Origin of the sequence: Brenneria uluponensis (genome assembly GCF_032395385.1) — a bacterium.
Taxonomy (GTDB): domain Bacteria; phylum Pseudomonadota; class Gammaproteobacteria; order Enterobacterales; family Enterobacteriaceae; genus Prodigiosinella; species Prodigiosinella aquatilis.
In genome coordinates, this window is sequence record NZ_CP135917.1 from 1,323,122 (window position 1) to 1,438,464 (window position 115,343).

A 115,343-nucleotide genomic window follows, 5' to 3' on the forward strand; every position below is an offset into this window, starting at 1 on the left:
TCTAACGCAACTTGCAGACATTCGTTGCCAAAACGGCGGCCCAGAGTCGACCGCATCGGCTTTGCTGGAAACATTTTCCCACACCAATGCACAAATGGTTCAGGCCACCAGAGACGTCGTCTTTTCCCGTGGTCAGCAGTTACAGCAGGCGATTGCGGAACGTGGCCGATTTTTTGGCTGGCAGTCGCTGTTGCTGTTCCTGGTCAGTCTGCTGCTGGTGATGTTGTTTACCCGTATGATCATTGGGCCAGTAAAAGGTGTTGAACGGATGATTAACCGGCTGGGCGAAGGGCGTTCACTTGGGAATACCAGTACCTTTAAAGGGCCGCGGGAAATTCGCTCATTGGCGCAGCGGATTATCTGGCTGAGTGAACGACTGTCATGGTTAGAAGCTCAACGACACGAATTTTTGCGCCATATTTCCCATGAGTTAAAAACCCCGCTGGCCAGTTTGCGTGAAGGGACAGAATTGCTGGCAGACGAAGTCGTGGGACCATTGACGGACGATCAAAAAGAAGTCGTGACCATTCTGGACAGCAGCAGTCGGCATTTGCTCGAGCTAATTGAACAATTGTTGGACTATAACCGTAAACTGGCTGATGCTCCGATGGAGTTTGAGTTAGTCGATGTAGACGACATCGTCGACATGGTTGTGTCCGCTCACAGTTTGCCAGCTCGGGCCAAAATGATGCAAACGCAGGTTGCATTGGATGTCACGCATTGCCGAGCTGAAACGACATTACTGATGCGGGTGATTGATAATCTCTATTCCAATGCGGTGCACTATGGGCAGGAATCCGGTAACATTTGGGTTTATAGCCGTCAGGTGGGACAACGTATCCAAATTGATATTGCCAATAGCGGTACGCCGATTCCCTGTGCAGAGCAAAACATGATTTTCGAACCTTTTTATCAGGGCGTCCATCAACGTAAAGGTGCGGTAAAAGGTAGTGGTCTGGGCTTAAGCATTGCTCAGGATTGTATCCGCCGTATGCATGGTGAACTGAATTTGGTCCCGGTTGACTACGCTGACGTCTGTTTCCGTATTGAGTTACCATTAACCGCTGAGAGTTAGCTATGAATGCACGGTCTGTTTATTTTGTGTCCCAACTGCGTCCTGCTGTTTTGTTGTCAGCATCGCCGGGCCATGTATTTAAGCGTCCGATGCTGCTTCTCCTTTTGTTGCTGGTGGGCTGCACCGATAACGTTATTCACCGCACTGACACTCATTATGTGATAGATACTCCCCCTAAAGAGCAGGTAGCAGATTATCACAATGTCCTGTGTGTCCATCTTTGGCGAGTTGACAGCCAGGATGCGATGAATAATGCCTTGTACTGGCTGCGTATGATGGACTGTGCCGGGCAATTAACGCCGGTTCAGGCCCGGGAAGCGTCACTATTGTTGACGGGACAAGACTGGGCCGTGACGTTCAAACAGGGCATTCTGCTGGATAACGCCGACGCTTCTCTAGCGGAACAGCGTCAAATTCTCGAACATATTAATAGTAACCGACAGTACGTGCCGCCAGCAGTACTTCCTTTGCTGCAAATCTGGAGTGATAAACAGAACCTGAGGATTTCGTTGGCGGATGAGCAGTTGCGTGCTCAGCGGATACAGGATGTCAGTGACAAACAGATCAGTGAATTACATGAACAGCAGGCTCAGTTGCAATATCAACTTGAAACAACGACCCGGAAACTGGAAAGCCTGACTGACATTGAGCGCCAGCTTTCGTCACGTAAGCAGACATCTAGTACGCTCTCGGATGGCGATGAACATCAAGTGATTTCCCCTGTGCCGTCAGGAACAGAAAAGGCAGTTAAAAAAGGGGCCGGAGACGAATGACGACACGGAAAGCGGCTAATCTACTGCTGGTAGACGATGATCCCAGTTTATTGAAATTACTTGGCATGCGTCTGACCAGCGAAGGATTTAGTGTAATTACGGCCACCAGTGGGCAGGAAGCACTGAGGTTGTTGGTGCGTGAAAAAATCGATCTGGTTATCAGCGATTTATTGATGGATGAAATGGATGGGCTGGCATTGTTTGCAGAGATCCAGAAAAATCAGCCCAGTATGCCGGTAATCATCTTGACGGCACATGGTTCCATTCCTGATGCCGTTGCTGCAACGCAGCAGGGCGTCTTCAGCTTTTTGACCAAACCCGTTGACCGGGATGCATTATATAAGGCTATTGATGAAGCGCTGGCCTTGTCAGCACCAGTAGGTGATGACAGCTGGCGGAAAACGGTAGTAACGCGCAGTCCATTGATGTTGCGTTTGCTTGAACAAGCCAAAATGGTCGCCCAATCTGATGTCAGTGTGCTGATTAACGGACAGAGCGGGACCGGGAAAGAAGTATTGGCACGAGCCATTCATGCTGCCAGTCCCCGGGCTAAAAAAGCATTTGTTGCTATTAACTGCGGTGCGTTACCTGAGGCTTTACTGGAGTCGGAATTATTTGGTCATGCCAAAGGTGCATTTACCGGTGCGGTGAGTCAGCGCGAAGGGCTTTTTCGCGCGGCGGAAGGTGGTACGTTGTTTCTGGATGAAATTGGCGATATGCCGTTGTCATTACAGGTTAAACTGTTACGCGTTTTGCAGGAGCGTAAGGTTCGTCCGTTGGGCAGTAATCACGACCTGGATATCGATGTACGAATTATTTCGGCTACGCACCGTGATTTACCAAAAGAGATGGAAAAAGGGGAGTTTCGTGAGGATCTCTACTATCGTCTGAATGTGGTGAATATGAAAATCCCGACGCTGAATGAGCGTGCCGAAGATATCCCTTTACTGGCCAATCAGTTATTAAGGGAAACGGCAACCCGGCATAAACCGTTTGTACGCAGTTTTTCTACTGATGCGATGAAACGCCTGATGACGGCTAGTTGGCCGGGTAATGTGCGGCAACTGGTAAACGTGATAGAACAGTGCGTTGCATTGACCAGCGCTCCGGTTATCAGTGAAGTGCTGGTGCAGCAGGCGCTTGAAGGTGAAAATACCGCACTGCCGACGTTTGTAGAGGCCCGCCATCAGTTTGAGCTGAATTACTTGCGTAAACTGCTGCAAATTGCCAAAGGAAATGTTACGCAGGCTGCCAGGATGGCTGGGCGTAACCGGACCGAGTTCTATAAGCTGCTGGCGCGTCATGAGCTGGACGCCAGTGATTTTAAAGAATAATGTTAATTGACTGTAAACTGTTTTAATCGCGTGTGTCGCAGTCTGTCTATTCACTACTGCCTGGCGCTAGCCGCTGTAAAGTTACTATTAAGTAAGGTTTCATCATGAAAAAAATTGACGCAATTATCAAACCATTCAAGCTGGACGATGTACGTGAGGCACTGGCTGAAGTAGGCATTACTGGCATGACGGTAACAGAAATCAAAGGGTTCGGTCGTCAGAAAGGCCATACCGAACTTTATCGTGGGGCTGAATACATGGTTGATTTTTTACCAAAAGTAAAAATAGAGATTGTGGTGGCCGACGATATTGTGGATACCTGCGTGGAAACCATTATGCAGACGGCACAAACCGGCAAGATTGGGGATGGTAAAATTTTTGTCTTTGATGTTGCACGTGTCGTGCGTATTCGCACCGGAGAAGAGGACGAGGAAGCGATCTGAACGCCTGTAGTTCCCCACGTTTGTAAAAGCCAGTCTTCGTGGCTGGCTTTCTGTTTTGAAATGATATGACACTGCGGTTACGGCAGCGTAGGCACCCAACCATCAAGCACTTTCAATTGTGTATATTCAGCCGCTTCCGCATTACTCAGTTGGCGACGCTGATCGCTCTTTTCTGCCCCGGCTCCATAGGATTTATATTCGAAGAAGCGTGAATCCTCCGGATAAAACCAAATGGTATTGCCATTTATGTCTTTACCGGACATTTTATCCCAGCCATAAATATGGTCATCCATGCTGGTGTTAATAAACACGGTTTGCCCGATCGCATTAGGATCAGCGTAGCGACCATCAGAAAACGTAGTCGTGGGGTGCCACGGGCGACCTAGGCCGTAGCTTTGGGTCGGAATGGCATCGCTTTCTTTTATAACCCGGCTATTTGTGAAAATCAGTCCGTATTTCTTGTTAATGTTGGTACTGGGGGCGGTCAGATAACCATAGACATTGCCGCTTTTGACATCCAGACGGTTGCGAGCAACCAGGTCGCAATTATCAAACAAGGCAGTCCCACTGCCAAAAATGAAATCCACCGTACCGCTGATTCGACAATCGGAGAAGAAGCTACGTACACCAGATACGTATAGCGTATCCTGATAGCTTATCAGGCTGACATCTTTGAAATAGGCCCGATCACTATTAGCCGTGACATACAGCGCTACGGCCTGAGTGCTGGTGATTTTCGTGCTATCGCTGTCACTTTTGGCCTGGTTGGCCGGGAAATCAAAATCGTTGCGAATAGTCAGTGATTGCGCGCTGAAATCGTTGGCATTGACTTTCACGGTGCTGCTGCCGGATGTCCCCGATTTAGTCCCATCTGATTTCAGCGTCCCTGCGGCGGTTGTGGCGGCGATAATGGTTCCGTCCCGACTTTGACCTTTTAGATGCAGGTTGGCGCGAGTGATCGTCAGGCGTTCGTGGTAAAGGCCATTTTTAATATAAATCACAAATGAGGTGTTATCTGCCGGGGCGCTGGCAATGGCATCCGCGATGGTCGTAAACGTTTTGCTGTCTCCCGGTGCAGTAGACACTACTGCATTATACGATTGAGCAGCCTCTACAGTGTGCCAGGGGGCTGCAATCAGGAGCGCTAGTGCTAACGTACCATAGGTTGTTTTCAGCATAAAAAATTCCTTATGAGTTAGTGTTTTCAGAATTCAACTGTTCTTCCCCCCGCAGGAAACAACGGGCAGAAACCGCATCATTAACGAACGTTTTGAACAAGCTTTTCTGCCAGTGTGTGCAGTTTCGGCGTATGACGTATGGCATCAGCCACAATGGTGGATACCGCTATCGCACCCTTCTGTTGGAAGTGGGTTGTGTCGGGTTTGCTTAGACTACCGCTTTGATCCTGATAATAGGGGTAGATAACCGGATCAACGGCCAGCCAGTATTGCTGCCACTGCGTACCATCATGCTGATTGGCTAACGCAATGGTTGCTGTTTCTATATCTAATAGCGGGATTTGAGTATCTTTGGCGGTATCTTTGATCGTTTGGCTGTAATCCCCAACGAAGGCATATCCGTCAGCGGCGTTTTGACGAGTAAAATGGCTGTGAACGACTGGCGTACCACTTTTGCCTGCCGCATTTTTTACTCGTGTCGTCGGTGTCAGTAGAACTGGCGTCATGTGATGTTGCTGTGCATAGCGGATATAGCGCTTTAGTGACATCTGGAACGACATATCGGGTTTCCCTGCGGGGTATTGCAGTTTGCCGGCCGCGTTATTGGGATAAGTGCACAAGTTCTCGACATCAGCTATGCCACGAACTGCTTTGCTGCCGTTACAGTTTTGATCGTTATGTCCCATATTGATGAACATGTAATCGCCGCGCCGCATGAACGGTTCCATCTGCCGGAACCAGCCTTCATTATAAAAATCACGAGAGCTACGGCCTGAACGGGCACCATTGACAACCTTAACGTTGCTGGCGGGACGAAATTGTTGTTCAAATACCTGTCCCCATCCCATACGTGGAAAGCGCGCCTTCTCATAAGTGGCCGCAGTGGAGTCACCGACAATAAAGATTCGCACGCTGGCTTTTTTGAGTGCATTGAGCCGCTGGTATGCGAAAGTATAATCCAGTGGTTCATAGCTACCCTGCGCGTTGAGGTCAACAATCGGGCGGAAGGCAATATCGGTTAATACGGTATGTCCGGCTTGTCCGGTATTGTTGTGGTAGTTACGGGCATGATTAATCACTTGCAGAACTCGTTTTACTGCCTGGCGTTGATCTGCTGTGTATTTCAGCGGGTCAAACTGTTCTGGTGCGGTAATACCTGCCTGTTTTAGTGCGTTATCAAATCCGTTATGAAACGCTAAATAGGCACTTTCCCACGCGCTGGTTTTGAGTGCTGGCAAGATGGCATCATCAATAAGTTGCTGTGGCCCGATATACCCCGTAGCGGTAGCGACATCTGAAGCAATGCGATCAGTCAGTGGATTGATATTAATGATATTTTCCTGACCTTCAATGGGAATGGGCACCAGTGCGCTCAGACAGATTGCTCGTGGTTTGTTACTCAGTAAACAATTTTCCCCTCCCGTTTCAATGGCTGACAGTCGTAATGGCGCCAGCATATCAGAAACGTCTGCATGGTAACGCCCGTGGTTATTTGTCCTCACCTGGCGGATTTTTCCTTGCTGATCTTTGATAGTGACGGTAGCCGGATAAATCATGTCGCGATGTGCAACCATTCCACTGAGACGGGTATGCGGCTTTAGCGTTGTCGTAGGGAAAACGGCTTCGGAAGATAACGGGTTCTGCTGACTGGCTGATACTGGAATTGCTGTAGACGAGAGTATGTCTGCCTGAACGTAATGGCTACAGGCCAGGATAAGCAAAAGGAATATTTGTTCACCTGAAACGTATTTCAACATGATTATTGTTTTTCTCTTATGTTGTTCAGGATAAAAACGGCCACTGATGAAAGTGGCCGTCTGTTGTACATGCTTATAATTTACCGTATCCGGCATTATTGTTGATGGTCGTCATCAAACTGGTGGTCATCGTTTTCGCCGTATAGCTGTAAGGGATTGTTGATGAATAGGCAGTGAATCCACAGCTGGACAGATCGACTGAGCTGCCGTTAAAGATAGAACCTTTATCTGAGAAAATGGTGCCATTAAAGTTTTTTACAATCTTGCATTTATCAGTGAGGTTACTGATATTAAATCCATTTTTTTCAGAAAGCAGACTGCCACTGGTACCGATACCGAAGCTATAGAGATAAGGGTAGACGGCGTGTTTTTTGTCCCCTAAATAGACGTTGTTGAATGCATGGATATTCCCGAAGCGAACGCGTGGGGTACGCTCAGTCACACGGTCAAACACGTTGTTAAAGAAGGTAACGTGCAGTTTTCCCTTATCCTGTGAGGAGTTGCTATCGCTGTGGCCAATCAGAATGGTTTTATCGTGTAATTCAAAGCGGCTATTGGATACGGTGATGTAGTCGGCCCCTTTTTTGATATCCAGTGAACCATCGTGCTGCACATAGGTTTCGCCGTTTTTCGTCGTATATTGATCATCTGTAAAGCTGCCATCAGTAATAGTGACATGGTCAACCCATACATGATCGGAGTTATCAATGTTCATGGCATCCCATTCAGCATTCCAGCCATCACCATCTTCATATTTCGGCGCGATATCGATCGGCGTTTGGATGTAGATGTTACGTACGATAACGTTACTGACGCCTTTGATAATTAACGAACCATTGGTGAATTTGCCTTTGCTGCCAATACCGATGATAGTGGTATTGGAGGGGATGCTGAGTTGACTGCGGGATTTCTGATCTGATGAGCTGGTGTAGGCTGTGCCCCCACTGATATCAATTGGGCTGGTAATCTGGATGATTTTGGCCGTACTGCCTTTTGCCAGTGCGGTTTTGAATTCAGAGATATTTTTGGCGGTATAGATATTGGATGAACTGGCTTTGGCACCTCCGGTGGTAGAACCACTCTGAGATGCCCAACCAGCGGAAGGCGCTGTAGTAAGGGCTTCGCTGGTAAGAACGCTGGCTGCGTTTGCGCTTGATACCATTACGGCGGCTGTGATCATGGTAGCCAGCAAATGTTTTGACGTGGTAAGCACGCCACAGGAAAAAGAGGAACATCCTGTAGCTTTCATTTTAGAAACGGAAGTCATACTCGTGTTGTTCATGGTAATTTCCTTATATAGCCACATAATTAAAATTATCTTTTACATAAAATGAAATGATATTTTATTAGTGGAAATAAATTTTTTTGTGATCGAACCCTGTTTTATTGTTTGGCTTATGTTCAGCGTTACTAAACTGTGACTGATACCGGTAACGAGAAGTAACAATGGATGTAATAACATTTTCTTTTTATGAACAATAAAAAAGCCGCATAGCGGCTTATCAAAGGAAGATTCTGATGTGGGTGAAGTTGTTGTTACTTAAAATTACTTTATGTGGCTTAACGCATTCGTGATGGATAAGTGTAACGAGAACATCCATTGCATTAGCCGATGATAAAAGCACGCGGTGGGTGGTTATCTAGCCGGGTGATGCCTCGTTATTGTTACCTCTTTTAACGTATTTTAAATGCGCTTTAATAAACTCGTGCAGCGCGGTAAATGTTCACTGATAAGGTGACCTTATTTCATAAAAGGGGTGACAATATGAAAAAATCACAGGTTGAAAATGAGGAAAACTCGGTTTGAAAGTGAAGCGGGAAAACAGTCGCAAGCCTTGTGCTGTCTGTAGCTAATCGTTTGCGTAAAAACCTCTGTCAAGACCTATCTTCACCAGTCTAAAACGGTTTACACTATAGACCAGTGCCCAAAAGGGTGATTTCGTATAGCAAGTTAGCTGAGTCAGGAGATGCGGATGTTAAAGCGTGAAATGAACATTGCCGATTATGATGCCGAATTGTGGCAAGCAATGCAGCAAGAAGTGGTGCGTCAGGAAGAGCATATTGAACTGATTGCTTCAGAAAACTATACCAGCCCCCGCGTCATGCAGGCTCAAGGGTCTCAGCTGACCAATAAATATGCGGAAGGTTATCCGGGGAAGCGTTATTACGGCGGTTGCGAGTATGTTGATGTAGTAGAACAACTGGCGATTGATCGTGCAAAAGCGTTGTTCGGTGCAGATTATGCTAATGTTCAGCCGCACTCCGGTTCTCAAGCCAACTTCGCTGTTTATACCGCGTTACTACAACCGGGCGATACGATTCTGGGGATGAATCTGGCACATGGCGGTCATCTGACCCATGGTTCGCCGGTCAATCTGTCTGGTAAGTTGTATAACGTGATTCCTTATGGTATCGACGACAATGGCAAAATTGACTACGACGAAATGGCTGAGCTGGCGCGTACTCATCAGCCGAAAATGATCATCGGTGGTTTCTCTGCCTATTCTGGTATTGTTGACTGGGCGAAAATGCGTGAAATCGCTGACAGCATCGGTGCTTATCTGTTTGTTGATATGGCTCATGTGGCTGGTTTGGTGGCAGCTGGCGTTTACCCGAGCCCGGTTCCGCATGCACACATTGTTACCACTACAACGCACAAAACCCTGGCGGGTCCGCGTGGTGGCCTGATTTTGGCTTACGGCGGTAGTGAAGATCTGTATAAAAAGCTGAATTCTGCTGTATTCCCGGGCGGACAAGGTGGCCCGCTGATGCATGTTATCGCTGGTAAAGCGGTAGCACTGAAAGAAGCGATGGAGCCTGAGTTCAAAGTTTATCAGCAGCAGGTGGCCAAGAATGCCAAGGCGATGGTGGAAGTTGTGCTGTCCCGTGGTTATAACGTGGTCTCCGGTGGTACAGATAATCACCTGTTCCTACTGGACCTGGTGAGTAAAAATATCACCGGTAAAGAGGCTGACGCCGCACTAGGTCGCGCTAATATCACCGTGAACAAGAATAGCGTACCTAACGATCCGAAGAGCCCATTTGTGACATCCGGTGTTCGTATCGGTACGCCGGCCGCGACCCGTCGTGGTTTCAAAGAAGCCGAAGTTCGCGAACTGGCTGGCTGGATCTGTGATGTACTGGATAACATCAATGACGAAGCCGTTATTGAACGTACTAAACAGAAAGTTCTGGATATCTGCGCTCGTTTCCCAGTTTACGCATAATATTCTGATACCGGGGGTTTGCCCGGTCGCTATCTGAAAAACGCCAGCTGCGATGCTGGCGTTTTTCGTTCTCTCCTTCGCTTATGTATCACCATTGCACGATAGGGGGCACTCTGCCAGAGTAATCAGCCAAAATGGGAGGAGACATGATTCTGCAATCAACGCGTTGGCTGGCATTAAGTTATTTCACCTACTTTTTTTGTTATGGCATTTTCTTGCCATTCTGGGGAGGCTGGCTGAAAGGCGAAGGATGGTCGGCAGAAACCATTGGCATGCTGTTAGGGGCCGGACTGGTTGCCCGCTTCCTCGGTAGTCTCTTCATTACTCCCAGCGTAAAGGATCCATCACGGTTGGTTAGCGTGTTACGGCGACTCGCATTGCTGACGGGCCTATGTGTCACCGGGTTTTGGCTGGGTAATGACTGGTTGTGGCTGATGTTGGTGATGGTTGGATTTAATCTGTTTTTTGCACCATTAGTACCATTAACGGATGCACTGGCCGCAACCTGGCAAAAACAGATGACGATGGATTATGGTCGGGTTCGTCTTTGGGGTTCGCTTGCGTTTGTCATTGGTTCGGCCGTTACCGGTCAATTGGTCTCCGTATGGGGACATCAAGCCATATTGGTTGTGTTGTGCGCCGGATTGCTGGCAATGCTGTTGGGTATGATGCTACGCCCCAGCATTATGCCGATGGCATCCGTGAAATCGACAATCACGGACACGGTGACGCCCTGGAAAATACTGTTGACCGAACCGCCAGTCTGGCGGTTGCTGATTTGTGTAGCACTGCTGCAAGGGGCTCATGCCGCTTACTATGGATTTAGCGTTATTTACTGGCAAGACGCAGGATATTCAGCTTCGGTTATCGGTTATTTATGGGCATTGGGCGTTGTGGCGGAAATCGTTATTTTTGCTCTGAATAATCAGCTGTTCCGACGTTGGTCATCCCGTCAGCTTCTGTTGCTGTCTGCCATCTGCGGGGTCATTCGCTGGGGGTTGATGGGGGCTACTGTGGCGTTGCCATGGTTGATTGTGATACAAATTTTACATTGTGGTACGTTTACGGTTTGCCATTTGGCGGCAATGCGGTTTATATCTGCTCGTAACGGGGGCGATGTGCTGCGTTTGCAGGCAGTCTATTCAGCGTTGGCGATGGGCGGTGGTATTGCCATCATGACCATGGTTTCTGGTTTTTTGTTTGAACATCTGCACGGCAAAACCTTCTGGGTGATGGCGTTGCTGGCGATTCCACCACTCTTTCTGCGTCCTTCGGTTAGCCAACAAGAGGCATAACGTGGAGGGGAAAATTGATATTGGGCCGTTGTCAGGATAAAGATGTCCTATTGTAATGTGTTTAATTTTACATCTCGCGGGATGACATATGCGCTTATGGCCGTGTTGATGCTGTTGTCCCGGCAGGCTTTGGCACATCCGCACAGCTTTATTGATATGCAAACCACGGTAGAAGGCCAGGATGGGTACATCACAGGATTGCGCATGAACTGGACGATGGATGCCATTACTTCGGCTGATCTGTTGTACGATGCGGGAAATGCCACCAAGGATTCAGTCGTCTGGAAAAAGTTGGCAGCCCAAGTGATGGCGAATGTACTGGGGCAACACTATTTCACCGACGTGTATCGCAATGGTAAACGAGTGAAATATGTTGCGGTGCCGACGGAATACCGTCTTTCCCGCAAAGGCAATCAGGCGGTGCTGGAGTTTGTGTTACCGCTTGCCCATCCGCAGCCGCTAGCCGGTAAACCGTTGCAAATATCAACCTACGATCCTACTTACTTCGTTGATATGTCATATAAAGATGGAAAAGCTATTACTGTGTCGCCATTACTGGCATCACATTGTAAAACCACGTTGTGGACACCCAAACCCAATCTCTCGCTACAAGCCTATGCACTGTCACTGGATAAACGTAGTAAACCGGTGGCTGATGTTTCGCTCGGCAAACAGTTTGCCCAACAGGTAACGCTGCAATGTCAATGAACATGACCGGAACAATTCGTCCAATCTCCCGTTTTAGATGGCTTCTCAATTTATGGCCGCTGGTGCTGTTTTTGTTATTGTTAACGGTAGGATTACGCGAAGCTTTTGTTTATTGGCCCGAGGTCTTGATGAGAAGCGTTGTGTGGCAAAAATCACTGCATCAGCAGATGTCCCAACTGATGGAGCTGGTGAAGGCACAACCACACCGTGCGGGACTGAGCCTGATGGTATTCAGCTTGGTGTATGGTGTGCTGCATGCCGTAGGGCCAGGTCATGGCAAAGTTGTGATTGCAACCTATCTGGCAACGCATCCGTCTAAACTGAAAAACAGCCTGCAACTGACTTTTGCTGCCGCGATGCTGCAAGGCATGGTTGCAATTGTATTAGTGACGCTGGTGCTCACGGTGTTACAGCTTTCCAGTCATGCGTTACATATCAGTACATTCTGGATGGAAAAAGGCAGTTTTATTCTGGTGATCGGATTAGGGTGCGTGCTTTGCCTGCGTGCGGGCAAAAGTCTCATCGGCGTTTTGGTTTCCGCTTATCGGAATCGGCCGGTCTTTCGTATCCAACGCGTGACGTCAATCATGACGGAGCGTACTCCCAAGAATATTCTCCGCCAGCCAGTATCCCCGGTGCATCATCATGATGCACATTGTGGTTGTGGACATCGTCATATGCCTACCCCCGAAGAGCTGGAACGTGATAGCGGTTTGCGTACCCGTTTACTGGTTATTCTGTCCATGGGACTACGTCCCTGTTCCGGGGCAATTATGGTGTTGCTGTTTGCCAAAGTGATCGGGGTGTTCGGCTGGGGGGTTGCCTCTGCGCTGACGATGGCGTTGGGCACCGCATTAACCGTCTCTGTGTTGGCGGTATTGGTATTTTATTGCCGACGGTGGGTTGAAAAGTTGAGTCGTCATAACACACCAGTCATTTGGCAACATATTGTCTGGTATACGCTGTCTCTGGCTGGCGGTGTAGTATTGGTTGGCTCTGGGGTGTTGCTTTATCTTATTACCCAGCCAGCGTTGATGGGCGGGATCCGTCCATTTGCTGGTTAGTTCTCCCCGCCAACAAAAGGTGAAACTGACGGGGTTAACACGGTTTTTAAATCGTGGGGGCTGAAACCAGACCGTCAATCATAACCTGTGGAATGCCTTGTGAGCAGCGTTCAATTCTTCCCCGCACACCATACACTGTGGCCAGACTCTCAGTATTAATGACCTCGTAAGGTTCCCCACTGGCCACCAGTTTACCGTTTTTCAGCATCAGAGCATGGTCGCCATGACGCAATGCGATATTAATGTCATGCACCACGACCACGGTAATGATGTTGCGTCTACGGGTTTCACGACGCACCAGATCCATCACGTGAAATTGATAGTTAAGGTCCAACGCGCTGAGTGGCTCATCCAATAATAGCAGCGACGGCTGGCGGACCAGTGATTGCGCCAGGCCCACCAGTTGTTTCTGCCCACCGGATAGCTGGTCGAGATAACTCAGTGCCAGATGTTCAATACCGAGCTGTTTAAGTAAGGTCATGACTTCATCGTGATTTGAGGGATGATGCAGACCACCGGAAGCTCGCTGTGCAACAATAATCGATTCCAGCACATGCAGGTGAACCCCCGCAGGCAGCGATTGTGGTAGATAGACGACCTTTTCCGCACGTTGGGAAAAAGGCAATTGCATCAGGTCAACATCGTCCAGCCGTAGTTCACCGCTAGCCGGGTTAAGTCCCGCCATTGAGCGCAGTAATGTCGATTTACCACTGCCGTTCGGTCCCAGTAATACAGTGATTTTTCCTCGCGGTAGTAACGGAACTGACAGATCGGTGATAACCGGACGTTTCGGATAACCTGCATGGAAATGTGAAATGGCTAACCCAGTATGTGGCTGACTCATACATTCCCCCGGTGGCGCAGGATAATACTCAGAAAGAAGGGAACCCCTACCAGTGATGTGACGATACCGACGGGGATGATGGCCCCGGGGAACAGATTCTTGGACGCAATAGAAGCAAGGGAGAGCACTAACGCACCGATCAGTGCACTGGCTGGCAAATAAAAACGGTGATCTTCACCGAAAACCATGCGGGCGATATGGGGAGCAACCAACCCAATAAAGCCAATAGGGCCAACAAATGCGACTGACAGTGCTGACAGAAAACTGATACGCAACAGCGCGGAAAGGCGCAGACGTCGGACGTTAATACCAAAACTGATCGCCCGGTCTTCTCCCAGTCGTAATGCGGTCAGTTTCCATGAACTCATCATGGAAAGCGGCATGATAATGGCCAATGCCAGTAGCAAAATACCCAGTTTTTGCCAGGATGATCGGGCCAGACTGCCCATAGTCCAGAACACCAGACCTTGCAGGGTATCTTCGTTGGCGACGAATTGCAGCATGGAAACCAGTGCATTAAAGGTAAACACCAGGGCGATACCGAATAATATTACGCCGGATGTGGCTACCTGTGTCCAGCGAGTAACACCGTCAAGCAGTAGGGCAGCCAACAAGGCAAACAGAAACGCATTCGCGGAGATAAACCATTGCGCCGGAATACCGGGAATACCAATACCTAGCACAATTGCCAGTGCCGCACCAAATGCTGCGGCAGAAGAGACGCCGAGAGTAAATGGACTGGCCAGCGGGTTGTTCAGAATAGTTTGCATTTCCGCACCAGCCAATCCCAGCGCCAAACCAACGGTAACGGCCATTAGTGCATATGGCAGACGGATATCCCAGACAATCACCCGAGTGCTGGCATCAGCGTTAGCCGGATGAGTCAGCGTTTGCCACAGTACGTCAAGCGAGAGCCCTGATGGCCCCATTACAAAATCCAGCAATAGTGATCCGATAATCGCTGCCAGTAGAATCGTCAGCAATATCAGTCGGTGACGGATAATGTGTCGATAGCTATTTATCACGCTGTTGCCAGTATGAATACCGCTGATATTGGGTTCGATAGTTACACTCATGACAAGTTACTCAGCCAGTTTCCATGTAAAGATAAAGTTGCTGTCAGGCAAGTGGGTAAAATGACGCACGATATAGTGGTAGGTATCATCTGGATTCAGTGAAGAAAATTGTTTGGGATAAACATCTTTTGCCAGATATTCCATACCGACAATATTGTATGGATTGTTATAAAACTGATGATAAATACCATAAACGTGTTTGGCCTGAACGGCCGGGATTTGACGAATACCGGTACGGTTTAACAGCATATCGGCCTGAGTTGTAATACTTGCTTGGGTCGCGCCATAACCAAATGGCAGTATTCTGCTGGTACCGTTACCGCGTTTGGAGCCAGTCATGATGTAAGTGTCGGGTTTTTCACTGATCACTTTTTCCAATGAAACGAAGCCGGCTGCACCCGGGAGTATATCGGAACCAATATTGTCGGCACCGATAGCTTCAAGCAATCCGCCCCAGCCATTATGTGCATGGGTAAAACAGCAGGCATCACTGTTACCGGCAATCGGTTCGATAAACACTTTTGGTTTAGGATGAATTGTTGCCGTTTCCCGTTGAATATCAGACAACTGTTGACGGTAGTAGTCGGTATAGGCTTTGGCGTTGGCTTCTTTGTTCAGCACTTTACCTAACAGGTCAATGCTGGGCGCCGTGTTTTGGGCTGGGTTAATTTCGTAGTCAACAAAAACAATTGGGATATGCAGTGAGTGGAGTTTGTTGAGTACGCCATTTTCCATCAGTGCCGGTTTGGCCCGCAGTTGAGCAATCATCAAATCTGGCCGTTTGGACAGAATACTTTCCAGCTCAACGTTACCTTTATCACTAAATCCCATATCCAGGATGGCACTGGATTGCGGCCATTTTCCTTTCAACAATTCCCAGGTGGCTGTGTCCTGTTTTTTTGGCAGGTTATTCCAGGCAACTACGCGGGTAAAGGGGTTATTCCTGTCCAGCAGAGCCAGCGCCATGATATCGCGGCCATCCTGAAGCACAATGCGTTTGGGTTCTTGTTTGATAGTGACTTTTTGTCCGGCAATGTCGGAAATAGTGAGGGGGTATTGTGTGGCGTAACTGGCAAAAGAAGCGGTGAGTGCAGCGACCAACAAGGCATGGCGCAATGATTTTTTTAGCATGGTTATTTCCAACGTCCTACTCTCATAAATGGAATGATTATAATAATTATTATCATATAAAAACAGGCATTCATTCAATAGCGATGAGATGTAAGGAGAAATAACGGGGATACATCATGCCAGCCGTGGCTGGCATGAGAGAGAGGAGATTAGCGCTTTAATGCGTCACTGAGGCTATCACGAATGGTCGACAGTAGTGATTTAACCACTCGTGGATTGCCGGCGACAAGATTGCCGGAAGAGAGATAGTTATGGCCGCCAACAAAATCGGTCACGACACCGCCAGCTTCACGCACCAGCAGTTCACCGCCGGAGAAGTCCCAGGGTTTTAATCCAATTTCAAAGAAACCATCAACACGACCAGCCGCGACATAAGCCAGATCTAGCGCGGCAGAGCCGGTACGGCGGAAATCAGCACATTGACTGAACAGCGTTTCAAGAATACGAAAATAGCTGGCGCTATGCTGTTTGAGTTTAAATGGGAAACCGGTCGCCAGAATAGTGCCGTCCAGATCCCTGGCATTGCTGCTGCGTAAACGGTAGCCGTTCAATTGCGCACCCTGACCACGAGCAGCAGTAAAAAGTTCGTTGCGCATAGGATCATAAACCACAGCGACTTCAGTGCGGCCTTTAATGCGGACAGCGATGGAAACCGCAAAATGCGGCAGACGTTTGATGAAATTGGTGGTGCCATCCAGGGGATCGATAACCCATTGTACATCCTGATCCTCACCGGCCAGTTCCCCACACTCTTCACTAATGATGGTGTGCTGGGGATAGGATTTCTGGATGACGTCGATGATCAGTTTCTCTGCATCGCGATCAACGTTGGTGACAAAATCATTATTGCCTTTCTGACTGGCCTCGATGGCATCGGGTGTTTCGTAATTCTTAGCTATCAGGTTACCGCCTTTACGCGCAGCGCGCACGGCGATGTTAAGCATCGGATGCATGGTATCGTCCACAAGAATGTTAAAGAACAGGAAGCGGCGCGCAGTATAGCAGAGGAAAGGAAGAATATCTAAGTTTGTGTTAATCTAATCCGATTTTCCGTTTTGCACTACTATAGAGTCCGTATGCTACAAAATATTCGTGTTGTTTTGGTTGAAACCTCTCACACTGGCAATATGGGGTCGGCCGCCAGGGCAATGAAAACAATGGGGTTAAGTAACCTCTATCTTGTTAATCCGCTAGTGAAACCAGATTCACAGGCTATAGCACTTTCAGCGGGTGCCAGCGATGTGATTGGTAAGGCGACCCTTGTCGATACACTGGATCAGGCTATAGAAGGCTGTAGTCTGGTGGTGGGAACCAGTGCCCGTTCCCGAACATTGCCCTGGCCAATGCTGGAACCCCGTGAGTGTGGTGTTCGCAGCGTCGCTGAAGCGAAACATGCACCAGTTGCTATTGTCTTTGGTCGGGAGCGCGTTGGTTTAACCAATGACGAGCTGCAAAAATGCCATTACCATGTCGCTATCCCTGCGAACCCTGAATACAGCTCACTGAATCTGGCGATGGCGGTTCAGATTCTGGCGTATGAAATCCGCGTGGCTTATCTGGATAGTCTTCTGGTTGAAGAACCGGTTCATGAAGATAGCCCATATCCGCTAGCGGATGATCTGGAGCGTTTTTATCAGCATCTGGAACAGACGTTGCGTCAAACCGGATTTATCCGGCAGGCGCACCAGGGACAGGTGATGAATAAATTACGCCGTCTGTTTACCCGAGCCAGGCCGGAAAGTCAGGAACTGAATATTCTGCGTGGGATCTTGAGTTCGATTAACAAAACGCGTCCTGAAGAGTAGTTGAGTGGTTTACCCGGACAAATAGTTGACTAAAACACTCGGGAATGTCAAACTCGCGTTATGTTTTGACCATACATGTTTCTATAATACATGTTCATCTACGGGTACCACAAACATGAGACTGACATCCAAAGGCCGTTATGCCGTTACCGCCATGCTCGATGTGACGCTGCACTCAAAAGACGGCCCGGTTCCACTAGCTGATATTTCTGAGCGTCAGGGAATCTCGCTTTCTTACCTGGAGCAGCTGTTTTCCCGTCTGCGTAAGCATGGTCTGGTGGCCAGTGTCCGTGGACCGGGTGGTGGTTATCTGTTGGGTAAAAGCGCCAGCGACATTGCGGTGGGGTCGGTGATTTCTGCCGTGGATGAATCGGTGGATGCCACTCGCTGCCAAGGACGTGAAGGTTGTCAGGGGGGAGATCGCTGTCTGACGCATACCTTGTGGCGTGACTTGAGTGATCGCATTACCGATTTCCTTAACAGCATTACGTTGGATGAGCTGGTCAATAACCAAGATATTCTGGACGTTGCGGATCGTCAGGATGCAGATACGCGTCGTACCTCCAACGGACGCGTACAAGACACCATTAACGTTAATTTGCGCGCCTGAAATAAAACAAGATGCTTTGCACGTTTTGAAGTGATGTACGGAGTTTAAGAGCAATGAAGTTACCTATTTATCTGGACTACTCAGCGACAACGCCAGCCGATCCGCGTGTAGCTGAAAAAATGATGCAGTTTTTGACCCTGGACGGAACTTTTGGCAACCCGGCTTCCCGTTCCCACCGTTTCGGTTGGCAGGCAGAAGAGGCGGTCGATATTGCCCGTAACCAGATTGCCGAGCTGGTTGGCGCGGATCCGCGTGAAATCGTATTTACTTCCGGTGCGACAGAATCCGATAATCTGGCTATCAAAGGTGCTGCCAATTTCTACCAGAAAAAAGGCAAGCATATCATTACTAGCAAAACTGAACATAAAGCGGTGCTGGATACCTGCCGCCAGTTAGAGCGCGAAGGTTTTGATGTGACTTATCTGGCCCCTCAGCGTAACGGAATTATTGACCTGAACGTGCTTGAAGCGGCCATGCGTGATGACACCATTCTGGTTTCCATTATGCATGTTAATAACGAAATCGGCGTGGTACAGGATATTGCGACTATCGGTGAAATGTGCCGTAGCCGTGGTATCGTTTTCCATGTGGATGCTACTCAAAGTGTCGGCAAACTGCCTATCGATCTGAGTCAGTTGAAAGTTGATCTGATGTCTTTTTCCGGTCACAAAATTTATGGCCCGAAAGGGATCGGCGCACTGTATGTTCGTCGTAAACCGCGTATTCGCATTGAAGCGCAGATGCATGGTGGCGGCCACGAGCGCGGCATGCGTTCCGGCACGTTGCCAGTACATCAGATCGTTGGTATGGGTGAAGCTTACCGTATTGCCAAAGAAGAAATGTCGACGGAATCTGCTCGTCTGCGAGCGCTACGCGATCGCCTATGGAATGGCATCAAAGATATGGAAGAAGTTTATCTGAATGGCTCCCTGGAGCAGGGAACACCGAATATCTTGAATGTCAGCTTTAACTATGTGGAAGGTGAGTCCTTGATTATGGCGCTCAAGGATCTGGCGGTTTCTTCCGGTTCCGCCTGTACCTCAGCCAGCCTGGAACCGTCTTATGTATTACGTGCGCTGGGGTTGAGTGATGAACTGGCGCATAGTTCGATCCGCTTCTCGCTGGGTCGTTTCACTACTGAAGAAGAAATCGACTACACCATTAAGCTGGTTCGTAAATCTATTGGTCGTCTGCGCGATCTTTCTCCATTGTGGGAAATGTTCAAGCAGGGTGTAGATATTAGCAGCATCGAATGGGCCGCACATTAATTCGCAGGAATCAGGACTAAATTATGGCTTACAGCGAAAAAGTAATCGATCACTACGAAAACCCGCGCAATGTCGGATCTTTTGACAACGCCGATCCGAACATCGGCAGTGGCATGGTCGGAGCACCAGCTTGTGGTGATGTGATGAAGTTGCAGATTAAAGTCAACAATGACGGTATCATTGAAGACGCCCGCTTTAAAACCTATGGTTGTGGCTCGGCTATTGCTTCCAGTTCGTTAGTAACCGAATGGGTCAAAGGCAAAAGTCTTAGTGAAGCAGAAGCGATTAAAAATACCCAGATCGCTGAAGAACTGGAATTACCACCAGTAAAAATTCACTGCTCTATCCTGGCTGAAGATGCTATTAAAGCGGCTATTGCAGACTATAAAAGCAAACATGACGCTAACTAATTGTAATATAAGTTAAAATTTAGAGGTTGTTGTATGTCGATTACCCTGAGCGACAGTGCTGCGCAGCGTGTTAATGCCTTTATGGTAAACCGGGGCAAGGGTCTGGGCCTGCGTCTGGGTGTGAGAACATCCGGCTGTTCTGGTATGGCGTATGTACTGGAATTTGTTGATGAACTGGACGCTGACGATGTGGTGTTCGAAGACAAAGGCGTTAAGGTCATTATCGATGGCAAAAGTCTGGTCTATCTTGATGGTACCGAACTGGATTTCGTCAAGGAAGGGCTGAACGAAGGCTTTAAATTCAATAATCCCAACGTTTCAAGCGAGTGCGGTTGCGGAGAAAGCTTTAACGTTTAACCGTCATGCGGGTTATTGGTCGATCTCTGGTGGCTTCTCTGCTCTGTGGAGTAGCCACCCAAGCGTTAGTATCTCCAACTCTCAGAGTACGCTATGGATTACTTTACTTTATTCGGGCTGCCGATTCGCTATAACGTGGATGGCAGCCTGCTTGTTTCCCGGTATCAGGAACTGCAGCGTCAGTTCCATCCTGACCGTTTTGCCGCCAGTCCCGAACGGGAACGCATGATGTCGTTACAACAGGCGGCAACGATCAATGATGCCTACCAGACGCTGAAACATCCGCTGAAACGTGCAGAGTATATGTTATCTTTGCACGGTTTCGATTTAATGAATGAACAGCATACGCTCCAGGATACCGAGTTTTTGATGGAACAACTGGAATTACGCGAAGAACTGGATGCTATCGAGCATCAATCAGATATAGACATCGCGTTGTCGGCGTTCTCCGATCGCCTGAATGGTATGATCCATCAACGTAGCGAACAGATGCAACGCGAACTGGATGACGAGTCCTGGGCCGTGGCAGCGGACACCGTACGTAAACTACGGTTCTTTGACAAGCTTCAGCAGACGGTTGAACAACTCGAAGAACATTTGCTGGAGCGATAAGTGTTAATCCCGGTGGGCAATCAATAGGCGACATAAGTTTATCGATCTTCCCACCAGCCAATTGATGGAAGCTCAATATGGCCTTATTACAAATTAGTGAGCCAGGACTCAGTACGGCGCCACATCAGCGTCGTTTGGCTGTTGGTATCGATTTAGGCACTACACATTCTCTGGTTGCGACAGTACGCAGCGGTGAGGCACAAACGTTACCTGATCCTGAAGGTCGGGAACTGCTGCCCTCGGTTGTGTATTACCATACACAAGGACATCAGGTCGGCTGGGATGCTCGTAATCAGGCGGGCAATGATCCGGTTAACACCATCAGTTCGGTCAAACGATTGATGGGGCGTTCACTGGCGGATATTCAGCAACGTTATCCTCATCTTCCTTATCGTTTTATCGCCAGTGATAACGGGTTGCCCGTGATTCAGACGGCGTCGGGCAACCGAAATCCTGTTCAGATATCGGCAGATATTTTATCCGCGCTGGCGCAGCGGGCGGAAGTCGCGCTGGATGGCACGCCAGATGGCGTGGTGATCACCGTGCCGGCTTATTTTGATGACGCGCAGCGTCAGGGCACCAAAGATGCGGCTCGTCTGGCAGGATTGCATGTGCTGCGTCTGCTTAATGAACCTACTGCTGCTGCCATTGCGTATGGTCTGGACTCAGGACAGGAAGGTGTTATCGCGGTTTATGACCTTGGCGGTGGCACGTTTGATATCTCTATTCTGCGCTTAAGCCGCGGTGTGTTCGAAGTCCTGGCGACTGGTGGTGATTCTGCACTAGGCGGTGATGATTTTGACCATTTGCTGGTGGAGTGGCTGCGGGAACAGGCTGGTATAACCAACCGTGACGATCACCATCTGCAGCAATCGCTGATCAATGCGGCGATTAACGCCAAAATTGCGCTTAGCGAGAAGGACGCTGTTCCGGTATCTATTGCTGGCTGGCAGGGTGAAATTACGCGCAAACAGTTTAATCTGCTGATTGCGCCGTGGGTTAAGCGCACGCTGTTGTCTTGCCGCCGTACGCTGAGAGACGCGGGGATCAGCCTTGATGAGGTGCAGGAAGTGGTGATGGTCGGGGGATCGACCCGTGTACCACTGGTACGTGAACAAGTGGGTGAGTTCTTTGGTCGAACACCGCTTACCTCTATCGATCCGGATAAAGTCGTGGCCATCGGCGCAGCTATTCAGGCTGATATCCTGGTGGGTAACAAGCCTGACAGCGAAATGCTGCTGCTGGATGTCATCCCATTATCCCTCGGTCTGGAAACGATGGGGGGGCTGGTGGAAAAAATTATTCCGCGTAACACCACGATCCCCGTTGCTCGTGCTCAGGAATTTACCACGTTTAAGGATGGTCAGAACGCCATGATGATTCACGTTCTGCAAGGTGAACGTGAGTTAGTGCAGGATTGCCGGTCGCTGGGGCGCTTTACGCTGCGGGGGATCCCATCATTGCCCGCGGGGGGCGCCCATATTCGTGTTACATTTCAGGTTGATGCCGACGGGTTGTTGAGTGTAACGGCGATGGAAAAATCAACAGGTGTGGAAGCCTCTATTCAAGTGAAACCATCTTATGGATTGAGTGATGATGAAATCGCCGACATGATTAAAGACTCCATGATGAACGCACAAGACGATATTAGTGCTCGTATGCTGGCAGAGCAAAAAGTAGAGGCAACACGTGTATTGGAAAGCCTGAACAGTGCGTTGGCATCAGATGCCGATTTGCTCACTGAAGATGAAAAAACAGCAATTGATGCCGCAACCCAGCACCTGCAACAGGTTGTAGAGGGAATAGATGCGGCAGCAATTGAGACCGCCATTAAAATATTAGATCAACAAACCCAGGAATTTGCCGCCCGCAGGATGGATATTTCCATTCGTCGTGCGCTGGCCGGGCATTCCGTGGATGAGGTATAAGTATGCCTAAGATTGTTTTTCTGCCACATCAGGACTTATGTCCAGACGGGGCGGTTTTGGAAGCAGAATGTGGTGAAACCATTCTCGACGTTGCATTACGCAATGGTATTGAAATTGAACATGCCTGCGAAAAGTCCTGTGCCTGTACCACTTGTCACTGCATTGTCCGTGAAGGATTTGATTCGTTGCCGGAAAGTACCGAGGATGAAGACGATATGCTGGATAAAGCCTGGGGGCTGGAACCAGAAAGTCGTTTAGGTTGTCAGGCGCGGGTCACCGATGAAGATCTGGTGGTGGAAATTCCACGGTACACGATTAACCACGCACGCGAACATTAACAGGAGAAAAGTATGGGGCTGAAATGGGCGGATAGCCGCGCTATTGGTGAGGCGCTCTATGATTGTTATCCTGATGTTGATCCGAAAACGGTGCGTTTCACCGATATGCACCAATGGATTTGTGAATTAGATGATTTTGATGATCAGCCCGAGTCTTCTAGTGAAAAAATTCTGGAAGCGATTTTGCTGGTCTGGCTGGATGAAGCTGAATAACCCGTATGGCGGGCTGCTATCTGGCGGCCCGTTTTTTTTCTTTTTCATTTTGGCAAAACTGGCCTGATAAAAGAAGAGCCTAATTGGGAGCATTATTATGACAACCGAAACTATGCTGATAACCCTTTCCCACCAACCTGCTGATGCGCGCTGGGGCGAAAAAGCCACGTTAACTGCCAACGAACAGGGCTTTACCATTCATCTGTCAGGTGATGCTCCACTGAATACTGTTCAGCGCGCGGCACGAAAAATTGACGGGCAGGGTATTAAACACGTCAAGCTGGCAGGTGAAGGCTGGGATCTGGAAAGTAGCTGGGCGTTTTGGCAAGGTTACCGCGGGCCGAAAGGGAAATGTATTGTCGATTGGGCCCCGCTGGATGAAACCGCGCAACTGGAACTGGATCGTCGCCTGAAAATTATCGACTGGGTGCGCGATACTATTAACCTGCCGGCAGAGAATCTTGGACCGGAACAATTAGCGACGCGAGCCATCGATCTACTGTGCGCCGTGGACTGTGATTCGGTGTCCTACCGCATTACCAAAGGTGACGATTTGCGCGAGCAAAACTATGCCGGCCTGCACACGGTCGGCCGTGGTTCTGATCGTTCACCAGTATTGCTGGCGTTGGATTACAACCCAACGGGTAACCCGGATGCGCCAGTGTTGGCCTGTCTGGTAGGGAAAGGAATTACTTTTGATTCCGGTGGCTATAGTCTGAAGGGCAGCAGCTTTATGGACTCCATGAAGTCTGATATGGGTGGGGCGGCGTTGGCGACCGGCGCGCTGGCGCTGGCGGCTTCCCGTGGCTTGAAACAACGGGTGAAATTATTCCTGTGCTGTGCGGATAACATGGTCAGCGGTAATGCTTTCAAACTGGGTGATATTATCAGCTATCGTAACGGTAAAACGGTGGAAGTGATGAATACCGATGCGGAAGGTCGTCTGGTACTGGCCGACGGTCTGATTGATGCTTCTGAACAGAATCCACAGTGGATTATCGACTGTGCGACGTTGACTGGTGCAGCAAAAACCGCATTGGGTAATGATTATCACGCGCTATTCAGTTTTGATGATGCGCTGGTAGACTCGCTGATGAGCAGTGCACGTGAAGAGAATGAACCGTTTTGGCGTCTGCCGCTGGCAGAGTTTCACCGTCAGCATTTGCCTTCCAGCTTTGCCGAGCTGAACAACGTGGCTGGGTCGGCACATACTGCTGGTGCCAGCACGGCTGCCGCTTTCCTCTCTTATTTTGTGAAAAACTATCAGCAAGGCTGGCTGCACATCGATTGCTCCGCCACTTATCGTAAAAGTGCCGTAGAACAGTGGTCAGCGGGAGCAACCGGTTTAGGGGTACGCACACTGGCCAACTTCCTGTTGAGTAAAGCGGATTAAATAAAATAGTGCCAGCTATGTGTGGCTGACCTTGATCTTGTTGGCAGAATGACGTCGGAGAACCGTAGTATCATCACAGGTTATCTGGCGTTATTTTTTTATTGAGAAACAGCCTGGTTGCCAACCGATGTTCGACTCGGTGGATAAGGTTGTTATTGTGAGGATTGTTATGGATTTTTCACCGCAGAATAAACTGGAAGAAGTCTTAACGTTGGCAGCAACGGAGCCTGCGCATCGGCCTGAATTTTTCAGTGAGCTTATGGACGCAACGGTTTATGTTCTGGGCAGTAGCGATGAGAATGAGGTATTCGGAGAAAAAGCATCGCAGTCGGACAGTAACATCCAACTTCAGCATTGGGAAAAACCTGATGGTAGCTCAGTGATTCCTTTTTTCTCTTCACTGGAAGCGTTGCAATTGGCTGTGAGTGAAGAACAGGCATTTTTGGCGTTGCCAACCCGTACCCTGTTTGAACTTACGCAGGGAGTGGCCCTATTCTTGAATCCTAAATTACCCTATGGGAAAGAGTTCCTGCCGCAGGAGATTGAGCATCTGCTTTCTGGTGAAGGCAACAGTCTGATTCAGCAGAGCGTGATTGAAGACGACGCTGGAATACTGATTGGTCAACCAGCTGAAATGCCAGTACAGATGATTGACTCGCTGACCCAACTGTTTACCAAATATCCGCAGGTGCATCGGGCGTTTCTGGTACAGATTCAGGAGCCAGATGAGGAACAGCCGCACCTGTTGATTGGTATTGATGCAGATAACGATGTCGAAGACATTATTCATGCGGCGGGTACGGTGGCCAGTGATACGTTACCGGATGATGGTTCGATCGATCTTTGCCTGGTACGGAACAATGAACCCGGTATCAGCCATTATATGACACAGCACACTACACCGTTTTATGAACGCAAATGGGGTAGTTTCCTGCGGGATTTCAAAAAGACGGTTCAGGCCTGAGACGTTGGGCCGACTGAGAATCGCTCGTTTTTGAGTATCTGTCGAACGATAAGGGATCCGTGCTCATGCAGAACACGGATCCTGGACGTTACGTCCGGGTGGTAACCGGCAGATCGTCTCTGGCACCCCATTCGCTCCAGGAACCATCGTAAAGTGATACCTGTCTGGCATTCAGTGCTGTAAGCGCGAGAACGACCACCGCGGCAGTAACACCAGAACCACAGCTGGCGATGACTGGACGCTGAATATCTACGCCATGCTGGTGGAAAATGGCTGTCAATTCTTCTGCCGGCTTTAATGCGCCGTCGGCAACCAGCTCTGTCCAGGGGACGTTAAGGCTACCGGGAATGTGGCCGCAGCGCAGCCCCGCTCGTGGTTCATTCGCTTCGCCGTTAAAGCGGGATGCCGACCGAGCGTCAACAATTTGTTCCGAATGATCGCGGCTGATAGCCAGCACCTCGTCACACTGGCGAATTTTTGTCGCATTAAGATGGGCATGGAACGTCGTTGCCGGACGGTTTATGTCCCCTGTCTCCAGCGGAAACTGACGTTGCTTCCACCCAGCCAGGCCACCGCTAAGAATAGACACCCGGTTTACACCAAATGTACGCAACATCCACCAAGCGCGTGGTGCAGAGAAAAGATTGCCTTCATCATAGACAACAAAATGTTGTTGCTCGCTGAGTCCCAGTTTTCCCATCTCCAGAGAGAATACGTTGGTATCCGGCATCATATGTGGGAAAGGACTTTGATGATCAGAAAACGCTTCAATATCGAAAAAAACGGCGCCAGGCAGATGACCTGCGTTGTATTCATTATGCATATCGCCGGTCGTACTGCCTGCTGTCAGCATGCGGGCGTCAATCAGTGCTATATCAGGATCGTTCAGATGTGTGCTAAGCCAGGATGATGAAATAAAAATATCGGAACAGGATGTAGACATAAAACCTCCCACACTGGGGCTGATCTCGTTGCCCCTGAGTGACACAAGAGGTTAATTATCAGTGATTTTCCCGGGACCGGCAAGTCATGCTGTTATCGCTGGATCAACTCTTGTGTTCATCGTCCGAGATTGTTGTGTCAGTTATTCTTGTGCATTGCTGCGAAATACGGAAAATTTGAGAGGAAGAGGATAATATTTTTTTAAAAAAATGTTATTACGCTGGTAGGCAAGCAGCGCTGGTGCCCCTATAATCGGCGCCACTTTCACTGGCCGGTATTATAACTTTTTCAACCGGCTGTTTCCGTTAGTTATTGAACGAGGTCACTATGACGGTAGAACGTACCTTTTCCATCATAAAGCCCAATGCTGTGGCAAAGAACGCTATCGGCGCGATTTATGCCCGTTTCGAAAGCGCTGGTTTTAAAATTATTGCAGCTAAAATGCTGCATCTGACCCGTGAGCAGGCAGAAGGTTTTTATGCCGAGCATAAAGGTAAACCCTTCTTCGATGGCTTGGTGGATTTCATGACCTCTGGCCCGATTATGGTGCAGGTACTGGAAGGTGAGAATGCTGTCCAGCGTAACCGCGACATTATGGGGGCGACTAATCCGGCTAACGCACTGGCAGGTACGCTGCGTGCAGACTATGCCGATAGTTTCACTGAAAATGCCGTTCACGGTTCCGATGCAGTCGCTTCTGCCGAGCGCGAAATTGCTTATTTCTTCAGTGCTGATGAAATTTGCCCGCGTTCTTGTTAATGGTGGCGGGTCTGGCGTGACGCCTTAATAAAAAGTCGGCCACGGTAGCATCGTTGTTTTAAAGTTTGTACAATGTCACGCCCTGGATGAGCACGAGCTTACTGGGGCGTTTCTTTTGTATATCACACCTTTTCGCGCCATAACGTGTAATAACGAGGCCATGAGTCATTATGTCTGAACAAACTGCATCCCCAATTTCTGTTGTATCTGACGCTATTGTCAAAAAAGACGCTGAAAAAATTAACCTGCTGGATTTTAACCGCCAGCAGATGAGAACTTTCTTTGCCGAGTTGGGGGAAAAACCCTTTCGGGCCGACCAGGTCATGAAGTGGATGTATCATTACTGTTGTGACGATTTCACCCAGATGACCGACATCAATAAGGTCTTACGCGGCAAATTGCAGGAAATTGCAGAAATTCGTGCGCCGGAAGTGGTAGACGAACAGCGCTCTTCCGATGGCACTATCAAGTGGGCGATTCTGGTTGGCGGCCAGCGTGTGGAAACGGTGTATATTCCGGAAGAAGATCGCGCAACATTGTGTGTTTCGTCTCAGGTGGGCTGTGCGCTGGAGTGTAAATTTTGCTCTACCGGGCAGCAAGGGTTCAACCGTAACCTGCGAGTATCGGAAATTATCGGACAGGTATGGCGCGCAGCAAAAATAATCGGTACGGCCAAAGTGACCGGGCAACGTCCTATCACCAATGTGGTAATGATGGGGATGGGGGAGCCATTGTTGAATTTGAACAATGTTGTACCTGCAATGGAAATCATGCTGGATGATTTCGGATTCGGGTTATCCAAACGTCGCGTCACGCTCTCGACATCGGGCGTGGTACCTGCACTGGATAAACTTGGCGACATGATTGATGTGGCACTGGCCATCTCCCTGCATGCGCCAAATGACGAAATTCGTAACGAAATTATGCCGATTAATAAAAAGTATAATATCGAAACGTTCCTGGGGGCAGTACACCGCTATCTGGAGAAGTCCAATGCCAACCAGGGGCGCGTTACGGTGGAGTATGTGTTGTTGGATCACATCAATGATGATACCGAGCATGCCCATCAGCTGGCGGCATGTCTGAAAGATACGCCATGCAAGATCAACCTGATTCCATGGAATCCGTTCCCTGGCGCACCTTATGGACGTAGTTCCAACAGTCGTGTTGACCGTTTTTCCAAAGTATTGATGGAGTATGGCTTCACCACGATCGTACGTAAAACCCGTGGTGATGATATTGATGCCGCCTGCGGACAGTTGGCTGGGGAGGTTGTCGACCGGACTAAACGTACTTTGAAGAAAGCAATGGCTGGGGAACCTATCACCGTCAAAACGGTCTGATTGCTGACAATCTTTATCAGGTATGAAGGTGATAAATACTTTTTTGCGGCTTATCATACTATGCTGTCACTTGTGACAGATTCAGGTAACATACGACATACTGTTGGCCAGGATGGCACAAGGATAGTCAGGGATGAATCAGCAGTGTTGGCAGAGAAGCGCATGGTTACTAGTCTCCATCCTCGTAGCAGGATGTAGTGATTTGTCACATAAGACAAATCCGCGGTTGGCACAAACGCGTTTACAATTGGGATTGGCGTATTTGGCACGTAATAACCTGGATGCCGCCCGCGATAATTTGGAAAAAGCGGTACTGGCTTCACCGGGTGATTATCGTACTCAACTGGGAATGGCGCTTTACGAGCAACGTATCGGCGAAAATGGTGCAGCTGAGCAGCGCTATCGCCAGTTGTTACGGCAGGTACCCGGTAATAGTGACGTGATGAATAATTACGGTGCGTTTCTTTGTGGTTTAGGGCAGTATGTAGCGGCTCAGCAACAGTTTCGTGCGGCTATACAACTCTCTGATTACAGTCAGGTTGCTGATGCTCTGGAAAATGCGGGGTACTGCTTTTTCAAAGCTGGGCAGGATGAAGACGCACGTCAATTGATTAGCCGGGCGCTGAAGTACGACCCCGACAAAGGGGGGCGGTTGTTGTTGGAAGCGGACCATCAGTTCGTGACAGGACATTATGAACAGGCGCAATTGCTCCTGGATATTTATCAGCCGATTCTTCCGGCCAGTGCTGAAAGTTTATGGCTACAGATTCGTTTCGCCGCGCTGGCGGGGCATACTGACGAAGTCAATCGTTATGGTTTGTTGCTGGCGCAAGGTTTTCCACAATCTAAACGGTACCAGCAGTTTTTAGCTAATGAATACTGAAGCCACTCAAGATAACACTGCATCAACGATAGCTACACCGGGCGAACGCCTGCGTCAGGCACGTGAGCGTTTGGAATTTACGCAACAAGTCGTTGCCGAACGCTTATGTCTGAAAGTGTCGACTATTCGTGAGATCGAAGAAGACAATACACCCGCCAGCCTCTCTCCTACTTTTCTGCGTGGCTATATCCGTTCCTATGCCAAATTAGTCCATCTGCCTGAAGATGAGCTGCTGCCGATGCTGGAAAAGCATGTGGTTCCCAGCCGAACCTCCAATGTGGCACTGATGCAGACTTTTTCGTTAGGAAAGAGCCGTAAAAAGCGAGACGGCTGGCTGATGATGCTCACTTGGTTAATTCTGCTGGTCGTTTTAGGATTGACCGTCGCCTGGTGGTGGCAGAACCATCAGGCACAGCAGCAGGAAATCAATTCTATGGTGGATCACACCAGCGCAGCGCAGACGAGTGGTGGGGAGCAGTCTGTTGCTCTCGGCCATAGTGAGCCGGCGCCGGTAGATCCTGATGAAAGTGCCGCTGCCGGAAGCGAAACCACTAATACAGCGACACCTGCCGATAATACCGCCACTGATACAAAAAATCCTCCTGTCGCCGAGGTACAGCCATCGGTTCCGCCAGTAACGGTTCCACCAGTAAGGGTTCCGTCGGCAACGGTTCCATCACAGTCGCCAGCGGTTGTTTCACCCAGTCAGGCACCGGTTCAGTCATTGCTGGGCCAGAGTGCTACTGCTGCTGCCAGCACTTCGCCTGGTAGTGTGACAACAGCGGCGAATACCATTGTTATGCATTTTACAGCGGACTGCTGGCTGGAAGTGGTGGATGCTTCTGGTAAGAAATTATTCAGCGGTGTTCAGCGAAGTGGTGGCTCACTTAACCTAAGTGGTCAAGCGCCTTATCGACTGAAAATTGGTGCACCTGCGGCGGTACAGATTGAATATCAAGGTAAACCAGTTGATTTGAGCCGGTTTGTAAGAAGCCATCAAGTTGCGCGCTTAACGCTTGCCGCACAGTAATACTCTGCAGTCAGCAGTAGTGATTTTGGAGAAGAAGTAATGCATAACGCAGCACCCATTACCCGTCGAAAATCAACCCGGATTTACGTTGGTAAGGTGCCTGTGGGTGATGGGGCACCGATTGCTGTGCAATCGATGACCAATACCCGGACTACCGATGTCGATGCGACAGTTAAACAAATCGCTTCACTGGTGCGTGTCGGGGTTGATATCGTCCGTGTTTCCGTGCCAACGATGGATGCTGCCGAAGCATTCAAGTTGATTAAACAGCAAGTGGATATCCCTCTGGTGGCCGATATACATTTCGACTACCGTATTGCGTTGAAAGTTGCCGAATATGGTGTCGATTGCCTGCGTATTAACCCTGGCAATATCGGTAATGAAGCACGTATCCGTTCCGTAGTGGATTGTGCACGTGACAAAAATATTCCTATCCGTATTGGTGTTAATGCTGGCTCGTTGGAAAAAGATATACAGGAAAGGTATGGCGAGCCGACACCGGAAGCATTGGTGGAATCAGCCATGCGGCACGTGGATATTCTGGATCGCCTTAACTTTGATCAGTTCAAAGTTAGTGTGAAAGCCTCTGATGTTTTCCTGGCGGTGCAATCTTACCGTTTGCTGGCATCCCGTATTGATCAGCCACTGCATTTGGGTATCACGGAAGCAGGTGGTGCCCGTAGTGGTTCGGTCAAGTCGGCGATCGGGCTGGGTATGCTGTTGTCGGAAGGTATCGGCGATACACTTCGTATTTCACTGGCGGCAGATCCCGTAGAAGAGGTCAAGGTCGGTTTTGACATCCTGAAATCCCTGCGCATTCGCTCTCGCGGTATTAATTTTATTGCTTGTCCCACCTGTTCACGTCAGGAGTTTGACGTGATTGGTACGGTGAATGCGTTGGAACAGCGTCTGGAAGATATCATCACCCCAATGGATGTTTCCATTATCGGTTGTGTGGTAAATGGTCCGGGTGAAGCACTGCTTTCAACACTGGGTGTTACCGGCGGTAATAAGAAAAGCGGTTTTTATGAGGATGGCACTCGTCAGAAAGAGCGTTTTGATAATGACCAGATGATCGATCTGCTGGAAGCGAAAATCCGTGCCAAAGCCACAATGCTGGATGAAAAACAGCGTATTGCGATCAACATGGTTGATAAATAATCTTTGCGGCATGATTGGATGCAATTGTGCCTAAATCCTGAATTAATAGACCTGATGATGCCAGCACTACATTGAAGAAGTGGCGCTGTTCCTCCTATAATCGGACCTATTTTTTGAAAAACGCATAGAGAACTGACGTGGCGAAAAATATTCAAGCCATTCGCGGCATGAACGACTACCTGCCAGCCGAAACGGCATTGTGGCAGCGTATTGAGGACAGTCTGAAACAGGTACTCGGCAGTTACGGTTATGGTGAAATCCGTACACCTATTGTTGAGCAGACATCTCTGTTCAAACGAGCTATTGGTGAAGTGACTGATGTCGTAGAAAAAGAGATGTATACCTTTGAGGATCGTAATGGCGATAGCCTGACATTGCGTCCTGAAAATACCGCGGGTTGTGTCCGTGCCGGTATTGAGCACGGTATTCTGTACAATCAGGAACAGCGGCTGTGGTACGTTGGCCCAATGTTTCGCCATGAACGTCCACAGAAAGGCCGTTATCGTCAGTTTCACCAGCTTGGTTGCGAAGTCTTTGGGCTGAAAGGACCCGATATTGATGTCGAACTGATGCTGATGACCGCTCGCTGGTGGCGAGTGTTGGGGATTGCGGAGCACGTAACACTGGAACTGAATTCCATTGGTTCATTGGACGCCCGTGCCCGTTATCGCGAAGCGTTGATCGCGTTTCTTGAACAGCATAAAGATCAGCTGGATGAAGATTGTCTGCGGCGTATGTACACCAACCCGCTGCGAGTCCTTGATTCAAAAAATCCTCAGGTGCAGGCGTTATTGGATGACGCGCCGATACTTACCGCTTATCTGGATGATGAATCCCGCGCGCATTTCAATGAATTGTGTGAACTTTTAACGCAGTCGGGTATCCCATATAAGATTAATCCGCGTCTGGTTCGTGGTCTGGATTATTACAACCGTACCGTTTTTGAATGGGTAACCAACAGTTTGGGCTCCCAGGGAACGGTATGTGCCGGTGGTCGTTATGATGGCATGGTAGAGCAATTGGGGGGACCGGCCAATACACCAGCGGTTGGTTTTGCCATGGGACTTGAGCGTCTGATTCTACTGGTTCAGGCGATTAATCCTGAATTCGCCGCGTTACCCAGTGTTGATGTTTACCTGATTTCTTCCGGTGTAGGCACGCAGAGTGCGGCGATGCAACTGGCCGAAAGACTGCGTGATGATATGCCGCAGCTGAAAGTGATGACTAATTACGGCGGTGGTAATTTTAAAAAGCAATTTACCCGTGCGGATAAAAGTGGCGCACGTGTTGCGCTGGTGTTAGGTGAAAATGAAGTAGCTGCCGGTGAGGTTGTGGTAAAAAACCTGACCAGTGGTGAACAGGAAACACTGATGCAGGCCGACGTTGCCGCACGATTGGCAACGCTACTGGGTTGAGGAGAACGACACCGTGGAAGTCTATACCACAGAGAATGAACAGGTTGAGGTTGTTCGCCGTTTCTTTGCAGAAAACGGCAAGGCGCTTGTTGTCGGTATTGTGCTTGGTATTGGTGCACTGGCTGGCTGGCGTTTCTGGCAAAGCCATCAGGATGGTAATGCGATGGCGACATCAGCTGCTTACCAACATGTCAGCGACATGCTTACTGCTGGCAAATCTGATGCTGTTGCCGCGGTAGAGAAATTTTCTGCTGATAACAGTAATAATTATGGTGCACTGGCATCGCTTGAGCTAGCACACTACTTCGTGGAACAAAAAGATTTTGCTAAAGCTGATCAGCAGTTAAAACAGGCGCAGGGACAGACGAAAGATGATGATCTGAAAGCGTTGGTCAATCTGCGTTTGGCTCGTATTCAGTTGCAGGAAAATAAAGCGGATGAAGCGCTGAAAACACTTGATATGATCAAGCAGACCGGTTGGGAAGCGCTGGCTGCTGACGTTCGCGGTGATGCACTGGCTAGCAAAGGGGATAATAAAGGGGCGCGTGATGCTTACAACAAAGGCATGGCGGCAAATCCTCCCCAGGCATTGCAGTCTTTATTACGCTTGAAATTGAACAATCTGCCCAGCTAAGAGGAATTCCATGCAATTGCATAAAACACTTTTTGTAGGATTGATTTCTGTTGCCCTACTGAGCGGATGTTCCTTGTTCGATCACGAAGAAGATGTTGTCACTATGTCTCCGTTACCCCAGGTTGAGAATCAGTTCACACCAACCAAGGTTTGGAGCCGTTCTGTTGGCGATGGTACTGGCGAGTTTTACTCTAATCTGGGGCCAACCTGGCAGAATAATCAGGTTTATGCCGCTGACCGTCATGGTGTGGTAAAAGCGTTAGACTTAACTAATGGCGAAGAAAAGTGGCGTGTCGATCTGTCAGAAAAGACGGGTCTGTTTTCCCGTAACCGTTCAGCCCTGTTATCTGGTGGGGTTTCTGTATCCGGTAATCGCGTGTACATCGGCAGTGAAAGAGCGATAGTCTTTGCCCTGAATGCAGATGATGGTGCCAAGGTATGGCAAACCAAAGCGGCGGGTGAAGTGCTTTCTCGTCCGGTCATCAGTGATGGTATGGTACTGATACATACCAGCAACGGTATGCTGCAAGCATTAAATGAATCTGATGGTTCCATTAAATGGACGGTTAGCCTGGATATGCCAACGCTGTCGTTGCGTGGTGAATCTGCGCCAACCACAGCATTTGGTGCCGCAATTGTTGGCGGTGATAATGGCCGTGTTAGCGCCGTGATGATGAATCAGGGGCAGTTAATCTGGCAACAGCGTATTTCTCAACCAAGTGGCGCGACAGAAATTGATCGCCTGAACGATGTGGATACGACACCAGTAGTTGTGGGCGATGTTGTGTATGCACTCGGCTATAATGGTAATATGACGGCATTGGATCTGCGCTCTGGTCAAATCGTGTGGAAACGTGATCTGGGGTCGGTAAACGATTTCATTGTTGATGGTGATCGTATCTATCTGGTAGATCAGAATGATCGGATTGTAGCGCTGAGTACCAGTGGCGGCGTTAATATCTGGCGCCAGAGTGATTTGCTGCACCGTAATCTGACGGCACCCGTTTTGTTCGATGGTTATCTGGTCGTGGGGGATGCGGAAGGTTATCTCCACTGGGTTAATACTGCCGATGGCCGTTTTGTTTCCCAACAGAAAGTGGATGGTTCTGGCTTTTTGAGCAAACCGGTGGTGGCCAGCGACAAATTACTGGTACAGTCTAAAGACGGTGAGGTTTACGCTTTCACCCGCTGATACACCAACAGTATGCCGGATCAGAATGTTCATCATCACATGATCCTTTTAACGGCTCCTGACACTATCAGGGGCCGTTTCGTCTTTTATCATCAGTGAGTGATACTTGCTGTAACAAATTGAAATATAAGCAATGAGGTTGTAACAATGATACCTGTCGTCGCGCTGGTCGGGCGCCCGAATGTGGGTAAATCCACGCTGTTTAACCGCTTGACGCGTACCCGTGATGCATTGGTGGCGGATTTCCCAGGGCTGACGCGTGACCGCAAGTATGGTCGTGCTGAGGTAGAAGGGACTGAATTTATTGTCATTGATACCGGAGGCATCGATGGTAGTGAGGAAGGGGTGGAAACACGTATGGCAGGCCAATCACTGCAAGCTATTGAAGAGGCCGATATCGTCCTGTTCATGGTGGATGCCCGTGATGGTTTAATGCCGGCAGATCGCGGCATCGCCCAGCATCTGCGCAGTCGTGAAAAGCCCACCTTCCTGGTTGCCAACAAAATTGACGGGATTGACGCGGATACTGGTATTGCCGATTTTTACTCGTTGGGATTAGGCGAAGTGTACCCTATCGCAGCATCTCATGGTCGAGGTGTCACTTCATTGCTGGAAAAAGCTCTACTGCCTTTTATTGGCGAGGCGCCTGAACCGAAAGAACTGACGGAAGAAGAGGCTAATGCGGCCTATTGGGCGGAGCAATTGGCTGAGCAGCAGTCCGATAGCGAAAATAGCGAACCAAAGGATGATTTCGATCCCGAATCGTTACCAATTAAACTGGCTATTGTCGGGCGGCCCAATGTTGGTAAGTCCACGCTTACCAATCGGATTTTGGGTGAAGATCGTGTGGTGGTTTACGATATGCCGGGAACCACCCGGGACAGTATCTATATTCCAATGGAACGTGATGGCCGTGAATATGTCCTGATCGATACTGCCGGAGTCCGTAAGCGTGGGAAAATAACCGAGACGGTAGAGAAGTTTTCGGTTATTAAAACCCTACAGGCGATTGAAGATGCGAATGTAGTCCTGTTGGTGATTGATGCCCGGGAAGGTATTTCTGATCAGGATCTCTCGCTGCTGGGCTTTATTCTCAATGCTGGCCGTTCGCTGGTGATTGTGGTCAATAAATGGGATGGGCTGTCACAGGAAGTAAAAGATCAGGTGAAAGAAACATTGGATATGCGCCTGGGCTTTATTGATTTTGCCCGTATCCATTTCATTTCTGCGTTGCATGGCAGTGGTGTCGGGAATTTGTTTGAGTCAGTCACTGAAGCTTACACATGCTCTACTCGTCGGGTGGGAACTTCCATGCTGACCCGTATCATGCAGATGGCGGCAGATGACCATCAGCCACCGTTGGTGCGTGGTCGCCGAGTAAAACTGAAATATGCACATGCCGGTGGCTATAATCCACCGATTGTAGTTATTCACGGCAATCAGGTAAAAGATCTGCCGGATTCCTATAAACGCTACCTGATGAATTATTACCGTCGTTCACTGGATGTTATGGGAACGCCAATCCGCATTCAGTTCAAAGAAGGTGAGAATCCCTTTGCGGATAAGCGCAACACATTGACTCCAAATCAGCTTCGTAAGCGCAAACGTTTGATACAGCACATCAAGAAAGGTAAGTAATCACATACGGGGCAGAGCATATCTGCCCCGTTGTTTTATGCCATTACCGTAGACCAGGTATCGTTTGACATTAACGTGGAGAGAAATAATGGAAGCCGTTTGTCCTCAGTGTCAACATGAAATGCAATGGCGAAACGACGAACATTTTTACTGTGCCATCTGTCAGCAGGGATATCTCCGCCAGATATTCTGTCCTGAGTGCCACCAGGCGTTACACGTGCTGAAAGCTTGCGGTGCAGTTGATTACTTCTGCCAACATGGTCACGGGCTGATCTCGAAAAAGCAGGTTGAATGCCATTACCAACCGGAATGAGCGGCGATTATCCCGAAGGGCCGTTACGCCAGAGCGCCTCCAACTCCACTGGTGCATCGCATTCTGGAATGAGTAGCACAATATCCTGAAGTGAGGCATTGTGCTGATTGCTGTAGCTGATATGAATGCGGTAATAAAACTGATCGCCACGACCCGGTGGGCTCTGTCGATCAGGTTCTCGTACCGCAGAGAAGATGTTGCGCAGTATTGCACACGTTTTTTCCCGCGCCGGAGACGGGATATCGGCCAGCGCAAAACGTCGATGCCCCGCGAGTTTGGGTATCCAGGCAAAACCACCTTCACGTGCCAGTTCAATCACTGCATCATCAGTCAAAGCGGGCTGAATGTTCATTGGTTATTCCCGTTTCCACACCGACCTGATACCAGGCCTGAATGACAATATCGGCAACGACGGCATTAAAACGTTTTTCAGCATGTTCGGCAGTGAGTTTGGCAAAAACGGAAAAATCGGCATTCTGGGGTAGTGATTTATCACATAGTGTGTCGTACCAGATCTGCCCGGCTTTTTCCCAGGAATAGCCCCCCAACCCCATTGCCGTCAGATAAAATGCCCGGTTGGGAATGCCGGAATTAAGATGAACTCCGCCATTATCTTCACGTGTATTGATATAGTCACGCATATGTGCTGGCTGTGGGTCGGTTCCCAGCAATAAATCATCATAAGCTGTGCCGGGTCTGGCCATAGAGCGTAGGCCTTTACCATCAATATTCTCTGCCAGCAGACCTTCGCCGATGATCCAGTCCGCTTGTTGTGCCGTTTGTTTATGGTAGAACTGTTTTACCATGGAGCCAAATACGTCGGACATCGACTCATTGAGCGCCCCAGACTGACGGAAGTAGATGAAATTTGCTTCACTTTCAGTGATGCCATGCGTCAGTTCATGGCCGACCACGTCAATCGCGGTAGTAAAACGGTTGAAAATCTTGCCGTCGCCATCACCAAAAACCATCTGCTGCCCATTCCAGAAGGCGTTCTGATAATCTTTGCCATAATGCACGGTCCCAGAAAGCGGTAACCCTTGGTTATCTAATGAATTACGGCCGAATATCTGCCAGAAAAAATCATAGGTGGCGCCCAGATAGTTGTACGCTTCATCGACAGCGATATCACCATTACTGGCTTGACCCTCGGTACGCACCTGGATTCCCGGCAGTTGCTGTTGATGTTCTGCATTATAGATTTTCCGATCAACCTGACCGCCAGTGTATATCTCATGCGGCACGGGTTTGGATAACATCTCTACCATCAGCGATTGGACATGCATTAATGTCTGTTGGGCACAACGACGCTCTTCATCAGAACCATTGTTGATAATACGATGCAGGATATAGGGGGGGATTATGCTACGTATTAGCCTCATGCCTCATCTCCTTATGATAGGTGAACATCATGTATGCTGATGCTCATCCCTACTCATAGATAACCAGTAATGAAGCGATAAGTATAGTGTAGAGATCAGATCTTCTGTTTATAACGTTTTTTCACGACAGTTGCGGATTCTGAGCGAATTTCGGTTATCTGGCTTGCTACCCATCCATCCTGAAGGCAGGTTTTCAAGGTATCGCCGATGGACGCCTGAATAGTTCTTTTCATTACCTGACCATCAGATGTCGATGTCACACTATAGCCGCGTGCCAGCGTTGCTAGCGGACTGACCGCTTCCAGGTGGGAACAGGTTTCACCAAAGCGCTGTTTATGCTGGTTTAGCTGCCGTTCCACTGTCTGTTGCAATTGATAACGCAGTTGTTGCAAATGCTGCTGAGCACGGTGAATCCGCGGTTGCGGTTGCTGCTGCATCAGACGTTGCAACTGTCGCTCATGCTGACGCGCAGCATGACGAAGCCGGATTTGTATTACATCGTCTAATCGCTGACGCAGCCGGATCAGCTGATTTTGCTGCCTTGCCAGCCGTAGCTGTGGGTGCTGTTGCTGCAGGCGATGATAAAAGCGACTAAAGGTTTGTGCACGCTGAGCCAGATAGTAATCCATGCTCATTTCCAGCCGCTGACGCAAGGATTGGATCTGTCGTAGTAGTTCTGGATGATTACGACTGACCAGTTCGGCGGCGGCTGAAGGTGTCGGAGCACGCAGGTCAGCGACAAAATCGGCAATGGTGACATCCGTTTCATGTCCTACGGCACTGACCACAGGAATGGCGCTGGCAAAAATGGCCCGTGCCACTCGTTCATCATTAAAACTCCATAAATCTTCCAGTGAACCGCCGCCGCGCCCAACAATCAGAACATCACATTCCTGACGCTGATTTGCCAGTTCAATGGCGCGGACAATTTGTAATGGCGCTTCATTACCCTGAACGGCTGTGGGGTAAATGACCACGGGCAACGATGGGTCACGGCGTTGTAAAACTTGCAGGATATCGTGTAGTGCCGCACCGCTGGCAGAGGTGATAACGCCTACTTGTCTGGCGGGTTTAGGCAGGAGTTGCTTATATTGCTGTTCAAACAAGCCCTCCGCGGACAGACGCTGTTTCAGTTGTTCAAACTGTTGTTGCAGCAGACCATCACCGGCGGGCTGCATGCTTTCTGCCAGCAACTGGTAATCCCCGCGAGGCTCATACAGAGTAATGATCGCACGGATAAGCACCTGTTGGCCATTCTGTGGGCGGAAGATTACCCGGCGATTGCTATTACGGAACATGGCGCAACGCACCTGTGCACGCTCGTCTTTCAGCGTAAAATACCAGTGGCCGGATGCAGGTTGCGAGAAGTTGGATATTTCACCGGAAAGCCAGATCTGACCCATTTCGCCTTCCAGCAGTTGTTTAACCGTCTGATTAAGGCGACTTACGGTGAAAATTGCAGAAGAAGGAAGTTGAGACATTGTGAGCCAGATCAAATTTTAAAACAGTGACTTAATTGATCGATACTACCTGCCTGTAAAAGGTAATCAAGCATTTTAGTAAAAAAATGCTGGAGGCAACCGATTACGCTCTGTATAATGCCTCGGCAATATTTTATCTAATCTTCCACCCACCCTTGGTGAGATATTGCCCATGCTACGTATCGCTAAAGAAGCACTAACGTTTGATGACGTTCTCCTTGTTCCCGCACATTCTACTGTCCTGCCTAATACGGCTGATTTAACCACTCGACTCACGAAAACGATCAGTCTGAACATTCCTATGCTGTCCGCAGCGATGGATACTGTCACCGAATCTGGTCTGGCGATTGCGCTGGCTCAGGAAGGCGGATTAGGTTTTGTTCACAAAAACATGTCTATTGAGCGTCAGGCAGAAGAAGTCAGCCGCGTAAAAAAACATGAAAGCGGTGTGGTTGTTGATCCACAAACCGTAACACCAACCACAACGTTGCATCAGGTAAAAGAACTGACCAAGCGTAATGGTTTCGCCGGTTACCCAGTGGTTACCGAAGGCAATGAGTTGGTAGGGATTATCACTGGCCGTGATGTTCGCTTTGTAACTGATCTTAACCGGCCGGTCAGCGATTTCATGACAACGAAAGAGCGTCTGGTGACGGTAAAAGAAGGCGAAGCACGCGAAGTCGTATTGCAAAAAATGCATGAACGGCGCATTGAGAAGGCGCTGGTCGTGGATGATCAGTTCCATCTGGTTGGGATGATCACCGTTAAAGATTTCCAGAAAGCAGAGCGTAAACCGAATGCCTGTAAAGATGAGCATGGACGTCTGCGTGTTGGTGCGGCAGTTGGTGCTGGCGCGGGTAATGAAGAGCGTATCGATGCACTGGTCGCAGCGGGTGTTGATGTATTGCTGATTGACTCGTCTCACGGTCACTCTGAAGGCGTGCTACAACGTATTCGTGAAACCCGTAACAAATATCCCGAGCTGCAAATTATCGGCGGCAACGTAGCGACTGGCGCAGGTGCGCTGGCGCTGGTTGAGGCGGGTGTCAGTGCGGTGAAAGTGGGTATCGGTCCTGGTTCTATTTGTACCACTCGTATCGTAACGGGTGTGGGTGTACCGCAGATTACCGCTATTTCAGATGCCGTGGAGGCACTGGAAGGTACGGGCGTTCCGGTTATCGCTGATGGCGGCATCCGTTTCTCCGGCGATATCGCCAAAGCCATCGCCGCGGGCGCAGCCTGTGTCATGGTGGGGTCCATGCTGGCGGGTACGGAAGAGTCTCCTGGAGAAATTGAGCTCTATCAAGGGCGTTCTTTCAAATCTTATCGCGGTATGGGGTCGCTGGGTGCGATGTCCAAAGGGTCTTCCGATCGCTATTTCCAGTCTGACAATGCCGCAGACAAATTGGTGCCGGAAGGTATCGAAGGTCGTGTCGCGTACAAAGGGCGTTTGAAAGAGATCGTTCATCAACAGATGGGCGGCCTGCGTTCCTGTATGGGATTGACCGGATGCGGAACCATTGATGAGCTGCGAACTAAAGCGGAATTTGTCCGTATTAGCGGTGCGGGTATTCAGGAAAGCCATGTCCACGATGTAACCATCACCAAGGAATCGCCGAATTACCGTATGGGTTCATAAGGTGGTTTGCAGGCGGATTTAACCCGTTAAACCCGGTAATCTTCACCGGGTTTAATCACTTTTAGCTTTTTGTATTTGGAATATATTTCCCATGACAGAAAACATTCATCAACACCGCATTCTTATTCTGGATTTCGGTTCTCAATATACGCAACTGGTTGCACGGCGGGTTCGTGAACTGGGCGTTTACTGTGAGCTTTGGGCATGGGATGTCACTGAAGCGCAAATTCGTGAATTCAATCCAAATGGGATTATTCTTTCCGGCGGACCGGAAAGTACCACCGAGTTCAATAGCCCACGTGCCCCGGAATATGTCTTCCAGGCGGGTGTGCCTGTTCTGGGTGTGTGTTATGGCATGCAGACCATGGCGATGCAACTGGGTGGGACGGTAGAAGGTTCCAATGAGCGTGAATTTGGTTACGCGCAGGTTGAAGTCAAGGTGGACTGCACGCTAGTTCGGGACATTCAGGATTCTATCAGCGGTTTTGGTGTTCCGGTGTTGGATGTGTGGATGAGCCACGGCGATAAAGTGACGGCGATTCCTCAGGATTTCGTGACCATTGCCAGCACGGATACTTGCCCGTTTGCCATTATGGCAAATGAAGAGAAACGTTTTTACGGCGTTCAGTTCCATCCAGAAGTGACGCACACCCGTCAGGGGCAGCGCATATTAGAACGCTTTGTGCGTGATATCTGTCAGTGTGAAGCGTTGTGGACACCCGCCAAGATTATTGATGATGCTGTAGCCCGCCTCCGTGAACAAATCGGCAATGATAACGTGATTCTCGGCCTGTCTGGTGGTGTGGATTCTTCCGTGACCGCCATGCTACTACATCGTGCCATTGGTGAGCGTCTCACCTGCGTGTTCGTGGATAACGGATTGCTGCGTCTGAATGAAGCTGAGCAGGTGCTGGATATGTTTGGCGACCATTTTGGTTTGAACATTGTGCATGTCCCGGCAGAAGAGCGCTTCCTGAGTGGGTTGGCGGGTGTGGATGAGCCGGAAGCGAAACGTAAAATTATTGGTCGCGTGTTTGTTGAAGTCTTCGACGAAGAAGCCAGCAAGCAGTCTGATGTGAAATGGCTGGCGCAGGGCACTATTTACCCGGATGTTATTGAATCTGCTGCTTCTGCAACGGGCAAGGCGCATGTCATTAAATCTCACCATAATGTCGGCGGTTTGCCGAAAGAGATGAAGCTGGGTCTGGTTGAGCCGTTGAAAGAGCTGTTCAAGGATGAAGTACGCAAGATCGGTCTGGAACTGGGTCTGCCGTATGACATGTTGTACCGCCATCCGTTCCCGGGGCCAGGTCTGGGCGTGCGTGTACTGGGCGAAGTGAAGAAAGCGTATTGCGACCTGTTGCGTCGTGCGGATGCGATCTTCATCGAAGAGCTGCATAAAGCCGACTTGTACAACAAAGTCAGCCAGGCATTCACTGTCTTCCTGCCAGTGCGTTCGGTGGGCGTGATGGGCGATGGGCGTAAATACGATTGGGTGGTTTCACTGCGTGCAGTAGAAACCATCGATTTCATGACCGCACGCTGGGCGCACCTACCGTATGATTTCCTCGGTCGCTGCTCCAACCGCATCATCAATGAAGTCGACGGCATCTCCCGCGTGGTTTATGACATCTCCGGAAAACCACCCGCGACGATTGAGTGGGAATGATTTCGCATCTGGCAATAGCCTGCATGTAAAAGCAATAAACACCTCCAAGCCCGCGTAATTGCGGGCTTTTTGCGTTTTCAGCCTAGCACTGTCTGGCAAATTTTCGCATCGCCAAGCATTCCGTTTCTATGTTTCGGTTAGTTGGCATTTTATTGGCAGATTCAAAAGAGAAAAATCTAACAAGCAAAGGCAGTCGGACGCGTAAACGTGTCGCTGCTTTGGGCGTTATTGACCGCTTTTGGTCGCTTGCAGCCAGTGACGATGGCAGCTACCGGCCAAAAAGCAGACCATGGACATACCGCTAATGACACTGTAGTGTACTTGAAAAAACCATGTTGTTTACCTGCATCCTTCATGCCGTGGTTGTGGCGCGACACTTAGACCGAATACTAGGCTACGCATTGCCGTCATAATGGGTACCCAAAGAAAAACGCTAAGAGGTGCAGGTTTTGGCGGGACGGATTTTCAATTTTTGCCGAGCAGGATAATACGGCGCTGAGCACAGTATTAGGGAAGAAAATGGAACGGCTTCATACCGAAAATGATCTTGAGAAATTCTTACTTAAACAATGCAGACGAAGCATCACAATCGTCTCCGCATTTGCCTCCGGCACCGTCAGACTCCTGAAATCTATCGCCGCTGAGAATGACGTCGAAGTGATTGTGGGTACGATCAACGCGTTTACCTCTCCGACATTTATTGACGATGCTCGAACGCTGCTCCGCCGGCGGCTTTGGGTGGATTTTCGGGGCAACACTAGCATCCACTGGAAGCTCTATCTCGTCTCGCCTGATATCGTGGTCATCGGAAGTGCAAACTTCACTAACCAGGGCATTGGGATGGGGCGAGACACTTGTGTGGTGATTCAGGACGGTCATCTTTTTGAGGAATATCAGCAACAACTGAAAATCCTAAAAAGGGAGAGTGAAGTAATGGATGGGGGATCTTTCGGCTTTGATGACGCCCTTGAGCGTCACCGCAAGCAGCACAACCGCAACCAAGCAGCCTTACAAATAGCTCAGCAAGGATCACAGTCCAGAAGCCGAACTCGCAAAGTGCCCACCTTTGATGAATGGGCAAAGCAGGGTTTCCTCACGATCCCGTTGTTTGTCTGGGATGAGACCCATACCCTGACAATAAAGGCTGAGGCAGCCCGAATCATGTACGACCAAGATGGTGTAACCGAGCATTTCGCTGGAAATACAAGCAAACCTGTCGATCCCGAGGTACGGCTTTATCGAGACTTCCTTACTGAGGCGATCGATGGCTCAAAACCTCCATTTGATCCGAATACGGTAGTACTCGCCACAAAAGCGAATGGTGCGTACATGCGCTTTATGCAGCTTGACGTTATTGTCCGAAAGGTTGACCTCGGGCTTGACTTCATGATAGAACGCCGCAAGGGTCGGTACGCACATCCTTTCGAGATTACTCCAGCAATCAAGGCAGCCATCGTGCGTCTCATCGAAAAGGGAATGTGTAACCACTACGCAATTCCAGTCGAGGCGCTTCAGGAGGAGTTGCTCTTACCCTGAGCAGAGCCTACGAGCGAAGGCTTTCAAAGCAAAGCGGTCGCTCACCAAGGGCTGAAAACGACCCTCAGCAGGTGGTTAGCTAGCAAACAAGCTAAGCCGCCTGCCAAATGCTGGTAGGCTTAAGTAACGGATTAGGATCGATTATTTTCGAAGTATATAGCTGCCTTAATAAAATTGTTCTTATTGGTTTCATCTATTGATGATTAATGCACCCTTGATGTGTTGAGTATAAAAATTCCATTTATTTCTATTGTATTTCTTTATGGAATTTAAAAAAATATTCCGTCATATGGAACAAATCCAACGTATTCTTCGGGGTGAATTTTTTTAGCTCTTCGTAATAGTGATGATAATCATCTAAGATTATTGACTTTGAAAACTCAACAAGCTCGGGCAGACTTTCGATTTGCCTCTCTTCATAAATATTTGATGGATTGTTGACCTGAATAATTGTTTTCTTTTTTATTTCCTCAAACCATTTTTTATGATTATATTCGAGCAGCCCTTTCTTTACGCCAGGATCAAGATATTCCAATCTGAACGATAGCATCAATCGATTCAAATTTTCCTTAGCAACTTTTAGCTCATCCCCAAAATAGTTTCCTTTTAGGAGTTTACTGACTCTTTTTTCTCTTTCGCTCTGAGAAATATCTCCATCATCTATAGCCAAAATCGAGAATTGCGGTACATTGGTGCACTCCAATTGTTTAGAGTACATCAAGAAGCCGAATAGACAAGCAGCTTGATTGCCCTCAGTGTCAGGGTAGTTGTCACCCCTTCTGAAAAAACACCTGAGGGCGCGGGAGTGACAAATGAAACGTATTTCACCGGAGCGTAAGGCTGCAACACTGGCGAAATTACTTCCCCCTTACAACATGACCGTGGCCGCTGTTGCACAGATGGAAGGAATATCCGAAGCTACCCTGTATAACTGACGTAATCAGGCTAAAGCAGAGGGGAAACCGGTGCCCGGAGCCAACAAAACCACAGACCTTTGGTCGACAGAAGCCCGTTTTGCCGTCATCGTTGAAACCGCCACACTCAGTGAAACCGAACTGAGCGAATACTGCCGTCGCAAAGGGCTTTATCCTGAACAAATAGCGCAGTGGAAACAGGATTTTCTCCAGACGCCACAAGTCGATACCCGGCAGTCGCAAAAACAGGCCCAAAAGAAAATCAAAGGGCTGGAGCGTGAATTGGCGCGCAAAGAAAAGGCCCTGGCGGAGGCGGCAGCCCTGCTGGTCCTGAGAAAAAAGCTGAATCAGTATTACGGCGAGGAGGACGAGGACGACTGACCCCCGCTCACGAACGCGTGCAACTGATCCGATGGATACGTGAAGCCATGAGCGCCGGCGCACGTCTGCTCCCCGCTTGTCGGGAAGTAGGGTTAAGCCTGAGCACCTGGCGGCGCTGGAATAACCAGGCTGAAGACCGTCGTCCCACGGCAGAGCGTCCGGTACCGGCCAATAAACTGACCGCCGAAGAAGAGCATCAGATAGTCACGGTATGTAATGAGCCGGAATATGCCAGCCTGCCGCCGGCGCAGATCGTGCCACGGCTGGCGGACAAGGGCCTCTATCTGGCCAGTGAATCGACGTTTTACCGGGTACTGCGGCGGCAGGGTCAAGTACATCACCGTGGCCGTAGCCGCGCACCGCTGAAGGTGAATAAACCGACCAGCTATCAGGCTGTCGGGCCATGCCAAGTGTGGACGTGGGACGTCACCTGGCTGGCCTCCAGGGTTCGCGGCCGCTATTTTTATCTGTATCTGATAGAAGATATTTTTAGCCGTAAAATCGTCGGTTACGAGGTTCACGAAGAGGAAAGCGGCGAGCGAGCGGCCGCGCTGCTGCACCGCACCGTGTTACGTGAACGGTGTTACCGCCATCCGTTAGTGTTACATGCCGACAAGGGTGCGCCGATGAAATCCCAGACGCTGAAAGTGAAACTGGAAGAACTGAGCATCACGGGTTCGCACAGCCGACCACGAGTCAGTAACGATAATCCGTATGTGGAGTCGCTGTTCAGAACGCTAAAATATGTTCCGTCGTGGCCGTCATCAGGCTTCCTGGATCTGGCGGAAGCCCGGCGTTGGGTGGAGGGCTTTAGCCAGTGGTATAACAAGGAGCATCGGCATAGCGCGATCGGTTATGTCACACCAGAACAACGTAAGCGCCCTTAAATCGGCATCTTTTTTTCAGTGATTAACTGCGCCACACTGCCGCTGTCTACCATAAATGCAGGGCGCAATCATGACATCTCAACAGCGGGCCGACTATTGGCGCGAACAGATCACCACCTGGCAAGCATCCGGTCTTTCTGGCCAGGTTTTCTGCCAGCAACAGCAGCTGACATACCACCAGTTTGTTTACTGGCGGCAAAAATATTGTACCGATAACCCGACTCAAGCGCGGGCCCCAGGGTTTGCCAAAGTCACCGCCGACATCACCCACGTCGACACCCCAACCGAGCTGACACTCTCATTGCCCAATGGCCTGGTGATCACCGGTCTTAATGACCGCAATGTCTCCCTGCTGGGCGCTATTCTCAGGCAACTCTGATGCGTAACCGTGACTTACGCCCGGCGCTGGCGATGCCACAGATTTTTCTTTATCGCGCACCCATCGATTTCCGCAAGCAGGTCAACGGGCTGGCGGCGCTGATAGAACAGGAATTGGGACACGATCCTTTTACCGGGGCGCTGTATGCTTTTACTAACCGCCAGCGCAATAAAATCAAATGTCTGATGTGGGAAGACAATGGTTTTGTCCTTTATTACAAGGCGCTGGCAGAGGAGAAGTTCAAATGGCCCAGTCTGGCCGATGACCTGTTACCCCTGACCGGGGAGCAGATTAACTGGCTGCTTGATGGTTACGATATCAGTCTACTCAATGGGCATAAAAAACTGCATTATGATGGCGTTAATTAGTCGAAACAGGAAGCATCAGGTGGCTGTTTTTGTTATAATTTAACCATGAAAACGCCCACTTTCCCGCCAGCCGAAAACCCAGACAACCGCAGTTTATCTGCGGTTGAATTGCTGGCGCAGGTCGAGGAACTTCAGCAACAGCTTCAACATCGCGAATGTTATATCGCCCTACTCGAAGAACTGCTCCGCCTCAAAAAAGCCCAACAGTTTGCCGCCAGCAGTGAGCGGCATACTGACCAGATTGCCTTGTTCGATGAAGCCGAACTGGACGTGGCAATGGAGTCCTTGTTGGCTCAACTGCCGGATGACGTATCGCCGCCCCCACCGCCGTCTGGCACCCAAAAACGCCAACGCGGTTTCTCCGCCAACCTGCTGCGTGAACGTGTGGAGTTGTGCCTGTCCGACGAAGAAAAAGCCGGCGCCCGCGCCACCTTCTTCAGCAAGGTTAAAGAAGAGCTGGCGTTTATTCCCGCCCAATTAAAAGTCATCGAATACTGGCAGGAAAAAGCGGTGTTTGACCGCGATGGCGAGGAGTTTATTGTGGCTGCCCGCCGCCCGGTCCATCCGCTGGGCAAATGTTTTGCCACCACCGCCTTGCTGGCGTATATCATCGTCGCCAAATATGCCGATGGGCTGCCGCTGTACCGCCTGGAAAACATGCTTGCCCGCAGTGGCCACCCGGTAGGCCGCACCAATATGGCCCACTGGATCATCCGGTTAGCCAAGGTATTTGCCCCGCTGCTGGCCCGGTTGCGTGACGTGCAAAACAGTAGCCGTTACCTGCAAATGGATGAGTCCCGCATCCAGGTACTGAAAGAAGAAGGCAAAACCGCCCAATCGGACAAATGGATGTGGGTGATACGCGGTGGCCCCCCCCGATAAACCTTCAGTGCTGTTCGAGTATGACCCGAGCCGCGCCGGTAGTGTTCCCGTGCGCCTGTTGGCGGGATTCACCGGTATTTTGCAAACCGATGGCTATGCCGGTTATGACGCGGTGTGCCGTGAAAACAAGCTTGTGCGTATCGGCTGCTGGGATCATGCCCGGCGCAAATATATTGAAGCGGGCAAAGCGGTCCCCAAGGGCGCAAAATCTGCCAAAGGCAAACCCACTAAAGCGGATGTGGCGCTGGGCTACATCGGTAAACTGTATGGCATTGAACGGAGCCTGCAGGGGCGCAGTGAAGCGGACAAATACCTGGCCCGTCAGCAATATAGCCTGCCGTTGCTCAAGGCATTCAAACTATGGCTGGAGCAGAATGTCGGCAAGATAATGAAGGGATCGCTGACCCGTCAGGCCATGGACTACACGCTCAACCACTGGGCAGAATTGATAGGCTATTGCGATCATGGGCAGGTGAACATCAGCAATGCGTTGGCGGAAAATGCCATCCGCCCGTTTGCGGTCGGTCGCAAGGCATGGCTATTTGCCGACAGTTCGCAGGGCGCCAGCGCCAGTGCCGGGTGTTATTCCTTGATCGAAACGGCGAAGGCCAATCAGTTAGAGCCGACGGCGTATATCCGTAAGCGCCGAGTTACCCGGTGAAGCCTTATTCAGCTTCGCTGATCACCACATTCCACGGCAGTAAATCATTCAGATCATCGTTCGATGTCCGTTTAGGCAGTTCGCGGAACAGATGCATGAAGTAGTAATACGGATTGAGATCGTTGGCGCGGCAGGTCATCACCAGGCTGTACAGATTCGCGCTCGCGATGGCACCGCCCACCGATTGGGAGAACATCCAGTTTTTGCGGCCCGTGGTGAACGGGCGGACATCTCGCTCGGTCACGTTATTATCAATGCTCAGTCGCCCATCTTCAAGGTAGGTTTGCAGTTTCATCCACTGGTTCAGCGTGTAGTTAACGGCTTTGCCTAGCGTACTTTTCGGCACCACACCAGGCTGCGTTTCAACGAGCCATTGATAAAATTCATTCAGTACCGGCACCGCTTTTTTCTGGCGCAGCGCCTGTCGCTCGTCCGGACTGAGGGCTTTAGCTTCTCGCTCCACTCCATATAATTTGCCGAGGTAATTGAGCGCTTTTTCTACTCGCCCGGCTTTCTTTTTCGGCTGCGACTTTTGCGCATCAACGAAGTAACGCCGGGCATGAGCCCAGCATCCTGCTTGAGTGACGGTTTTCAATGTGTCGTATCCAGCGTAACCGTCGGTGAGTAAATACCCGGCGTAGTCACCTAAAAAGTGTTGGACACACAGACCCGCACGACTCGGTTGATAATCGTAAATCACCACCGGATCCGCTTCGAACTCACCGCTGCGATAAACCCACATGTACGATTGGCTCTGGGCTTTTCTATCCGGTTCATTGAGCACTTGCACGGTGGTTTCATCGGCGCAGATGAGAGGCTCAGCCAGCAAGTGACCTTTCATTGCTTCAATGATGACCCCAACTTTACTGCCCAGTTGCACGCACCAGTTGGCCAATGTTGTGCGGCTCAGTTCAATGTCACTGCGTTTTAATATCTCTTCCTGGCGATAGAGCGGCAACGCATCAACATATTTAGCGGTGACCACGGCGGCAAAGGTTTCTGGACAGCCGATGCTTTTGGGGATCATGCTCGGTGGCTTGGGCGCGGTGACGATTTTGCTGCGCATTTCGGTGGACTCACAGTGGCGGCATGCGTATTTGGTACGTTCGTGACGAATGACGCTGACGTGTTGTGGGATGATTTTTAACTGCTCAGACGTTTCGACGCCACAGGGATGCAGCTCATGACCACAACATTCGCAGTGCGGCGCATTCAGCGTGTGAGTGTGGACGTCACGCTCAAGCGCTTTGGGTAGCGGTTTACGACCTTTTTTGTGGTGTGCTGGCGCAGGTTTGCTGATGGCATGTTGTTGCTCGGCTTCGTTGAAGGTGCCTTTAGGCACGTGCTCACTTTGGGCCGAGAAGCGTCTGGATGTGCTTAGGTTGAGTTGCTCAATAAGCAGTTGAAGCCGATTTTCAAGTTCAACCACCGCTTCTGCTTGCGTATGAAGTGCCTCTTTGAGCGAGCCATTTTCGGCCTGAAGTTGCAGCAACATGGCTTTCAGTTGGTCAACATCATCGGGCAAGTCAGTCATGGTCAAGGCTCATCGTAATAAGATGAGTCAAGTGTGACAGCCTAAAAGGATCGTTCAAGTGACAAATGACGATCAGTTTTACCGGTCACACGTTTAAGTGATGCAGCGGCTTATGCGCTTGAGCATGCTCGATAGTGAGCCCCGACAAGAGCCAATGGAGCTGAGCCTGGCTGATGTGTATCGCATTATCGGGTTTGGGTGCTGGCCATTTGAAGCGGCCTTTTTCCAGGCGTCGATAATAGAGCCAGAAGCCGTTGGTATCCCAGAAGAGGATTTTGATTTTATCGCGCGCGCGATTGCAGAAGATGAACCAGGCTTGGCTCAGTGGATCCATCTCCAGCACATCGGCGACGATCAGAGACAATCCATCAATTGATTTGCGCATGTCGGTAGAACCGGAGACGAGGTAAATACCCGAATGGGGGACTAACATAGCAGCGCGTTAACCCAGCTCTGGATGTGGTGAGCGGGTAAGTCGGCGGGCAGTTCGACCGACAGTCCGGAAGGCAGTGAGAGTATCACCACCCCATGAGGCGATAAGTCGCGGTATTCTTGTACGCGTACTGGGTGAATCCGCAGTGTGGATGAGTGGTCGCTGAGTTTTTGTTTCCAGTAATAATAGGTGCCGATATTAATCTGGTGGGCTTTACAAAAATTGGTAATGGAGAGGTCACTTTGAGCTTGTTGTACAAAGAGTTGAGACCAGTATTGCTGTTTTTCGTGAGATGTCATAATGTGCTCCTTGTGGTTAGGAGCACTATGCCGCGAGGGTGGTATTATTGGTAGGTGGGGTTAAATTGGCGCTTACGTATATCCAGTATGTGCTGGATCACATCGGCGAGGCGGATACGCAAGAAAAACTCGACGCGTTATTGCCCTGGAATGTGGACCTGGTCCCCTTTTTAAAAAATGTGTCGCAGTATGGATAGGGGGAGTACGTCGATTTAACGGCGCTTACAGAACAACGGCATCAGGGAGAAGATATAAGCCTGCTGGCAAAACGAAAAGCCTTGTATGACATGGCTAAAAAAGCCCGACCGGAACGGTGGTCAGCCTCATGCCGTCAGTGGCAGCGGGTAGATGTAGTAATGTTGAATCCAGACAAGCCAGAAACCGGGCTAAAATCTGCAGCGTAAAAACGAATAAGGGTGTCAACTTCGTTGACAGCTACCGATGAGAAAATAGTAGTATAAAGGCGGCGCGGGGCCGCCTTTAATTATTCTGCCAACCAAGTGGATTGATTGAAAATGAACTTTCCCTATTCAGTTCGACTTTATATTTTTTAGTTTAAGACATCATTTTGTTGTAATGTCCTTCAAAATTTGTCCGTAGGAAAACTTCTCTGAATTTATTGATAAAGCGTTCTGAATCTATTTCGCCAAGATCGTTTATGTTTACTGAGTCGGAATGAGATTCTCTGTTAATAAATCTGAAAAAAGAAGAAAATTCAGCGTCATCTTCTTCTAATTCATCAAGAGCTTTTTTTAATTCATCGGTTTTGTGAACGAAAGAAAAGTAATATTCGAGAATGTTTCTCATGATGTTAGGGAGTACGATGTTATTAGTGTTCCCTTCTTGTGCATCTTTTATTATCTGCCAATAGGACTGGTAGTCATTTTTTATATCGCCTCTCTTCATTGGCGATATGTTGCTATGAGTATTTTTTGTGACTCTGAATACATTGCACTTTTTATCGAAGTCCTCTTGTTTCTTAGGGAGGTATTTTATCATTTCGTGTAGGAAATATAGGCTATGAGTCAGCAGGATAACTTGCGAATACTCATATCCCTTGATGATTTTCTTATGAGTAAGAGAGCCTATCTCATATATGTAATTATGAGATAGACTGGAAATTGGATCGTCAACAACAATTATTTTCTTGTTCTTAGGGGTTGGCGAGTCGAAGCGTATGCTTCCCTGGCACAATTCCAAAAAATAAAGATAAGTGATAAGAGTTTTCTCACCTTCACTCAGAGATTTGTACACGTGATTTCCGCTGTTGTGCGTGCCTCGGCAAAGGTAATAGTGGTTGTCTTCACCTGGCTTTCGTTTGATTTCAAAGCCTTCTAAGCCGATGCTTATGATCTGACTGTTAATGTTGGTTATTGACGTATCTATGTTTGTTATCTTTGCTCTGTTCTCAGAGATTATTTCATTCTGTTCTTCGATTGACCTGGTCAACGCTGCTATTTCGTCTTCGTATTTCAAAATTTCAGAATTGATTTCCTCTATTAATTTGTCGTGTTCCTTTATTTCAGAATCAAACTTAATGCGAACCAATGACCAGAATTTACTCTTGATTTCGTCTAGGGAATCTTTCTTCTTTTCTAGTTTCGAGTTAAAGGTTCTTCTCGAAGAGTTTTCGTCTTCTACTATTTGGTTTATTGATTGTAAAAAATCGTCTGTTTCTTTCAGTGATACTCTTATGCTAGGGTCGTTTAGCTTTTTATCTATTTTTTCTAGGTTTGCTTCTAAAGAGTTTATAAGCCTTTCTTTCTGTAAATCAAGGTCTCTATTGTTTAGTGATTTGAAATGATTTTCGGAAAGCTGTGTTTTTAGCTCGTTGGTTTTATTGAAGTAATTGTCTCTTAAACCCTGTATTTCTTTTTTCTTTTGTTCATATGATGAGTCGAATAGTGAGTTGATTTGCTTTGCCAATTCATCCCCTAAAGCCTGCTGACAGAATGGACATTTCCCTTCGGCATCATTTATGTAAATTCTACCTTGATCTATCCATGAGGAATTCTTTAATTTTTCTACTAGATTGGATAGGTAGCTTTCTCTTGATGCAATAATCACTTCGTTAAAAATGCTGTTTGTCTCTATGGCAGACAAATTGGAGGATAGTGTTGGTAATAGACTTCTTTTCTCAGCAGTTTTTCTGTTTAGTTCGCTTGACTCCCTTGCAAGATCGTTAAAATCATATCCAGGTGAATTTAGTAGAGGAGTTCTTAAAAGCGCTTCATAAAACTTGTCAGCAGAATTTTTAAAGCCCACTAAACAGTGGTCTAGATCCTTTCTGTCATGCTCTTTCTTGATTTCATATACTTTGTTTTTTATGTGTCGTATCTTAGTCTCCTTTCTGGTTCCACACTCCGATTTAGCTTGCTGTTTTGATGCCTCTGGCCTTCTAGGCTGGTTATTTCCTGTTCTGCAACAGTTATTGCTTGTTCGGCTGCCACATTTTCTTCACCGAGGGTGAATACTCCCTCAAAACTATCTTGCGAAAAGTTTTTTTCCACAAAATCAGTGTTGTAAACTAATAGTTGATAGTCTTGCGAGTTTGGTAGAGTAAAATTACACCTATTATAGTTGCTGTCTGATGTGTTCTGTAAGTATCTTGCTAGAGTTGATTTTCCTGTACCGTTATGACCATAAATGACTACTAATTTTTTGTTTGTGTTTATCGTAACTGGAGTAAGTTCACTAAAGCTTGCTACTCCTTGCATTGTTATAGACTCGATCATTTTCCCTCCGTATATTATTTGTGAAGTTTTCTTTATATGCTTGCTGCTCATCCCATTGTAGGAGAAAAAGGAGGGGCTATATTGATGTAGCCCAGAAAAATACTTATGAAACATGCTACTTTGGTATTATGTGCTTAGGCTTTGCTTCATTAGAGGTCGAGGAGTGGGGAGGTCACGGTTGAGGGGGGAGACATGAGCAAGCGTCAGCATCCTGGGGGATCGGGTACAGCAGACGTGCCGCAGCTCACTGCTATAGAGGAGCACAAAGGGCGCTTGGCTATTATGGTCCGCAGGCTTCATCCTGTTGAGCTGGAACAACTGCGTAAGGACATGGCAGAATCGTCAGCTTGGGCCAAAGCTGAACTAAAACGTCGACGAGCTGCAAAAAATCAAAAAAATTCTGAGCATGGTATAGATGATGGTATCGAGAAAGGTTGTCCTGCTAACTAGCTGTTATTTCGATGTATTTTCTGCTCATTGATATTCGAGTGGGAATGATTTCGCATCTGGCAATAGCCTGCATGTAAAAGCAATAAACACCTCCAAGCCCGCGTAATTGCGGGCTTTTTGCGTTTTCAGCCTAGCACTGTCTGGCAAATTTTCGCATCGCCAAGCATTCCGTTTCTATGTTTCGGTTAGTTTATCTAACTAAAAGGTGTCTAGGGAATCTGTGCGATTCATTCCCTTATTTTAATACCCTATATGTATGTTACTGTTTATTGTTAAGGTGGTTGCTATATTCTAGTGGTAACCAACGATATCCTTTTCCCTCTTTAATCACATGGCCAAATCCGGGAAATGAAATATGAGCAGCAGCAACCAGATCGCCTTCTTTTGCCACTGTATTTAAAATTCTCTCTCGTGTTTCAATTGCTTTTTTTGGGTTAATATCAAAGCGAATCGCAACCGAAGGTGAGTGCATCTGTATCGCTCTGGCGTGGATAATGTCTCCCCAAAGAATCAAATTTTTTCCATCACTTGAAACTTTGTAAATAACGCTGCCTGGGGTGTGTCCTGGTGCTGGTATTACTTCGATTCCCGGAAATAATTTCACTGGTGCTTGAAAAGTTATTAGCTGCCCGGCTTTTATCACAGTACCGACCGTTTTTTCTGATTCGGCAAATGTATGACGTTGGTCTGGATTAACATTCTTGATGTTTTTACGATCAAGCCAAAAACTAACGTCACGTTGATCGACATAGACTTTCGCATTCGGAAAAACTAACTTGTCACCTTTGCTGATGCCACCTGAATGATCTGCATGTATATGTGTCAGCAATACTGCATCGATGCTGTCCGCCGGATATCCGGCAGCAGCGAGGTTTTCTGTAATATGCCCGCCAATATTACCGAATAATTCTCCCGCGCCTGCATCCACCAAAATTTGTTGTTTACCGTCATCAATCACATAGGCATTGATCGAGGTTTCTGTTTCTGGCTTTAGATAGGACGATTTGAGCTCTTTGATGATTAATTCTGGGGATTCATTCGTCAGCAATTTGTCTAATGGGATATCAACTGTCCCATCAGACACTGCAGTAACCAGTAGTTCTCCGACTTTAATCCGGTAATAACCAGGTGATTGCTTAGCGCTGATATAGGTGGATGCACTCGCAAAATGAGTGACTACGATTAAGGGCACTAACCAAATACTCTTCATACTATTTTCTCTATTGATTCATTGAATTTTTTGAGTATATTTACCCCGCAGAAATTACTAAAATTGATTATTATGATAAACCATATCATTACAAATGATTTTCGCAGGATGGACTTGAATTTACTCCTTGTACTGCTTGTTCTTTATCGTGAGGAAAGTGTGACAAGGGCTGCAGATAGCCTGCATGTAGGACAACCCGCTATCAGCGGGGCTCTGAAGTGCCTCAGAGAGCTAATGGATGATCCACTCTTTGTTCGAAAAGGCAGTGGTATGATCCCAACACCTCGGGCTGAAAAGTTGGTCCATGAAATTACACCATTAATGACATCACTACACAGTCACTTGTTTGATGTGCCTCTTTTTTCTCCTAAAACTAGTGTGAAAACATTTCGAGTTGGCATGAGTGAATGGGTTGAGCAGTGGCTAATGCCAAAGCTTTTAGAGCGGATATATAAGGAGGCGCCAGGAGTTTATTTAAAAATTGTGAATGTCGATCCCTATACGGCTCGTGATTCTGTAGAAGAAGGCATTGTCGATGTCGCAGTCTCTATTGATACAGTTTCGACTATGGAAACTGAGAGTATCCTTGTTAGGAATATGGGCTATAAAACGGTTTGGTCAGAAGACCAAATATCTATCAAAGATCCAATCACCTTAGACGAGTTTCTTAGTAAAGAACATCTTTTAGTTTCTTATCGCAATGCGACAAGTAGCTCACTTGACAAATCTTTAGCACAACAAGGAAAGTCGCGCCATATTCGCTATATTTCCCCTAATTTTTCCTCTTATCCACTTATCTTAAATCAGCAACCTCTCTTAGCGACAGTTCCGCATGGGCTCGCTTTGATTTGGCAGCAATATTACAAGCTGACTATAAGTGAAGCTCCAGTTGACTATGAGGAAATTAAACTATGTTTGTTGTGGCATAAAAGGCAGAGTCAAGATGCTGCCCTTAATTGGCTTTTAGAGCATTTAAAGCAAGTAATGATATGACTTATCTGAAGTGGCATAATAAATTTGCCTACCTGAATAGAAGTAATATCATTACCTCATAGCCAAAATAGGTGATACCATAACCAAAAGTAACAGACGCCACAAAATGGGAGTGACCATCTCATTAAACCCCTGATATTTGGAAATAGTGATTGACGAAAACATCACTCGGAAACCACCTAAAAAACAAAACGTTAGTAAAACCATTTATGAGTTAATTAACTATATCCGGTTGCTTAATAATAAATTAATTTCTCTTGCGGTAAATATAATTCCAGGCTGAGTTAAGTCTTAAAAAATACCGCTGACTTGATTTGTTTTAGAAATCTGTCTTGTGTAATATCAACTAGATTGGATAATTGTTGAGAGGAGTTTTCCTTAAGATAAGCAATTCCATAAGAAATAAAATCAGGAATATTTAGTGGGATGCTTATTAATTCTTTGTCCATGGGGCAAATAAAATGTGGCATTATGGCAATCCCAATCTTGCTTTTTATCATAACATATGTAATAGCGGCAGAGTCGCTGTAGTACACTATAGCGTTAGGTTGAAGATTTTGTATCTTACTTTGAATTCTGAGCATTTCCACAGGACATTTTATCGGGTTAAGTAAAATCAATGGTCTCTCCTTAATATCGGAAAGATCAATTGTTTTTTTTCTTGAAAGTTTGTCATTTATCGCCATGACGCAATATAGTCGGTTTTGATATAGTTCTTTGTATATTACTTCATTGCATGCTTCCATATTGTCTTTTACTGTGAAAATTATATCTGTTTTTCTGGTTAATAATTCATTCTTTCTTTCTATATAGTCAGATGTTTTAAGATGAATATGAACATTTTTTTCAATTTTTTGATATTCTTCTAGTATCATTGGTAATAAGTTATTTTCGAGTGGTGAATTATCATAACCGATTGATAAATTAGATGAGAATTCCTTGTCATAATTTGTTGCTTTAGCAATGGCGATATTTAGGCGTATTAACACATCTTTAACGTCTGTATAAAAAGATACTGCGGCAGAGCTAAGTTCAACATTATGTTTGTCGCGAATGAATAATTTAATACCAAGTTCATCTTCAAGCTTTTTTATTTGATGAGTAACTGCGGGTTGAGTGATATGTAATAATTCACCTGTTTGAGAAAAACTACGCGTTTCATATAACTGGATAAAACATTTCAGTTGTTTGATATTCATACCATTTCTCTTTGTTATAAATAAAACTAATTAAGCATAAATGTTATTCATTTTCAAATCAATAGTTATGCTGATATTATATATTGATATTTATCAAGTTCATATAAGCGAGCGTACTATGAAATACATTATTACGGGTGTGGATGGGAAGTTAGGCGGCCGTGTAGCAGAAAATATGCTACACGAAGTTAACGCGAAAGATTTAATCCTGACTTGTCCGGATTTGCAACGGATGAATAAAAATACACTGCTAAAATGGCGAGAACGGGGCGTATCTGTACACGAAGCTAATTATGATGATCCTCAGGGTATGGAGAAAAGCTTCAAAAACGGTGACAGAATTTATATAGTGTCTGGTGTTTTAATCGGCGATAAACGCGTACAGCAACATAAAAATGTAATTGATTCTGCCATAAAGGCCGGTGTCAGCCATATTACTTATACTTCTTTTCTTGGTGCGACAAATCCTGCTTACGCACATGTATATGTGACGCCGGATCATACGGAGACAGAGAAATATTTAAGTCAATGTAGTGTAGCATACAATGCCATGCGTAACAATCTTTATATGGAGAACTATTTAACCACATCGGTTATGTTGGCACTGATGTCCAATAATAAATGGTATACCACTGCCGGGGAAGGAAAGGGTACATTCATTGCTAAAGATGACAGTGCCAGAGTTGCCACAGCATTATTACTTGGTAAGGGTAAGGATAACGAAGCTTATAATATAACTGGCGGTGAATCAATATCGCAACGTGACCTTTGCCAACTGATTAGTGAGCTTTCAGGAATAAACATTGAATACTGTCCTGTTGATAAAAAAGTTTTTTTTGACTATCTGGATTCTATGAATATTCCCCGTGATACCGATCAGGATTTTTCTAAATCACCGGTGCCTTGGTGTGGTAATGATATGGTGACCAATGAAGCAAGTATAGCTGAAGGCTTAATGGATGTGCATTCGAATGCGGTTGAATTACTGACCGGCAGAAAACCACTTACCGCTCGTGAGCTGGCGAAAAATTATAGTTATATTTGGGAGAATAACGTCACTCATTGGAAAGACATTCGATAATTTAGTGGCTGTTTCTTCATTCAATATAAAATTATGCATTTCCCCTTCATATAAAACACTGATGCTGCTGAACCACCTCATATGAGGTGGTGACTGTATTTGTGCCAGGGGGGTGAATAAGTTGGTTATATTGTAGTGCCTTCAATATTTAGTCTTGATGAGGAGCCGTACCATCTGACAAATACTCTGACAGAAACGCTCCAGTTACTGACGGGTTGTCTTTCACCATTCCTAAGGGACTTCCTTGATAGACGATCTTCCCCCCATATTTTCCTGCACCAGGACCCATCTCAATCACATGGTCAGCCGCGGCAATTATATCGAGATTGTGTTCGACAACGATGAGGGTCATCCCTTGATCCGCCAGCGAACCGAATAACGGTATCAGGCGTTCCACGTCTGCCATGTGAAGACCGGATGTAGGTTCATCGAACAGATATATCTTTCCGGTTCGGCCAAGTTCTGCCGCCAGTTTTAGCCTCTGTCTTTCGCCACCCGACAACGTGGAAAGCCGCTGGCCGATCTGCACATATCCGAGCCCTACCTGTTCCATGCGCGCAAGTGCATCTGAGATTGTCGTTTCGTCCTCGAACAGATGTCGTACTTCTGGTGCGCACATGTTCATTACCTCGTCTATGGAGTGGCCCACAACTCGGGTCGAGCGCGCTTCCGCGCTATAGCCGGAACCGTCGCAGACTTCACAAACCGCCTCAACTGCATCGAGGAACGCGAGGTCGGTACGGACGACACCGCGTCCTTTGCAGATAGGGCAAGCTCCGGCCGAATTCGTGCTGAACAGTCCAACATGCTTACCACTCCGCCGCGCGAAATAGTGGCGAATGTCGTCGAGAATACCAAGATAACTGGCCGGTGTTGAACGAAAAGATCCGCGAAGCTCGGTCTGATCAATAACGACGACATCAGAACGAAGTCGGGGCAATATCCGGTTAACCAGCGTCGATTTTCCGGACCCCGCAACACCCGCGACCACCGTCATTACCCCAAGCGGGATTTCGACGGACACGTTATGTACATTGAACATCGATTGATTATGGATGCTGATCCACCCGGACGGGGTGCGAGGCTTTTCGTTGAAGTGCCGTAGCTTGCGAAAGCTTCGACCAGTCTCAGTATCCGCTAACTTCAGGTTCGCCACCGATCCCTGATAGACGACCTCTCCACCGCTTTTCCCTGCCCGGGGCCCCATATCGATTACATGATCGGCGATGGTGATGATATCGGGGTCGTGTTCGACCAGAAGAATGCTGTTCCCTTTGTCCCTCAAGCGGATAAGCAACTCACCGAGATGGCGAACATCGCGGGCGTGCAAACCAACACTCGGCTCATCGAATATATAGGCAATATCCGCAAGACTGCTGCCAAGATGACGGATCATTTTGATCCGTTGAGACTCGCCGCCGGACAGACCGGATGTTCCCCGATTCAAACTGAGATAGTCGAGCCCTATATCGATCATGCTTTCGAGTTTTTCTACCATGGATGATACGACTGGGAGCATCTCCTTCTCTTTTATTCCACGAACAAAATCGAGCAGTTCGCTTGCCTCCATCTCAGCACATTCTGCAATGTTATGGTCAGCGATCCGGCAGGAAAGCACTTGAGGATTGAGACGGCCGCCTTCGCAAGCCGGACATGACCCGCTCGTCGTCACACGTGCCAGTGCTTCCAGTTCAAGGGGGGTAAGATCCGCCTCTTCGCGTTCCAGAAACGAGCGGCGCAGTCGAGGCAAAACACCTTCATAGACCGTGCTTTTCGGCCAGCCTGGCCTGGGGTTAGTTACGGGCGTACCTTCCTCGATGGTCAGACGTCGCCACTCTGTCTCACTATACGTACCAAGAGGCTTTGCTGTATCGAAGAAGCCCGACAAAGTGTAGCGTTTCCAACGCCACGAAGACGGCTCGAATCCTGGGAAACGGATAGCTCCTTCGTCAAGTGAACGCTCCCGGTCGAACAGCGCTTCCTCGTCGATCATCCTGATCGTTCCTAACCCCTGACACTCCGAACACATACCATTGGGATTATTGAATGAGAAGAGGCTGGATTCTCCGATATGAGGCTTGCCAATGCGCGAGAAAAGCAGGCGCAGGAGAGTGTAAATCTCCGTCACGGTTCCGACGGTGGAGCGAGCGTTGCCACCTAACCGACGCTGATCAACGACAATCGATGCCGGTAGATTTTCGAGACGGTCAGCTTCCGGGTGTCCCTGAGGCTTTAGCCGGTTGCGGACGAAGGTCGAATAAGTTTCGGCTAATTGGTGTTGCGACTCAGCGGCTATGGTATCGAACAGAAGCGACGACTTTCCACAGCCGGAAACCCCGGTGAAAACCACAATCTTATGCTTTGGGATTTCGAGTGTTACATTCTTCAGATTGTTCGTTCGCGCGCGGATAATTCGCATCGGCAAATCAGGCATTTTTAGATGCCTCTGCTTGTAATCCTTTAACGGCTTTGCAGCAGAGTTCGGCGAATATCGCTTGTTCTCACGCCGTCATGACCAACGCCACCAGCCGCGCTGCATCGCATCGTTGGAGAGCCGCTCTTTCCATAAAGGCTTCGCCCTTGGCGCTAAGTCTGGTTTCCTGCGCACGGCGGTCGGTATCGTCGGACGATTGCTCGATTAATTCGAGATCTTTGAGCACACGCAGTGCCTTTGAAAGCTGGGTGCGGGAGACCCCCAAGCGCTCGCTAATGATCGATGGCCGCAAAGCACCGCCGACGCGCAGGACTTCCAGTACATCATATTGTGGCCATGTTATCGCCTCTGGCGTGAAACGGTTGCGACGGGCGACCAGTTCACATTGCAGAAGAGATAGTGAGTTTTCAAAATTTATAGTTTCCATTAGGAAACTATAAATCTTGTTAGATTGCCATTCAATCAGATTTTGTAGATTTATTGATAACCTTTTGGGTATCAATTGTTGACTGGACTAGATTTCTTCTCATCCGAACATTCGCGCCTTGGGGGTGTGCTGCGCCGGCGGGGAGTGGATAAAAGGGCGGTTAAACACCGCCCTGACAATCAATGCTGTTTAATATAGATATTGCGGGTCAGATAAAATCCGAGAGGTGAAACGGTGAATCCGCCAATAAAGGGTTTCACCAATTGGTTCTGAACATAGTAATAAATAGGAATAGCGGGAACATCATTGCTCAGAATATCGCTGGCTGTTTGGTATTCCTGCTTGATTTTTCCGGCATCGGTTGTTTCACTGGCTTCCTGAATAGCGGCATCAAAATGACTATTGCTGTATTTAGTGGTGTTCTGCGTATCCCCGGTGCGGAAGGTATTAAAGAATGTAGAGGGTTCGTTGTAGTCGGCAAGCCAGGTATAACGGACCAGATCAAAATTCCCCTGGCGCATGGTTTCAAGCATGGTTTTCCATTCCTGATTTTTCATAGTGACATCGGCCCCCAGATTCTTTTTCCACATGGATGTCGCCGCGATAGCAATGCGTTGATGATCCTGGGAGGTGTTATAAAGCAGATTCAGTTTCAAGGGATGCGCCGGAGTGAAACCGGCCTCAGCCAGTAATTTTTTCGCCTCTGCGTTACGTTTACTCTGAGACCAGGCGGCATATGCCGGTGGGGTGAATGTCATTCCACCAATTTTTAATGGCATCAGTGTGTCAGCCGGTTTTTGCCCTTGCCCCACCACTTTATCGGTGATAATGCTTTTATTCAGGGCGAGATTAAGCGCCTGCCGGACACGAACATCGTTGAACGGGGCTTTAACCGTATTGAACTTGTAATAATAGATGCCGAGTAAATCGGTATTATGAACCTGTCCGCCGAGTTCGGTTTTGAGCTGCCGGTACTGAATTGTTGGAATAGTATCGGTAATATCGATTTCGCCAGCCCGGTAGCGGTTAACCATGGCCGCCTGGTCTGCAATGGGCAGGTAAGTGACTTTGTTGATCACGGTTGCTTTATTATCCCAGTATTTAGGATTGCGCTGGGCCACAACTTTTTCGTTTACCACCCACTGAACGGGGGTATACGCACCGCTGGTGACGATATTGCCTGGCTGTGTCCATTTGTCGCCGAATTTCTCGACAACAGCTTTGCTGACCGGGAACAACGACATATGGCCCACGAACTGGAGAAAATAAGAAACGGGTTGGGAAAGTGTTACCTGAACGGTATGGTCGTCCAGGGCTTTTACACCAAGCTGACTGACGGGCATTTTGCCATTGGCAATGGCCTGCGCATTTTCAATATGGGCATTCGAGGCAAAAGAAGCATAAGGCGACGCGGTTTTGGGATCCACCAGGCGCTGCCAACTAAACACCACATCCTGGGCCGTGATGGGTTTCCCATTGGACCAGACGATGCCAGGGCGTAAATGAAATGTCCAGACTGTGTTATTCTGGTTTTCCCATTTTGCAGCAAGATCCGGGTGGATTTTGCCAGCCGCGTCAATACTGACCAGTCCGCTGAAACAATCCAGAATGATATTGAAGGATTCGTTACTTTCGGCGAGCTGTGGATCCAGCGTCGCAGGTTCGGCGCCGTTGCTGCGCACCAGTTCCTGTTTACTGGCTAGTGTGACCCCGCTGGGCACAATAGCTGCTTGTACCAGCGGAACTTGCAAGCCCATAAGCGCAAGCGCTGAAAGTATGATTATTTTCCTGTTGTTTATTTTCATAAGTATTTCCTCTTTATTATTTCCCATGCTGAATATTCAGCCGTGACGAGTTGTGTGTTTGCATTTATTTTTTGGTAAAACAGATATATTCCGTTCGGTTTCTATACTATGGAGGTGAAATGTAGATATGTGCTACAAATAATGAAAAGGTATTTATTTCGTTGTGTGTCACTTTAGATATAAGAAAAAACAATCAGTACTTTGATCTTTATTGAATATATAGGGAAAAATGGCCAGAGGAATACACTGTGAAGGTGTTCGAAAAGAAGAAATAGCGAAGAACCACATTTTGTATCACTATTTCCTATATGTGTTTAATCAGTAGGTTTGCCATTCATTCATTGTAAGGTCGCGGTTTCCAATCTGAATCAGGCAAATGAAAAAACGGGTCAAAATGTGTGGCTTTCCCGCTGTTTGATGGCGCAATGATACCTATCTGTTACCTGGATTTGAGCGTTTCATTACGATGCCGTTTATAAATATACCTTCTGGTTAATAACATGTGAATGACCGGAGGTGACAATTTAAAAAGGAGGGAATTTTGTCAGCTATTTCTATTGAAAAGAAATCCCGGCGGTTTCAACTTATGGCATACCTCAATCTGATATTAATCAGTTGAAATCAACACAGAGGGTCGGCCTGAAAGCTATCCTGTCTTGTAATATTATGTGGCCTTGCGTTGAGGTGTGACATTCGGTCAGATGACAACCTTGGTGAACGCCAGGGATGCACCCAGCACGATCAGTACGATGCCGATGCTCTTGTCGACCACACCTTGCTGCTTGAGTAGCCGCCGACGCATGGTGGGCGCGGCAAAGAACAGCGCAACGATGCTGAACCAGACCCAGTGAGCTGCCGACATAAACAGGCCGTAGGCGAAGTTATGACTCAAAGGACTACCTGGCTGGACGACCTGGCTATAGGTGGCCACCACGAAAAGCATGGTTTTCGGGTTGAGCGCATTGGTGAGAAAGCCCATACGAAAGGCTGCAAACGGTGATGGAACACTGCCAGCGGCCTCCTCAAGTGTCAGTACGGTCTTGTTGGTTAGCGACTTATATCCCAGATAGATAAGGTACGACGTGCCCAGGACTTTCATGGTCATGAAAAGGAGGGGGGAGCCAGCTATCAGCACGGCAATACCAAACACGGTGTACATCACATGGACCTGCACACCGCAGGCAATGCCCAGGGCTGAGAGCAGTCCGGTGCGCGAGCCGAAGGCATAGCTGTTGCGGGTAACCATCGCAAAATCTGGGCCGGGGCTGATGACGGCCAGAATGGTGATGGTGGCGACGGCGATCAATTCATTCATCAATCAAACTCCAGTGAACAAGGCAGGTAGACAGCCCGCCAGCGCTTTCAGCGCTTGTTGAAAGTGATAAAGCGAACGTCCCGATACCCCAGCCGGGTAGGGTCGTCTGCCAGCAAACATGGGTGTTACGCCATGTAGGGTTCCCTCATCGTTGGTGATGGCTACCTTATTGGGGGGAACGGGTGGGCTCTTGTGATTCCTGGTTGTCGAGGGTGGTTTCGCTGTTCTGCGGGTAGAATCGCGAAATCCTCTTTAACGATGATTTCGCACAGATTGATGGCATCGTTATGAACAGTTGGATACATGACTAACTGCTTTGATAACGTTATCAGCGATAATATATTCTCCATAATGTTTCCTTAGCTATATGTTTTTATGTTACTTATCTTGTCGAGATGATCCGATTATTGAATGCTTGCGCGCTTCAAAAAAGCGATTTATCGTGAAGCAAATCTGATAAATTTCATCGTGTATATGAAACTCCCATCTCTTGCTTCATTTCGCTTCTTTGAAGCGGCAGCCCAAACCGGCAGTTTCGTCAAAGCTGCCGAGTCTTTGCATGTGACGCACGGTGCTGTCAGCCGGCAGGTCCGACTGTTGGAAGAGGCCTTAGGGATAGAACTGTTTGAGAGACGCAACCGGGCGATCTTTCTGAACACGGCTGGTCGTTCTCTGCATGCGGTCACTCAGTCGGTTTTCGAGCAACTCGACGGTGTAGTGTATCGACTACAGCAAACAGCACCGGATGAGGTGCTGACACTGTCTTGCGAGCCCACGATTGCCATGAAGTGGTTGATCCCTCGGCTACCCGCATTTCACCTGGCTCATCCTGATATCAATCTTCATCTGGTTGCGGCGGGCGGTCCGATTGACTTCTCGCGCAGTGGGGTGGACCTTGCATTACGGCGCGACGATTTTCATTGGGATCAGGAAATTCATGCCGTAAAGGTTTGCGATGAATGGGTAGGACCGGTGAGTCGAGACAGGCGAAGCCGCATGGACACTCTGGAGGACGTACGCTTACTGCATTCTGGCTCGCGGCCGAAAGCCTGGTCGACATGGCAACGCTTGGCGAAGGTTTCAACCAAAGGCAGTATTCGGATGGACTATGAGCACTTCTATCTGTGCATTCAGGCTGCCGTCTCAGGCTTGGGCATGGCTATGGCGTCCTTTCTGATGGTGCAGGACGAACTCGAGAACGAACAATTGCACGCGCCGTATGGGTTCGTACGGGACGGTTCAGCTTACTATCTGTTATCGCCAGAACCGCTTGAGCAGGATGAAAAAGGCACACGTTTCCAAACCTGGCTGGTGCAAGAAGCGGCGGGTTGTCTTCCCGTGATCAAGGGCCACGATAGCGAAAAATAGTGTTGCGTTATGGTGGAAGAGGCCTGCGCTATCTCGATCGCTAAAGTACAGAGGGCAGGGCGACCGGGATACATAATAAGCATCGACAGTCAACACGAGCGCACAGTCTTGCGCCATACCGGCGGTGCCTGAAACAGGCGCTTGCCCGGCACGCCGGGAGACGGTGGGGAAAGTAATAACTCTATGATGGCGTTCGCCATATCGGTCAGAGGTTGGGCAAAGGTTGTCAGCTGATAGCCGACCCAGCCAGCCTGTTCGATGTTATCAAAACCGATAACACAGATGTCCTCGGGAATACGCAAGCCAAACTCGTGGCGCGCCACGTCGATAAAGCCGCAGGCAACCAGATCAGTGACACAAAATACCCCATCCGGACGATGGCGACCCGCCAGCAGTTCCCGTGCCGCAGTCGCGCCGGTTTCATAACTGGCCGGCCCCGAACGGACTAACTGGCACGCTCCTCCGGCATGGCTGGCGGCTTCGAGAAACTTGGTTTCCCGGATCACCATACTGGGTGATCGGACGGAAGAAGAAATCATCGTGATATGCTGACAACCGGCTCGTGAGAGCATGTGATAAGCATCGGTCATGGTCGAGGTGTAATCGATTTCGATGTTGTCGGCACCGGCGAATTGCCCCATGCGGTTAATCAGTATCACCTGCTGACCGCTTTGCAGGCAGGTTTCAACCAGTGAAGCCTGTGGCGTGCCTGACAGTACGATGGTGGCGGCGGCGCGGTAATTGAGCGTCTGGCGCAATGCGGTATTGGCGCTCTCTTCACCGCCGTCAGTGTTGATTACCATGACCGCACGCTGTGCCTGATGCAGACGGCGGGTGATCTGATCGAGCAGACTTGCCTGGTAGGGGGCGCTGAGATTGCCCCCGAGAATACATACTGGACGACAGGCCTCTTTGGACAAGCTGCGCGCCAGATGATTAACGTGGTAGTTAAGCGCTTCGGCGGCGGCCAGAACTTTACGGCGTGTTTCGGCTGACACGCTGCTGCCGGAGGTAAACGTGCGCGAAACCGCCGAACGAGAAACCCCTGCCAGACGTGCCACTTCCGCTGCACTGGCCATACTTTTACCTGACAAAGCAGACATTTATTTATCTTACCTCTTCACTACTGGTTACTTAACGTCTGGTTGCCCAATGCCCAAACCCGCTGCCTTTAATACCTGTTCTATCTCAATAGCTCGCTGCGCCAGAGAAATTAGTATCGGTTTCGGCGTTTCGTGCCACTCATCCGGATGCAACTGGCGTTTATCCCGGATATGGGCGATAGCCGATGCTAACGTCGGATAGCGTTCCGGACATTCCAGATGCATAAATAAGGCGACGAGTGCGACAGAGCGACTGCGACCGCCACGGCAGTTGACCAGAATATTGCCCGGTTCCCGGTTACGGTAAGACGGCTTGTCGGGGATTTGCTGTAGCAGAGCGGAACGCATCAGGTGATAGCCGGCATGCAACATGGACGCTGCATTGCCGGAACCGTCGACGAGGCCGAGTTTATAGTAGCGAATGGGGCCTGAACCGTGGTTGATCAAGTGGGCGGACATATTCGGTTCTGGAGAGGAAACCCAGTCGATATCGAGGTTGACCGCGCAGTTGATGATGGTTCTGATGTTGTGCTGTTCCAGCAGCGCCAGATCGGTCGCTCCGGCGGAACCACCGATGTAAATGTCCATGCCCCAGCCGGGAAAGTCGGATTCTATCAAGCTGATAGCGGGTCTGGCGTAGCGCGGTGTTTTTATTTCGTCATCGGCCGGCTCCTCGGTGCGAGGCGTCTCTGTCGTGGCGACAGGGATCCCTGTCGCGCGGGCCAACGCATTGGCTACACCGGGTGCGGCGGCTAAAACCGGCTGGCCGTTAAATATCTCAGCGGTGCTGATGGGGGAATATCCGGTACTGCCGCCAGCTTCCCGTACCAGCAATAAACCCGCCAGACAATCCCATGCGTTCATATGTAATTCGGCGTAACCATCAGTGCGGCCTTCTGCGACCCAGGCCAGCGCCAGCGCACCAGATGCCCCGCGACGTACATTTGCTCCCTGACTCAGTATCGCCGCCATGACATCCAGATAACGTCGCTGGGTGGACCGCGGAGACCAACCAAGTTCGAATGTGGCGTTGCGTACGTCATCTGTTTTGGCGGTATGCAACGCCTGACCGTTTTTCTGCGCGTAGTGGCCGCGACGCGCCATATACAGTTCCTGAGTCGCCGGGTTGTAAATCGCCCCCAGTTCAGTGACGCCTTGAGCAATGAAGGCGATAGCGACGCAAAAGTGCTCGATGCCGCGCGCGAAATTGGCGGTGCCGTCAATAGGATCGACCACCCACAGGCTGGATGCGTCATTGGCGCTGCTGCCGGTTTCCTCGCCCAGCAGAGCATCTTCAGGAAACTCCTCGGCAATGGCTTGTCGGATCTGTTGTTCTACCAGTGTATCGGCTTCGGTCAGGAAGTCCTGATGGCCTTTAAGCGAGAACTCCCCCGGTTGACGAGAACGAAAGTGCCGGAGTGCGGTATTGCCAGCGTCGAGAATAATACGTTTTAAAGCAGCTTCACGCCGCTCCAGGTTAATCAGAGTCAAAGGTTTGCTCCCAGTACGAAAACAATGGAGAGCGCAGCAGCAGGCGCTCTCCCGTTGATAGTTCTATTTCTGGTAATTCAGATTCCAAAGGTCTTGCCAATCCTGGCGGCTCTGCCAATCTATTTTCGCTGTTGAGGTTTTGTATACCATCAATTCATCGCGATATTTTTCGATACCGGAGGCTTCATCTGCCGGCAGTTTTACCGTCTGGTTGGTAGACATCTTGCCGTCAACGCCTTGCGGTGCGATGCCTTTGGCGGTCATCAGGTAATGCATAAACAGTTTCGCGGCGTTCGGGCTGTGGCTACCGGTAGTAATGACGCCCAGACTGGGGTAATTCCAACCGATAAATGGTTTCATGCCGTGGCAGAGACCCAGTTTCATACCTTGTTTGTTTTCACGGAATTTCGCGGTAGAAACCAGACCGACGAAATCGTCTTTGCCATCTGGCGCACCAATGGCTTCTGCCGCATCGGTGTCGGAGTGGGTCAGCAGTGGGCCGTTCGCCGCCAGTGCTTTCACAAATGCCGCCATTGCCGATTTCTCTTTCGTTTTTAGCGGCTTGCCAAACTCTTGTCGATACGCATCGCGTACCGTTTGATCGTAATTGGTGGCCATCTGACTGAACCAGTCGGTGTAGGCCGGCTTACCGGTTGGATCCTGCATCGCTACTTTGCCACGCCACTTTGGTTCGGTCAGTTGCCAGATGTTAGTGATCGGGCAACTGCTGTGATGCACCGTATTATAGGCAAAAACATTCGGTGCCAGTACCACCGTCAGCGGATCTTGATAGTGCGCTGGAATAACGGTTTTCATGTCACCTGGTACCCAACTTTTGACATAACCTTTGTCCAGAAGCTGCTCTATGCCAGCGGGAGCGTCTTCTATGATTGCGACATCAGATTTGACATTGTGCGCCAGCGCTTCGCGGCTGAGAATTTCGATAATTTGTGGTGCATTAGCCTTGATACCAACCGCCTTAACACCGTATTGCTGGCTAAATTCCTTCGCCTGTTGAACGATCTTGCCGGTTGAGGCGTAGACGGTGATCGGCGCTTCTTTTTTCGCTGCGGCGATCAATGATTGCAGATCGAAAGACTCCGCTGCATGAGCACTGGCGGTAGCAGTAGCGCACGTCGCGAGTATGACCAGGCTCGTTATCAATTTGCGGTTCATGACATTTCCTTTGGTTGCGAGTTTTTGTGGTCTTGAATGGATAGTTTTTTTCGGTTTTCAATAGGTCGTTTTTGCTGGCCTGCTGTTAGCTTACAAAGTGTTCCTGACGTTGCCCCTGCTGGTTGAAAAAGTGTAGCGAGGCGGCAGGCAACTGACAGTGCACTTGCTGATTCGCCTGCCAACGTGGGCGCAGTTGTGTGGAGTGGAACAGGTGATCGCCGCCCCTTACCAGTTCAATCACCCAACTGCCGCCGGTTGGCATGATGTTGTCGATGATCATTGGCACGCTATCGGTCTGTGGCTGTTCGGATAGCATGATCTCTTCGGGACGAATGCCGCAGACATGCATTTCGTTCGGTAGGGAAAAACGCTGCTGAATGTGGCTCGCCAGCGTACTGGATGGCTGATTGAGCGAGATCATGTTCAGTTTGGGCGTGCCGATAAACTCGGCGACAAATCGGTTCGCGGGTTTGGCGTAAATCTCGTCTGGCGTCCCGACCTGCTGTAAATGTCCGGCACTCATGACCGCGATGGTGGTGGCGAGGGTCATCGCTTCCCATTGATCGTGGCTGACAAAGACGATGGTCGTGGCAAAGGTTTCGTGCAGGCGTCGTAACTCGGCACGCATCTCCAGACGCAGGGTGGCATCGAGATTGGATAACGGTTCGTCGAGCAGCAGTACTCCGGGATTAACCGCCAACATGCGGGCCAGCGCGACACGCTGTTGCTGACCGCCGGAAAGCTGAGTCGGGTAGCGGCTGGCGTATTCGGCGATGCGCAGCTTTTCCATAACATCCTGGCAGCGGGCGATGCGTTTTGTGGTCGGGACGTTCTGTAAGCGCAGTCCAAAATCAACGTTTTGCGCAACTGTCATATGCGGCCACAGAGCGTAACTCTGAAAGACCAGGCCGACGCGGCGCTGCTCCGGTGGAACAAACGTCGCCCGGGCAACGGAATCCATCACCTTATCGCCAATCGCAATTTCGCCGCCGCTGGCGGATTCAATGCCAGCAATCATACGCAGAATGGTCGTTTTACCGCAGCCGGATGGTCCAAGCAGACACATGAACTCGCCGTCTTTGACCGTCAGGCTGAGGCTGTCCACCGCCGGTTTCTGACCACCAGGGTAGATTTTTATCAGGTTGGTTAAGGTAATCGCAGGCATATCAATTCTCCAGACCTTCAGCCAGACCGGTACCAGAAATCTTCTGGATCAATATTGTGCCGGTCCATGAAATCAGCGCGATCATCAACACTACCGCGTTGGCCGCTTGCTGGTAGTTGTAATCAATCAAACGCAGGGAATAAGTGGTGAGGACGTCAGTGGCGGGTATCGCCAGAATGATGAACAGGCTGACGCCCTTGATACCAGAAATAAACGGCAGCAGAATGCCGGTTGTTAGCGGTGCCGCCTGGATAGGGATCACAATCCGTCCGATACGGGTAAACCAACCGGCGCCGGCGACGCGAGCCGCTTCTTCCGGCTCTCTGCCCAGTTGTGTCATCGCCGCGATACCCGAACGGCTGGCATATGGCATTTTCTCCGCAATGAGCGCAATGACCAGCAGCATGGGCGTACCGTACAAGGCGGGTATCGGCCCGTGAGCAACCGCAAACAGAGACAGGAAGGCCGCGGCAAACGCAATGCCGGGAACCAGATAGGGCAGGAAAGTAATCTGACGTAAAAATCCCCCGACCCAGCGGATGGAGCAGCGCATCACCGCATAGCCGACCAACAGGCCCAATACGCCGGCGGCAAGTGATGCGGAACCGACAATAATGATGGTATTCCATACCGCGTGCCAGAAATCAGGCGTGAGCAGAATTCCGTTATGCAGGGCGACCGTATCCAGGTTATGGCCAATCCAGAAATCAAAAGTGAAGTTATCGGCGGTAAAGCGTCCGGGTAATTTCATGATGGTGGAAAAAAACAGGGTGAGGAGCGGAATGGCAACACCCAATAGCACAAATGTGAGGGCTATGCCGAAAGCGGCGAAACCCCACCGGCCGAGATGGCGACGGCGATCCATTCCACTTTTGCCTCCCACCGTCACAAAACGTCTGGCTTCACGCAACATCCGCATATCCAGCAGCAAAGTGATCATGCCCATCAGCATAATGACCGCGGCGATCACCGCGGCAACACCATTCTGGCGCGATCCCAGCGCCCGGTACAAACCGGTGGACAGCGTCTCAAAATGTACCGGTAAACCGAGAATATAGGGAATGGCGAACTCGCCAATACAGTCGGCAAAGATCAGCAGCGCAGCTGACAACAGGGCCGGACGAACCAAGGGGGCAATAATGCGCAACGCGATGACCTTGCGCGACGCGCCGAGGACTCGCGCGCAATCTTCTAACTGAACGTCCATTCGCTTTAGCGCGTTACCCACAATCAGGATAACCAGCGGCGAATAGTGGATCATCATAATCACTACAATCGGGAAATAGCCATAAGCCAGCCAGTTCGGCGTATGAATGCCGATCACTTCCAGCCAGCCAGGCTGACCGCCCACCGTGTGGTTTTTAAAGATCGTGGTCCAGGCCAGGGCAAAGGTCCAGGATGGCAACATGAATGGCACAATCAGCGCGGTGGCGAACCACTTCCGCCCGGCCATATCGGTACGGTTGACCAGCCAGGCTAAGGTTACGCCGATGATCAGCGCACCTGATACGCTACTTATCGCCACCGAGAGGGTATTGATCAGCGGTGTCCAGAGTAGCAGGTCAGACATCCGCGACGCCAGGGTGCGCAGCAGATAGTAATAGGTAAAAGCGCCTTCGGTAGCATGTACACGTACGCTATCACCGTTTTGTACCACGACAGCGTCGAACAGAATGGACAATACCGGCGCCAGAATAATCCAGGCGAACAGCAATATCAGCCCGACACCAATTAAATTAGCCGGCTCGTGGCGAGCGATTGCAAGCATGTGCCGTAACTTGCACCACCATGAAGGTTCTACATGGTTAACCGCTTCAGGTATCACTTGGCTTATCCCTTTTCTGGTTTCAGACAGAAAGGACTATATAGAGGCTTTATGACGATTCAGTGACTGCTTTGCACCTATGTGCATTATTTTTGCAGCCTAAAACGAGCTATTTTAGGTAAGGAGAGCTCTGCCGAATGTGGTCGATTTTTCCACCATTCCGCCAGAAATCCAGGGTTGGATATTATTGACTGACACTGGTTGATGCCCGCCATAATGGAGCGTACATAGCGCGTCACTATAGCGGTGCCATCGTTACTCTCTATGTGCCAAAAAGCCAGATTGACCCGGCGCAATCTCTGTTTTTAGCGTGAGTTCCGGAATAGTGTACTCCCCTGCATTTTGTGCTCGGAAAGGGATGGGGACTTCACTCTCCAGGTTATCCAGACGCACACTGAGTTCATTACAGGTCTGTGAAAACCGATCGGCGTCCATACGGCTGGTACGGTAGACCAGAAAAGGGGGAAGAACGTCAAAGCCAGGGTAGTACAATATTCCATGCTGGAGGGGAAACAAAAGATCTTCCATCGGACCATTGATGCCCCGTTGGCTGTAATGGGATTCCCACCCACCAGTGGTCACAACCAACATGGCCCGTTTCCCTGTCATTACACCTTCTCCATAACGATTGCCCCAACGGGTATCTGAATGTTCTCCAACACCATAGGCAAAGCCATATGCGTAGACACGGTCTACCCATCCTTTGAGAATCGCTGGCATGGAGAACCACCACAAGGGAAATTGCAGAATAACCATATCCGCCCAACGTAATTTCTCTTGCTCGCGTGCGATGTCCTGGCTCTGCGTTCCTTGTTCGAATGCGTGCTTGGAATCGAGTGAAGGATTAAAAGGGGCGTCTTCTTGTCTGTCAGTGCGATCGTCGGCATCAAGCACCGCTTTCCATTTCATGGCATACAAATCCGATATCTGGACAGTATGTCCAGCATCTTCGAGATGTTTGACCGTAAAGTCTTTTAGCGAGCCATTTAAAGAGTGAGATTCAGGATGGGCATAAACAATAAAAATATTCATAATAGTATCTCCATGGTGTGATGCGCGTAGAGTAGACCGCCATCAGGTATCATAGAAATGAATTTAAAACATACCAGGTATTGCCATGACTAATCTCAGACGGCTGGATCTCAACCTGTTACTGACTCTTGATGCATTGCTTGAGGAACATAATGTGACCCGGGCGGCGTTGCGTTTGAATCTCTCCCAGCCATCGGTCAGTGTTCAACTTGCCAAATTGAGAGATATCTTTGGGGATCCCTTGTTGTTACCGGGTCCACGGGGGATGAAGCCAACCGCCAGAGCGGATGAATTACGCCAACCCCTGCGGCAAGCGCTGGAGTCCCTTGAGCACGCCATATTACCGTCCGCGCCCTTTGATCCCGCAATGGCCACACAGACATGGTGTGTGGCCGCTTCTGATTACAGCGAATCGACAATTCTACAGCCTGCATTGAGCGGATTACGTTCAGCGGCACCTGGCACCCGGTTGGCCATTGTTGAAACGGTACCGTCACGTATTGCCAGGCAAGCAGAGCAGGGAGAGATCGCGCTGGCCTTTCACTCCAGTGGGGGCGCCCCCTCCGGTTTGCGCCGTCGTGTGCTGTTTGCGGAACGTTATGTGTTGGCCAGCCGAGCTAACCATCCGCGTCTGAAAAAACGGCCTTCGCTTGAGCAATTCTGTGCGCTTGACCATGTGATCGTATCGCCGGATGGAGGCGGATTTCAGGGTATTACAGATAATATGCTCTCGACGATGGGTCTGACGCGCCGGGTTGTGCTCTCTGTACCTCACTTCCTGTTTGTTCTGTCAGTGTTGGCGAATACTGATCTTGTGGCGATGTTACCCTCACGTCTGGTGAGGAATAACTCGCTGCTACAGGTTGTTGAACCGCCGCTTGAGGTACCCGGTTTCGAGATGTTTATGCTTTGGCATGAACGTTTACATCGCGATCCCGCGCATCAATGGTTGCGGGAGTTCATTGCTGCTTCGGTGTGATATTCGGACGATCATTCTGCCTGAATGTGATTATGCAACCTCATGATATCTCCGCCTGGATGCGGTATCCCACCTTGAGCCAGACGGTATCTCTTAATTGGGTAATCGTCTGATAAGTAGCCGAATATAACCCAGTATCACCATCGCCAGACAGTTCCTCGCGTTCTCTTACTACTGTCGTCTGCGTTGGTGGGGCACAGTTAATAAAAAGTCACTTTTACTGAATAACTAAGCGTTATCTTATAGATCTGGATCATATTTTCCCGTTGGGAACGCGGCTATGTTGGTTATTCCGCTCAACCTGCCATTATTTGTAGTGAGTGAGGGAAAATCATTGGATTGCGTCGTCAGGGGGGAAGCATGCTGGATCATTTGAGTATTCCGGTATCGGATCTGAGCCGTAGTCGGCGGTTTTATGGACAGGCGCTGCGGCCATTAGGGTATGAGCTGGTCAAGAATATGAAATTTGCCGTCAGCTTCGGTGTGCTGACGGGGTACGGTTGTTCATCTGATCCTGGTGGTGAATTCTGGATTTTCCACGGTGAGGTTCTCACTCGCCCACGAGTGCATTTCGCCTTCAGCGTTGCGTCCCAGGAACATGTAGATGCCTTTTTTGCCGCGGCGATAGCGGCGGGTGGCGTCGACAATGGCCAGCCCGGTCTGCGTACCCAGTATCATCCCAACTATTACGCCGCGTTTGTCCGTGATCCGGACGGGTACAACGTAGAAGCGGTATACCATCGGACCGACGATGGCCGACGGGTATGCCGTCCGTTTGATGATTTCCCGGCACAATGCCAGATTTAACGCTATAACATCTAGCACCATTGGCAATGATAAAAAATAATTATGATTGTTATTTTTTGATTTATAAGGATTTTGGTGTTATAGCCGGTGGTGTAGACAGCTATTGACCTTTATCTTTTCACTTTCAATAATACGTTGCTGACTCGGGGTGCCTTTGCATTAATTGCGGTGGCTGAGAATTTACCCGTATAACCTGATCTGGATAATGCCAGCGTAGGGAAGTCACGGTATCTCATCGGTTACCGCCTTCTTGATATGCTGGTTGGGAGATTTATGAACGCTCGACCTGTGCTGTTGTCTGCCGCTGTTGCCGCAGATTCCCTGACTCAATTCCGCCATCTGGCGCCGTTAGTCCACTGCCTGACCAATGATGTAGTACAAAGTTTTACAGCCAACGTCTTATTGGCGCTGGGCGCCTCGCCCGCGATGGTGGTTGATCCCGGCGAAGCGGCGCAATTCAGCGCGGTGGCCGATGCGTTGCTCATCAATGTAGGTACACTGGAGCGCGATCGCGCGGATGCTATGCTGGCCGCGGTGAACAGTGCCAATCAGGCTGGAACACCGTGGGTGTTCGATCCGGTGGCGGTTGGCGGGCTGACTTTTCGTACTGAATTTGCCCGTGAACTACTGCAACTCAAACCGGCCGCCATTCGGGGAAACGCTTCCGAAATCATGGCGTTATCCGGGCTAAACATTCAGGGGCGCGGTGTGGACAGCGCCAACGATTCGTTAACGGCATTGCCTGCCGCGCGTGAATTGGCGCGTCGTATTGCTACCGTTGTCGCGGTGACGGGCGAAGTGGATTACGTGACGGATGGTGATCGTGACTGGGCTATTCCCGGCGGGGATAAAATAATGACACGGGTTGTAGGAACCGGTTGTGCGCTATCTGCGGTGGTTGCGGCCTTTTGTGCGCTGGCCGGTGACCGTTTGCCGCATGTGGCGACGGCGTGTCATGTGATGGCACTGGCTGGAGGACGAGCATCAGTACAGGTACAAGGGCCGGGAAGTTTTATCCCGGCGTTTCTTGACCACTTATATCACCTGCGTGCGGAGGATCTGGTATGAGACGCATCAACGCACTGACCATCGCCGGTACGGATCCCAGCGGTGGTGCCGGTATTCAGGCCGATTTGAAAACGTTCTCCGCACTGGAAGCTTACGGCACCAGTGTGATCACCGCACTGGTGGCACAGAATACGTGTGGTGTGCAGTCGGTTTACCGGATTGAGCCTGATTTTGTCGCAGCTCAGCTGGATTCTGTATTGAGCGATGTACGCATTGATAGCGCCAAAATAGGTATGCTGGCTCAGACTGATATTGTCGAGGTGGTGGCCGAGCGTTTGCGGCGCTATGTCGTGCCGTATGTGGTGCTGGATACGGTAATGCTGGCGAAAAGCGGTGATCCATTACTGGCGGCTGACGCGGTCGACGCCATTCGGCAGATGTTATTACCCCAGGTTTCACTGATCACTCCCAATTTACCGGAAGCGGCGGCCTTGCTGGCGTGTTCTCCCGCAGCCAATGAGCAGGAGATGCGTCAGCAAGGGGAAGCACTGTTAGCGATGGGGTGTCAGGCGGTGCTGATGAAGGGGGGGCACCTGAGTGATGAGGAGAGTCCGGACTGGTTATTCTCGGTACAAAGCGAGCCGGTACGTTTCACCGCGCCCCGTATCCATACCCGTCATACTCACGGTACTGGCTGTACTTTGTCGGCAGCACTGGCGGCGCTACGCCCGCGTTATAACGACTGGCCTGCCACCGTCATGGCAGCCAAAGCCTATCTGCAAGGAGCGCTGGAGCAGGCGGATTCACTGGAGGTCGGGAAGGGAATTGGTCCGGTACACCATTTCCACCGCTGGTGGTAGCCTATGGTATGTAAGGCATAATAAAATCAGATAGATAATAAAAAAAAGATCTAGACGGTGTTGATGGCCCCCAATATTTTTGTGATCTGTGTCAAATTATCGTTACACTGATGTGCCAACAATTTAAGCTGCGGTAGGCAGACAATAATCGTCCATATTATTTGGCGCAGTTTGGGTAAGGAGTAGATGAATGGTGGGTTCAACACGCGTGGTGATGATTGCACGAGGATTGCAGGTGATACTCAGCGTGGGATTGTTGCTATTGGCTGTTATTCTGGTGGTGTTCCTTGGTAAGGAAACTCTCCATTTGGCGACAGCGTTAATGATCAGCAATGAGAAAGACTCTTCCTACATGCTGATTGACAGTTTGGTGGTCTATTTCCTGTATTTTGAATTTATTGCGTTGATCGTGAAGTATTTTCAGTCGGGATACCATTTCCCGCTACGTTATTTTCTTTATATCGGTATCACCGCTATCGTGCGCTTGATTATTGTCGATCATGACAATCCCTCCTATACCCTGGTTTATGCCGCGTCGATTCTGATATTGGTGGTAGCCCTTTATCTGGCTAACAGCCAACGTTTGAAGCGTGAGTAGTTGAAGAATGGGCTTTCGATTTCTATCGATGAAAATCCGGTAGGCCGGTGTGGTCGGATGCGGTTGTCATGGTTAGCGCTGAAACGTAGATGTAGCGATAAGTCGAAAAAGAAAAGCCAGCTCAAGGGAGATTGAGCTGGCCAAGGAGGTGGTTCCTAGTAGTATTTACTACGCTTATTTTTCGTTCTGTATTTTCTCAGCGCCGCAATAGTAACCAGTCGTCAGGCCAATTGATGTGATCTGATTCTAATAAATGTTAAAAGTCATGCTGTTTACACTTAATGTTTGTTATTTCGCATGCGGGTTGCGGGTGGTTGTTCCCGGCAGATTGCGCAGCAACAGAGCATATTCCAGCGAGATATCTTCCGGTACAGGCAGATAAACGATATGACCATTACCGGGTGCGACATCAATAGCCTGACCTTTGGCATTCTGCATCGCTTCCACGGTAAATTGTATATTGCCGCCCGGCGTCATCATTTCCACACTGTCACCGCAGGTAAACTTATTTTTCACCGCCACTTCAGCCAGCCCGTTACGGCGTTCACTCGTGAATTCACCAACGAACTGCTGTTGGTCCGAGACCGAGTAACCATAGTCGTAGTTCTGATAATCCTCATGGACATGGCGACGAAGGAAACCTTCGGTGTAACCGCGGTGCGCCAGCCCTTCCAAGGTTTGCAGAAGGGTGGGATCAAAGGGTTTTCCGGCAACAGCGTCATCAATGGCGCGGCGGTAGACTTGTGCGGTGCGAGCGCAGTAGTAGAAGGATTTGGTTCGCCCTTCGATTTTCAGGGAGTGAACCTGCATCTGGGTTAAGCGCTCCACATGCTGAATCGCACGTAAATCGCGGGAATTCATGATGTAAGTACCATGTTCGTCTTCAAAAGCGCTCATGTATTCACCAGGGCGTTGGCTCTCTTCCAACATGAAGACTTTATCGGTTGGTGCACCAATGCCCAACGTCGGCTCCACATTGGTTACAGCGATCGGTTGGTGGATATGCACGATATTACCGGCATCGTCCTCTTTGCCTTCCTGTACTTTGTATTCCCAACGGCAGGCATTGGTACAGGTTCCCTGATTCGGATCGCGTTTGTTGATATAACCGGAAAGCAGGCAACGTCCGGAATAAGCCATGCAAAGCGCGCCATGGACGAAAATTTCCAGCTCCATGTCTGGAACCTGGGTACGTATTTCAGCAATTTCTTCCAGCGATAGTTCACGAGACAAAATCACGCGGCTAAGTCCCATCTGCTGCCAGAATTTCACCGTCGCCCAGTTTACCGCATTGGCCTGTACGGAAAGATGAATCGGCATGTGTGGGAAGTTTTCCCGTACCATCATGATAAGTCCCGGATCAGACATGATCAGCGCATCCGGGTTCATTTCAATTACTGGCTGCAAATCCCGCAGAAAGGTTTTGATCTTGGCGTTGTGAGGGGCGATGTTCACCACTACATAGAATTTTTTACCCAGCAGGTGGGCTTCATTGATCGCCTCGGCCAACGTCTGATGATTGAATTCGTTATTACGAACACGCAGGCTGTAACGGGGTTGACCGGCATAAATAGCATCTGCGCCGTAAGCAAAGGCGTAACGCATGTTTTTCAGCGTACCGGCCGGAGAAAGTAATTCCGGTTTAAACATGATGTCTCTCAAGTCTGATCACAAGTCAGGCTGCCCCCGGACGGGAGCAGTAAAGGCGGCGATTCTAACGCTTATGCGGTAAAAAATCAGCAGATGGCACACAGAAAGTCTGCTGACAAGCGGATAAATCCACGCCGTGCAGGGGGGATCGTGGAAACGGCAGCTTAACGACCCACCCCGGCACGGTTGTGGGGGCGTTCAAGATCAATGTGTGGCCCCTGTGGCACTATCCCGGTGGGATTAAGCCACAGAATGCTGTAATACCCAATTTTGATATGCTCAAGATTGACGGTGTCGCTGACACCCGGCCACTGATACAGTTCGCGCAGATAGTTTGACAAATGCGGGTAGTCTTCAAGCCGGCGAATGTTACATTTGAACGCGCCATGGTAGGCGGTATCAAACCGTACCAACGTCACGAATAATCGCCAATCAGCTTCGGTCAGTGTATCACCAGTAATATAGCGATGCGTCGCCAACTGGGTTTCCACCTTATTCAACGTGTCAAACAGCGCCACCACGGCTTGATCGTAGTGGTGCTGTGTTTTGGCAAAGCCGGTTTTATAGACGCCGTTATTGATGTTGTCGTAAATCAGCGCATTCCAGGCATCAATGTCTTCTCGCAACGCCGGAGGATAAAAATCCAGTGTGTTGCCGGTCAATCCATCAAAGGCGCTGTTCAGGATACGAATAATGTCGGCTGATTCATTATTGACGATGCGTCCTTCCTGACGATCCCATAATACAGGCACGGAAACCTTGCCGGTGTAATGCGCATCACTGGCGGTATACAGTTGATGCAGATAATGGATGGGGGCTATCCGCTCTCCGACATCTTGTGGCGTATTGAATTCCCAGCCTTGCTCACCAATACGGGGTTCGGCGATGGAGAGGCTAATCACTGATTCCAGCGCTTTCAGCTTACGAAAAATCAGGGTGCGGGATGCCCACGGGCAAAGATAGGAAACAAACAATTGATAGCGTCCTGCTTGTGGGGTGATGTCAGTTTCCCGAAACGTCGTTGTCTGGCGATGGAACGCGCCATTTTTGATCTCTTCTGCCGCGATCTCACCATTAACCCACTGACCATTGACTAAACCTGACATGATTTTCCCCATTCCGATTGTTATTGCCGGTGTGGCAATGCTAACCGCTGTGGAGAAAGATAAAATCGTAAATTTTTAAATGAATTGGGCAATTTATTTGACAGCATAAAGGGAAACTGGCGCATGTCGCTGATATTACGTTTCCTGGCCGATGGCGGCTTCCCAGCGATAACCGATGCCGTATACCGTGCGAATGAAAGAGGTTTCCTGATCGAGTTGTTCCAGCTTACGCCGTAGATTCTTGATGTGGCTGTCAATGGTCCGGTCAGTTACCACCCGGTAGTCATCATAAAGGTTATCCAGCAACTGTTCGCGGGAGAACACTTTACCCGGTTCGGCAGAGAGCGTCTCCAGCAGACGGAACTCCGCCGGGGTGAGATCCAGATGGCGCCCGAGATAACTGGCCTGATGGCGGCGCTTATCAATCAGTAAGTGAGGCTTCTCTCCTTCTGGAAGCGGTTCGTTTTGCCAGCGGCAACGGCGCAGCAGTGTTTTGACCCGCACGACCACTTCTCGTGGGCTGAACGGTTTGCAGATGTAGTCATCTGCGCCGATCTCCAGTCCCAGCAGGCGGTCTATCTCCTCCGTTCGGGCGGTGACCATAATAATCGGGATATTGGAAAATTGCCGAATGTCGCGGCAAATGCTCAAACCGTCACAGCCGGGCAGCATCAGATCAAGCAGTATCAGCGAGGCAGGATGCTGTTTTACCCAGGGTTGTACGTCATTACCATTGATGAGCCAGTGTGTTTGGTAACCCGCGGCCTGAAGGTAATCGACCAGCAATTGTCCCAGCTTGGGCTCGTCTTCAACGATCAAGACAGGCAGCGTTTCGGTACTTGAAAACTCGGTGGTTGTCATAGTGTTTCTACATGGCTGCGTGTAAAGGAAGCTTAATAGTCATTAGCAGGCCTCCCAGTGGCGAATGTTCAGCATACAGGTGTCCGCCATGGGCCTCAACGATATTGGAGCAGATAGCCAAGCCAAGGCCTGAACCACCACTGGCACGGTTACGGGAACTGTCGGCTCGGTAAAATCGTTCAAAAATGAGTGATAGCTGTTCATCGGTGACGCCAGGGCTGCTGTCTTGCCAACGAATCAGCAACTGCTCCCGTGTGATTTCCGCGTCTACGTGGAGTTGGCCGCCATTATCGGTGTAGCGCAGACTATTTTCCAATAAGTTATTAAATAGCTGACTCAGCCGATGTGGGTCACCAAATATCCAGGCTTCAGCCGGGAAATGTGTCACCAGCGTTATCTGTTTATGCTGTAGCCGATCGGCAAAGGACGCGACTGATACCTGAAGTAATTTCACCATATCGATCGGTTTTTTACGGTAGGACAACGTCCCCAGATCGGAGAGTGACAACTGGTGTACATCATCCACCAGTTTGGTCAGTACTGCGACTTCTGCCTGTAATGAACGGAATGAATCAGCGCTGGGTTGACGGATGCCATCTTGCAACGCTTCCAGTTCACCTTGCAGGATGGCTAGCGGCGTTCGCAATTCATGGGACACATCGGCCATAAAGTCCCGGCGTGACTGCTCGTTTTTTTCCAGCGCGACGGCGAGATGGTTGAAGTCCTGCGCCAGCATGCCAAGTTCATCACGACTGGTGACCATGACACGGGCGCTGAAATTACCCGCAGCCAACCGATGAATACCATTGACCAGGCGTTTCACTGGGGCCAGTAAACCCCGAGACATCAACCAGGTGACGATGATTGCCAATAAGGTGGATAAGCCGACGATAAGCCAGCTGGTACGCTGTTGTTGATGATCAAAACTGATATCGGCGTTACGTGTCAGCCTCTCCAGCGGTGCTGCCACAATCCAGCCAATGGTTTGATTTTTAATAGTGAGTGGTTGCCATTGGCTGTCTTCAGGCGGTGTCACCGGTGAACCAATCAGTTTGTTTTTCTGCTGGTCAAACACCCATAATCGGGTATGCCAGCTTTGCAGGCTTTCCTCCCCGTTTTGCACCATGGGCCGTCTCATTCTGAACATTCCCCGGTCTCTGTTACGCAAGAAATCCCAATTGCCATATTGCTGATATTGGTCTTCCAGCGTTTCCCGCAGCTGTAATACTCGTTGTTCGTTTTCATTTTTAATGTAGTCGATGAACCCGTGCTCGAAGCTGAGACGTATACCCAAGTGCATAGTGATCACCACCAGCATGCAGGTGGCGAAAATGGCCAGAAAGAGTTTTACGGTGATACCGAATTTCATGATGACCTCACTAACGGCGCGGCAATGTAGCCTGCTTGATGTTGTCGCCCGGCGCCTGGCTGAAAATCAACGTCGGAAGAACCATGACGGCCATCATGCTCAGATAGGTATAAAGAAAAACAATATGGTTTTCCGGCGCTCCCGGTACCAGATGCTGATGAGCAAAGACGCCCAGCAACAGGCCAGCTATGCTGACGCCTATACTGGTGGATAGTTGCATTGACATTGAAAGCAAACTATTACCGCTGCTGGCTAGTTCATCCGGCAAGTCTTTCAGTGTCAGGGTATTCATGGTGGAGAAACGAATACCGTTGGTCATCCCCACGATAAACAGCACCAGAGGCATTAGCCAACGCCAGTTCATCAAGGCGACCAGGGCGAACAGAAAAGTGGCCAGTGCCAGTGACAGTGTAGATGAGATCAGTATGGTGCGATAACCAAAACGATTGACGATGTTCACCACCAGCCGTTTTATGCCCATATTACCGAGCACCATCGGAATCATCATCAATCCTGCATGGAACGGAGAGTATCCCAGCCCCAGTTGTAAAAACACTGGCGTCATGAAAGGCAACATACCACTACCGATACGAGCTACCCAACCGCCCAGTAGACCGATGGTAAAGCTGTTGGTCTGAAATAGTTGCAGTGTGAACAAGGCATGCTTATTGTTCCGTGCGTGCAGCCAATAACCAAATAGAGACAAACTGCCGGTGATCACCAGACCGATCAGCAGTAAGGATGACATATCCAGGCTTTTCTGTCCGTCCAGTGCCAGCGTCAGTGTGGCCATCCCAATGACAAGGCAGAGAAAACCGTGTATGTCGAAACGTCGGGTCTGCATAGTGTAATTGGGCATCAGCATCAGCGTGGCAATAGCGCCGATAATGCCTATTGGTAGATTGATCAGAAAAATCCAGTGCCAACTGGCGTATTCCACCAGTATGCCGCCTAATGTCGGCCCCATCAGCGGACCGATTTGCCCCGGCAATGTCACGAACGTCATGGCTGCCATGTATTGATCGCGCGGCACTATTTTCATGACGGTTAGGCGTCCGATGGGAACCATCATGGCGCCGCCAATCCCTTGAACCATCCGTGACAGCAGCAACTCATTGAGGGTTTCCGAACGGGCGCATAACAACGAACCGCAGGTAAAAAGGATGATGGCTGAAAAGAAAATATTGCGTACGCCAATACGATCGGCCAGCCAACCACTGGCCGGTAAGACAATTGCGACAGTCAGTACATAGGCCACAATCACCGAGTGCATATGCAATGGGCTTTCATTCAGGCTGATGGCCATAGAAGGCAGCGCGGTGTTAACGATGGTGGTATCCAGCGTTTGCATAAAAAAACCGAAAGCCACAATCCATAGTTGCCAGCGGACGGACGCGGGCTGATTCATCATCTTTCGGGGTACTCCTTGAGATTATCCAGTTACAACATGTTTTCGATCACGAGGATACTGTGCTGATTACCGGTGCTTTCCGTCGACGCAGATGCAATCGGTCAAAAAACAGGTACACCACCGGTGTGGTATAAAGCGTTAGCAATTGGCTCATTACCAGACCGCCTGCGATAGTTATCCCCAGCGGCTGGCGTAATTCCGAACCATCGCCACTGCTGAGTACCAGCGGCAGCGCACCAAACAGGGCCGCCATTGTGGTCATCATGATGGGGCGAAAACGGAGCATACAAGCCTGAAAGATGGCATCTTTGGCGCTGAGATTACCCGATCGTTGCGCCACCAGGGCGAAGTCCACCATCATGATGGCATTTTTCTTCACAATACCAATCAGCAGCATGATGCCTATCAAGGCAATCAGGCTGAAGGGCTTGTTGAATGCTTCCAGGGCCAGCAGTGCCCCAACCCCGGCTGAAGGTAGGGTTGAGAGGATGGTCAGTGGATGTACATAATTTTCGTACAAAATCCCCAGCACAATATACACCGTGACAATTGCTGCGATGATCAACACAACCTGTGAATGTTGGGATTGCTGGAAGGCCAGCGCTGTGCCGGCAAACTGCCCGCGTATGCTGGAAGGGACGCCTAGCGATACCATCGTATGTTCAATGGCGGTAGTGGCTTCGGATAGCGTAGCGCCTTCCGGCAAGTTAAAGGCGATGGTTGCTGCGGCAGACAGTCCCTGATGATTGACCGCCAGCGGTGTATTGGCCGGTTGCCAGTGCGCGAAGTAGGACAATGGGATAGGTTTGCCTGCATCGTTGATGATAAACATTTTTTTCAGTGTGCTGACATCCTGTGTATAGGCAGGATCAACGGTCAGTACCACCTTGTACTGATTCATCGGCTGATAAATGGTTGATATCTGACGCTGGCCAAACGCATTGTTCAGTAGCGCGTTAGCACTGGAAACACTGATGCCCAGACGCGCCATGGTGTCCCGGTCATAAACCAGCGCCATTTCTGCGCCTTTATCCTGCTGATCAGAACTGACGTCCGCGAGTTGTGGCAGTTTACTGAATGCGGCGCGAATTTTAGGTTCCCAGGTTCGCAATGCGTTTAAGTTGTCGGAGAGCAGTGAATACTGATAGCTGGCATTGGCCTCACGGCCACCGATACGCACATCCTGTACAGCGGACAGGAACAGGCTCGCACCCGGTTCTTTGGCGAGTTTTACCCGCAATCTGGCAATGACCTGCTGGGCACTGGCATTACGCTGGGACAAGGGTTTCAGGCTGATAAACATAGAACCACCGTTGGTTCGCGTTCCACCGGTAAAGCCGGTAACGTTATCCACGGCCGGATCGGACCTGATAATGGCCATGAAATCCTGTAATTTGGTTTTCATGGCCTGAAACGAAATGCTTTGATCAGCCTGCACGAATCCCATTATCCGGCCAGTATCCTGCTCGGGGAAAAAGGTTTTCGGAATACTGATATACAGCCAGACGCTGAGACTAATGGTCGCCAACAATAGCAGCATGATCCAGCGAGTATGGCGCAGTACCCACATCAGCGATCGGCCATAGCCTTGTTGCAGCGCCAGTAGTAATCGGCCGAATCCTTGTTTGCGTGGCTGACTGTGGCGACGATGAGAATGTAACCAGTGAGCACACATCATTGGTGTCAGCGTCACAGAAACCAGTAACGAAATGAGGATAGCCACGGAAAGCGTGACGGCAAACTCCCGGAATAGCCGACCTGGCAATCCATCCATCAGTAAAAGGGGAATGAACACGGCAATCAGAGAGCAACTCATGGACACCACGGTGAAACCGACTTCACGTACCCCTTGCAGCGAGGCCTCCAGAGGCTTCATTCCCGCTTCAATATGGCGGGAAATATTTTCCAGCACCACAATCGCGTCATCCACCACAAACCCGGTGGCGATGGTCAACGCCATCAGCGAAAGGTTATTCAGGCTGAAACCACACAGATACATGGCCGCAAACGTTCCTATCAACGATACCGGCACGGCGATCGCCGGGATCAGCGTCGCGCGACCGGAGCGCAGGAACAGGTAGACCACCAGAATCACCAGTAAAACCGCAATCACCAATGAACGCTCGACTTCCGACAGAGACGCACGGATGGTCGGGGAACGATCCTGCGCAATCTTGAGCGAAATTGCCGCCGGCAGGCTGGCCTGAAATTCCGGCAATGCTGCGCGGATGCTGTCGACGGTGGCAATGATATTGGCGGCAGGCGACCGGCGGATGATCACCAGAATAGCGGGTTTCCCGTTGGTCATCCCGGCATTCAGGGTGTTTTGGACCGAGTCCTTAACCGTGGCGACATCGCTGAGTCGAACGGGGGAACCGTTGTGATAATCAATAATCAATGGCCGGTATGCTGCCGCTGTTTTCAGCTCATCATTGGTTTGGATCTGCCAGTTCTGCACGGCGTTATCAACATTCCCCAACGGTCGGCGTACATTCGCCTGACTAATGGCCAGCCTGACGTCATCCAGCGAGATGCCCTGGTTAAACAGCGCCAGCGGATTGAGCGCGACCCGCACGGCAGGCAGTGAGCTACCGCCGATAGTCACATCGCCAACCCCGTCCAACTGAGAAATACGCTGCGCCAACTGTGTCGAGGCAAAGTCATAGAGCTGACCCAGACCATAGGTTTCCGATGTTAACGTCAGGATCATGATCGGCGCGTCCGAGGGGTTAACCTTACGGTACGTCGGACGGCTGGGAAGACTGCTGGGAAGCAGGCTCTGCGCCGCATTAATAGCGGCTTGCACATCGCGTGCCGCGCCATTGATATCGCGGTTCAGATTAAATTGCAAAATAATGCGCGTGTTACCCAGAGAACTCATGGATGTCATTTCATTGAGACCAGAAATGGCGCCCAGTGCGTGTTCCAGTGGCGTCGCTACCGAGGAAGCCATGGTTTCTGGCGATGCTCCCGGCAGGGATGCAGAGACTGAAATCACCGGAAAATCAACCTGCGGCAAGGGAGAAACCGGCAGCAGCCGGAAGCCCATGATGCCGCAGAGTGTAATAGCCAATGCCAGCAGGGTTGTCGCTACGGGACGGTGGATGAACAGCGCAAAAAACTTCACTGTGCTTCCCCCTCCTGAAGCTGAGACCGGCGGAAGCGGTGAGCCAAACGGTCAAACAGCAGATAGATTACCGGGGTGGTAAATAGTGTTAGCACTTGACTCATAAGCAGCCCACCCACCATGCAAATGCCGAGTGGACGCCGCAGCTCGGCACCGACACCGGTACTCATCATTAACGGTAGCGCACTCAGCAGTGCCGCCATTGTCGTCATCAGAATAGGACGGAAACGTAGCAGACAGGCCTGATAAATGGCCTGATAAGGCGACATCCCTTGTTCACGTTCGGCCGCCAGTGCGAAGTCGATCATCATGATCGCGTTTTTCTTCACAATCCCAATGAGCAGAATAATACCGATGATGGCGATGATATCCAGATCGCTGCCAGACATCATCAGTGCCAACAGCGCACCGACACCGGCTGTTGGCAAGGTGGACAGAATGGTCACCGGGTGGATGAAACTTTCATACAACACACCGAGCACAATATACATCGCCACCACTGCCGCGACGATCAGCCACACGGTGCTGGTCAAGGCAGATTGAAATGCCAGTGTGCTGCCCTGAAAACGGGTGGTGATGGTACTGGGCAAATGCATCTGCTGTTGTGTCTGCGTGATGGCTTTCACCGCATCACCCAAGGCATAGCCATTAGCTAAATTGAAGGAAATGGTAGTGGACGGAAATTGGTCGATGTGATTAATCGCCAACGGTCCCTGACGTTCTTCAATGCTGGCAAATGTATCCAGAGGGATGCTGTCGCCGTCAGTGCTGATAAACCGGATATCGTGCAAGGCATTCAGTCCGGTATTGGCGGTCTTGTTCTCCAAAACGACCCGGTACTGATTGGATTGCGTGTAGATAGTGGAAATCAGGCGTTGGCCGAATGCATCATACAAGGCGTTATCAATCTGTGACATGGTGATACCCAGACGGCTGGCACTGTCACGATTGACATTGACATAGGCGACAGCAGCATGGTCTTGCCAGTCGCTGCTCACATCTTTCAATTGCGGCAGCTTCTGTAGCTCACCCATTAAGGCCGGAACCCAGGTACTCAGTTCTTCCTGAGACATGGCTTGCAACGTGAACTGATATTGTGTCCGACTGATCTGGGTATCGATAGTCAGATCTTGCACCGGCTGTAGGTACAACTGTACGCCGGGAAGCTGTGCTGTTTGCTGTTGTAGTCGGGCGATAATGGCCGGAATACGGTCATGACGTTCACTGAGTGGTTTCAGGTTGATTTGCAGCCGTCCGCTGTTCAGCGTCGGGTTAGTACCGTCAACACCAACAAAGGAAGAAATGCTCTGTACAGCCGGATCCTTCATGATGATGGCGGTCACTTGTTGTTGCTTCTGAGCCATGTTGCTGAAAGAAATGGACTGAGCGGCTTGCACGGTGCCTTGAATAATGCCGTTGTCCTGTATCGGGAAGAAACCTTTGGGAATGATTAGGTAGAGCCCGATGGTTAACCCCAGCGTACTCAGTGCCACACTTAGCATCAGCCAGGGATGATTGAGCACTTTGGTCAATGCGCGGCCATAAGCCGCGATAATACGGTTAAAAAAGCGCTCGCTGGCCTGAGTAAGCCAGTTCTGATGGTGCAATGACTGAGGGGTGAGCATTCGCGCGCACATCATGGGCGTCAATGTCAGCGAAACAATAGCGGAGATGAGGATCGATACGGCCAGCGTAACGGCAAACTCGCGGAACAGCCGCCCGATGATATCACCCATAAATAACAATGGAATGAGGACGGCAATCAGTGAGAAGGTGAGTGAAATAATGGTAAAACCAATCTCACCAGCACCTTTCAGGGCGGCATTAAGCGGGGTTTCTCCTTTTTCGATATAGCGTGAGATGTTTTCAATCACCACAATCGCATCGTCTACCACGAAACCAGTGGCAATGGTGAGCGCCATCAGTGTCAGATTATTGATGGAAAAACCTAGGAAATACATGACGGCAAACGTGCCAACCAATGACAAGGGAACCGCAATACTGGGGATCAGCGTAGCGACAGCGTTGCGCAAGAACAGATAAATAACCATCACTACCAACGCGATAGCCAGCAATAGCTCAAACTGCACATCGTCGACAGAAGCCCGAATATTGGTGGTGCGATCAGTCAATAGCGTGATATTCACTGACTTGGGCAGGCTGGCTTTCAACGCCGGCAATAAATTGCGGATGTGATCAGCTGCGGCGATGACGTTGGCGCCGGGCTGACGTTGAACATTGAGAATAATGGCCTGCTGCTGGTTTGCCCACGCCGCAAGATGGGTGTTTTCAGCGGCCCGTTCCACGGTGGCGACATCCTGTAAACGAACTGGCGCCCCATTTTTAAAGGACACGATCAGTTGTCGATAGTCCTCAATCGAGTGCATTTGATCGTTGGCGGAAAGTGTTACCGCCCGGGCGGGACCATCAAAACTCCCCTTGGGAGAATTAACGTTGGCTGCCGTGATGGCGGTACGTATTGACTCGCCGGTCAGCCCATAGGCTGTCAATGCGCCGGGATTCAGTTTTATCCGCACGGAGGGGCGCTGACCGCCTGCCAGTGAAACCAGACCGACGCCTTCAACCTGAGAGATTTTCTGGGCGAGACGGGTTTCAACCATATCCTGCACCTGCGTCATCGGCATGGCGCTGGATGTGACGGCTAATGTCATGATCGGCGGATCGGCCGGATTCACCTTGCTGTAGATGGGTGGATAGGGCAGATCAGACGGCAGTAGATTGCTGGCGGCGTTGATGGCAGCCTGGACATCTTGCTCGGCGACATCCAGCGAGAGTGCCAACTGGAACTGGAGTGTGATGACTGAGGCGCCGCCGGAGCTTTGGCTGGACATCTGTTTCAGCCCGGACATGGTGCCGAACTGGTGTTCCAGTGGCGCAGTGACCGATGAGGTCATTACGTCCGGGCTGGCGCCTGGATAGAGTGTGACAACCTGTATGGTGGGATAGTCCACTTCCGGCAAGGCGGATACCGGCAAGGCCCGGTAGCCAATAATTCCTGCCAGTAAAATAGAAATCATCAATAGCGTGGTAGCAACTGGCCGCAGAATAAATAACCGTGATGGGCCACCACCCTTTATTGGTGTGGTGTCTTGCATCAAGATTTCTCCGCGCTTTTAGCCGGATGTTTGTCGTCAGAAGCAGCGGTGGTATTTTGTTTGACGTCAGAAGACGACAGCACTTCAACATGTACGCCTTCTGTCAGGCGGTCGATACCATCGGTAACCACCCGAACACCAGCATTCAGGCCGGTTTTCACTACAGTTTGCTGACCATACTGTATGCCTGTGGTGATCAGATGTTTGCTGGCTTGGTTTTTATCATTTAACACCCATACAAAACTGCCTTCATTGCCCATCTGGATGGCTGCCGATGGCGCAATAACCACGTTTTGCAAGGTATCCACTTTCATCCGGATGTTGACAAACTGGTTGGGAAACAGCGCGTCATCGTTGTTCGCAAAACGCGCTTTCAACTTAATCGTGCCGGTAGTGCTATCAATCTGGTTATCCATGCTGAGCAAATACCCTTGCGATAGTTTCTGCTGATTAGTGCGATTCCAGGCTTCTACCAGTACCGGTCCGGACTTCTGTGCGGTCTGTATGGTGGGGATATCCCCTTCCGGCAGAGTAAATACCACATCAATTGGTTGCGTTTGCGTTAATACGACAATGCCATTGGTATCACTGCTGGTGACATAGTTTCCGACATCGATCTGTTTTAAACCAACCCGACCGCTGATAGGCGCGGTAGTACGGCTATAGTCCAACTGTAACTGGGAACTTGCGACCGATCCCAGATCGGATTTGACCGTTGCCTCATACTGCCTGACCTCCGCTTCTTGCGTATCGAGCTGTTGACGGGAGATCAGATTGGTTTTCACCAACTGCTGATAACGTGCCAAATCCCGCCGTGCATTGGCTGCAATAGACTGATCTTTGGCTAACTGCCCCTGAGCTTGAATCAGCTCTACCTGAAAAGGCCTGGGATCAACTTCAGCCAGCAGATCGCCGGCTTTTACTTGTTGCCCTTCCTTAAAATTCAGTGCTATTAGCTGCCCGCTAACCCGGCTGCGCACGGTCACGGTATTGGCGGCAGTAACCGTGCCCAATCCAGAAAGATAGTAGGGTACGGAATCTTTCTGGGAGAGCGCGACCTGAACCGGTGGTAGCGGCATTTGTCGGCGCCGTCCGCCACCACTCTTACCGCTGGATGATGAAGGCGTTGCGTTTATTCCATTTGTCGCGGCGGTCGGCGGCGCTGTTGTAGTTTGTGGTTGATGGAAATAACGCCAGATAAAAAAAGCAGCAGTAACGACAACAAGCAGAGTCAATAAGCGAAAGGCACGTTTGGCGTTCATATAAGAGTTGAGATCCCCATAAAACACGAACTGGCGTAACTACATAGAAGCATGCGCATAGGGTACTAGTTTAAACAGTTATCAGAGGATAAAAATGAAGGAAATATGGAAGATATGTCAGAGATTGTAGAGAAAGAAAATCTCTGATTATTCACATACAATCAGAGATTCTCCACAAAGGTCCCACTGAGATTAACGACGAGTCATAAAACCAGGCCGGCAATGGAAGCAGAAAGCAAACTGACCAGTGTCGAACCATAAACCAGCTTCAAACCAAAACGGGAAACGACATTTCCCTGCTCTTCATTCAGGCCTTTAATCGCCCCCGCCACAATACCAATAGAAGAAAAATTGGCAAAAGACACCAGAAAAACAGAGAGAATGCCTACGCTGCGTGGGGATAACTGGCTGGAAACCTTTTGCAGTTCCATCATGGCGACAAATTCATTGGAAACCAGTTTGGTTGCCATGATGCCGCCAACCTGTAACGCTTCTGCTTTGGGAATACCCATTATCCAGGCAAACGGATAGAAGAAATACCCCAGAATCTCTTGAAAACTCAGTCCAAAAATCGCGCTGAACAGGGCGTTTATTGCGGTAATCAAGGCAATAAAACCAATCAGCATCGCTGCAACAATGATCGCCACTTTGAAACCGGCCAGAATGTATTCCCCCAGCATTTCGAAGAAACTCTGCCCTTCATGCAGATTGCCGAGATGAAGCTCTGGTTCTTCACCGACGCGATAGGGATTGATCAATGACAGTACGATGAAGGTACTGAACATGTTCAACACCAGTGCGGTGACCACATACTTGGCATCCAGCATGGACATATAGGCACCAACAATCGACATGGAAACCGTCGACATCGCGGTGGCTGCCATGGTGTACATGCGTTTTTCCGACATCTTGCCCAGAATATCCTTATAGGCAATGAAGTTCTCTGACTGCCCCAGAATCAGGGAACTGACGGCGTTAAACGACTCCAGTTTTCCCATGCCATTAATCTTGGAAAGCACGGTACCAATCAGACGAATGATCAATGGTAATAGCTTGATATATTGAAGAATACCAATTAAGGCGGAGATAAAGACGATTGGGCAGAGCACTTTCAGGAAGAAGAAGGCCAGACCTTTATCACTCATATTGCCAAAGACAAAATTGGTGCCTTGGGCTGCATAACTAAGCAGTTTATCAAACAGCTCTGCAAAGCCTTTTACAAATCCCAACCCTACATTGGAGTAGAGGAAAAAATAGGCTAACAATATTTCAATTATCAGTAATTGAATAATAAATCTGATGCGAATGCTTTTGCGGTCGCGGCAAACCAGCAGTGATAAGCCAGCAATAACAATTAATGCTAAAACGAATTGCGCAATGTGAGACATTTTTGCTCCAAGTATGATGCAGACCGATTTCGGTTGTCATTTTATGTAACGCATGCGCTAAAAATAAGATTAAACGCGCAGAATGCGAATTATATATTCGAAAAGAACCTAAACTGAAGCCCGGGTCTCATAGCATTTACGTCTTTGTAGATCACTCTCACGGAGAGTACGGTTCGATTGATATGCAAGAGGCAAATGACGCATGCTATGGATTCTTCCGTGTAGTGCGAGAAGTGGTGTGGTTTTTTAATAAAAGGAGATGATTTATGCCGGCGTCAGAATCATTACGTGAGCTTGGACAGTCAGGAATTCGGGTTCCGTTATTAACATTTGGTGGCAATGTTTTTGGGTGGACTATCGATCAATCCGTGTCGTTCAGCATACTTGATGCTTTGTTGGATCAAAAACTTAATTTTATTGACACTGCTGACGTTTATTCGATCTGGGCTCCGGGTAATAAGGGGGGAGAGTCAGAAACCATTATAGGTAACTGGCTCAAAAAGACCGGTAAACGAGATCAGGTGATTATTGCCACCAAAGTGGGCAAAGATATGGGCGAAGGTAAAAAAGGGTTATCAGCGCACTATATTCGCCAGGCGGTTGAGGATTCATTACATCGATTACAGACAGATTATATCGATCTCTATCAGTCTCATGACGATGACAACGAAACGCCTCTTGAGGAAACACTGTCCACCTTTGATGCTCTGATTAAGGAAGGAAAGGTACGAGCTATCGGGGCTTCAAACTATGAAGCAAACAGATTACAGCAGGCGCTTCGTGTCAGTAAGGAAAATCATCTGGCGTGTTATGAAACCCTGCAACCGGAATATAATCTCTATGATCGCCAACATTATGAAACCACGCTGGAGCCACTGGTAAAAGAGCATGGACTGGGTGTTATTGGCTATTATTCGTTGGCTAGTGGATTTTTGTCTGGCAAGTATCGTTCACCGGAAGATGTGGTAAAAAGTAAGCGTGGGCAGAGCGTTGTCGAGCATTATCTTAATGACCGGGGCATGGGGATTCTGTCCAAACTGGATGCTATCGCTGATGCTCATCAAACTACACCAACTCAGGTTGCGTTGGCCTGGTTGATTGCCCGACCAGGGATAACTGCTCCCATTGTCAGTGCGACATCGGTGCAGCAAGTACAAGAATTGGCCGATGCCACCAGACTAAAACTGATAGCAGAAGACATTGATGCTTTGAATAAAGCTAGCGCTTACTGTTGATTATCGACTCTGATGTGAAATTCTGCTTTTTGCCTTCTGACCTGAACGGTATTTCAAGTCATGGGAAGGTCGTCACTGTGTTGGATCTCAACCATAAAAAAACAGCCCCGGAACGAACCGGGACTGTTTTCTATGACTCAATACGTCATACGCAAAGGTTTATCAATGTGCATGCGCTGAGTTATGTTGTGCAACTTAAGCCTGAGGCTGAGTTACAACGTCTTTAATACCTTTAACTACGATTTCTACGCGACGATCCGGCGCCAGGCAGTTAATCAGCGCGGCACGTCCTTTCACGTTATTACAGGTAGAACCGGTAACCGGGTCGGATTCACCAAGACCGCGGGCAGAAATCTTGTTAGACGGGATCCCTTTGGAAACCAGATAGTCAACAACACTCTGTGCACGTTTGGTAGACAAGGCCTGATTATACTTTTCAGAACCCAGACGGTCAGTGAAGCCCAGAACAGCAACAGAACCGTCTTTAGGATCCATTGAACTCAGTTGAGAGTACAATTGATCAAGAGAACGCTGGCCTTCCGGTTTCAGCACTGCTTTGTCGAAGGTGAACAGAACATCGGATTTCAGTGTGAAATGTTTGGTGTTAACAACGGGTGCCGGAGCTGGCTCAACAGCGGGGGCTGGAGCTGGAGCTGGAGCGGCAGTGTCCTGACCAAAGCGATAAGAAACACCGACACTTAACATACCGTTATCAGGACGTCCGCCAACAGTGGACGCGTCGCCGATGTTGTTAATCCATTGGTAATCCAGGCGGGTTGCCCAGTTTGGGGTTATTGCGTACTCAACGCCGATAGCCGCTAATGGGGAAACACCGGTATCATGACCGCTGTTGCCAGTCACGTCATCGCTGCTATCAGCACGCCATACAAAACCCCCAAGACGAGTATAGACGTCCAGATCGCTCATTATTGGATAGCTCAACTTCGCTGCCAACTGAACGCCTTGAGCTTTGAAATTGCCACGGTTTGCACCGACATATTTCATACGACCCAACCAGTCGTAACCCATTTCAAAACCTAAATAAGGGTTAGCCTGATAACCTGCAAAAACACCCGTGCCCAGTTGATCTTTCTGCGCATCGTTAGTCGTTTGATAACCGTTGCCATTCATGCCAGCATCGTGATACTGGGACCAGCCCAGTTTACCACCTACATACCATGTATTATCGTTAGGTGCGGCTTGTGCTACTGTAGCAAAGCCGGCCAGTGCCACTGCAATAGCGATAGCTGTTTTTTTCATTTTACGCCTCATTATCATCCAAATCGGTTACTAGCGCTAAAGGCTAATAACCTTTGGTTAGAATCCCTCGTTGGAGCCATTGCCCTTATGTTTTCTATTCACAACCAATTAAGTGATTTTTTATCCCATTAAGTGGTGTTATCAGAAGAGCAACTCCAGCGAAGTAAAGTCTACAACGTGATGTGAAAGTTACAAGTATGATGTGATGCAGCTCATAAAAATACCAGCTGTCTATACATACTTATTAACAAATAATAGCTGATTGTAGCTGTTTATATGGCGAAGTCATTATATTTAAAACTGACCAATCAGTTCTTAACATCAAGCATAGCGCGGGGATTCGCGTTATGTAGTGTTTTTCCTGGTGAGAAAATTCTGAATTTGCTTAATGATATAATCTTGAGTGAATCTTTAGCGTAGAAAATAGTCTATCAATAGTTTTATCCTCTGAACGCATGATAAATCCATAGGTGTTTCCACTCTGTGCAGCATGCTGCAGTCGTATCTTTTCCTCATTACTCAATTCTTCTGACAACCAGCATAGTACGGCGCTGTAATTCCCAGTAAGCAGTGCTTTTTCCATGGCATCAACGGTGTTCACTGGGCTGAGGTGATGCAACTGGATTGTTTTATTCAGAGGTAACCCGGCCTGTTGTAACCAGTGACGACTGATTTTTTTCTGCGGAGAAAGCCATAGTAACCAGCGGGATTGCATTCCCAATTGCCGTAAGAGAGGAATCAGAAGATGTTCAAGCACTGGTTGATCCGGAGTGTAGACAATTTCACTGATAATACCGCCATTTGATGCGCTGGACGGTGCTTCATGTCCTGGCAATGAGGAATGACAGAAGTTGCGAGAATTAACGGATTGAGTGCGCATAATGTGTTCTACCCACAGCGTTACTGTATGGGTGTACAGTATCTTTTGTGCGAACAAAGATCAACCCGAATTTTTTGAAAGCGCCTCGCATAATTCATATGCAATTTCAGTCAACTCTATTTTGTATTTGAAGCTACCGCCCTGCATGTGTTTAATTAATGATTCCTGTTACATAGTCGTTAAATCAAACAGGGAAGATCTTTCACTACTAAGGGTAAAGTAATGAAACAACTATGCGAAAAAAGGATTTTACAGTCGAAATGTGTTTTTGCTCCTTTGGGACACATAAGCTCTCGTTCTCAGTTTGGTGGCTACAGTATTGCCGCTGATCAGATTATTTTTGCGTTGGTCTCGGGGGGAGAGCTTTATCTTAGAGCGACGAAACACCTTGAAAACTATTTTCTGGCACTCAATGTGCCCAATCTTATTTATACCAAACGAGGCATGCCTGTCCCGCTAAGTTATTATCTGGTAGACGATAGACTTTGGGGTAATCATGAGAAATTGCTTGGGTTGGCGCGGAGATCGCTACAGGGTGCCAGACAGGATAAAACAGCCAGGAGTCAGTGCTGTCGTTTAAAAGATTTGCCTAATCTCAATCATGATCTTGAACGGCTATTATGGAAAGCGGGTATCAAGAATATTGCGGATTTACAGGAACTTGGTGCTAAATTGAGTTACCTTAAACTCCGGACAGTGAGCCAACATCTCAGCGTCAATATCTTGCTGGCTCTGGCTGGGGCTATCTGTGGAATTCATTTAGCCGCGTTGCCTCACGGTATGCGTAATGAGTTGATAGAGTGGTTTGAACATAACACTCCAAGTATTAGCCAACCGCATAAACATTAAAGGTTTATCAAGATAATTCAGCAAGATAAATACTGCTTGCTCATCTTGGGCAAGCAGTATCCTGCATTCAATGGCTCGCAAATCATCAACATCAATAGCTCTGTTAATCGTTCACATAGCTGCATTTGCCGCACCGCGAGCTGTTCTCCCATCTTTGCTCATCAGATTATCTGGTCAATGTACAATTATGCCATCGACTCAGGCAGTGGGACGGTTATTGATGCTTGATTCAAACATCTGATTCTTCAATTGCGTTAATTCGGGTAACAAGCCAATAAGCAAGCCTATCTGTTGGAGAACCAAGGGCTCTTTGCTATCTGGGTCGGGTGACAGGGCTTGAATACGAGATCCCAACACATTGAGTTCCTGTGTAACGCGCGGCTGATCGCTTGCATTGTGATGGAGAGCATCATCGACATAACAAACCGCATCATCCAGAAGCTGCAATATCTCTGGCGCTGCTATTTTTTCTCGGTGTGCGCCCAGCGTAGAGATATAACTTAACAGCGTATGATTAAGGCACATCAGACGAAATACGCCTTCCATTGTTTCGCGGGTGGCATGGGGTTCTGCTGACATATTGGATATGACTGAAGCCAGTTCCGCATCGCAGTTATGCGCATCACGGCGCGCAATACGGTAGATAAGACCATTATCTTTACCCTGATGGTATTGCACCATAATGGCATCCAGATAACGGCAGTTTGCATCCAGCGTTTTATTAATCACTGCTGGTAATCCCCGGAAACGCCAGTCAGGCCAGATAAAATTCACCGCCATCCAGGCGACCGCACATCCCAGTAATGTATCCACTACACGTGGTACAGCGACTTCAAATCCTTCACCCAAAAGATTAAAACAGAGCAACACCAGCAGAGTGATAAACATGGTGGCATGAGCATACTGCACATTACGAAAAGCGAAGAATAATACGCCGCTGATGACGATCAACACCAGCTGCCCTTCAATCGAGGGGACGAAGTAAAGGATCGGGAGCCCGAGCAGAATTCCGCTAAGCGTGCCAATAATGCGCAGTGCAAGACGGCGACGGGTCGCATTGTAATTGGGCTGACACACGAACAGGCTGGTCAGCAATATCCAGTAACCGTGCTGTAACCCGGTTGTCTGAATAAAGATATAACCGGCGCAAAGCAGTACAGACATGCGCACGGCATGGCGAAACAGGGCTGATTTTGGCGTCAGGTGGCGGCTGATGCGTAAGCGAACATCACTCCAGCCGGTTATTTTATCATCAGACAGACTGTTTTCCTGATGATTGTTCAGTTCAATAGTCTGTTCGGATTCGATGGTGGATAACTGGGCGTCAATAGCGCGCAGATTGTTAAGAAGATAACGCAGCGCCTTGATCTGACCTGCATCGACGCCTTGCTGAGCCACCTTGTCAAGGGTTGATCCAAGATGCACGAATGCTTTTTCAATGCGGGTATCATGCTGGTACTTCTGATGCAACAAAATAGATTGAGCCAGTTGCTGACAGGCTCGGGCCTGCATGGAAAGCAGCCGTTGGAACCGGAACAACACATCACTGTAGCGCAGCGTTTCACGCAATTGTTCATATTGCACATGTGAAGAGCTGGCTCGTTCGTGAATGTCCTGCGCCACAAAATAGTAATGCAATGTGCGGCGAGTGCCTCGTTGACCACGATCTCCCCGTAGCCGGGTAAGTAGTGACGACTTTGCCTGATTTAACGTTGAAACCAACTGACTGTTGGCCAGAGCAACGTCGATCAGTGGTTGGTTAGTATCTTCACTATCAGGATCGAACAGATTGGCTTTTGCTTCCAGATAGTAAGCCAATTGTTGATAACAACGCGCCAGATTGTCCTGCAATGGTCGGATAGGGAAAATAAGATGACCAAGCAGTGTAAGCAAGTTGTACCACAGTGCGCCAACGAGCAGCATCAGTGGTTGTTGATACCAATTATCATAAAGGGAAATGCCCAGCATGGTGTAAATGGCAATGAGCAGCGCGCCAAAGGCGATGGTGGCATAACGCTGCCCCAAGGCACCTAGCAGAATAAAAGCGCAGGTAGAGAGAGAGAGTCCGATACCGAACAACCATGGATAAGGGAAGAGCAGTTCAATTGAGACGGAAGCGATCAGAAAGCAGCTTAACGTGATCAGCAAATTCACAAGACGACCAGAAAGACGGTCATCAAGGTCTGTTAGTGCAGCGGCGACAACCCCCAATGTTACTGGAATAGTCGTGGTTGACTGCCCCAGCCACCAAGGTATGGCAGCCGCACCTGCCAGCGCCAGAAAAATACGGATATTGTATAACCAACTGCTATTGTAGATATGGCGGCGCATGCCGGGTGAAATGGTGAGCAGCACGATATTCTCCTGCCCCAGGGCTATTGGTAACGTCTACGGGCGTTGGCTTCTCTGGCAGCCTGAGCTTCTTCAACTGAAACTACGCGCCGTCCAATCGGCCAGAGTGCAATAGCTGCAATCTTGAAGTTGGCAATACCTACCGGAATACCAATGATAGTCAGGCATTGCACAATGCCGCTGATGATGTGCGACAGACATAACCACCAGCCAAAAAAGATAAACCAGAAGAGGTTCAGTAGTGTCCCGCCAGCAGTGAGAAGAGGATTTTTCCTTTCAGGATATAATTCATCGATATGGATAGCTTCATTGCCGTAAGGTAGCAGGGAGAGTTTAGTGATTTCCCAGCATGACCGGGTTAGCGGTAAGGTGAAAATAAGCACGATACTGATGCCGGTTGCCAGCAACCAGGCAAGGGTGGTGAAGAATCCACCCAGCACAAAATTCAGGATATTAAGCACAGCGCGCATAGTTTCTCCATGATTCCTGTTTAACCAAACTCTATGATGAAGAACGAATTATCACATTAACAGTCAGGATATCCTAACCTGTTTTTATGGCTATAGCGTGAAGTGATATACCGGTTAAACTACAGCCATGAACGATACAATGTCTCACAAGGTATAGCGCAGAGGTTATGGAACTTAAATCAACTTCTTTAGGTAAGCATCTGGCGCAGCATCCCTATAATCGGGTGAGATTGCTTAATGCGGGTGTGAAAGTCAGCGGTGATAAGCATGAATACCTTATTCCGTTTAATCAGTTATTGGCAATTCGATGCAAAAAGGGTGTGATCTGGGGAGAGCTGGAATTTGAAGTGCCTGATCATCAGGTTGTGCGCCTTCATGGTACTGAATGGCAGGAAACCCAGCGGTTTTATCGCTACGTTTTGCAGGCCTGGCAGTGCTGGAGTGACGATATGAGTCAGGTCAGCGCCGGCGTGTTGCAACAACAGGTCGATGCTATTCAAACATTGGAAACGCGTGACCGGTGGTTGACTCGTAAGGCGCTGGTGCAGTTACAGAACACAATCCGCCAGGCATTTTCTTCTTTACCTATCCCGTTGGAGCGACTGAGTGAATTTGATTCGTGTCGGGAAAACTACCTGTACTGTCAACAATGGCTGGAGAAAGGGTCGCAACAACGAGAGAGAGCCAACCAGCGTTGGGTACAACGTATGCTGGAACAGCAGAAATCCTTTTTTGACACGGTTGAAACATCGCCGTTGAATATTATGCAGTGCCAGGCTGTTGTAAATGGCGAGGAGGCGGTACTGGTGCTGGCGGGAGCCGGTAGCGGAAAAACATCGGTATTGGTAGCCCGTGCAGCTTGGTTGATGCACCGTGGCGAGGCATTACCGGAACAGATATTGTTGCTCGCATTTGGTCGACAGGCGGCGCAAGAGATGAATGAACGTATTCAAACGCGTTTGCATACTGAGGATATTCAGGCCAAAACGTTTCATGGGTTGGCATTGCATATTATCCGACAGTGCAGCCGTAATGTACCGACGATCAGTGAATTGGAGACGAACGGTGTACGTCGCCGAGAGTTTTTGATTCAGCACTGGCAGCAACAATGTGCCGAGAAAAAAGCGCAGGCTAAAGGATGGCGTCAATGGCTGACAGAAGAACTGGATTGGGAAATACCGGAAGGTGATTTCTGGCACGATCGCGTGCTGGCTGAGAGGTTGGCGGGGCGTCTGGAACGTTGGCTGGGATTAATCCGTATGCATGGCGGCAGACAAAGTGACATGGTTGCACAGGCCAATGAGGAAATCAGACCTGTGTTCCAGCAGCGAATACGTTTGATGGCGCCTTTACTTAAGGCCTGGAAAAAAGCGCTGAAAGAGCAAGGTGCGGTAGATTTTTCCGGATTAATTCATCAAGCGGTAAATTTTCTGGATAAAGGCCGTTTTATCAGTCCCTGGAAGCATATTCTGGTCGATGAATTTCAGGATATTTCGCCTCAGCGGGCTCAACTGTTGTCGGCATTCCGGCGCCAGAACAGCGAAACCTGCCTGTTTGCTGTAGGGGATGATTGGCAGGCTATTTACCGTTTCAGTGGCGCTGAACTGGCATTAACCACCGCATTTGAAACGCATTTTGGTATTGGAGCACAGTGTGCCCTGGATACAACTTACCGTTTCAATAGCCGAATTGGTGAAATGGCCAACCAGTTTATTCAGCAAAATCCCGGTCAGATTAAAAAATCGCTTAACAGCCTGAGAGACGGCAACAAGAAGGCTATGACGCTGTTACCTGATGGGCAGTTTGAGGCATTGTTGGACAAAATGAGCGGTTACGTGAAAAGTGACGAACGTATTCTTGTACTGGCTCGTTACCATCACTTACGTCCTGCTGTATTGTCAAAAGCAACGACGCGTTGGCCTAATCTGTCGATAGATTTTATGACCATGCATGCCAGCAAAGGACAACAGGCTGACTACGTTATCATCGTTGGGCTGCATGAAGGTAAAGACGGGTTTCCGGCGCCAGATCGTGAGTCGGTGCTGGAAGAAGTTCTGTTGCCCAAACTCGAAAGTTTTCCACATGCGGAAGAACGACGGTTACTGTATGTAGCACTGACACGCGCCAGGCATAAGGTATGGTTGCTATATGATCGCGATAATCCGTCGTTATTCGTCGAACAGCTCCATCAGTTGGGCGTACCTTTGCAACGAAAAGCTAGTTAACGAACAGATGGGCGGCAAACAACAGATGTCGCCCATTTGCTTCAGGCCGTTATTTCAAGCGTTCTTGCAAGTAGCGTTGGTAATCGGGAATAGCTATCGTTACTTGTTTCTTGAATAGATCTGAGTTGATTAAAAAATCCGCTGTAGAACGGTTGTTGGCTACCGGAATGTTCCACACTGTCGCCAAACGAAGCAGTGCTTTGACGTCTGGATCGTGCGGAACCGCGTTGAGAGGATCCCAGAAGAAAATCATCATGTCGATTTTACCCTCAGAGATCAATGCACCTACTTGTTGATCTCCACCCATCGGCCCGCTCATCATGCTTTTTACCGGCAGGCCAGTATGCAGTTGAACCAAGTGACCAGTGGTGCCAGTAGCATACAGCTGGTGTTCAGCCAGTTGGGTTTTATTGGTGCTGACCCAATCCAGCAATGCTTGTTTACAGTGATCGTGCGCAACCAGCGCAATGTGCTTATGCGCTTCGATTGTGCGGGTAGTGAACTCCATGGTGACATCCTTAAAGCAGTATAGTTTGCACAGATTACGGAAACAGGGTTTCAGTTCAAAGAGGTAAACAAAAAAAATGAGAACATCTTTCCAAAAACAGTAATTTTTACCTGTAAAATCAGCAAGCTTATTGATTATCTTTTTTCTTTATTCATATCAGGAGACGCCGTCGGGTATTTATAGGTCACCGGTCGAGATCTCAACATCTTAAATCTGAATCCATGAGTAATTTCAGGATGGTTTTTCAACCCAATGCATTATTGTTATCAACACTTGGCATCCGCTAATCCGCGCCCTGGATCCGGGGTTGTAAGATACACTTAATATCTGTTGACGCTATAGCACGGAGTAAACATGAAAGATCACGATATTGAATTGGTACTCAAAACAGTTAAAACCATCGCTCTGGTCGGCGCCAGTCATAAAACAACGCGTCCAAGTTATGGTGTTATGGCTTACTTGCTTGGTCAGGGGTATCAGGTTATTCCGGTAAATCCCATACTGTCTGGTCAAGAATTGCTGGGACAACCTGTTTACGCCAGTTTGGATGAGATACCCCAGCCCGTTGATATGGTGGATGTCTTTCGTCAGTCAGAGGCAGCCTATGAGATAGCCAAAGAAGCGATTGCTATCCGTGCTAACGTGTTATGGTTGCAGATCGGGGTAATCAATGAACAAGCGGCGATCTTGGCGCAAGATGCAGGGATGACGGTAATTATGGATCGTTGCCCTAAAATCGAAATTCCGCGTCTGGGGTTAGAAAAATAACTGACAGTATTTGATGGCTGACAGGACAGTGATCAATAAGACGGTCAGATTATCAATGCAATAAATGTGGCGCCTGGCGTTTTATGGTTTCGGCCAACTCATCCAGAGAGGGATGTTCTTCCTGTTCGGGCCCCTCGCTAATCAACTGAGCCTCCGCCAGATAGGTGTGAATAGGCCGACCAAACTCATCTTCCATCACGACATGATACCAGGGCGCCGTGCGCAATATGTCATTGGCAGCAATTTCTTCCCACGCTGGTTTTTTCAGCGAGTATTCGGGATCGATATCGATCACTACGCCGGGATATCCCAGTAGCCTATGACGAATCTGCTGTCCGATGGTAAATTTACAGTTAATCATATAACCTCCTGAGGAACGTATTACCTACCTTAAGTGGGGGATGATACGTATTTTTCAAGTCATCAGGTGTTGGGTTCTTTTCTCTACCAGGACAGCTTTTGCCAATGAACCCATTCTATTTAATAGTATGACTCATGACGTTATAAATGCGTAAACAGTGCGTTATTTTCCGATGATGTGGGGGGGGCAATATGTCAACAGTAGCCGTTATCGCTTATGTTTATGGCATGGTGCAGGGGGTTGGGTTTCGTTATCACACTCAGATGCAGGCTCAGCATCTAGGTATAGCGGGTTACGCCAGGAATTGTGATGATGGCAGTGTGGAAGTTGTCGCCTGCGGTGAGCAAAAAGCGGTGGAAGAATTCATCGAATGGCTCCAGCAGGGAGGGCCCCGCCACGCACGCGTTGATAAAGTGTTAACTGAACCGCATGGCAAAGTGGATTACTCAGGTTTTAAAATTCGTTATTAAGATCAGATACATTTGACTGGTTTCGGCAATCCGGCAATTTTTGTGGCTTGCTTGGCTGGACCTTTGGGAAACAGTCGATAGAGGTAACGGCTGTTGCCTTTTTCTTCACCATATTTTTGTGCCATTGCCTTAACCAGCATACGGATGGCGGGCGAGGTATTGAACTCCTCATAGAAGGTGCGAACAAAACGCACCACTTCCCAGTGTGCATCAGTAAGCGCAATACCCTCTTGTTCTGCCAGTATTGGCGCTAACGCTTCCTCCCAGTCACCACTGTTCTTCAGATAACCTTGAGCATCAGTTTCAATCACACGGTTTTCAAACGCTAGCATACGACCTCTGCATGACATTAAGACGCGGTTAGTCTAGCAAACTTTTATTCACCTCAACATGATTGATGGAGACAAACGAAAAGCCCCACCGAAGTGGGGCCGGATATCATTTGATAATTGAGTTAGTTGCTTCGTGACATTCCCAGCAGACTCAGCAGGCTGACAAAGATGTTATAAATGGACACATACAAGCTGACTGTGGCGCGGATATAGTTTGTTTCACCACCATGAATAATGTTACTTGTTTCCCAGAGGATAGCCCCTGCGGAGAACAGAATAAACATCACGCTGATAGCCAGATGCAATGCCGGAATATGCAGGAACAGATTGGCGATAACAGCAACCAGCAGCACGACGAAACCGGTCATCATCATCCCTGACAGGAATGACATATCTTTCCGGGTTGTCAGTACATAGGCGGAGCAACAGAAGAACACCAGTGCGGTTCCTCCCAATGCCAGCATGATAATGTCGCTGGCACCTGCCGCAATCAGCGTACTGAGCAATGGGCCTAAGGTGTATCCCATGAAACCGGTCAAGGCGAAGGTGGACAAAATTCCTGCTGGGCTGTTAGCTAGTCTGTAGGTTAAAAATATCAGTCCGTAAAAACCGACCAGCATTAATAGAAAACCCGGTGCGGGGAGGTTGAAAACGGTACTGAGTGTTGCGGTGATCGCAGAAAAACCCAGTGTCAGCGACAGAAGAAAATAGGTGTTACGCAACACCGTGTGAGTGCTGAGCAGTGAGCGTTCACGTTTTGAAGATACAATAATACGTTCCATAGTAGCGGCTCTCTTGCAGGGTGTTATTGTTCAATTCTGAAAGAGTAGATAGTTGCTCTGAGTTATCAAAGCCGTTTTACCCTTCTTTACGCTGTATTCCGCTATAAATATGACCACTGTGGTGATTTTACACTCGGTTAATGCTTGATAGGCTATTTTTCAGACAATTAAAGCGGTTGTGACTTTACAATATCCGGCACTCTGTTTATAGTTCGCCTCGTTGCGGAGGAGTGGCCGAGTGGTTGAAGGCACCGGTCTTGAAAACCGGCGACGCGAAAGCGTTCTAGAGTTCGAATCTCTACTCCTCCGCCAAAAAAATTCAACGGGTTAGCTTAGGCTAGCCCGTTTTCGTTTTGGGTTTTTGAGTGGGTTTGGAGTACATGCCTGAAGTGATTCAGAACCTGTAGCAGCCAGTCACCGCGGATGCGTTTTTGGTCCCGGGGCGGATTTCTTCAATGCTATTGGTGATAACCACCACTTGGGATTTTGGCGATTGGCTTACATGAGATGTAGTATCTGGTTGTCTCTGGTTTTTTGTTCCTTTTGGGTTATTCCAGACAATTGACGTGTAAAAAGAGGCTAACGAATCCCCAGGCACTGAGATAACTCAGCAAATGGGGATTGTCTATCATTACTTGATCAGCACGGTTTTAGGGTAAAGAGCTGTCAAAGCTCGTCATATATCGCTTTGGCAACCACGGGATCCATCAGATATTCCCGGATTCCGTGGCGATTATTACTGGTATTACGAACGCCATTATAGTTGGTGACGATAGGTGATCCATGGTACCTGGCGGCTGGGATCTCATAAAGTGCCACTACATCGCGCTCATCTCGTGCATTGAACCAGTAGGGAACGCCCGCTGGTGCTTTGCGAGGCGGGCTGTCAGAGGGAAGACGTTGTAAGACCGCTTCAATTCCAAGTGGGGAGCCGACTGTAATGAGCTTGCGTATATTGCTTCTGTCATGGCGATCCATCAATACATTGTAGGCAACGATGGTGCCAAGTGAATGAGCCACGATAATACAGGGTTCGGTCTTGGGAATGGCATCATCCACGATGCTATTCACCGTTCTACGGGCACCGACGTTGGTCAAGTAGCACCAGACATCACGGGTAATTAGTTCGATTGAAGCCGATGCAATGCTGGGGACATGATCGAGTAGTCGTAATGCAGCCAATACCGACCGCCAGTTCTGAATCCCTTTATCAACCAGCTCTCCAGTGGTTTCTTCCGCAATTTGTTGGTGTGAGATGCCTTGTCGTGCGGCAATCTCAAATACTAGTTCACGAATGAATTGCTCTTCTTCGCTGCCAGGCAGTGGCGCATTGTCGCCTTTATCCAACAATTCATGGAATCTTTTCTGGGTAATCCCTTCAGTGTCTTTGAACAATTGCTCACCATAATAAGGGAATAGGATATCGGACGATTGCGGAGACTTGGGGCCGATTTTTTTCAGGCCAGTCAGCATAGCCTTAGTCCAGTCTTTTTTGAGTTTGTCCGGGTCCTTATGGTGCTGACTTTGATCTTGTGAACGACCGTGTATGAAGACAATTTTCATGATAATTCTCCTCCGATGAACGCTTCGATAAGAGATGTTGAGTCCTTTATCAGGAATGTTGACCATTCTGCATTTAGCCGATGTCTCCCGGCGTCAAGAACTACGGCTGGAAGTGGTGAGTTGTCTGTGTCGGTATCAAACAAGGACCAGCCCAGGCTCATCATGGGGCAGAAAGGTGCATAGTGACTTGATGGAGATGATGTCGCTCCAAACGCCCCGCCCAATAACCCACAATCGAAAGGGATAGGGGACGATGGGGTAAAGTTCATCTGGTATCGCTGGAAAGACCGCAAAATGGATTTTGCATTTGCGTCATGTCCCGCCAGTACATAAGCGTAGGACGCGTAGATACCCAGCGTGGGGTCAAGATGTTTGTCAACACGGGACACTCGAGCCATATTCTGTGCGCTGCTTTTGCCGAGAAGTCGAAGTTTTCCGCTGCTGGCGAGCGCGGCTACGATAGCCTGTCTTTGTTCAATAAGCGGTTGGTACCCCCGCCGTAAGGATTCGTAGAGAGGATTTAGCCTGGATATTCTGAATGTCAGGGTATTAATCAGTCCATCAGTTACGCCGATAGTTCCTATATACCCAGACATGATAGGTAGTACTGCCATCGTTCCGGTACGAAACATGATGATAACGGAATAAGGGGCTCTGACAGTTGCTTCTTCCAGATTAATCACACTATGTAAGGCATGGTCAATGGTCTGAATTGAGAGGGAACGTCCACTACAATCCAGTACCTGAGTCACTTCTGCGCCAGTAATATAATAGCCAGTCATAAATTGGAGCGAGTGTGATGCGCGGGATGTTTTCAGATTCCGTTGTACTTCTTCATTGATTCCCGCCTCATCGAGTAGGTTATCAGGAATGACACGGTTTTTATTCAGAGAACTCGTCAGTTTCACGAATGCTTCGCTACGCCTGCGTGCAGGGGAAGGTTTGAGATTTTTCAGGCCAATGATTTTGCGATATTCACCTGTATTGGCGAGATTGGCCCTTTTTGTGGGGAACTCATTATCATGAAGCCGGTTCTGTTTCTCTGAATGAAGAAACATGTCGACATCCTCACCTTGCTTGAGAAAATCAGCATTAAATTGATCCGGGATACCGACTGATACTGGAGAGTCCGCCTGTTTTGGCATTGGATAACCCAGGAAAAGAGGTTGTCTGGACGAGGTATCAATTTGGGGAAATTGATCAAAACTTGGCATATGCTGATGCGCACGGGTCGGTACCAGCTCATAGAGATAATCTTCCAGCCGCCAGGTAGGTATGACGGGCGTGGAAAATCCTGGCCACTGCTCACATACATCTGGGGGGCTTTCAATTAGCGCCTCAAGCAGGACCTGGGTAAAAAATCCGTTACCTTTGTACTCTTTCGCGGTTTGGGAGGGCTCTGTTGCATAAAATACATCTACTTTTGGTCTTCTCACCCCTTTGAACGACGTTGATAAAATGGCCGTTTTGCCAGAGACTTGTCCAAGCGGACCAAATGGATCAACCGCATTACGGCATGCATCACTGATAATGACAATATGGGGAATGCGGAGCTTTTGCGCCTGTTTGATAGTCGCGGTGATGTCAATGGCTTCATCAGGATACTGACTGACTTCGGATAACAGAACCTGTTCACTATCACCATTTTTTACGATGCCATGCCCTGAGAAATAGAGGATCATCAGATCGAGCCCACCGTCGTTGATCATCTCCTGGACGGCATTCTGAATATTGCGCGATGTCACTGGCCCTTCGTCGTCAGTGATTACCTTTATTATCGGTTCGACACCAAATAAAGTCTGTTGCCTCAGCCAGTCAGCAAATTCATGGGCTCCTGCAGCTGCACCTTTAAGCTCTTCAAGCGTAAGGACGCCTGTTCGATTGACACCCACAGCAACTAATCCGACGCGACGATCTCCGGGCATATTGCTCCCTTATCATTACCCATTCTTATGTTTTTAATTATGGCACAAGGAGAGGATTTAATTGTCAGACCTAACATACTGTAATTTGGGTATAAATGAGGAAATGCAGAATGGGTGGTATTTTAACAAGTTGAGTACCATTCAAGGGGGCTTTCGTTCGCCCAGTGATGCTGACTGGATTGGCCACAGACAATCCAGCCTTTTCGGTACTGTGTCGTTGATCTTCAAGGCCAAAGACGAGGGAAAGGCCATCGCCAACGACTCACTGCTTGGCTGCGATGGTTCAGTGTCCACCCAGGACATCGCGCGCGGTGACGTGGACAGGAAAATCTCCACTGGCATGGTCTACATTACCCTCGACCCCATGCTGCCTGCTCTTCACTCAGCAGCCGCGCTAACAGCATGAAGCATGCAGTTTATGTATACATGCTGGTGATATGTCACATCAATCGTTTCTGCTGGATGATATTCCTCTCAGATCGCATGCCATATCCGGAGTACCAGGTGCCTGGAGTATAAATCCACTTGACGGCCCGACTTCGATTTCGCATATTCCCAGTCCAAGCTGAAGGCCATCATTTGGAGCGGCTGGGGTAATCGTTTTGGTGCAATCAAAAAGACCAATGGAACATGGATTATTCTCGCGGATGTGCAACGAAAGTATTTATACTCGTCATACTTCACGTTGTATGCGTGTTGGCTGTACTCAATTATTCGATCCGTGCTTGGGCCTCGCCCCTAGGGCCGTTGCCAGCAGCATTCAAATCTGCTCCCGGCAGATTTGTTACCTGAATCACTTACACCTGAGTAAGCTCATCGGGATGCCTTCGCTTGCCGCCTTCCTGCAACTCGAATTATTTAGTGTATATTTCATTATTTAGGGGGAAAAATGCAGGTATTGCTTGTGATTGATATGCAAAATGCGGTGTTCTCCACGCCTCGTTATCATCAGACCATCGTTGTCGGCCGAATAAATCAGCTTATTGATGCGGCTGAACAAACCATTTTTGTTCAGCATACGGAAGACGGTATGTTGCCTGGTAGCCATGAATGGAAACTCTTGCCTGAAATTCGCCAGCCGGAAAACGCAATTTATGTCACTAAAACTGCCTGTGATGCGTTTTATCGCACTACACTGAGTGATGAACTGGCTCAACGTGGTATCACTCATCTGACAGTGTGTGGCTGCGCTACAGATTACTGTGTAGATGCCACAATTAAAAATGCGGCCAGTCGTGGTTATGCAATGACGGTTGCTGGTGATGCGCATACTACTGCCGACCGACGGGTTGTTAGTGCAGAGCAATTAATTGCTCAACATAACGATGTCTGGTGCGATTTTATTATTCCTGGGAATACTCTGTTGGTAAAAGATACCTGGCAGATTCTGGCGGAGTGGGCGACGAAAGCACAGTAAGTTATTTTCGGTCAATTGAGCCGTGCTGAAGGTCGTTTTCAATCCATTGCAGAATGACAGAGACTATGTAGCGCTGTTCTTCGTCGCTTAAAGGATGATGTTGACTAATATTGTGCCATTTGCACAGGCATCCTCGACAGCAGGTTGCCGTGGCATGTTGGGCAATAAAAACCGGATGTCCGCGCATTGGAGTTTGTTTGCCGTCGTTGTCGGGTTCAGCCGGTGCCAAGCGTTTGGCAATGAAATCTGCCGCATGTTCGGCTATAACGCTTTTACCCTTAGCGTAGCAATAAGTCGTCTCTTTAGTACCAAGATGAAAACGCTGGCGAAATGTAGAACGAGACAGGCGAAGAAAAAGGTCGTCAGTATTTTTGGGCATATGAAGTGGCTCGGTTAATGTCATCCGCATGGTTACAGGAATTTTATTCCTGGGTAAGCCTAAATCTCTTTTTGCCGCTTATCAAATAATATCATCATAACTATTTGTTTTTTATTTATTATTGATTTTATTCTGAATGTCGAGCCGCTTCACAAATGCATGACGAAGTGGTTTTGCCGCAGCAAAAGTGGGGATAATCTGTCTCTGTAAGTGTTAACAACGAAGGGGGCTGTTATGTATAAGACCATTTTAGTGCCCATAGATCTTGAAGAAGAAGAACTGACCCAAAAAGCGCTTTCCCATGCGGTTATGCTGGCGAAAATCGCTGGTGCAACACTGCATCTTTTCCACGCGCTTCCCGATGCTTCCGCTTTTATGTCCGCTTACTCCTTTGGTATCAAGGAGTTTGAGAATGAAGCGGTAGTCAAAGCTGATGAAAAGTTACATGCCATTATTAAGACAATAGATCTGCCACCTGAACGTCTGTCTCATAGCCTCAGTTTCGGTACGCCCAGAGATGAAGTGCTGGAATTGGCCGATGAGATAGAAGCAGATCTTATTGTGGTTGGTTCACGACGTCCCAATGTAAAAACCTATCTATTGGGTTCCAATGCGGCGGCTATCGTCCGTCATGCAAAAACTACCGTGCTGGTGGTGCGCTAATGGGGTAAATAGATGTTCAAGACGCTGTTTCGTAAAGAGATAGCGTTTTGGGCGAACTATCTCAGTTGGCTGTTTTTGCTGCCGCGCCGGTTATAGCCGCTGTTCAAACGCTGCTTTTTATCAATCAGTGCCTGGCAGTCAATACAATATCGGACGCCAGGTAGTGCCTTACGGCGTGCTTCAGGGATCGGTTGACCACATTCGTCACAGTGCTGTGCACTTTCCCCGTGGTGAAGCTGATTGCGAGCATGAGCAATAGCATAATCAACGGTAGCATCAATTTGCTCCTGAACCGCACCATCATTAGACCAGCCGCTAGCCATGCTATTTACCTCTATCTTGAGATGATTAATTTATAGCAGGTGCGGAGTGGGTGATCCAACGGTGATGATTCAGAACAGTCCGTTTGATCCGGCCTGGTCGGTATCAATACGTTTCCGGACTGGGAAAAGTTGGACAGGTATTCATTGCGGGAAGAGAAGAACTATCACGCAGCACAAAACCATGGGCCGATGCACAGGCAACACCGCAGTTGGCGTCAGCATTGAAAAACGATCGGTACTTATTCTCGTTTGGGGGGAGTCGCGTTGTCAGCAGTAATAAGAGATTGTTCAACGAACTCTTGCTGCTTGTCCTGATGGAGGAAAAATGCGCCAATGGCAGAATAGGTGACGCGGCCTAGAAGAATGATAAAACTTATCATGAGTACTGTACGAGCAACACTGCTACTCCTTCGTCGATGACGGATTGATATTCGTCGTCTATGGGTAATCGTGGACATTAACCTTTTATTCTCCAGATGAAAGCGAACATTCGCTGTTATTAATTTAGGCACAAGCTTGAGGTGTGGTCAATGTATGTTGAGTAAAAGCGAGGTAGTTATGGGGAAACAGCACCGATAGATCGCACTTTGTGAACAAAATCCCGATGAAATGAGAATCACGAGGCCCGGAGATGGGCCAAGTAACTGAAGATGTCATCACCTCTGCAACGTGAAAGACGAAGGAGATATGGACTTCCTGCTGGCTGGCGTCGGGTTACCTGGTTACTGCACCGTCAGCCAGGCAGTTTGGTCAGGCTTGTTCTTCTTCGATCTGTAGTCTCCAACCATTCACGCCTTGCCAGTATTCCTGTTCCCGTTCCAGATCAAGCTGTACCAGCGTGTTCTGTGTAAAAAATCCACTGGGGAAAAACAGTTTCCAGATATTGTCACTGACTATAAGGCGCAGTGTTTTCGGCGTGGTAGTGGCTTGTCGTTGATTGTTTAACAAGGTAGCTAAACGAAGCAGCTGCACCATCGGCAGGTACTGTTTCTTTTTGAAAAGGTTGAAGCGGGGCAACTCTTCCAGTTTGATGGCTTTGCGATGCAAACGTACAATCAGCGATAGCAACAGTTGTTGTTCCTGATTAAATCCTGGCAAGTTTGTATTTTGCAGAATATAGGCTGAATGGCGATGCATGCCGTTATGATTAATACCCAGACCAACTTCGTGCAGCATGGCGGCCCATTTTAGAATGGCTTCCAACTGTGGGTTGGCCAGCGTTGTACTTTGTCTGGCCCACTGGGCATATAGCAGATCGGTAGTTTCCCGTACTCGTCGAGCCTGCTCACGGTCGATATTGTAATGGCTGGCAAGGCTTTGAGCAGTACGGATCCGGATATCCTGATGCCGGAAACGACCTTCCATTTCATACAGGACGCCTTCGCGCAGAGCACCGTCGGAAAGACGAAGTTCCTTAATAGCGAGCGCATCAAAAATCCCGCATAGAATAGCCAAGCCGGGCACCAGTACAGTCTGACGATCTTCCATAAGTCCGGGCAAACTGAGGGATTTGAAATTTTTAAACTGCAGGATCTGAGTGCGTAACATTTCCAGCCGATCCGGCGTGATCAATCCGTCTTTTTCTCCCATAGCGACCAGAATTTCATGCGTTGCCTTGATGGTGCCAGAGGCTCCCAGCGCGTAATCCCAACCGTAAATACGGTATTCCCAGGATAATGTTTCCAGCTTTTGCGCCGCGGACAAACGGGCACGTTTAAAATTGTTTTCGCTTATCTCGCCATTCGGAAAGAATTGCCTGGCAAAACTGACACAACCCATTCGCCGGCTTTCCACCAGTATTGGCTCGAAATCTTCACCGATCACCAGCTCTGTCGAACCACCACCAATATCGAGTACCAGCTTACGACCTTTTTCCGGCTGGGTATGCTCCACGCCCATAAAAATCAGACGGGCCTCTTCATGACCAGAAATGATTTCAATGGGATAAGGGATTATTTTAGCTGCACGATGCAGAAATTCTTGTGAGTTGGCTGCTTGACGCAGGGCGTGAGTGCCGACAATTGACACATTGGGTGCTGGAAAGCCTTGTAACCGTTCGGCAAACAAGGCCAGCGTGCTGAGACCGCGCTCGATAGACTCTTCACTCAACATGTTATTACTGTCCAGTCCGCCGACCAGATGCACGCGCTGTTTTAAACGGCTTAGTACCTGTAGCGCTCCGTTGACAACGCGGGCCACTACCATATGGAAACTATTGGAGCCGAGATCGATGGCAGCGAATTCCTGAGGTTGCTCGGTATTACTATTCATTAACGGCATGGGTCAGGCTTACTCTCCGGATTGCTCAAGCGCTTTGATATAATCATAGATGGCACTTTGGGCGCGTACTTTGCGCCGGTTACCGCGGGTAACATATTGATTGCTCATTTCTTTATCGATCACGCGGGCTTTGACCGTATCGCTGAACAGCAGCTCTAGAATCTTCAGCACGCGTTCCTTGAGTGTCTGATCAAGGATTTCTACCGCGACTTCGATACGGTAATCAATATTACGTGTCATCCAGTCAGCAGAAGAGAGAAATACCTTCTTATCGCCGCCATTGTGGAAAACATAGACGCGATCATGCTCCAAATAGCGGTCCACAATACTGATAACGCGGATATTATCGCTGATTCCGGGGAGTTCTGGAATCAAAGAACACATTCCGCGTA

General features: G+C 49.0%; 102 protein-coding genes, 1 tRNA gene, 3 pseudogenes and 1 riboswitch (2 of these 107 running past the window's edge). Of the genes and pseudogenes, 55 read left to right on the top strand and 51 right to left on the bottom strand.

The genetic code is table 11. The features are described from left to right. The 4 genes from RS889_RS06065 to glnB form a co-directional block, all read left to right on the top strand. Nucleotides 1-1,075, top strand: partial view of a sensor histidine kinase gene (locus tag RS889_RS06065; protein ID WP_315709793.1) — the 3' portion only. 359 nt of this gene lie to the left of the window's left edge; the window shows 1,075 of its 1,434 coding nt (coding positions 360-1,434); the start codon falls outside the window, past its left edge; it ends in the stop codon at nt 1,073-1,075. A gap of 2 nt (nt 1,076-1,077) precedes the next feature. Next, nucleotides 1,078-1,848 (top strand): two-component system QseEF-associated lipoprotein QseG, encoded by a 771-nt coding sequence (qseG, locus tag RS889_RS06070; RefSeq protein ID WP_315709794.1) that lies wholly within the window; start codon nt 1,078-1,080, stop codon nt 1,846-1,848. Further along, on the top strand, nt 1,845-3,182 hold the full coding sequence (gene glrR, locus RS889_RS06075) for a two-component system response regulator GlrR (protein ID WP_315709795.1): 1,338 nt from the start codon (nt 1,845-1,847) through the stop codon (nt 3,180-3,182). The genes qseG and glrR overlap by 4 nt, the downstream gene beginning before the upstream one ends. Before the next feature lie 104 nt (nt 3,183-3,286). Further along, nucleotides 3,287-3,625, top strand: coding sequence for a nitrogen regulatory protein P-II (gene glnB / locus RS889_RS06080; protein ID WP_021016924.1), 339 nt, complete (start codon nt 3,287-3,289; stop codon nt 3,623-3,625). A gap of 77 nt (nt 3,626-3,702) precedes the next feature. Here the strand turns inward: glnB and pemA are convergent, their stop codons facing one another. The 3 genes from pemA to RS889_RS06095 all read right to left on the bottom strand — a co-directional run bounded on the left by pemA (nt 3,703) and on the right by RS889_RS06095 (nt 7,842). After that, nucleotides 3,703-4,803, bottom strand: coding sequence for a pectinesterase PemA (pemA, locus tag RS889_RS06085; RefSeq protein WP_315709796.1), 1,101 nt, complete (start codon nt 4,801-4,803; stop codon nt 3,703-3,705). Between the two features lie 80 nt (nt 4,804-4,883). Next, nucleotides 4,884-6,560: a GDSL-type esterase/lipase family protein gene (locus RS889_RS06090; protein ID WP_315709797.1), complete on the bottom strand. Its 1,677-nt coding sequence runs from the start codon at nt 6,558-6,560 to the stop codon at nt 4,884-4,886. Nucleotides 6,561-6,633: 73 nt separating this feature from the next. Next, the gene (locus tag RS889_RS06095; protein WP_021016921.1) at nt 6,634-7,842 is read right to left on the bottom strand and encodes a polysaccharide lyase; all 1,209 of its coding nucleotides are present in this window, start codon (nt 7,840-7,842) and stop codon (nt 6,634-6,636) included. A 691-nt stretch (nt 7,843-8,533) separates the two neighbouring features. Here RS889_RS06095 and glyA point away from each other — a divergent pair. From glyA to RS889_RS06115, 4 genes are all read left to right on the top strand, one after another. After that, nucleotides 8,534-9,787 carry a serine hydroxymethyltransferase gene (gene glyA / locus RS889_RS06100; protein WP_021016920.1) on the top strand — a complete coding sequence of 418 codons (1,254 nt, stop codon included), beginning with the start codon at nt 8,534-8,536 and terminating at the stop codon, nt 9,785-9,787. A gap of 146 nt (nt 9,788-9,933) precedes the next feature. Next, nucleotides 9,934-11,082, top strand: coding sequence for a 3-phenylpropionate MFS transporter (locus tag RS889_RS06105; RefSeq protein WP_315709799.1), 1,149 nt, complete (start codon nt 9,934-9,936; stop codon nt 11,080-11,082). Between the two features lie 42 nt (nt 11,083-11,124). Beyond that, on the top strand, nt 11,125-11,790 hold the full coding sequence (locus RS889_RS06110) for a DUF1007 family protein (protein ID WP_021016918.1): 666 nt from the start codon (nt 11,125-11,127) through the stop codon (nt 11,788-11,790). A gap of 2 nt (nt 11,791-11,792) precedes the next feature. Next, the gene (locus RS889_RS06115) at nt 11,793-12,854 is read left to right on the top strand and encodes a nickel/cobalt transporter (protein WP_425475139.1); all 1,062 of its coding nucleotides are present in this window, start codon (nt 11,793-11,795) and stop codon (nt 12,852-12,854) included. 46 nt (nt 12,855-12,900) lie between these two features. Here the strand turns inward: RS889_RS06115 and RS889_RS06120 are convergent, their stop codons facing one another. From RS889_RS06120 to suhB, 4 genes are all read right to left on the bottom strand, one after another. Then, complete coding sequence (locus RS889_RS06120; RefSeq protein ID WP_315709801.1) at nt 12,901-13,698, bottom strand: ABC transporter ATP-binding protein; 798 nt, start codon at nt 13,696-13,698, stop codon at nt 12,901-12,903. Further along, a complete protein-coding gene (locus tag RS889_RS06125; protein ID WP_315709802.1) occupies nt 13,695-14,774 on the bottom strand; it encodes a FecCD family ABC transporter permease in 1,080 nt (359 codons plus the stop codon). Before RS889_RS06125 ends, RS889_RS06120 begins: the two co-directional genes overlap by 4 nt. 6 nt (nt 14,775-14,780) lie before the next feature. After that, complete coding sequence (locus tag RS889_RS06130) at nt 14,781-15,905, bottom strand: ABC transporter substrate-binding protein (RefSeq protein WP_315709804.1); 1,125 nt, start codon at nt 15,903-15,905, stop codon at nt 14,781-14,783. Nucleotides 15,906-16,054: 149 nt separating this feature from the next. Next, a complete protein-coding gene (gene suhB / locus RS889_RS06135) occupies nt 16,055-16,858 on the bottom strand; it encodes an inositol-1-monophosphatase (RefSeq protein WP_290180116.1) in 804 nt (267 codons plus the stop codon). Between the two features lie 123 nt (nt 16,859-16,981). Between suhB and trmJ the strand changes: the two genes are divergently transcribed. From trmJ to sseB, 11 genes are all read left to right on the top strand, one after another. Further along, nucleotides 16,982-17,710: a tRNA (cytosine(32)/uridine(32)-2'-O)-methyltransferase TrmJ gene (gene trmJ / locus RS889_RS06140; RefSeq protein ID WP_315709805.1), complete on the top strand. Its 729-nt coding sequence runs from the start codon at nt 16,982-16,984 to the stop codon at nt 17,708-17,710. A 115-nt stretch (nt 17,711-17,825) separates the two neighbouring features. Further along, entirely contained in the window at nt 17,826-18,320 is a 495-nt protein-coding gene (gene iscR, locus RS889_RS06145; protein ID WP_021016911.1) for a Fe-S cluster assembly transcriptional regulator IscR, read from the top strand. Nucleotides 18,321-18,373: 53 nt separating this feature from the next. Continuing rightward, nucleotides 18,374-19,588 (top strand): IscS subfamily cysteine desulfurase, encoded by a 1,215-nt coding sequence (locus tag RS889_RS06150; RefSeq protein ID WP_315709806.1) that lies wholly within the window; start codon nt 18,374-18,376, stop codon nt 19,586-19,588. A gap of 23 nt (nt 19,589-19,611) precedes the next feature. Next, on the top strand, nt 19,612-19,998 hold the full coding sequence (gene iscU, locus RS889_RS06155) for a Fe-S cluster assembly scaffold IscU (protein ID WP_021016909.1): 387 nt from the start codon (nt 19,612-19,614) through the stop codon (nt 19,996-19,998). A 33-nt stretch (nt 19,999-20,031) separates the two neighbouring features. Then, nucleotides 20,032-20,355 carry an iron-sulfur cluster assembly protein IscA gene (gene iscA / locus RS889_RS06160; RefSeq protein ID WP_021016908.1) on the top strand — a complete coding sequence of 108 codons (324 nt, stop codon included), beginning with the start codon at nt 20,032-20,034 and terminating at the stop codon, nt 20,353-20,355. Nucleotides 20,356-20,448: 93 nt separating this feature from the next. Continuing rightward, on the top strand, nt 20,449-20,967 hold the full coding sequence (hscB, locus tag RS889_RS06165) for a co-chaperone HscB (protein ID WP_021016907.1): 519 nt from the start codon (nt 20,449-20,451) through the stop codon (nt 20,965-20,967). A gap of 77 nt (nt 20,968-21,044) precedes the next feature. After that, nucleotides 21,045-22,895, top strand: a complete 1,851-nt coding sequence (gene hscA / locus RS889_RS06170) for a Fe-S protein assembly chaperone HscA (RefSeq protein WP_315709807.1) — start codon at nt 21,045-21,047, stop codon at nt 22,893-22,895. A 2-nt stretch (nt 22,896-22,897) separates the two neighbouring features. Next, nucleotides 22,898-23,233 carry an ISC system 2Fe-2S type ferredoxin gene (gene fdx, locus RS889_RS06175; protein WP_021016905.1) on the top strand — a complete coding sequence of 112 codons (336 nt, stop codon included), beginning with the start codon at nt 22,898-22,900 and terminating at the stop codon, nt 23,231-23,233. A gap of 12 nt (nt 23,234-23,245) precedes the next feature. Next, nucleotides 23,246-23,446: a Fe-S cluster assembly protein IscX gene (gene iscX, locus RS889_RS06180; protein WP_021016904.1), complete on the top strand. Its 201-nt coding sequence runs from the start codon at nt 23,246-23,248 to the stop codon at nt 23,444-23,446. A 97-nt stretch (nt 23,447-23,543) separates the two neighbouring features. Further along, on the top strand, nt 23,544-24,839 hold the full coding sequence (pepB, locus tag RS889_RS06185) for an aminopeptidase PepB (RefSeq protein WP_315709808.1): 1,296 nt from the start codon (nt 23,544-23,546) through the stop codon (nt 24,837-24,839). Between the two features lie 169 nt (nt 24,840-25,008). Beyond that, nucleotides 25,009-25,803: an enhanced serine sensitivity protein SseB gene (gene sseB / locus RS889_RS06190; protein ID WP_315709809.1), complete on the top strand. Its 795-nt coding sequence runs from the start codon at nt 25,009-25,011 to the stop codon at nt 25,801-25,803. Between the two features lie 88 nt (nt 25,804-25,891). Here sseB and sseA read toward each other — a convergent pair whose 3' ends face one another. Then, nucleotides 25,892-26,746, bottom strand: coding sequence for a 3-mercaptopyruvate sulfurtransferase (gene sseA / locus RS889_RS06195; protein WP_021016901.1), 855 nt, complete (start codon nt 26,744-26,746; stop codon nt 25,892-25,894). Nucleotides 26,747-27,072: 326 nt separating this feature from the next. On the opposite strand from sseA, the gene ndk reads away from it, so the two are divergent. The 10 genes from ndk (at nt 27,073) to RS889_RS06245 (ending at nt 37,113) form a co-directional block, all read left to right on the top strand. Further along, nucleotides 27,073-27,504: a nucleoside-diphosphate kinase gene (ndk, locus tag RS889_RS06200; RefSeq protein WP_021016900.1), complete on the top strand. Its 432-nt coding sequence runs from the start codon at nt 27,073-27,075 to the stop codon at nt 27,502-27,504. A 170-nt stretch (nt 27,505-27,674) separates the two neighbouring features. Beyond that, the gene (gene rlmN / locus RS889_RS06205) at nt 27,675-28,847 is read left to right on the top strand and encodes a dual-specificity RNA methyltransferase RlmN (protein ID WP_021016899.1); all 1,173 of its coding nucleotides are present in this window, start codon (nt 27,675-27,677) and stop codon (nt 28,845-28,847) included. A gap of 133 nt (nt 28,848-28,980) precedes the next feature. Further along, nucleotides 28,981-29,730, top strand: coding sequence for a type IV pilus biogenesis/stability protein PilW (gene pilW, locus RS889_RS06210; protein ID WP_425475115.1), 750 nt, complete (start codon nt 28,981-28,983; stop codon nt 29,728-29,730). Continuing rightward, nucleotides 29,720-30,760 (top strand): cytoskeleton protein RodZ, encoded by a 1,041-nt coding sequence (rodZ, locus tag RS889_RS06215; RefSeq protein WP_315709811.1) that lies wholly within the window; start codon nt 29,720-29,722, stop codon nt 30,758-30,760. Before pilW ends, rodZ begins: the two co-directional genes overlap by 11 nt. A 39-nt stretch (nt 30,761-30,799) precedes the next feature. Continuing rightward, complete coding sequence (gene ispG, locus RS889_RS06220; RefSeq protein ID WP_021016896.1) at nt 30,800-31,921, top strand: flavodoxin-dependent (E)-4-hydroxy-3-methylbut-2-enyl-diphosphate synthase; 1,122 nt, start codon at nt 30,800-30,802, stop codon at nt 31,919-31,921. 137 nt (nt 31,922-32,058) lie between these two features. Continuing rightward, nucleotides 32,059-33,336 (top strand): histidine--tRNA ligase, encoded by a 1,278-nt coding sequence (hisS, locus tag RS889_RS06225; RefSeq protein WP_315709812.1) that lies wholly within the window; start codon nt 32,059-32,061, stop codon nt 33,334-33,336. A gap of 13 nt (nt 33,337-33,349) precedes the next feature. Further along, nucleotides 33,350-33,970 (top strand): YfgM family protein, encoded by a 621-nt coding sequence (locus RS889_RS06230; protein ID WP_315709814.1) that lies wholly within the window; start codon nt 33,350-33,352, stop codon nt 33,968-33,970. Nucleotides 33,971-33,980: 10 nt separating this feature from the next. Then, nucleotides 33,981-35,162 (top strand): outer membrane protein assembly factor BamB, encoded by a 1,182-nt coding sequence (gene bamB, locus RS889_RS06235; RefSeq protein ID WP_315709815.1) that lies wholly within the window; start codon nt 33,981-33,983, stop codon nt 35,160-35,162. A gap of 147 nt (nt 35,163-35,309) precedes the next feature. Beyond that, complete coding sequence (gene der, locus RS889_RS06240; RefSeq protein WP_315709816.1) at nt 35,310-36,800, top strand: ribosome biogenesis GTPase Der; 1,491 nt, start codon at nt 35,310-35,312, stop codon at nt 36,798-36,800. Nucleotides 36,801-36,888: 88 nt separating this feature from the next. Next, nucleotides 36,889-37,113 carry a zinc ribbon domain-containing protein gene (locus RS889_RS06245; RefSeq protein WP_021016891.1) on the top strand — a complete coding sequence of 75 codons (225 nt, stop codon included), beginning with the start codon at nt 36,889-36,891 and terminating at the stop codon, nt 37,111-37,113. Between the two features lie 7 nt (nt 37,114-37,120). Here the strand turns inward: RS889_RS06245 and RS889_RS06250 are convergent, their stop codons facing one another. The 3 genes from RS889_RS06250 to xseA all read right to left on the bottom strand — a co-directional run bounded on the left by RS889_RS06250 (nt 37,121) and on the right by xseA (nt 39,976). After that, entirely contained in the window at nt 37,121-37,465 is a 345-nt protein-coding gene (locus RS889_RS06250) for a protealysin inhibitor emfourin (RefSeq protein WP_315709818.1), read from the bottom strand. Continuing rightward, on the bottom strand, nt 37,440-38,495 hold the full coding sequence (locus RS889_RS06255; protein ID WP_315709820.1) for a M4 family metallopeptidase: 1,056 nt from the start codon (nt 38,493-38,495) through the stop codon (nt 37,440-37,442). The genes RS889_RS06250 and RS889_RS06255 overlap by 26 nt, the downstream gene beginning before the upstream one ends. Before the next feature lie 95 nt (nt 38,496-38,590). Next, entirely contained in the window at nt 38,591-39,976 is a 1,386-nt protein-coding gene (gene xseA, locus RS889_RS06260; protein ID WP_315709821.1) for an exodeoxyribonuclease VII large subunit, read from the bottom strand. Nucleotides 39,977-40,148: 172 nt separating this feature from the next. On the opposite strand from xseA, the gene guaB reads away from it, so the two are divergent. The 3 genes from guaB to RS889_RS06275 all read left to right on the top strand — a co-directional run bounded on the left by guaB (nt 40,149) and on the right by RS889_RS06275 (nt 44,820). Next, nucleotides 40,149-41,615, top strand: coding sequence for an IMP dehydrogenase (gene guaB, locus RS889_RS06265; protein WP_021016887.1), 1,467 nt, complete (start codon nt 40,149-40,151; stop codon nt 41,613-41,615). A gap of 91 nt (nt 41,616-41,706) precedes the next feature. Beyond that, nucleotides 41,707-43,284 carry a glutamine-hydrolyzing GMP synthase gene (gene guaA / locus RS889_RS06270; protein WP_315709822.1) on the top strand — a complete coding sequence of 526 codons (1,578 nt, stop codon included), beginning with the start codon at nt 41,707-41,709 and terminating at the stop codon, nt 43,282-43,284. Nucleotides 43,285-43,803: 519 nt separating this feature from the next. Then, entirely contained in the window at nt 43,804-44,820 is a 1,017-nt protein-coding gene (locus RS889_RS06275; RefSeq protein ID WP_315709823.1) for a phospholipase D family protein, read from the top strand. A 247-nt stretch (nt 44,821-45,067) separates the two neighbouring features. On the opposite strand, the gene RS889_RS06280 is transcribed toward RS889_RS06275, so the two are convergent. Continuing rightward, nucleotides 45,068-45,538, bottom strand: a complete 471-nt coding sequence (locus tag RS889_RS06280) for a hypothetical protein (RefSeq protein ID WP_315709824.1) — start codon at nt 45,536-45,538, stop codon at nt 45,068-45,070. A gap of 94 nt (nt 45,539-45,632) precedes the next feature. Between RS889_RS06280 and RS889_RS06285 the strand changes: the two are divergent. The 4 genes and pseudogenes from RS889_RS06285 to tnpC (RS889_RS06300) form a co-directional block, all read left to right on the top strand. Beyond that, nucleotides 45,633-46,990: pseudogene (locus tag RS889_RS06285) on the top strand (IS3 family transposase); the annotation flags it as partial. Between the two features lie 82 nt (nt 46,991-47,072). Further along, the gene (gene tnpA, locus RS889_RS06290) at nt 47,073-47,381 is read left to right on the top strand and encodes an IS66 family insertion sequence element accessory protein TnpA (RefSeq protein ID WP_290180506.1); all 309 of its coding nucleotides are present in this window, start codon (nt 47,073-47,075) and stop codon (nt 47,379-47,381) included. Beyond that, nucleotides 47,381-47,749, top strand: coding sequence for an IS66 family insertion sequence element accessory protein TnpB (tnpB, locus tag RS889_RS06295; RefSeq protein WP_290180505.1), 369 nt, complete (start codon nt 47,381-47,383; stop codon nt 47,747-47,749). Before tnpA (RS889_RS06290) ends, tnpB (RS889_RS06295) begins: the two co-directional genes overlap by 1 nt. Before the next feature lie 45 nt (nt 47,750-47,794). After that, nucleotides 47,795-49,268 (top strand): annotated as a pseudogene (gene tnpC / locus RS889_RS06300) (IS66 family transposase); the annotation flags it as partial. A gap of 28 nt (nt 49,269-49,296) precedes the next feature. Here tnpC (RS889_RS06300) and tnpC (RS889_RS06305) read toward each other — a convergent pair. The 3 genes from tnpC (RS889_RS06305) to tnpA (RS889_RS06315) form a co-directional block, all read right to left on the bottom strand. Next, nucleotides 49,297-50,826 (bottom strand): IS66 family transposase, encoded by a 1,530-nt coding sequence (gene tnpC / locus RS889_RS06305; protein ID WP_315708219.1) that lies wholly within the window; start codon nt 50,824-50,826, stop codon nt 49,297-49,299. An 85-nt stretch (nt 50,827-50,911) separates the two neighbouring features. Beyond that, nucleotides 50,912-51,211, bottom strand: a complete 300-nt coding sequence (gene tnpB, locus RS889_RS06310) for an IS66 family insertion sequence element accessory protein TnpB (RefSeq protein ID WP_315707917.1) — start codon at nt 51,209-51,211, stop codon at nt 50,912-50,914. Nucleotides 51,212-51,252: 41 nt separating this feature from the next. Next, the gene (tnpA, locus tag RS889_RS06315; protein ID WP_315707916.1) at nt 51,253-51,558 is read right to left on the bottom strand and encodes an IS66 family insertion sequence element accessory protein TnpA; all 306 of its coding nucleotides are present in this window, start codon (nt 51,556-51,558) and stop codon (nt 51,253-51,255) included. A 65-nt stretch (nt 51,559-51,623) separates the two neighbouring features. On the opposite strand from tnpA (RS889_RS06315), the gene RS889_RS06320 reads away from it, so the two are divergent. Then, nucleotides 51,624-51,755: a transposase domain-containing protein gene (locus RS889_RS06320; protein WP_315709825.1), complete on the top strand. Its 132-nt coding sequence runs from the start codon at nt 51,624-51,626 to the stop codon at nt 51,753-51,755. Nucleotides 51,756-52,113: 358 nt separating this feature from the next. On the opposite strand, the pseudogene RS889_RS06325 reads toward RS889_RS06320, so the two are convergent. After that, a pseudogene (locus RS889_RS06325) lies at nt 52,114-54,407 on the bottom strand (AAA family ATPase). A 78-nt stretch (nt 54,408-54,485) separates the two neighbouring features. On the opposite strand from RS889_RS06325, the gene RS889_RS06335 reads away from it, so the two are divergent. After that, nucleotides 54,486-54,743, top strand: a complete 258-nt coding sequence (locus RS889_RS06335) for a hypothetical protein (protein WP_315709827.1) — start codon at nt 54,486-54,488, stop codon at nt 54,741-54,743. Nucleotides 54,744-55,002: 259 nt separating this feature from the next. On the opposite strand, the gene RS889_RS06340 is transcribed toward RS889_RS06335, so the two are convergent. After that, nucleotides 55,003-55,953, bottom strand: coding sequence for an MBL fold metallo-hydrolase (locus RS889_RS06340; RefSeq protein WP_315709829.1), 951 nt, complete (start codon nt 55,951-55,953; stop codon nt 55,003-55,005). Between the two features lie 75 nt (nt 55,954-56,028). Here RS889_RS06340 and RS889_RS06345 point away from each other — a divergent pair, with 75 nt between their 5' ends. Beyond that, on the top strand, nt 56,029-56,946 hold the full coding sequence (locus tag RS889_RS06345) for a LysR family transcriptional regulator (protein WP_315710939.1): 918 nt from the start codon (nt 56,029-56,031) through the stop codon (nt 56,944-56,946). A 284-nt stretch (nt 56,947-57,230) separates the two neighbouring features. Here the strand turns inward: RS889_RS06345 and RS889_RS06350 are convergent, their stop codons facing one another. After that, complete coding sequence (locus tag RS889_RS06350; protein ID WP_315709830.1) at nt 57,231-58,145, bottom strand: LysR family transcriptional regulator; 915 nt, start codon at nt 58,143-58,145, stop codon at nt 57,231-57,233. 118 nt (nt 58,146-58,263) lie between these two features. Here RS889_RS06350 and RS889_RS06355 point away from each other — a divergent pair, with 118 nt between their 5' ends. Next, nucleotides 58,264-59,226: an NmrA family NAD(P)-binding protein gene (locus tag RS889_RS06355; protein ID WP_315709832.1), complete on the top strand. Its 963-nt coding sequence runs from the start codon at nt 58,264-58,266 to the stop codon at nt 59,224-59,226. Between the two features lie 148 nt (nt 59,227-59,374). Here RS889_RS06355 and RS889_RS06360 read toward each other — a convergent pair whose 3' ends face one another. The 4 genes from RS889_RS06360 to RS889_RS06375 all read right to left on the bottom strand — a co-directional run bounded on the left by RS889_RS06360 (nt 59,375) and on the right by RS889_RS06375 (nt 65,207). Then, the gene (locus tag RS889_RS06360; protein WP_315709833.1) at nt 59,375-61,660 is read right to left on the bottom strand and encodes an ATP-binding cassette domain-containing protein; all 2,286 of its coding nucleotides are present in this window, start codon (nt 61,658-61,660) and stop codon (nt 59,375-59,377) included. A gap of 67 nt (nt 61,661-61,727) precedes the next feature. Then, nucleotides 61,728-62,087 (bottom strand): MarR family winged helix-turn-helix transcriptional regulator, encoded by a 360-nt coding sequence (locus RS889_RS06365; RefSeq protein WP_315709834.1) that lies wholly within the window; start codon nt 62,085-62,087, stop codon nt 61,728-61,730. A 179-nt stretch (nt 62,088-62,266) separates the two neighbouring features. Then, nucleotides 62,267-63,892 (bottom strand): ABC transporter substrate-binding protein, encoded by a 1,626-nt coding sequence (locus tag RS889_RS06370; RefSeq protein ID WP_315709835.1) that lies wholly within the window; start codon nt 63,890-63,892, stop codon nt 62,267-62,269. Between the two features lie 697 nt (nt 63,893-64,589). Beyond that, a complete protein-coding gene (locus RS889_RS06375; RefSeq protein ID WP_315709837.1) occupies nt 64,590-65,207 on the bottom strand; it encodes a LysE family translocator in 618 nt (205 codons plus the stop codon). Nucleotides 65,208-65,681: 474 nt separating this feature from the next. Here RS889_RS06375 and RS889_RS06380 point away from each other — a divergent pair, with 474 nt between their 5' ends. Then, nucleotides 65,682-66,575, top strand: coding sequence for a LysR substrate-binding domain-containing protein (locus RS889_RS06380; protein ID WP_315710940.1), 894 nt, complete (start codon nt 65,682-65,684; stop codon nt 66,573-66,575). Between the two features lie 89 nt (nt 66,576-66,664). Here the strand turns inward: RS889_RS06380 and RS889_RS06385 are convergent, their stop codons facing one another. The 6 genes from RS889_RS06385 to RS889_RS06410 all read right to left on the bottom strand — a co-directional run bounded on the left by RS889_RS06385 (nt 66,665) and on the right by RS889_RS06410 (nt 74,367). Then, a complete protein-coding gene (locus RS889_RS06385) occupies nt 66,665-67,678 on the bottom strand; it encodes a LacI family DNA-binding transcriptional regulator (protein WP_315709839.1) in 1,014 nt (337 codons plus the stop codon). A gap of 27 nt (nt 67,679-67,705) precedes the next feature. Continuing rightward, entirely contained in the window at nt 67,706-69,169 is a 1,464-nt protein-coding gene (locus tag RS889_RS06390; RefSeq protein ID WP_315709840.1) for an inositol monophosphatase family protein, read from the bottom strand. 63 nt (nt 69,170-69,232) lie between these two features. Further along, nucleotides 69,233-70,345, bottom strand: coding sequence for an ABC transporter substrate-binding protein (locus tag RS889_RS06395; protein ID WP_315709842.1), 1,113 nt, complete (start codon nt 70,343-70,345; stop codon nt 69,233-69,235). An 85-nt stretch (nt 70,346-70,430) separates the two neighbouring features. Then, on the bottom strand, nt 70,431-71,510 hold the full coding sequence (locus RS889_RS06400) for an ABC transporter ATP-binding protein (RefSeq protein ID WP_315709843.1): 1,080 nt from the start codon (nt 71,508-71,510) through the stop codon (nt 70,431-70,433). Nucleotide 71,511: 1 nt separating this feature from the next. Next, on the bottom strand, nt 71,512-73,278 hold the full coding sequence (locus tag RS889_RS06405) for an ABC transporter permease (RefSeq protein ID WP_315709844.1): 1,767 nt from the start codon (nt 73,276-73,278) through the stop codon (nt 71,512-71,514). A gap of 312 nt (nt 73,279-73,590) precedes the next feature. Then, a complete protein-coding gene (locus tag RS889_RS06410; protein WP_315709845.1) occupies nt 73,591-74,367 on the bottom strand; it encodes an NAD(P)H-dependent oxidoreductase in 777 nt (258 codons plus the stop codon). Nucleotides 74,368-74,452: 85 nt separating this feature from the next. Here RS889_RS06410 and RS889_RS06415 point away from each other — a divergent pair, with 85 nt between their 5' ends. The 5 genes from RS889_RS06415 to psiE all read left to right on the top strand — a co-directional run bounded on the left by RS889_RS06415 (nt 74,453) and on the right by psiE (nt 78,619). Further along, a complete protein-coding gene (locus RS889_RS06415) occupies nt 74,453-75,346 on the top strand; it encodes a LysR family transcriptional regulator (RefSeq protein WP_315709847.1) in 894 nt (297 codons plus the stop codon). A gap of 360 nt (nt 75,347-75,706) precedes the next feature. Next, a complete protein-coding gene (locus RS889_RS06420; RefSeq protein ID WP_315709849.1) occupies nt 75,707-76,153 on the top strand; it encodes a VOC family protein in 447 nt (148 codons plus the stop codon). Between the two features lie 134 nt (nt 76,154-76,287). After that, a riboswitch (TPP riboswitch) is annotated at nt 76,288-76,390 on the top strand. Nucleotides 76,391-76,426: 36 nt separating this feature from the next. Continuing rightward, nucleotides 76,427-77,221 (top strand): hydroxyethylthiazole kinase, encoded by a 795-nt coding sequence (gene thiM, locus RS889_RS06425; protein WP_315709851.1) that lies wholly within the window; start codon nt 76,427-76,429, stop codon nt 77,219-77,221. Continuing rightward, nucleotides 77,218-78,021 carry a bifunctional hydroxymethylpyrimidine kinase/phosphomethylpyrimidine kinase gene (gene thiD, locus RS889_RS06430; protein WP_315709853.1) on the top strand — a complete coding sequence of 268 codons (804 nt, stop codon included), beginning with the start codon at nt 77,218-77,220 and terminating at the stop codon, nt 78,019-78,021. The genes thiM and thiD overlap by 4 nt, the downstream gene beginning before the upstream one ends. Nucleotides 78,022-78,211: 190 nt before the next feature. Beyond that, nucleotides 78,212-78,619 carry a phosphate-starvation-inducible protein PsiE gene (gene psiE / locus RS889_RS06435; RefSeq protein ID WP_021016838.1) on the top strand — a complete coding sequence of 136 codons (408 nt, stop codon included), beginning with the start codon at nt 78,212-78,214 and terminating at the stop codon, nt 78,617-78,619. Between the two features lie 288 nt (nt 78,620-78,907). Here the strand turns inward: psiE and trhP are convergent, their stop codons facing one another. The 9 genes from trhP to RS889_RS06480 form a co-directional block, all read right to left on the bottom strand. Next, nucleotides 78,908-80,269: a prephenate-dependent tRNA uridine(34) hydroxylase TrhP gene (gene trhP / locus RS889_RS06440; protein ID WP_315709854.1), complete on the bottom strand. Its 1,362-nt coding sequence runs from the start codon at nt 80,267-80,269 to the stop codon at nt 78,908-78,910. Nucleotides 80,270-80,433: 164 nt separating this feature from the next. Then, nucleotides 80,434-81,375, bottom strand: coding sequence for a glutathione S-transferase family protein (locus RS889_RS06445; protein ID WP_315709856.1), 942 nt, complete (start codon nt 81,373-81,375; stop codon nt 80,434-80,436). Between the two features lie 135 nt (nt 81,376-81,510). Next, entirely contained in the window at nt 81,511-82,236 is a 726-nt protein-coding gene (gene baeR, locus RS889_RS06450) for an envelope stress response regulator BaeR (protein ID WP_021016835.1), read from the bottom strand. A gap of 7 nt (nt 82,237-82,243) precedes the next feature. Further along, entirely contained in the window at nt 82,244-83,605 is a 1,362-nt protein-coding gene (gene baeS, locus RS889_RS06455; RefSeq protein ID WP_315709857.1) for an envelope stress sensor histidine kinase BaeS, read from the bottom strand. A gap of 10 nt (nt 83,606-83,615) precedes the next feature. After that, on the bottom strand, nt 83,616-85,016 hold the full coding sequence (gene mdtD / locus RS889_RS06460) for an MFS transporter (protein ID WP_315709858.1): 1,401 nt from the start codon (nt 85,014-85,016) through the stop codon (nt 83,616-83,618). Between the two features lie 46 nt (nt 85,017-85,062). Then, nucleotides 85,063-88,143, bottom strand: a complete 3,081-nt coding sequence (mdtC, locus tag RS889_RS06465; protein ID WP_315709859.1) for a multidrug efflux RND transporter permease subunit MdtC — start codon at nt 88,141-88,143, stop codon at nt 85,063-85,065. Then, nucleotides 88,140-91,259, bottom strand: coding sequence for an MdtB/MuxB family multidrug efflux RND transporter permease subunit (locus RS889_RS06470; protein ID WP_315709861.1), 3,120 nt, complete (start codon nt 91,257-91,259; stop codon nt 88,140-88,142). The genes mdtC and RS889_RS06470 overlap by 4 nt, the downstream gene beginning before the upstream one ends. Then, nucleotides 91,259-92,521 carry an MdtA/MuxA family multidrug efflux RND transporter periplasmic adaptor subunit gene (locus RS889_RS06475; protein ID WP_315709862.1) on the bottom strand — a complete coding sequence of 421 codons (1,263 nt, stop codon included), beginning with the start codon at nt 92,519-92,521 and terminating at the stop codon, nt 91,259-91,261. Before RS889_RS06475 ends, RS889_RS06470 begins: the two co-directional genes overlap by 1 nt. Nucleotides 92,522-92,724: 203 nt before the next feature. Further along, nucleotides 92,725-93,909 carry a NupC/NupG family nucleoside CNT transporter gene (locus RS889_RS06480; RefSeq protein ID WP_021016829.1) on the bottom strand — a complete coding sequence of 395 codons (1,185 nt, stop codon included), beginning with the start codon at nt 93,907-93,909 and terminating at the stop codon, nt 92,725-92,727. A gap of 266 nt (nt 93,910-94,175) precedes the next feature. Between RS889_RS06480 and RS889_RS06485 the strand changes: the two genes are divergently transcribed. Further along, complete coding sequence (locus RS889_RS06485; protein ID WP_315709863.1) at nt 94,176-95,144, top strand: aldo/keto reductase; 969 nt, start codon at nt 94,176-94,178, stop codon at nt 95,142-95,144. Between the two features lie 195 nt (nt 95,145-95,339). Here the strand turns inward: RS889_RS06485 and ompA are convergent, their stop codons facing one another. After that, nucleotides 95,340-96,404, bottom strand: coding sequence for a porin OmpA (gene ompA, locus RS889_RS06490; RefSeq protein WP_315709864.1), 1,065 nt, complete (start codon nt 96,402-96,404; stop codon nt 95,340-95,342). Between the two features lie 385 nt (nt 96,405-96,789). Further along, a complete protein-coding gene (gene sulA, locus RS889_RS06495; RefSeq protein ID WP_315709865.1) occupies nt 96,790-97,284 on the bottom strand; it encodes an SOS-induced cell division inhibitor SulA in 495 nt (164 codons plus the stop codon). Between the two features lie 222 nt (nt 97,285-97,506). Here sulA and RS889_RS06500 point away from each other — a divergent pair, with 222 nt between their 5' ends. Then, entirely contained in the window at nt 97,507-98,133 is a 627-nt protein-coding gene (locus RS889_RS06500; protein ID WP_315709867.1) for a TfoX/Sxy family DNA transformation protein, read from the top strand. A 198-nt stretch (nt 98,134-98,331) separates the two neighbouring features. Here the strand turns inward: RS889_RS06500 and yccS are convergent, their stop codons facing one another. Together yccS and RS889_RS06510 are read right to left on the bottom strand one after the other, a co-directional pair. Next, nucleotides 98,332-100,485, bottom strand: a complete 2,154-nt coding sequence (gene yccS / locus RS889_RS06505; protein WP_315710941.1) for a YccS family putative transporter — start codon at nt 100,483-100,485, stop codon at nt 98,332-98,334. Nucleotides 100,486-100,508: 23 nt separating this feature from the next. Continuing rightward, nucleotides 100,509-100,955: a YccF domain-containing protein gene (locus tag RS889_RS06510; protein ID WP_021016823.1), complete on the bottom strand. Its 447-nt coding sequence runs from the start codon at nt 100,953-100,955 to the stop codon at nt 100,509-100,511. Nucleotides 100,956-101,122: 167 nt separating this feature from the next. On the opposite strand from RS889_RS06510, the gene helD reads away from it, so the two are divergent. Beyond that, nucleotides 101,123-103,180, top strand: coding sequence for a DNA helicase IV (gene helD, locus RS889_RS06515; protein WP_315709868.1), 2,058 nt, complete (start codon nt 101,123-101,125; stop codon nt 103,178-103,180). Nucleotides 103,181-103,229: 49 nt separating this feature from the next. On the opposite strand, the gene RS889_RS06520 is transcribed toward helD, so the two are convergent. Next, nucleotides 103,230-103,688, bottom strand: a complete 459-nt coding sequence (locus RS889_RS06520; protein ID WP_315709869.1) for a methylglyoxal synthase — start codon at nt 103,686-103,688, stop codon at nt 103,230-103,232. A 354-nt stretch (nt 103,689-104,042) separates the two neighbouring features. Here RS889_RS06520 and RS889_RS06525 point away from each other — a divergent pair, with 354 nt between their 5' ends. Beyond that, nucleotides 104,043-104,456, top strand: a complete 414-nt coding sequence (locus tag RS889_RS06525; RefSeq protein ID WP_315709871.1) for a CoA-binding protein — start codon at nt 104,043-104,045, stop codon at nt 104,454-104,456. 52 nt (nt 104,457-104,508) lie between these two features. Here RS889_RS06525 and hspQ read toward each other — a convergent pair whose 3' ends face one another. Next, on the bottom strand, nt 104,509-104,817 hold the full coding sequence (hspQ, locus tag RS889_RS06530; RefSeq protein WP_021016819.1) for a heat shock protein HspQ: 309 nt from the start codon (nt 104,815-104,817) through the stop codon (nt 104,509-104,511). 191 nt (nt 104,818-105,008) lie between these two features. Here hspQ and yccX point away from each other — a divergent pair, with 191 nt between their 5' ends. After that, nucleotides 105,009-105,287 carry an acylphosphatase gene (gene yccX, locus RS889_RS06535; RefSeq protein ID WP_315709873.1) on the top strand — a complete coding sequence of 93 codons (279 nt, stop codon included), beginning with the start codon at nt 105,009-105,011 and terminating at the stop codon, nt 105,285-105,287. A gap of 2 nt (nt 105,288-105,289) precedes the next feature. Here yccX and tusE read toward each other — a convergent pair whose 3' ends face one another. Beyond that, nucleotides 105,290-105,619, bottom strand: a complete 330-nt coding sequence (gene tusE / locus RS889_RS06540) for a sulfurtransferase TusE (protein ID WP_021016817.1) — start codon at nt 105,617-105,619, stop codon at nt 105,290-105,292. Nucleotides 105,620-105,741: 122 nt separating this feature from the next. Further along, the gene (gene yccA, locus RS889_RS06545; protein WP_315709874.1) at nt 105,742-106,401 is read right to left on the bottom strand and encodes an FtsH protease modulator YccA; all 660 of its coding nucleotides are present in this window, start codon (nt 106,399-106,401) and stop codon (nt 105,742-105,744) included. 224 nt (nt 106,402-106,625) lie between these two features. Here yccA and RS889_RS06550 point away from each other — a divergent pair. Further along, nucleotides 106,626-106,713: transfer RNA gene (locus RS889_RS06550), tRNA-Ser, on the top strand. Between the two features lie 354 nt (nt 106,714-107,067). Here RS889_RS06550 and RS889_RS06555 read toward each other — a convergent pair. Both RS889_RS06555 and RS889_RS06560 read right to left on the bottom strand, forming a co-directional pair. Beyond that, nucleotides 107,068-107,964, bottom strand: a complete 897-nt coding sequence (locus tag RS889_RS06555; protein ID WP_315709875.1) for an alpha/beta fold hydrolase — start codon at nt 107,962-107,964, stop codon at nt 107,068-107,070. Then, nucleotides 107,961-109,889, bottom strand: coding sequence for a caspase family protein (locus RS889_RS06560; RefSeq protein WP_315709876.1), 1,929 nt, complete (start codon nt 109,887-109,889; stop codon nt 107,961-107,963). The genes RS889_RS06555 and RS889_RS06560 overlap by 4 nt, the downstream gene beginning before the upstream one ends. A 61-nt stretch (nt 109,890-109,950) precedes the next feature. On the opposite strand from RS889_RS06560, the gene RS889_RS06565 reads away from it, so the two are divergent. Both RS889_RS06565 and RS889_RS06570 read left to right on the top strand, forming a co-directional pair. Next, nucleotides 109,951-110,295, top strand: coding sequence for a hypothetical protein (locus RS889_RS06565; protein WP_315709878.1), 345 nt, complete (start codon nt 109,951-109,953; stop codon nt 110,293-110,295). A 483-nt stretch (nt 110,296-110,778) separates the two neighbouring features. Continuing rightward, nucleotides 110,779-111,306, top strand: a complete 528-nt coding sequence (locus tag RS889_RS06570; protein WP_315709879.1) for an isochorismatase family protein — start codon at nt 110,779-110,781, stop codon at nt 111,304-111,306. A gap of 1 nt (nt 111,307) precedes the next feature. Here the strand turns inward: RS889_RS06570 and RS889_RS06575 are convergent, their stop codons facing one another. Beyond that, complete coding sequence (locus RS889_RS06575; RefSeq protein WP_315709881.1) at nt 111,308-111,709, bottom strand: DUF4186 domain-containing protein; 402 nt, start codon at nt 111,707-111,709, stop codon at nt 111,308-111,310. A 210-nt stretch (nt 111,710-111,919) separates the two neighbouring features. Here RS889_RS06575 and RS889_RS06580 point away from each other — a divergent pair, with 210 nt between their 5' ends. Next, entirely contained in the window at nt 111,920-112,348 is a 429-nt protein-coding gene (locus RS889_RS06580) for a universal stress protein (protein WP_021016811.1), read from the top strand. A gap of 56 nt (nt 112,349-112,404) precedes the next feature. Here RS889_RS06580 and RS889_RS06585 read toward each other — a convergent pair whose 3' ends face one another. The 3 genes from RS889_RS06585 to ppk1 form a co-directional block, all read right to left on the bottom strand. Further along, nucleotides 112,405-112,671 carry a DksA/TraR family C4-type zinc finger protein gene (locus RS889_RS06585; RefSeq protein ID WP_315709882.1) on the bottom strand — a complete coding sequence of 89 codons (267 nt, stop codon included), beginning with the start codon at nt 112,669-112,671 and terminating at the stop codon, nt 112,405-112,407. Between the two features lie 750 nt (nt 112,672-113,421). Continuing rightward, nucleotides 113,422-114,951 (bottom strand): exopolyphosphatase, encoded by a 1,530-nt coding sequence (gene ppx, locus RS889_RS06595; RefSeq protein ID WP_315709884.1) that lies wholly within the window; start codon nt 114,949-114,951, stop codon nt 113,422-113,424. A 9-nt stretch (nt 114,952-114,960) separates the two neighbouring features. After that, nucleotides 114,961-115,343 carry the end of a polyphosphate kinase 1 gene (ppk1, locus tag RS889_RS06600; protein WP_315709886.1) on the bottom strand. The gene runs 1,681 nt beyond the window's last position, so 383 of the gene's 2,064 nt are visible here — the last part of the coding sequence; its start codon lies off the right edge, out of view; it ends in the stop codon at nt 114,961-114,963.

Excerpts from the sequence above, each read along its gene's own strand:
- qseG (WP_315709794.1), top strand. The coding sequence starts at position 1,078 with ATGAATGCACGGTCTGTTTATTTTGTGTCCCAACTGCGTCCTGCTGTT.
- glrR (WP_315709795.1), top strand. The coding sequence starts at position 1,845 with ATGACGACACGGAAAGCGGCTAATCTACTGCTGGTAGACGATGATCCC.
- glnB (WP_021016924.1), top strand. The coding sequence starts at position 3,287 with ATGAAAAAAATTGACGCAATTATCAAACCATTCAAGCTGGACGATGTA.
- pemA (WP_315709796.1), bottom strand. The coding sequence starts at position 4,803 with ATGCTGAAAACAACCTATGGTACGTTAGCACTAGCGCTCCTGATTGCA.
- RS889_RS06090 (WP_315709797.1), bottom strand. The coding sequence starts at position 6,560 with ATGTTGAAATACGTTTCAGGTGAACAAATATTCCTTTTGCTTATCCTG.
- RS889_RS06095 (WP_021016921.1), bottom strand. The coding sequence starts at position 7,842 with ATGAACAACACGAGTATGACTTCCGTTTCTAAAATGAAAGCTACAGGA.
- glyA (WP_021016920.1), top strand. The coding sequence starts at position 8,534 with ATGTTAAAGCGTGAAATGAACATTGCCGATTATGATGCCGAATTGTGG.
- RS889_RS06105 (WP_315709799.1), top strand. The coding sequence starts at position 9,934 with ATGATTCTGCAATCAACGCGTTGGCTGGCATTAAGTTATTTCACCTAC.
- RS889_RS06110 (WP_021016918.1), top strand. The coding sequence starts at position 11,125 with ATGTCCTATTGTAATGTGTTTAATTTTACATCTCGCGGGATGACATAT.
- RS889_RS06115 (WP_425475139.1), top strand. The coding sequence starts at position 11,793 with ATGACCGGAACAATTCGTCCAATCTCCCGTTTTAGATGGCTTCTCAAT.
- RS889_RS06120 (WP_315709801.1), bottom strand. The coding sequence starts at position 13,698 with ATGAGTCAGCCACATACTGGGTTAGCCATTTCACATTTCCATGCAGGT.
- RS889_RS06125 (WP_315709802.1), bottom strand. The coding sequence starts at position 14,774 with ATGAGTGTAACTATCGAACCCAATATCAGCGGTATTCATACTGGCAAC.
- RS889_RS06130 (WP_315709804.1), bottom strand. The coding sequence starts at position 15,905 with ATGCTAAAAAAATCATTGCGCCATGCCTTGTTGGTCGCTGCACTCACC.
- suhB (WP_290180116.1), bottom strand. The coding sequence starts at position 16,858 with ATGCATCCGATGCTTAACATCGCCGTGCGCGCTGCGCGTAAAGGCGGT.
- trmJ (WP_315709805.1), top strand. The coding sequence starts at position 16,982 with ATGCTACAAAATATTCGTGTTGTTTTGGTTGAAACCTCTCACACTGGC.
- iscR (WP_021016911.1), top strand. The coding sequence starts at position 17,826 with ATGAGACTGACATCCAAAGGCCGTTATGCCGTTACCGCCATGCTCGAT.
- RS889_RS06150 (WP_315709806.1), top strand. The coding sequence starts at position 18,374 with ATGAAGTTACCTATTTATCTGGACTACTCAGCGACAACGCCAGCCGAT.
- iscU (WP_021016909.1), top strand. The coding sequence starts at position 19,612 with ATGGCTTACAGCGAAAAAGTAATCGATCACTACGAAAACCCGCGCAAT.
- iscA (WP_021016908.1), top strand. The coding sequence starts at position 20,032 with ATGTCGATTACCCTGAGCGACAGTGCTGCGCAGCGTGTTAATGCCTTT.
- hscB (WP_021016907.1), top strand. The coding sequence starts at position 20,449 with ATGGATTACTTTACTTTATTCGGGCTGCCGATTCGCTATAACGTGGAT.
- hscA (WP_315709807.1), top strand. The coding sequence starts at position 21,045 with ATGGCCTTATTACAAATTAGTGAGCCAGGACTCAGTACGGCGCCACAT.
- fdx (WP_021016905.1), top strand. The coding sequence starts at position 22,898 with ATGCCTAAGATTGTTTTTCTGCCACATCAGGACTTATGTCCAGACGGG.
- iscX (WP_021016904.1), top strand. The coding sequence starts at position 23,246 with ATGGGGCTGAAATGGGCGGATAGCCGCGCTATTGGTGAGGCGCTCTAT.
- pepB (WP_315709808.1), top strand. The coding sequence starts at position 23,544 with ATGACAACCGAAACTATGCTGATAACCCTTTCCCACCAACCTGCTGAT.
- sseB (WP_315709809.1), top strand. The coding sequence starts at position 25,009 with ATGGATTTTTCACCGCAGAATAAACTGGAAGAAGTCTTAACGTTGGCA.
- sseA (WP_021016901.1), bottom strand. The coding sequence starts at position 26,746 with ATGTCTACATCCTGTTCCGATATTTTTATTTCATCATCCTGGCTTAGC.
- ndk (WP_021016900.1), top strand. The coding sequence starts at position 27,073 with ATGACGGTAGAACGTACCTTTTCCATCATAAAGCCCAATGCTGTGGCA.
- rlmN (WP_021016899.1), top strand. The coding sequence starts at position 27,675 with ATGTCTGAACAAACTGCATCCCCAATTTCTGTTGTATCTGACGCTATT.
- pilW (WP_425475115.1), top strand. The coding sequence starts at position 28,981 with ATGAATCAGCAGTGTTGGCAGAGAAGCGCATGGTTACTAGTCTCCATC.
- rodZ (WP_315709811.1), top strand. The coding sequence starts at position 29,720 with ATGAATACTGAAGCCACTCAAGATAACACTGCATCAACGATAGCTACA.
- ispG (WP_021016896.1), top strand. The coding sequence starts at position 30,800 with ATGCATAACGCAGCACCCATTACCCGTCGAAAATCAACCCGGATTTAC.
- bamB (WP_315709815.1), top strand. The coding sequence starts at position 33,981 with ATGCAATTGCATAAAACACTTTTTGTAGGATTGATTTCTGTTGCCCTA.
- der (WP_315709816.1), top strand. The coding sequence starts at position 35,310 with ATGATACCTGTCGTCGCGCTGGTCGGGCGCCCGAATGTGGGTAAATCC.
- RS889_RS06245 (WP_021016891.1), top strand. The coding sequence starts at position 36,889 with ATGGAAGCCGTTTGTCCTCAGTGTCAACATGAAATGCAATGGCGAAAC.
- RS889_RS06250 (WP_315709818.1), bottom strand. The coding sequence starts at position 37,465 with ATGAACATTCAGCCCGCTTTGACTGATGATGCAGTGATTGAACTGGCA.
- RS889_RS06255 (WP_315709820.1), bottom strand. The coding sequence starts at position 38,495 with ATGAGGCTAATACGTAGCATAATCCCCCCCTATATCCTGCATCGTATT.
- xseA (WP_315709821.1), bottom strand. The coding sequence starts at position 39,976 with ATGTCTCAACTTCCTTCTTCTGCAATTTTCACCGTAAGTCGCCTTAAT.
- guaB (WP_021016887.1), top strand. The coding sequence starts at position 40,149 with ATGCTACGTATCGCTAAAGAAGCACTAACGTTTGATGACGTTCTCCTT.
- guaA (WP_315709822.1), top strand. The coding sequence starts at position 41,707 with ATGACAGAAAACATTCATCAACACCGCATTCTTATTCTGGATTTCGGT.
- RS889_RS06275 (WP_315709823.1), top strand. The coding sequence starts at position 43,804 with ATGGAACGGCTTCATACCGAAAATGATCTTGAGAAATTCTTACTTAAA.
- RS889_RS06280 (WP_315709824.1), bottom strand. The coding sequence starts at position 45,538 with ATGTACTCTAAACAATTGGAGTGCACCAATGTACCGCAATTCTCGATT.
- tnpA (WP_290180506.1), top strand. The coding sequence starts at position 47,073 with ATGACATCTCAACAGCGGGCCGACTATTGGCGCGAACAGATCACCACC.
- tnpB (WP_290180505.1), top strand. The coding sequence starts at position 47,381 with ATGCGTAACCGTGACTTACGCCCGGCGCTGGCGATGCCACAGATTTTT.
- tnpC (WP_315708219.1), bottom strand. The coding sequence starts at position 50,826 with ATGACTGACTTGCCCGATGATGTTGACCAACTGAAAGCCATGTTGCTG.
- tnpB (WP_315707917.1), bottom strand. The coding sequence starts at position 51,211 with ATGCGCAAATCAATTGATGGATTGTCTCTGATCGTCGCCGATGTGCTG.
- tnpA (WP_315707916.1), bottom strand. The coding sequence starts at position 51,558 with ATGACATCTCACGAAAAACAGCAATACTGGTCTCAACTCTTTGTACAA.
- RS889_RS06335 (WP_315709827.1), top strand. The coding sequence starts at position 54,486 with ATGAGCAAGCGTCAGCATCCTGGGGGATCGGGTACAGCAGACGTGCCG.
- RS889_RS06340 (WP_315709829.1), bottom strand. The coding sequence starts at position 55,953 with ATGAAGAGTATTTGGTTAGTGCCCTTAATCGTAGTCACTCATTTTGCG.
- RS889_RS06350 (WP_315709830.1), bottom strand. The coding sequence starts at position 58,145 with ATGAATATCAAACAACTGAAATGTTTTATCCAGTTATATGAAACGCGT.
- RS889_RS06355 (WP_315709832.1), top strand. The coding sequence starts at position 58,264 with ATGAAATACATTATTACGGGTGTGGATGGGAAGTTAGGCGGCCGTGTA.
- RS889_RS06360 (WP_315709833.1), bottom strand. The coding sequence starts at position 61,660 with ATGCCTGATTTGCCGATGCGAATTATCCGCGCGCGAACGAACAATCTG.
- RS889_RS06365 (WP_315709834.1), bottom strand. The coding sequence starts at position 62,087 with ATGGAAACTATAAATTTTGAAAACTCACTATCTCTTCTGCAATGTGAA.
- RS889_RS06370 (WP_315709835.1), bottom strand. The coding sequence starts at position 63,892 with ATGAAAATAAACAACAGGAAAATAATCATACTTTCAGCGCTTGCGCTT.
- RS889_RS06375 (WP_315709837.1), bottom strand. The coding sequence starts at position 65,207 with ATGAATGAATTGATCGCCGTCGCCACCATCACCATTCTGGCCGTCATC.
- RS889_RS06380 (WP_315710940.1), top strand. The coding sequence starts at position 65,682 with ATGAAACTCCCATCTCTTGCTTCATTTCGCTTCTTTGAAGCGGCAGCC.
- RS889_RS06385 (WP_315709839.1), bottom strand. The coding sequence starts at position 67,678 with ATGTCTGCTTTGTCAGGTAAAAGTATGGCCAGTGCAGCGGAAGTGGCA.
- RS889_RS06395 (WP_315709842.1), bottom strand. The coding sequence starts at position 70,345 with ATGAACCGCAAATTGATAACGAGCCTGGTCATACTCGCGACGTGCGCT.
- RS889_RS06400 (WP_315709843.1), bottom strand. The coding sequence starts at position 71,510 with ATGCCTGCGATTACCTTAACCAACCTGATAAAAATCTACCCTGGTGGT.
- RS889_RS06405 (WP_315709844.1), bottom strand. The coding sequence starts at position 73,278 with ATGCTTGCAATCGCTCGCCACGAGCCGGCTAATTTAATTGGTGTCGGG.
- RS889_RS06410 (WP_315709845.1), bottom strand. The coding sequence starts at position 74,367 with ATGAATATTTTTATTGTTTATGCCCATCCTGAATCTCACTCTTTAAAT.
- RS889_RS06415 (WP_315709847.1), top strand. The coding sequence starts at position 74,453 with ATGACTAATCTCAGACGGCTGGATCTCAACCTGTTACTGACTCTTGAT.
- RS889_RS06420 (WP_315709849.1), top strand. The coding sequence starts at position 75,707 with ATGCTGGATCATTTGAGTATTCCGGTATCGGATCTGAGCCGTAGTCGG.
- thiM (WP_315709851.1), top strand. The coding sequence starts at position 76,427 with ATGAACGCTCGACCTGTGCTGTTGTCTGCCGCTGTTGCCGCAGATTCC.
- thiD (WP_315709853.1), top strand. The coding sequence starts at position 77,218 with ATGAGACGCATCAACGCACTGACCATCGCCGGTACGGATCCCAGCGGT.
- psiE (WP_021016838.1), top strand. The coding sequence starts at position 78,212 with ATGGTGGGTTCAACACGCGTGGTGATGATTGCACGAGGATTGCAGGTG.
- trhP (WP_315709854.1), bottom strand. The coding sequence starts at position 80,269 with ATGTTTAAACCGGAATTACTTTCTCCGGCCGGTACGCTGAAAAACATG.
- RS889_RS06445 (WP_315709856.1), bottom strand. The coding sequence starts at position 81,375 with ATGTCAGGTTTAGTCAATGGTCAGTGGGTTAATGGTGAGATCGCGGCA.
- baeR (WP_021016835.1), bottom strand. The coding sequence starts at position 82,236 with ATGACAACCACCGAGTTTTCAAGTACCGAAACGCTGCCTGTCTTGATC.
- baeS (WP_315709857.1), bottom strand. The coding sequence starts at position 83,605 with ATGAAATTCGGTATCACCGTAAAACTCTTTCTGGCCATTTTCGCCACC.
- mdtD (WP_315709858.1), bottom strand. The coding sequence starts at position 85,016 with ATGATGAATCAGCCCGCGTCCGTCCGCTGGCAACTATGGATTGTGGCT.
- RS889_RS06470 (WP_315709861.1), bottom strand. The coding sequence starts at position 91,259 with ATGCAAGACACCACACCAATAAAGGGTGGTGGCCCATCACGGTTATTT.
- RS889_RS06475 (WP_315709862.1), bottom strand. The coding sequence starts at position 92,521 with ATGAACGCCAAACGTGCCTTTCGCTTATTGACTCTGCTTGTTGTCGTT.
- RS889_RS06480 (WP_021016829.1), bottom strand. The coding sequence starts at position 93,909 with ATGTCTCACATTGCGCAATTCGTTTTAGCATTAATTGTTATTGCTGGC.
- RS889_RS06485 (WP_315709863.1), top strand. The coding sequence starts at position 94,176 with ATGCCGGCGTCAGAATCATTACGTGAGCTTGGACAGTCAGGAATTCGG.
- ompA (WP_315709864.1), bottom strand. The coding sequence starts at position 96,404 with ATGAAAAAAACAGCTATCGCTATTGCAGTGGCACTGGCCGGCTTTGCT.
- sulA (WP_315709865.1), bottom strand. The coding sequence starts at position 97,284 with ATGCGCACTCAATCCGTTAATTCTCGCAACTTCTGTCATTCCTCATTG.
- RS889_RS06500 (WP_315709867.1), top strand. The coding sequence starts at position 97,507 with ATGAAACAACTATGCGAAAAAAGGATTTTACAGTCGAAATGTGTTTTT.
- RS889_RS06510 (WP_021016823.1), bottom strand. The coding sequence starts at position 100,955 with ATGCGCGCTGTGCTTAATATCCTGAATTTTGTGCTGGGTGGATTCTTC.
- helD (WP_315709868.1), top strand. The coding sequence starts at position 101,123 with ATGGAACTTAAATCAACTTCTTTAGGTAAGCATCTGGCGCAGCATCCC.
- RS889_RS06520 (WP_315709869.1), bottom strand. The coding sequence starts at position 103,688 with ATGGAGTTCACTACCCGCACAATCGAAGCGCATAAGCACATTGCGCTG.
- RS889_RS06525 (WP_315709871.1), top strand. The coding sequence starts at position 104,043 with ATGAAAGATCACGATATTGAATTGGTACTCAAAACAGTTAAAACCATC.
- hspQ (WP_021016819.1), bottom strand. The coding sequence starts at position 104,817 with ATGATTAACTGTAAATTTACCATCGGACAGCAGATTCGTCATAGGCTA.
- yccX (WP_315709873.1), top strand. The coding sequence starts at position 105,009 with ATGTCAACAGTAGCCGTTATCGCTTATGTTTATGGCATGGTGCAGGGG.
- tusE (WP_021016817.1), bottom strand. The coding sequence starts at position 105,619 with ATGCTAGCGTTTGAAAACCGTGTGATTGAAACTGATGCTCAAGGTTAT.
- yccA (WP_315709874.1), bottom strand. The coding sequence starts at position 106,401 with ATGGAACGTATTATTGTATCTTCAAAACGTGAACGCTCACTGCTCAGC.
- RS889_RS06555 (WP_315709875.1), bottom strand. The coding sequence starts at position 107,964 with ATGAAAATTGTCTTCATACACGGTCGTTCACAAGATCAAAGTCAGCAC.
- RS889_RS06560 (WP_315709876.1), bottom strand. The coding sequence starts at position 109,889 with ATGCCCGGAGATCGTCGCGTCGGATTAGTTGCTGTGGGTGTCAATCGA.
- RS889_RS06570 (WP_315709879.1), top strand. The coding sequence starts at position 110,779 with ATGCAGGTATTGCTTGTGATTGATATGCAAAATGCGGTGTTCTCCACG.
- RS889_RS06575 (WP_315709881.1), bottom strand. The coding sequence starts at position 111,709 with ATGACATTAACCGAGCCACTTCATATGCCCAAAAATACTGACGACCTT.
- RS889_RS06580 (WP_021016811.1), top strand. The coding sequence starts at position 111,920 with ATGTATAAGACCATTTTAGTGCCCATAGATCTTGAAGAAGAAGAACTG.
- RS889_RS06585 (WP_315709882.1), bottom strand. The coding sequence starts at position 112,671 with ATGGCTAGCGGCTGGTCTAATGATGGTGCGGTTCAGGAGCAAATTGAT.
- ppx (WP_315709884.1), bottom strand. The coding sequence starts at position 114,951 with ATGCCGTTAATGAATAGTAATACCGAGCAACCTCAGGAATTCGCTGCC.